Source organism: Mucilaginibacter corticis, from assembly GCF_007558865.1.
Classification (GTDB): domain Bacteria; phylum Bacteroidota; class Bacteroidia; order Sphingobacteriales; family Sphingobacteriaceae; genus Mucilaginibacter; species Mucilaginibacter corticis.
In genome coordinates this window covers 1-115,343 of record NZ_VLPK01000005.1, presented here as the reverse complement: position 1 = coordinate 115,343, position 115,343 = coordinate 1, and the positions used below count along the sequence as shown (strand labels likewise).

General features: G+C 40.7%; 94 protein-coding genes, 1 tRNA gene and 1 riboswitch. Of the genes, 67 read left to right on the top strand and 28 right to left on the bottom strand.

Annotated elements, in window-relative coordinates:
• Positions 1 to 65: 65 nt before the first annotated feature.
• Positions 66 to 560, top strand: coding sequence for an SHOCT domain-containing protein (locus tag FO440_RS24930; RefSeq protein WP_144250315.1), 495 nt, complete (start codon positions 66 to 68; stop codon positions 558 to 560).
• Positions 561 to 609: 49 nt separating this feature from the next.
• Here the strand turns inward: FO440_RS24930 and FO440_RS21185 are convergent, their stop codons facing one another.
• Positions 610 to 1,101, bottom strand: coding sequence for a YajQ family cyclic di-GMP-binding protein (locus FO440_RS21185; protein WP_144250314.1), 492 nt, complete (start codon positions 1,099 to 1,101; stop codon positions 610 to 612).
• A gap of 164 nt (positions 1,102 to 1,265) precedes the next feature.
• Here FO440_RS21185 and ppk1 point away from each other — a divergent pair, with 164 nt between their 5' ends.
• From ppk1 to FO440_RS21170, 3 genes are all read left to right on the top strand, one after another.
• Complete coding sequence (gene ppk1 / locus FO440_RS21180; protein ID WP_144250313.1) at positions 1,266 to 3,314, top strand: polyphosphate kinase 1; 2,049 nt, start codon at positions 1,266 to 1,268, stop codon at positions 3,312 to 3,314.
• A 2-nt stretch (positions 3,315 to 3,316) separates the two neighbouring features.
• The gene (locus FO440_RS21175; protein WP_144250312.1) at positions 3,317 to 4,210 is read left to right on the top strand and encodes a Ppx/GppA phosphatase family protein; all 894 of its coding nucleotides are present in this window, start codon (positions 3,317 to 3,319) and stop codon (positions 4,208 to 4,210) included.
• Between the two features lie 157 nt (positions 4,211 to 4,367).
• On the top strand, positions 4,368 to 4,937 hold the full coding sequence (locus FO440_RS21170) for a UbiX family flavin prenyltransferase (RefSeq protein ID WP_186292742.1): 570 nt from the start codon (positions 4,368 to 4,370) through the stop codon (positions 4,935 to 4,937).
• A gap of 26 nt (positions 4,938 to 4,963) precedes the next feature.
• On the opposite strand, the gene FO440_RS21165 is transcribed toward FO440_RS21170, so the two are convergent.
• A complete protein-coding gene (locus FO440_RS21165; protein ID WP_186292741.1) occupies positions 4,964 to 6,901 on the bottom strand; it encodes an ATP-binding protein in 1,938 nt (645 codons plus the stop codon).
• 427 nt (positions 6,902 to 7,328) lie between these two features.
• On the opposite strand from FO440_RS21165, the gene mtaB reads away from it, so the two are divergent.
• The 4 genes from mtaB to FO440_RS21145 are packed head-to-tail and all read left to right on the top strand — an operon-like array spanning position 7,329 to position 11,081.
• The gene (gene mtaB, locus FO440_RS21160) at positions 7,329 to 8,648 is read left to right on the top strand and encodes a tRNA (N(6)-L-threonylcarbamoyladenosine(37)-C(2))-methylthiotransferase MtaB (RefSeq protein WP_144250309.1); all 1,320 of its coding nucleotides are present in this window, start codon (positions 7,329 to 7,331) and stop codon (positions 8,646 to 8,648) included.
• A 28-nt stretch (positions 8,649 to 8,676) separates the two neighbouring features.
• On the top strand, positions 8,677 to 9,843 hold the full coding sequence (locus tag FO440_RS21155) for a prolipoprotein diacylglyceryl transferase (protein WP_144250308.1): 1,167 nt from the start codon (positions 8,677 to 8,679) through the stop codon (positions 9,841 to 9,843).
• The gene (locus tag FO440_RS21150) at positions 9,836 to 10,324 is read left to right on the top strand and encodes a GtrA family protein (RefSeq protein WP_144250307.1); all 489 of its coding nucleotides are present in this window, start codon (positions 9,836 to 9,838) and stop codon (positions 10,322 to 10,324) included. Before FO440_RS21155 ends, FO440_RS21150 begins: the two co-directional genes overlap by 8 nt.
• Complete coding sequence (locus tag FO440_RS21145) at positions 10,290 to 11,081, top strand: inositol monophosphatase family protein (RefSeq protein ID WP_144250306.1); 792 nt, start codon at positions 10,290 to 10,292, stop codon at positions 11,079 to 11,081. Before FO440_RS21150 ends, FO440_RS21145 begins: the two co-directional genes overlap by 35 nt.
• 93 nt (positions 11,082 to 11,174) lie before the next feature.
• On the opposite strand, the gene FO440_RS21140 is transcribed toward FO440_RS21145, so the two are convergent.
• Positions 11,175 to 11,726 (bottom strand): NifU family protein, encoded by a 552-nt coding sequence (locus FO440_RS21140; RefSeq protein WP_144250305.1) that lies wholly within the window; start codon positions 11,724 to 11,726, stop codon positions 11,175 to 11,177.
• Between the two features lie 99 nt (positions 11,727 to 11,825).
• Positions 11,826 to 13,169, bottom strand: coding sequence for an adenylosuccinate lyase (purB, locus tag FO440_RS21135; RefSeq protein ID WP_144250304.1), 1,344 nt, complete (start codon positions 13,167 to 13,169; stop codon positions 11,826 to 11,828).
• 159 nt (positions 13,170 to 13,328) lie between these two features.
• On the opposite strand from purB, the gene FO440_RS21130 reads away from it, so the two are divergent.
• The 6 genes from FO440_RS21130 to FO440_RS21105 all read left to right on the top strand — a co-directional run bounded on the left by FO440_RS21130 (position 13,329) and on the right by FO440_RS21105 (position 21,374).
• The gene (locus FO440_RS21130; RefSeq protein ID WP_144250303.1) at positions 13,329 to 13,940 is read left to right on the top strand and encodes a TetR/AcrR family transcriptional regulator; all 612 of its coding nucleotides are present in this window, start codon (positions 13,329 to 13,331) and stop codon (positions 13,938 to 13,940) included.
• Between the two features lie 86 nt (positions 13,941 to 14,026).
• Positions 14,027 to 15,391 carry a TolC family protein gene (locus FO440_RS21125; protein ID WP_144250302.1) on the top strand — a complete coding sequence of 455 codons (1,365 nt, stop codon included), beginning with the start codon at positions 14,027 to 14,029 and terminating at the stop codon, positions 15,389 to 15,391.
• Positions 15,392 to 15,413: 22 nt separating this feature from the next.
• A complete protein-coding gene (locus FO440_RS21120) occupies positions 15,414 to 16,517 on the top strand; it encodes an efflux RND transporter periplasmic adaptor subunit (RefSeq protein ID WP_144250301.1) in 1,104 nt (367 codons plus the stop codon).
• Between the two features lie 25 nt (positions 16,518 to 16,542).
• A complete protein-coding gene (locus FO440_RS21115) occupies positions 16,543 to 19,965 on the top strand; it encodes an efflux RND transporter permease subunit (RefSeq protein WP_144250300.1) in 3,423 nt (1,140 codons plus the stop codon).
• A gap of 151 nt (positions 19,966 to 20,116) precedes the next feature.
• Positions 20,117 to 20,602 carry a DUF4126 family protein gene (locus FO440_RS21110; protein ID WP_186292740.1) on the top strand — a complete coding sequence of 162 codons (486 nt, stop codon included), beginning with the start codon at positions 20,117 to 20,119 and terminating at the stop codon, positions 20,600 to 20,602.
• A gap of 154 nt (positions 20,603 to 20,756) precedes the next feature.
• On the top strand, positions 20,757 to 21,374 hold the full coding sequence (locus FO440_RS21105) for a TetR/AcrR family transcriptional regulator (protein WP_144250298.1): 618 nt from the start codon (positions 20,757 to 20,759) through the stop codon (positions 21,372 to 21,374).
• Positions 21,375 to 21,586: 212 nt separating this feature from the next.
• Here the strand turns inward: FO440_RS21105 and FO440_RS21100 are convergent, their stop codons facing one another.
• The gene (locus tag FO440_RS21100) at positions 21,587 to 22,828 is read right to left on the bottom strand and encodes a nucleoside recognition domain-containing protein (RefSeq protein ID WP_144250297.1); all 1,242 of its coding nucleotides are present in this window, start codon (positions 22,826 to 22,828) and stop codon (positions 21,587 to 21,589) included.
• 95 nt (positions 22,829 to 22,923) lie between these two features.
• On the opposite strand from FO440_RS21100, the gene FO440_RS21095 reads away from it, so the two are divergent.
• The 5 genes from FO440_RS21095 (at position 22,924) to FO440_RS21075 (ending at position 27,061) form a co-directional block, all read left to right on the top strand.
• Positions 22,924 to 23,358, top strand: coding sequence for a DinB family protein (locus tag FO440_RS21095; RefSeq protein WP_144250296.1), 435 nt, complete (start codon positions 22,924 to 22,926; stop codon positions 23,356 to 23,358).
• Position 23,359: 1 nt separating this feature from the next.
• Complete coding sequence (locus FO440_RS21090; RefSeq protein WP_144250295.1) at positions 23,360 to 23,776, top strand: DUF3052 family protein; 417 nt, start codon at positions 23,360 to 23,362, stop codon at positions 23,774 to 23,776.
• A 113-nt stretch (positions 23,777 to 23,889) separates the two neighbouring features.
• Positions 23,890 to 24,318 carry an OsmC family protein gene (locus FO440_RS21085; RefSeq protein ID WP_144250294.1) on the top strand — a complete coding sequence of 143 codons (429 nt, stop codon included), beginning with the start codon at positions 23,890 to 23,892 and terminating at the stop codon, positions 24,316 to 24,318.
• Between the two features lie 18 nt (positions 24,319 to 24,336).
• On the top strand, positions 24,337 to 25,518 hold the full coding sequence (locus FO440_RS21080; RefSeq protein WP_144250293.1) for a trans-sulfuration enzyme family protein: 1,182 nt from the start codon (positions 24,337 to 24,339) through the stop codon (positions 25,516 to 25,518).
• A gap of 187 nt (positions 25,519 to 25,705) precedes the next feature.
• Positions 25,706 to 27,061, top strand: a complete 1,356-nt coding sequence (locus tag FO440_RS21075) for an OmpA family protein (protein ID WP_144250292.1) — start codon at positions 25,706 to 25,708, stop codon at positions 27,059 to 27,061.
• Between the two features lie 68 nt (positions 27,062 to 27,129).
• On the opposite strand, the gene FO440_RS21070 is transcribed toward FO440_RS21075, so the two are convergent.
• Positions 27,130 to 28,311 carry an AIR synthase related protein gene (locus tag FO440_RS21070; protein WP_144250291.1) on the bottom strand — a complete coding sequence of 394 codons (1,182 nt, stop codon included), beginning with the start codon at positions 28,309 to 28,311 and terminating at the stop codon, positions 27,130 to 27,132.
• Positions 28,312 to 28,605: 294 nt separating this feature from the next.
• Positions 28,606 to 30,780 (bottom strand): glutamine synthetase III family protein, encoded by a 2,175-nt coding sequence (locus tag FO440_RS21065; RefSeq protein WP_144250290.1) that lies wholly within the window; start codon positions 30,778 to 30,780, stop codon positions 28,606 to 28,608.
• Between the two features lie 559 nt (positions 30,781 to 31,339).
• On the opposite strand from FO440_RS21065, the gene FO440_RS21060 reads away from it, so the two are divergent.
• From FO440_RS21060 to gloA2, 5 genes are all read left to right on the top strand, one after another.
• Entirely contained in the window at positions 31,340 to 32,950 is a 1,611-nt protein-coding gene (locus FO440_RS21060) for an ammonium transporter (RefSeq protein ID WP_144250289.1), read from the top strand.
• Between the two features lie 277 nt (positions 32,951 to 33,227).
• Positions 33,228 to 34,232 carry a porin gene (locus FO440_RS21055; RefSeq protein ID WP_144250288.1) on the top strand — a complete coding sequence of 335 codons (1,005 nt, stop codon included), beginning with the start codon at positions 33,228 to 33,230 and terminating at the stop codon, positions 34,230 to 34,232.
• 260 nt (positions 34,233 to 34,492) lie between these two features.
• Positions 34,493 to 35,323, top strand: a complete 831-nt coding sequence (locus FO440_RS21050) for an energy transducer TonB (protein WP_144250287.1) — start codon at positions 34,493 to 34,495, stop codon at positions 35,321 to 35,323.
• Between the two features lie 182 nt (positions 35,324 to 35,505).
• Positions 35,506 to 37,728, top strand: coding sequence for a phosphoribosylformylglycinamidine synthase subunit PurL (gene purL / locus FO440_RS21045; RefSeq protein ID WP_144250286.1), 2,223 nt, complete (start codon positions 35,506 to 35,508; stop codon positions 37,726 to 37,728).
• A complete protein-coding gene (gene gloA2, locus FO440_RS21040) occupies positions 37,728 to 38,117 on the top strand; it encodes an SMU1112c/YaeR family gloxylase I-like metalloprotein (RefSeq protein ID WP_144250285.1) in 390 nt (129 codons plus the stop codon). Before purL ends, gloA2 begins: the two co-directional genes overlap by 1 nt.
• Before the next feature lie 35 nt (positions 38,118 to 38,152).
• Here gloA2 and FO440_RS21035 read toward each other — a convergent pair whose 3' ends face one another.
• Positions 38,153 to 40,513: a PDZ domain-containing protein gene (locus FO440_RS21035; protein WP_144250284.1), complete on the bottom strand. Its 2,361-nt coding sequence runs from the start codon at positions 40,511 to 40,513 to the stop codon at positions 38,153 to 38,155.
• A gap of 99 nt (positions 40,514 to 40,612) precedes the next feature.
• Between FO440_RS21035 and FO440_RS21030 the strand changes: the two genes are divergently transcribed.
• A complete protein-coding gene (locus FO440_RS21030) occupies positions 40,613 to 41,314 on the top strand; it encodes a tRNA1(Val) (adenine(37)-N6)-methyltransferase (RefSeq protein WP_144250283.1) in 702 nt (233 codons plus the stop codon).
• A gap of 28 nt (positions 41,315 to 41,342) precedes the next feature.
• A complete protein-coding gene (locus tag FO440_RS21025; protein ID WP_144250282.1) occupies positions 41,343 to 41,864 on the top strand; it encodes a metallophosphoesterase family protein in 522 nt (173 codons plus the stop codon).
• A 100-nt stretch (positions 41,865 to 41,964) separates the two neighbouring features.
• Here the strand turns inward: FO440_RS21025 and rnhA are convergent, their stop codons facing one another.
• Together rnhA and FO440_RS21015 are read right to left on the bottom strand one after the other, a co-directional pair.
• The gene (gene rnhA / locus FO440_RS21020; RefSeq protein ID WP_144250281.1) at positions 41,965 to 42,435 is read right to left on the bottom strand and encodes a ribonuclease HI; all 471 of its coding nucleotides are present in this window, start codon (positions 42,433 to 42,435) and stop codon (positions 41,965 to 41,967) included.
• Between the two features lie 58 nt (positions 42,436 to 42,493).
• The gene (locus FO440_RS21015; RefSeq protein ID WP_246104291.1) at positions 42,494 to 44,584 is read right to left on the bottom strand and encodes a heavy metal translocating P-type ATPase; all 2,091 of its coding nucleotides are present in this window, start codon (positions 44,582 to 44,584) and stop codon (positions 42,494 to 42,496) included.
• Positions 44,585 to 44,702: 118 nt separating this feature from the next.
• Between FO440_RS21015 and FO440_RS21010 the strand changes: the two genes are divergently transcribed.
• The 10 genes from FO440_RS21010 to FO440_RS20965 all read left to right on the top strand — a co-directional run bounded on the left by FO440_RS21010 (position 44,703) and on the right by FO440_RS20965 (position 61,211).
• Positions 44,703 to 44,776 (top strand) — tRNA-His (locus FO440_RS21010).
• A 193-nt stretch (positions 44,777 to 44,969) separates the two neighbouring features.
• Positions 44,970 to 46,019: an acyltransferase family protein gene (locus FO440_RS21005; protein ID WP_144250279.1), complete on the top strand. Its 1,050-nt coding sequence runs from the start codon at positions 44,970 to 44,972 to the stop codon at positions 46,017 to 46,019.
• A 134-nt stretch (positions 46,020 to 46,153) separates the two neighbouring features.
• Complete coding sequence (gene idi, locus FO440_RS21000; protein ID WP_144250278.1) at positions 46,154 to 46,672, top strand: isopentenyl-diphosphate Delta-isomerase; 519 nt, start codon at positions 46,154 to 46,156, stop codon at positions 46,670 to 46,672.
• Between the two features lie 68 nt (positions 46,673 to 46,740).
• Positions 46,741 to 48,963 carry a cytochrome P450 gene (locus FO440_RS20995; protein WP_144250277.1) on the top strand — a complete coding sequence of 741 codons (2,223 nt, stop codon included), beginning with the start codon at positions 46,741 to 46,743 and terminating at the stop codon, positions 48,961 to 48,963.
• An 8-nt stretch (positions 48,964 to 48,971) separates the two neighbouring features.
• Positions 48,972 to 50,783: an ABC transporter ATP-binding protein gene (locus tag FO440_RS20990; RefSeq protein ID WP_246104290.1), complete on the top strand. Its 1,812-nt coding sequence runs from the start codon at positions 48,972 to 48,974 to the stop codon at positions 50,781 to 50,783.
• 766 nt (positions 50,784 to 51,549) lie between these two features.
• Complete coding sequence (locus FO440_RS20985) at positions 51,550 to 52,986, top strand: TolC family protein (protein WP_186292739.1); 1,437 nt, start codon at positions 51,550 to 51,552, stop codon at positions 52,984 to 52,986.
• A gap of 19 nt (positions 52,987 to 53,005) precedes the next feature.
• Positions 53,006 to 54,190, top strand: coding sequence for an efflux RND transporter periplasmic adaptor subunit (locus tag FO440_RS20980; protein WP_144250275.1), 1,185 nt, complete (start codon positions 53,006 to 53,008; stop codon positions 54,188 to 54,190).
• A gap of 41 nt (positions 54,191 to 54,231) precedes the next feature.
• A complete protein-coding gene (locus FO440_RS20975) occupies positions 54,232 to 57,483 on the top strand; it encodes an efflux RND transporter permease subunit (protein ID WP_144250274.1) in 3,252 nt (1,083 codons plus the stop codon).
• Between the two features lie 6 nt (positions 57,484 to 57,489).
• Positions 57,490 to 60,750: an efflux RND transporter permease subunit gene (locus tag FO440_RS20970; RefSeq protein ID WP_144250273.1), complete on the top strand. Its 3,261-nt coding sequence runs from the start codon at positions 57,490 to 57,492 to the stop codon at positions 60,748 to 60,750.
• A 26-nt stretch (positions 60,751 to 60,776) separates the two neighbouring features.
• A complete protein-coding gene (locus FO440_RS20965; RefSeq protein ID WP_144250272.1) occupies positions 60,777 to 61,211 on the top strand; it encodes a MarR family winged helix-turn-helix transcriptional regulator in 435 nt (144 codons plus the stop codon).
• 47 nt (positions 61,212 to 61,258) lie between these two features.
• Here the strand turns inward: FO440_RS20965 and FO440_RS20960 are convergent, their stop codons facing one another.
• Genes FO440_RS20960 through FO440_RS20950 form a run of 3 tightly spaced genes read right to left on the bottom strand, consistent with a single transcriptional unit; the run spans position 61,259 to position 64,021 of the window.
• The gene (locus FO440_RS20960; protein ID WP_144250271.1) at positions 61,259 to 62,185 is read right to left on the bottom strand and encodes a helix-turn-helix domain-containing protein; all 927 of its coding nucleotides are present in this window, start codon (positions 62,183 to 62,185) and stop codon (positions 61,259 to 61,261) included.
• Between the two features lie 15 nt (positions 62,186 to 62,200).
• Positions 62,201 to 63,127, bottom strand: a complete 927-nt coding sequence (locus tag FO440_RS20955; protein ID WP_144250270.1) for an NAD(P)H-binding protein — start codon at positions 63,125 to 63,127, stop codon at positions 62,201 to 62,203.
• A gap of 3 nt (positions 63,128 to 63,130) precedes the next feature.
• Positions 63,131 to 64,021 carry an SDR family oxidoreductase gene (locus FO440_RS20950; RefSeq protein WP_144250269.1) on the bottom strand — a complete coding sequence of 297 codons (891 nt, stop codon included), beginning with the start codon at positions 64,019 to 64,021 and terminating at the stop codon, positions 63,131 to 63,133.
• A 189-nt stretch (positions 64,022 to 64,210) separates the two neighbouring features.
• Between FO440_RS20950 and FO440_RS20945 the strand changes: the two genes are divergently transcribed.
• From FO440_RS20945 to FO440_RS20930, 4 genes are read left to right on the top strand one after another with little or no spacing between them, the layout of a single operon-like run.
• The gene (locus FO440_RS20945) at positions 64,211 to 65,425 is read left to right on the top strand and encodes a hypothetical protein (RefSeq protein WP_144250268.1); all 1,215 of its coding nucleotides are present in this window, start codon (positions 64,211 to 64,213) and stop codon (positions 65,423 to 65,425) included.
• 5 nt (positions 65,426 to 65,430) lie between these two features.
• Positions 65,431 to 65,844 carry a QcrA and Rieske domain-containing protein gene (locus tag FO440_RS20940; RefSeq protein WP_144250267.1) on the top strand — a complete coding sequence of 138 codons (414 nt, stop codon included), beginning with the start codon at positions 65,431 to 65,433 and terminating at the stop codon, positions 65,842 to 65,844.
• 2 nt (positions 65,845 to 65,846) lie between these two features.
• Entirely contained in the window at positions 65,847 to 66,941 is a 1,095-nt protein-coding gene (locus FO440_RS20935) for an imelysin family protein (protein WP_144250266.1), read from the top strand.
• A 14-nt stretch (positions 66,942 to 66,955) separates the two neighbouring features.
• Positions 66,956 to 68,329: a di-heme oxidoreductase family protein gene (locus tag FO440_RS20930; RefSeq protein WP_144250265.1), complete on the top strand. Its 1,374-nt coding sequence runs from the start codon at positions 66,956 to 66,958 to the stop codon at positions 68,327 to 68,329.
• A gap of 7 nt (positions 68,330 to 68,336) precedes the next feature.
• Here FO440_RS20930 and FO440_RS20925 read toward each other — a convergent pair whose 3' ends face one another.
• Positions 68,337 to 70,901, bottom strand: a complete 2,565-nt coding sequence (locus FO440_RS20925; protein ID WP_144250264.1) for a M1 family metallopeptidase — start codon at positions 70,899 to 70,901, stop codon at positions 68,337 to 68,339.
• A gap of 165 nt (positions 70,902 to 71,066) precedes the next feature.
• Between FO440_RS20925 and FO440_RS20920 the strand changes: the two genes are divergently transcribed.
• The 8 genes from FO440_RS20920 (at position 71,067) to FO440_RS20885 (ending at position 79,448) form a co-directional block, all read left to right on the top strand.
• Entirely contained in the window at positions 71,067 to 72,605 is a 1,539-nt protein-coding gene (locus tag FO440_RS20920) for a carboxylesterase/lipase family protein (RefSeq protein ID WP_144250263.1), read from the top strand.
• 134 nt (positions 72,606 to 72,739) lie between these two features.
• Positions 72,740 to 73,105: a hypothetical protein gene (locus tag FO440_RS20915; protein WP_144250262.1), complete on the top strand. Its 366-nt coding sequence runs from the start codon at positions 72,740 to 72,742 to the stop codon at positions 73,103 to 73,105.
• A 19-nt stretch (positions 73,106 to 73,124) separates the two neighbouring features.
• Positions 73,125 to 73,508 (top strand): hypothetical protein, encoded by a 384-nt coding sequence (locus FO440_RS20910; protein WP_144250261.1) that lies wholly within the window; start codon positions 73,125 to 73,127, stop codon positions 73,506 to 73,508.
• Positions 73,509 to 73,537: 29 nt separating this feature from the next.
• Positions 73,538 to 73,733, top strand: a riboswitch (cobalamin riboswitch).
• 97 nt (positions 73,734 to 73,830) lie between these two features.
• Complete coding sequence (locus FO440_RS20905; protein WP_144250260.1) at positions 73,831 to 75,885, top strand: TonB-dependent receptor plug domain-containing protein; 2,055 nt, start codon at positions 73,831 to 73,833, stop codon at positions 75,883 to 75,885.
• Positions 75,886 to 75,887: 2 nt separating this feature from the next.
• Positions 75,888 to 77,027 carry a DUF5074 domain-containing protein gene (locus tag FO440_RS20900; RefSeq protein WP_144250259.1) on the top strand — a complete coding sequence of 380 codons (1,140 nt, stop codon included), beginning with the start codon at positions 75,888 to 75,890 and terminating at the stop codon, positions 77,025 to 77,027.
• A gap of 12 nt (positions 77,028 to 77,039) precedes the next feature.
• Positions 77,040 to 77,945 (top strand): cell surface protein, encoded by a 906-nt coding sequence (locus tag FO440_RS20895; protein WP_186292738.1) that lies wholly within the window; start codon positions 77,040 to 77,042, stop codon positions 77,943 to 77,945.
• Between the two features lie 20 nt (positions 77,946 to 77,965).
• Positions 77,966 to 79,066, top strand: a complete 1,101-nt coding sequence (locus tag FO440_RS20890) for a DUF5074 domain-containing protein (RefSeq protein ID WP_144250258.1) — start codon at positions 77,966 to 77,968, stop codon at positions 79,064 to 79,066.
• A 112-nt stretch (positions 79,067 to 79,178) separates the two neighbouring features.
• Positions 79,179 to 79,448: a (2Fe-2S) ferredoxin domain-containing protein gene (locus tag FO440_RS20885; protein ID WP_144250257.1), complete on the top strand. Its 270-nt coding sequence runs from the start codon at positions 79,179 to 79,181 to the stop codon at positions 79,446 to 79,448.
• Here FO440_RS20885 and FO440_RS20880 read toward each other — a convergent pair.
• Together FO440_RS20880 and FO440_RS20875 are read right to left on the bottom strand one after the other, a co-directional pair.
• A complete protein-coding gene (locus FO440_RS20880) occupies positions 79,445 to 79,975 on the bottom strand; it encodes a ferritin (protein WP_144250256.1) in 531 nt (176 codons plus the stop codon). The genes FO440_RS20885 and FO440_RS20880 overlap by 4 nt on opposite strands.
• Positions 79,976 to 80,069: 94 nt before the next feature.
• Positions 80,070 to 80,438, bottom strand: a complete 369-nt coding sequence (locus FO440_RS20875) for a hypothetical protein (protein WP_144250255.1) — start codon at positions 80,436 to 80,438, stop codon at positions 80,070 to 80,072.
• Positions 80,439 to 80,579: 141 nt separating this feature from the next.
• Here FO440_RS20875 and FO440_RS20870 point away from each other — a divergent pair, with 141 nt between their 5' ends.
• The 5 genes from FO440_RS20870 (at position 80,580) to FO440_RS20850 (ending at position 88,649) form a co-directional block, all read left to right on the top strand.
• Entirely contained in the window at positions 80,580 to 81,443 is an 864-nt protein-coding gene (locus FO440_RS20870) for a hypothetical protein (protein WP_144250254.1), read from the top strand.
• Between the two features lie 153 nt (positions 81,444 to 81,596).
• The gene (locus FO440_RS20865; RefSeq protein ID WP_144250253.1) at positions 81,597 to 83,867 is read left to right on the top strand and encodes a GH92 family glycosyl hydrolase; all 2,271 of its coding nucleotides are present in this window, start codon (positions 81,597 to 81,599) and stop codon (positions 83,865 to 83,867) included.
• Between the two features lie 145 nt (positions 83,868 to 84,012).
• Positions 84,013 to 84,867, top strand: coding sequence for an OmpA/MotB family protein (locus tag FO440_RS20860; protein ID WP_144250252.1), 855 nt, complete (start codon positions 84,013 to 84,015; stop codon positions 84,865 to 84,867).
• A 109-nt stretch (positions 84,868 to 84,976) separates the two neighbouring features.
• Complete coding sequence (locus FO440_RS20855; RefSeq protein WP_144250251.1) at positions 84,977 to 87,670, top strand: glycoside hydrolase family 78 protein; 2,694 nt, start codon at positions 84,977 to 84,979, stop codon at positions 87,668 to 87,670.
• 55 nt (positions 87,671 to 87,725) lie between these two features.
• The gene (locus tag FO440_RS20850) at positions 87,726 to 88,649 is read left to right on the top strand and encodes a hypothetical protein (protein WP_144250250.1); all 924 of its coding nucleotides are present in this window, start codon (positions 87,726 to 87,728) and stop codon (positions 88,647 to 88,649) included.
• Here FO440_RS20850 and FO440_RS20845 read toward each other — a convergent pair whose 3' ends face one another.
• Positions 88,650 to 89,957 carry a DEAD/DEAH box helicase gene (locus FO440_RS20845; protein ID WP_144250249.1) on the bottom strand — a complete coding sequence of 436 codons (1,308 nt, stop codon included), beginning with the start codon at positions 89,955 to 89,957 and terminating at the stop codon, positions 88,650 to 88,652.
• Positions 89,958 to 90,080: 123 nt separating this feature from the next.
• On the opposite strand from FO440_RS20845, the gene FO440_RS20840 reads away from it, so the two are divergent.
• Both FO440_RS20840 and FO440_RS20835 read left to right on the top strand, forming a co-directional pair.
• Positions 90,081 to 90,263, top strand: coding sequence for a hypothetical protein (locus FO440_RS20840; RefSeq protein ID WP_144250248.1), 183 nt, complete (start codon positions 90,081 to 90,083; stop codon positions 90,261 to 90,263).
• A 74-nt stretch (positions 90,264 to 90,337) separates the two neighbouring features.
• Entirely contained in the window at positions 90,338 to 91,024 is a 687-nt protein-coding gene (locus tag FO440_RS20835) for a hypothetical protein (protein ID WP_144250247.1), read from the top strand.
• 8 nt (positions 91,025 to 91,032) lie between these two features.
• Here FO440_RS20835 and FO440_RS20830 read toward each other — a convergent pair whose 3' ends face one another.
• The 5 genes from FO440_RS20830 to FO440_RS20810 form a co-directional block, all read right to left on the bottom strand.
• A complete protein-coding gene (locus tag FO440_RS20830) occupies positions 91,033 to 91,626 on the bottom strand; it encodes a thioredoxin family protein (RefSeq protein WP_144250246.1) in 594 nt (197 codons plus the stop codon).
• A 39-nt stretch (positions 91,627 to 91,665) separates the two neighbouring features.
• Positions 91,666 to 92,922 (bottom strand): aspartate kinase, encoded by a 1,257-nt coding sequence (locus FO440_RS20825; protein WP_144250245.1) that lies wholly within the window; start codon positions 92,920 to 92,922, stop codon positions 91,666 to 91,668.
• Positions 92,923 to 93,723, bottom strand: coding sequence for a DUF3298 and DUF4163 domain-containing protein (locus FO440_RS20820; protein ID WP_144250244.1), 801 nt, complete (start codon positions 93,721 to 93,723; stop codon positions 92,923 to 92,925).
• 3 nt (positions 93,724 to 93,726) lie between these two features.
• Positions 93,727 to 94,194, bottom strand: a complete 468-nt coding sequence (locus tag FO440_RS20815) for a GNAT family N-acetyltransferase (RefSeq protein ID WP_144250419.1) — start codon at positions 94,192 to 94,194, stop codon at positions 93,727 to 93,729.
• A 63-nt stretch (positions 94,195 to 94,257) separates the two neighbouring features.
• Entirely contained in the window at positions 94,258 to 94,947 is a 690-nt protein-coding gene (locus tag FO440_RS20810) for a YggS family pyridoxal phosphate-dependent enzyme (RefSeq protein ID WP_144250243.1), read from the bottom strand.
• Positions 94,948 to 94,987: 40 nt separating this feature from the next.
• Between FO440_RS20810 and FO440_RS20805 the strand changes: the two genes are divergently transcribed.
• Positions 94,988 to 95,551, top strand: coding sequence for a DUF4296 domain-containing protein (locus FO440_RS20805; protein WP_144250242.1), 564 nt, complete (start codon positions 94,988 to 94,990; stop codon positions 95,549 to 95,551).
• Entirely contained in the window at positions 95,538 to 97,901 is a 2,364-nt protein-coding gene (locus FO440_RS20800) for an endonuclease MutS2 (RefSeq protein WP_144250241.1), read from the top strand. Before FO440_RS20805 ends, FO440_RS20800 begins: the two co-directional genes overlap by 14 nt.
• Positions 97,902 to 97,951: 50 nt before the next feature.
• Here FO440_RS20800 and FO440_RS20795 read toward each other — a convergent pair whose 3' ends face one another.
• Complete coding sequence (locus tag FO440_RS20795) at positions 97,952 to 98,437, bottom strand: hypothetical protein (RefSeq protein ID WP_144250240.1); 486 nt, start codon at positions 98,435 to 98,437, stop codon at positions 97,952 to 97,954.
• 99 nt (positions 98,438 to 98,536) lie between these two features.
• Between FO440_RS20795 and FO440_RS20790 the strand changes: the two genes are divergently transcribed.
• From FO440_RS20790 to FO440_RS20780, 3 genes are read left to right on the top strand one after another with little or no spacing between them, the layout of a single operon-like run.
• Positions 98,537 to 99,244, top strand: a complete 708-nt coding sequence (locus FO440_RS20790; RefSeq protein ID WP_144250239.1) for a CoA transferase subunit A — start codon at positions 98,537 to 98,539, stop codon at positions 99,242 to 99,244.
• Complete coding sequence (locus tag FO440_RS20785; protein WP_144250238.1) at positions 99,228 to 99,650, top strand: GNAT family N-acetyltransferase; 423 nt, start codon at positions 99,228 to 99,230, stop codon at positions 99,648 to 99,650. The genes FO440_RS20790 and FO440_RS20785 overlap by 17 nt, the downstream gene beginning before the upstream one ends.
• Positions 99,651 to 99,652: 2 nt before the next feature.
• The gene (locus FO440_RS20780) at positions 99,653 to 100,309 is read left to right on the top strand and encodes a 3-oxoacid CoA-transferase subunit B (RefSeq protein ID WP_144250237.1); all 657 of its coding nucleotides are present in this window, start codon (positions 99,653 to 99,655) and stop codon (positions 100,307 to 100,309) included.
• 10 nt (positions 100,310 to 100,319) lie between these two features.
• On the opposite strand, the gene FO440_RS20775 is transcribed toward FO440_RS20780, so the two are convergent.
• From FO440_RS20775 to FO440_RS20765, 3 genes are read right to left on the bottom strand one after another with little or no spacing between them, the layout of a single operon-like run.
• Positions 100,320 to 100,955 (bottom strand): uridine kinase family protein, encoded by a 636-nt coding sequence (locus tag FO440_RS20775; RefSeq protein ID WP_144250236.1) that lies wholly within the window; start codon positions 100,953 to 100,955, stop codon positions 100,320 to 100,322.
• Positions 100,948 to 101,925 (bottom strand): LysM peptidoglycan-binding domain-containing protein, encoded by a 978-nt coding sequence (locus tag FO440_RS20770; RefSeq protein WP_144250235.1) that lies wholly within the window; start codon positions 101,923 to 101,925, stop codon positions 100,948 to 100,950. Before FO440_RS20770 ends, FO440_RS20775 begins: the two co-directional genes overlap by 8 nt.
• Before the next feature lie 21 nt (positions 101,926 to 101,946).
• On the bottom strand, positions 101,947 to 102,699 hold the full coding sequence (locus tag FO440_RS20765; protein WP_222104028.1) for a DUF4905 domain-containing protein: 753 nt from the start codon (positions 102,697 to 102,699) through the stop codon (positions 101,947 to 101,949).
• A gap of 97 nt (positions 102,700 to 102,796) precedes the next feature.
• Between FO440_RS20765 and FO440_RS20760 the strand changes: the two genes are divergently transcribed.
• Complete coding sequence (locus tag FO440_RS20760; protein WP_144250233.1) at positions 102,797 to 103,276, top strand: Dps family protein; 480 nt, start codon at positions 102,797 to 102,799, stop codon at positions 103,274 to 103,276.
• A 69-nt stretch (positions 103,277 to 103,345) separates the two neighbouring features.
• Here the strand turns inward: FO440_RS20760 and FO440_RS20755 are convergent, their stop codons facing one another.
• A complete protein-coding gene (locus tag FO440_RS20755; RefSeq protein WP_144250232.1) occupies positions 103,346 to 104,824 on the bottom strand; it encodes an OmpP1/FadL family transporter in 1,479 nt (492 codons plus the stop codon).
• Between the two features lie 11 nt (positions 104,825 to 104,835).
• A complete protein-coding gene (locus FO440_RS20750; protein WP_144250231.1) occupies positions 104,836 to 105,753 on the bottom strand; it encodes a hypothetical protein in 918 nt (305 codons plus the stop codon).
• Positions 105,754 to 105,889: 136 nt separating this feature from the next.
• Here FO440_RS20750 and proS point away from each other — a divergent pair, with 136 nt between their 5' ends.
• From proS to FO440_RS20720, 6 genes are all read left to right on the top strand, one after another.
• Positions 105,890 to 107,362 (top strand): proline--tRNA ligase, encoded by a 1,473-nt coding sequence (gene proS, locus FO440_RS20745; protein ID WP_144250230.1) that lies wholly within the window; start codon positions 105,890 to 105,892, stop codon positions 107,360 to 107,362.
• Between the two features lie 125 nt (positions 107,363 to 107,487).
• Positions 107,488 to 108,627, top strand: coding sequence for a cystathionine gamma-synthase (locus tag FO440_RS20740; RefSeq protein WP_144250229.1), 1,140 nt, complete (start codon positions 107,488 to 107,490; stop codon positions 108,625 to 108,627).
• A 118-nt stretch (positions 108,628 to 108,745) separates the two neighbouring features.
• Complete coding sequence (locus FO440_RS20735; protein WP_144250228.1) at positions 108,746 to 109,552, top strand: TIGR02757 family protein; 807 nt, start codon at positions 108,746 to 108,748, stop codon at positions 109,550 to 109,552.
• Between the two features lie 114 nt (positions 109,553 to 109,666).
• Positions 109,667 to 110,026 (top strand): DUF5655 domain-containing protein, encoded by a 360-nt coding sequence (locus FO440_RS20730; RefSeq protein WP_246104289.1) that lies wholly within the window; start codon positions 109,667 to 109,669, stop codon positions 110,024 to 110,026.
• 114 nt (positions 110,027 to 110,140) lie between these two features.
• On the top strand, positions 110,141 to 113,656 hold the full coding sequence (locus tag FO440_RS20725) for a carboxypeptidase-like regulatory domain-containing protein (RefSeq protein ID WP_186292737.1): 3,516 nt from the start codon (positions 110,141 to 110,143) through the stop codon (positions 113,654 to 113,656).
• Positions 113,657 to 113,762: 106 nt separating this feature from the next.
• Positions 113,763 to 115,343: carboxypeptidase-like regulatory domain-containing protein (locus FO440_RS20720; protein WP_144250226.1), on the top strand; the 1,581-nt coding region annotated here is incomplete at its 3' end.

Sequence of the window (115,343 nt, the reverse complement as noted above, 5' to 3'; positions counted from 1 at the left end):
TTTAGGCAATAAATTGCTAAATTTCTGCGGATTTAGCTACCTTGTTTTAAACCAATTATCAACCCATGAATAAAATATTATTTGTTTTGGTACTGCTTGTACCATTTTTCAGTAATGCCCAGGTAAAAGAATATAAAGCATCAAACGGTGTAACCTATCACGTTGGCGATACCCTGCGTTTAGGCCGAGGCACCAAGGCGGACGGCTCGTTTTTATACCTGGAAGATCACGGACTGATACCTAATCCGCGGGCCGCACGTAGCTTGCCAAAGGAGTTTGCCAATGTTGGTGCTGTTATTAAAAGTATGCGTAAAACAACTATTAATGGCATAGATAAATACGTTTTTACCGTGAATCCCGGCGGACCTATGCGCTATACCGTATTTGTTGATGACGCCATTGAAGCCTGCGAGGTTAAGCCCTGCAAAACAGCCGATACCGCGCCAGCACAGGTTAATTCTGTAGCCGATGAAATAAAGAAATTAAAACAACTGCTTGATTCTGGAGCTATAACACAAAAAGAATACGACGCACAGAAAAAGAAGTTGCTAAACCAGTAGTCAGGTGAACGCCGATGATTTACTCGTTATGTGATTTGAGTTTAAGCGATTAATCACGCATGTTAATATACTGCAGCGGTTGGCCAAAATCTTCTTTCCGGCAAAGAGCTATAACCGATTGCAGATCGTCAATCTTTTTGCCCTGTACACGCACCTGGTCGTCCATGATGCTTGCCTGTACTTTAAGTCCGCTATCTTTTATCTTCTTAACTATTTTCTTAGCCGCGTCCTGGTCAAGCCCTTGTTTTATCTTTATCTCCTTACGGATCATGTTACCTGAGGCTGCTTGCTCTTTACCAAAATCCATGGCTTTAGGATCAAGCTGCTGCTTTACCATCCGGCTGATGATGGAATCCTGGATAGCTTTTATGCGCATATCATTTTCGGTAACTATGGTTACAATATTAGTTTTCTTATCAAGCTCTATAGTGCTTTTTGAATCGTTAAAATCGTAACGGTTCAGTATCTCTTTTTTTGCTATATTGATAACGTTGTCAAGCGTCTGGCCGTCTATCTTACTTACTATATCAAAAGTTGGCATAAGGTATATGATTTATAATTTGAAGAGCAAAATTACAGTTTATTAACATATAAAATCAAATAGATGTTTTTATATGTTAAAACAAGCGGATGTAGCAATATCTTAATATTAACTTAACAAATAAATAAGCAGCTTTGCAGCAATGCAGTTCTGCATTCAAGTATATGGATAATAGAAAAGCGCCTTTAATTAACAGGGAAATAAGCTGGTTGTATTTTAACGAACGTGTTTTGCAGGAAGCTGCAGACCCGACAGTCCCGCTAATTGAGCGCATCAAGTTTTTAGCCATATTTTCATCAAACCTTGATGAGTTTTACCGTGTAAGGGTAGCTACTTTAAGCCGGTTGGCCAACTTGAACGAGAAAGCCAAAGAAATATTAGGCTACAACCCTAAAAAGATATTAAACCAGATCAAAAACATAGTTGTAAAACAAGAACGTAAGTTTAATGATCTGTATGAAAATATCATAGTAAAACAGCTTGCCGAAGAAAAGATCTTCCTGTTAAACGACAAGCAGTTAAATGTTGCCAGGGGCGCTTTCGTTAAGAACTACTTTCGCGAAAAGTTACTGGCTACGTTAGTGCCTATTATGCTGGATAATACCAACGTACTGCCCGAACTTCGCGACCGTTCTATTTACTTTTTTGTTAAGTTAACAAAAGACAAAAAACAAACCTTCGCTTTAATAGAGATCCCGGATAATCTTTCGCGTTTTATTGTACTGCCTGAAACCAATAATCTTAAGTTTATAATTCTGCTGGATGATATTATCAGGTATAGCTTAGAAGATATCTTTTTCATTTTTGAACACGACAGCATTGAAGCATACTCCATTCAGCTTACCCGCGACGCCGAGCTTGACCTGGATAAAGAAGTAAGCGGCAAGTTCATCGACGCTTTATCAAAGAGCTTACAAAAACGCAAAAAGGGTAAACCCATGCGCTTGCTGTATGACTCTGAGATGCCGTTGGATATGTTAAAGTACCTGGTAAGCAAAATGGGCCTGCATGGCGAAAGCCTGATCCCGGGTAACAGATACCATAACTTTAAAAATTTCATCGCGTTTCCAAACGTTGGTACACCCGAACTGGAATATGCCAAATACCCGTCGCTGCCGGTTAACGGGCTTACGTTTGATAAAAGTTTAATGGCTATGATAGCCAAACAGGACTTTTTGATTAGCACGCCATACCAGACCTATGATTATGTTATTCACTTTTTAAGGGAAGCTGCTATTGATCCAAAGGTGCAAGAGATCAGCATAGCAGTATATCGCCTTGCTGAGAACTCACGTATTGTGCACGCCTTAATCAATGCGGCCAAAAACGGTAAAAAGGTAAATTGCCTGGTTGAATTAAGGGCACGTTTTGATGAGCAGAATAACATAACCTGGAGCCGCCGTTTAGAAGAGGAAGGGGTTAATGTAATTTACGGTATTGATGGCTATAAGGTGCATTCAAAGATATGCCTGGTAAGCCGTTTCGAAAAAGATAAGTTGGCGTATTACGCCTGCCTGTCTACCGGGAACTACAATGAAAAGACGGCAAAGATGTATGCTGATCATACCTTGCTTACTGCTAATAAAAAAATAACTGCTGATCTGGTAAATGTTTTCAAAGCTATAAACAAAGGTATCTTACCCAAAGGTTTAAAGCACCTCATCGTATCGCCAATTGATTCTCGTCCCGCTATTTATAAATTGATAGATAACGAGATCAAAAATGCCAAAGCCGGCAAGCCTGCTTACATGATCTTGAAGATGAATAGCCTTGCCGATGAGCAATTGGTTACTAAACTGTACCAGGCCAGTAACGCGGGTGTGAAGATCAAAATGATCATCAGGGGGATGTGTTGCCTGGTGCCGGGAATGAAAGGCTTTAGCGAGAATATTGAAGTAGTTAGTATTGTTGATAAATACCTGGAGCATGCCCGTGTACACATTTATTGCAACGGGGGTAAAGAGCTGGTCTATTTAACCTCTGCCGATTTTATGTCGCGTAATATTGATACCCGTGTTGAGGTTGGTTTCCCGATATATGATCCGAAGGTTAAAAAAGAGATCCGCGATATTATTGATATCCAGTTAAATGATAATACTAAATCGCGCGAGATCAACAGTCAAAATACCAATAAATATCACAAAACGGGGTCAGAGCTACCTGTGAGAGCGCAAATAGATACATACAACTACCTAAAGAATAAAATAAAATAATTTTGAGATACGCAGCTATAGATATAGGTTCAAACGCCGTAAGGTTACTTATTGCCGATATAATTGAAAATGACGGATCGGTTTCGTTTAAAAAGAATACACTGATCCGGGTGCCGTTACGCTTAGGAGATGACGCGTTTTTAAATCAACATATTTCAGATAAAAAAGCTGCTGACCTGGTTAAAACTATGCATGCCTTTCATAACCTGATGGATGTGTACAAGGTTACAGAATACATGGCCTGCGCCACTTCTGCCATGCGTGAAGCAAAAAACGGGGCAGAAGTAGTTAAAAAAATAAAGGAAGAAACCAATGTCGACCTTACAATAGTTCACGGACAGGTTGAAGCCAAGATAATTTATGCCAGCCACGCCGAGCAAAACATTGACAGGACTAAAAACTATTTATACATTGATGTAGGTGGCGGCAGTACAGAACTTTCGCTTTTTTCTGCCGGTGAGCTGATAGCTTCAAAATCATTTAATATTGGTACCATTCGGATCTTGGATAACCAGGATACCGAAGAATCATGGAACACCATGCGCGACTTTATACGCGAACATACCAGGCATTTTAAAGGCGTATTTGGTATCGGTACAGGGGGAAATATTAATAAACTGTATAAACTATCCGAAGAAAAAAACAACGCCCCTTTAACATTTGTAAAGCTAAAATCACTTTATGATTACTTGGATTCGTTTTCTTTAAAAGACCGTATTAACGTATTGGGATTAAACCAGGATAGGGCAGATGTGATCATTCCGGCTTGCGAAATTTATCTGTCTGTAATGAAATGGGCCGGCATTAAAAGTATTTATGTGCCAAGCGTGGGCATGGTTGACGGGATCATTCAAACACTGATAGATGAAAATCGTGTGAAAACGGCGTTAAAATAATTTCAATTAATTGTTTAATAATTAAAAAACTGTTATTACATTTGTAATGCCCTCTCAAAGGGCATGTTTTTCATAGGTAGATGTAGGGTCGGGTACTTGTATTCGACCCTTTTTTATGCCTGTAACTTTAATTCCTTTGGTTTGTTAACCAATAATCATGAAGAAAAAAATCGTAGTTGCTATTACCGGTGCCAGTGGTTCTGTTTACGCTAAGTTGTTGTTAGATGCGCTTCAAAACTTGAATAGTCAAGTAGCGGAGGTGGCGGTTGTGATGTCAGACAATGCCAAGCAGGTATGGCAATTTGAATTGGATAATGAAGATTATAATAACCTGCCTTATAAATTCTATGCTAAAAATGATTTTATGGCACCGTTTGCTTCCGGGTCAGCCAAATTTGATACAATGGTAATTATCCCTTGCTCCATGGGTACCTTAGGCAGAATAGCCGGCGGAATATCTGACGATCTGATAAGCCGTGCTGCCGACGTTATTCTTAAGGAACGTCGTAAATTGATATTGGTGGCGCGTGATACACCACTTAATCTGATCCACATCCGTAATATGGCTGCAATTACCGAAGCAGGGGGCATTATCTGCCCGGCAGTGCCATCTTTCTACAACAAGCCACAAACAGTTGAAGAAGTTGCCTTAACGGTTGTAAACCGTGTTATTGATTTGATGGGATTAGAAAATGAAAGCTACAGATGGGGAGAGAAGGATAAATAATTGACTTAATAATCCAAGTTTACTCTTTAGGCAATAAACCGTAACGCCGTAGTATTATTTTGTATGGCAACGGCTATTTTTTCTACCAGATCCTTTTCTAAAAATGGCTTAAGTATAATATCGTTAGCCCCCGTACTCAAATAGATGTCCCTGTCTTCTTTCATTACGTTAGCAGTTAAAGCCATTATAATTATTTTAGATTTTACAGGATCAGAAAACTCCCGGATATGCGTAATAAGCTGCAGGCCATCCATCACAGGCATTTGTATGTCAGTGAGCACCATGTCATAATTTTTAAGCTTAAATAGCTCAAACGCTTCACTACCATCATAAGCTACATCACACTTAACTCCCCATTTTTTCAATATGGTTCTGGCAAGTAATACGTTTAATTTATTATCGTCAACCAGCAATACAAATTTATCTTTAACATAGTCGCCTATTAAATCATCACTCATTGACGATTCAATGATACAATCATTGTTTTCTAATTGTTTAAGCGGCAGCTCAAAACTAAATATTGAACCAACGCCCGGCGTACTGGCCACTTCAATACTGCCGCCCTGCAGCTCGACTATCTTTTTGCAAATGGCAAGGCCTAAACCCGTGCCTTTATGACGGGTTACATTTTGCGCTTTTGCTACTTGCGAAAACTCATCAAAAACGTGTGGTAAGTCTTCCTTGTCAATACCTATGCCGGTATCAGTAACGCTTACCAATAAAATAATCTTGTCCGGCAATGTCATTTCTATATTGGCATTTAGGGTAACCTTACCCTGGCGTGTAAATTTGATAGCGTTACCTAACAAGTTCATCAACACTTGTTTTAAGCGCATTTTGTCGCCTTCACAGCAAATGTTTTCGTCAATCCTGCCTGTTCGCTCAAGCAGGATATGTTTTTTTAATGCGTGGATATTAACCGTGGCAAATACCTCATCAATGGTTTGATCAAGCATGAATGGCGAACTCTCAAAATTCATCTTTCCGGTTTCATATTTAGAAAAATCAAGGATCTCGTTCACCAGGTCCAATATCATTTCAGACGAATTACGAATAGCCAATACCTGTTCTTTTTGTGATAATGACAAGCTTTCCTGGCTCAGCTGTTCAGAAAAACCAATCACCGAATTTAGCGGCGTACGTATTTCATGGCTCATACCTGCCAGGAAATTGCTTTTTAACTGGGCATATTCTTCGGCGCTGTTACTGTAATCAATAATTTGCTGCTCGTTTCTGAATATCTTCCATAGATTATAAAATACGATGATCAACAGTAATGTCAGCAGAATAAAATTAATCGTCGACCCATTATTGAAATCAGCGAACACATCAGCCATATTATCCCGTAATTCAGTTTTACTATGATCAATGTATGATTGTTCTATTGATTTGTAATTTCTTAAACCGGTGACTATTTCATCGACAAGTTTGTTGTTTAGTTCAAGTATCTGTAATTCGCCTTTTTGCAGTTTATTATTGGCTACCGAAAGCTTTTTATAATAGTTATAAACTTCTTTGCCGGATTGTATAGTACTCTTAGCTATTTCATGCGAATAGATCACTGTATCCTTGGTTACAATAACCGGTTTGGTTTTTTCTTCCTTCTTCTTTGCCATAGCGGCAAACAAACGCCCGATGAAACTTTTTTTATGTTTTGCAGGAGCGGGGGTTTTTACCGTATCAAACGTAGTAATATGTTGAGCGACAACGACCGGCTTTGATTTTTGAAGACGGTCAAGCGATTTGCTGATAGTTTTTGATGACCTGATTAAACTATCGGTTAAACGGCGTAGCTTAATATATTTATTAGTTTTTACCGTTTTCTCGAGTACAAGGTTTAAAAATTTTTCTGAATTAGGGATGTCCTGATCGCTAAATTTTACCTTGTTGATAGTGATCAACACATTGTCAATATCAGCTGAATATTTATGCAGGTAGACCCTGTTCCCGGTGATGGTATACAAGCGGCTGTTATTATCCGCGCTATATAATTTGTATATACAACTATCAATTAAAGCGGAGTTTTGGTGTGAACTGATAACGCGCTCAATGTTACTTCTAAGTAACTGGGCTTTTTTATAATGAAGGTACAAATACTCGGTACCAACAAAGAGCAAACTAAACAGGGCTATTACAAGACAATAGCGCAAAATGGGTATTTTTCGGGCAACAGCTATCATGCAATGGTAAGGTTGTTGTTCATTTTATTCATAGTTCGATAGATATTTTTATTAACGAAAAGTTAAATAGAAAGGTTTACAAGAAAAACATTCCAATTAGTTGTATAGCTATATTTAATATTTTTATATTAAAAAAGTGACAGTAACGTTAACCTACCAATAGCAACAGGTACTAACTAAATATTAAAAATCCTATCTTTGCGCCGCGATAATGAACAAGAAAGTAGCTTTTTACACATTAGGGTGCAAACTCAACTATTCTGAAACGTCAACACTTGGCCGTCTTTTTAGTAATGCCGGCTTTGACACGGTCGACTTTACGGACAAACCCGATGTGTTTGTTATCAACACCTGTTCGGTAACTGATAATGCCGACAAGAAATGCAAGAAAGTAGTTAAGGAAGCTTTAAAAGTATCACCTAACGCTTACGTTACTATTGTTGGCTGCTATGCACAACTAAAACCGACAGAAATAGCCGAAATACCGGGTGTAGATATGGTTTTGGGTGCGGCAGAAAAATTCCAGATCATAGATCATATTTCTGACCTTACTAAAAAGCCTAAAGCGGTTGTTTATAACCAGCCTGTTTCTGAAGCTAATGAATTTGTGCCTGCTTATTCTTTTGGCGATCGTACCCGCACTTTTTTAAAGGTTCAGGATGGTTGTGATTATTCGTGCTCTTTTTGCACGATACCATTGGCACGGGGCGCAAGCAGAAGTGATACCATTGAAAATGTTATTGAACAGGCAAAGCAAATTGCTGCGTCTGGTGTAAAAGAAATTGTTTTAACCGGAGTTAACCTGGGCGATTTTGGCATTATCAATGGCAAGCGCGAAAATAAATTCTTTGACCTGGTGAAAGCGCTGGATGAAGTTGAAGGTATTGACCGGATCAGGATCTCATCTATCGAGCCTAATTTACTGACCGATGAGATCATTGAGTTTGTAGCTGCCTCAAAGCGGTTTATGCCTCATTTTCATATTCCGCTGCAATCAGGCTCTAATAAGATACTTAGCTTGATGCGCCGCAGGTATAAAAGAGAATTATATGCCGATAGGGTTGCTAAAATCAAACAGTTGATACCTGATTGTTGTATTGGTGTAGATGTGATAGTAGGTTTCCCGGGTGAAACCAGGGAAGACTTTATAGATACTTATAACTTTTTAAACGAGCTTGAGGTTTCGTACCTGCACGTGTTTACTTACTCCGAAAGGGAAAATACACTTGCCGCTGAAATGAGTGGGGTTGTACCAGGCTCAACACGGGCCGACAGGAGCAAAATGCTGCATATCTTATCAGATAAAAAACGCCGTGCATTTTACCAGACCCAGTTGGGCAGAGCAGAAGAAGTATTGTTTGAAGGCGATATAAAAGAGGGTTTTATGCACGGTTTTACACGTAATTACGTTAAAGTTAAAACAAAATTTGATCCTGTATTAGTAAACGAATTAAAAGCTGTCCGCCTTGCAAATGTATCTGCCGACGGGGATGTTGAAATAACTGAAAGCGAAGAAATATTGGTACATTAACTCTATATTCGCAGCAAATTACTTACCTATGTTTCCAAGCATTAGCTCGCTTATAAAATATCTTACCGGCTTAGATATCCTGCTGCCTGTTCAAACCTTTGGTTTTTTTGTGGCGATTGCTTTTATGGCTGCTTACTGGGCTTTTGGCGAAGAATTTAAGCGTAAAGAAAAGCTGGGATATATTCACTCTTTTGAAAGGACCGTAACTATAGGCAAGCCGGCAAGCTCGCTAGAATTATTGGCTAATGCTTTATTTGGCTTTGTGTTGGGTTACAAGTTACTGGATATGGTGTTTAACTACCATGCCATGATCGATGATCCGCAGGGCTTCTTATTATCCACCCGCGGTAACTTTATAGGCGGTATTATTTTAGCTGCAGCATTTGGCTATTGGGCTTACGCCGAAAATAAAAAACACGTTTTAGATAAACCGGTAACTAAAACCGTAAAAGTTCATCCCAGTGAACTTATGGGGACTATCTTATTGTGGGCGGCAGTATTTGGTTTTGCAGGTGCTAAACTATTTAACGCCCTTGAAAACTGGAACGACTTTATGGCCGATCCGGTAGGTATGCTAATAGGTTTTAGCGGCCTTACTTTTTATGGCGGATTGATCTGCGGCGGCGCGGCTGTTCTTTACATTGCTAATAAACATGGTATAAAGCCGTTAACTATGTTGGATATCGGCGGGCCGGGAATGATGCTGGCTTATGGCATTGGCCGTATCGGTTGTCAAATGTCTGGCGATGGAGATTGGGGCATCCCTAATACAGCCCCAAAACCGGGTTGGTTAAGCTGGGCCCCGGATTGGATGTGGTCTTTTAAATTCCCGCATAACGTAGGAATGGAAGGCGTTAAAATTCCCGATTGTGTTGGCAAATACTGCAACGAATTACAATTACCGGTATATCCTACATCTTTCTATGAATCAGTAGTATGTATATTACTATTCCTGGTTTTATGGAGTATCCGTGATCGAATTAAGCTGCCCGGAGTAATGTTCGGAATATATTTGATCATGAACGGCGTTGAACGTTTTTTAATAGAGTTAATACGTGTAAATACAAAATATCACGTAGCTGGCATTCCATTCACACAAGCAGAAATGATTTCAGTTTTTATGACTTTAGGAGGGATTGCATTAATAGTTAACGGATTAAATAATAAGAAAAAAGTAACCGTTAAACATGGTTAATGCAGTATTAAGAAACAAAATATTTAGCAACCAGGTAGTCAGGTTTATATTTTCTGCCGGGATGGGCTTTTTGGTTGATATCGCTGCATTTTATCTATTCTATCATAACTTTTTGGAGCAGCCAAACTATTATGTTCTTAGTTACCGATTTGATAATTATACACTTTCGCTGGCAATTTCTTTCTTTTTAGGGGTAATAGTTAATTTTTTAATTACCAAATACATGGTATTTAATGAGTCTGTTTCGTCTCCGGCTAAACAATTTTTTCGTTTTGTGTCTGTAGCTATTATTGGTTTTTTTGCTAACCTTACGCTGTTAGATATATTTATCCGTTCGTTTCAAATCTATCCGCCTGTGGCGCGTATAGCGGCTGCGCTAAGCTTGTTTTTTGCCAGTTTTTTCATCCATAAATTCTTTTCATTCAGCTTATCATTACGACATCATCATGCAACTGGAGCAGATAACGAAACAAGTAATTGAAGTTTCAAAACAAGCCGGCGATTTTATCCGTCGGGAAAGAAAAACTTTTAACGCGGATAAAATAGAATATAAAGGTTTAAATGACCTGGTATCATATGTCGATAAGACTGCTGAAGGTATAATTGTTACAGGTTTAGAAAAAATATTACCCGAAGCCGGTTTTATCACCGAAGAAAAAACTAAAAATAAAATTGCCGACCAATATAACTGGATCATAGACCCGCTTGATGGTACTACAAATTTTATTCATGGCGTGCCCTCATTTTCTGTAAGTATTGCGCTTAAAGAATATGATGAACTGGTAATAGGCGTTGTATATGAAATTAACCTTGACGAATGTTTTTATGCGTGGAAAGGCTCGCCTGCTTATCTTAACGGCGAGGAAATAAAAGTTAGTAAAGCGCCTAAAATAGCAGATAGCTTAATTGCTACCGGTTTCCCGTATTACGATTTTACCAAGCAGCCTCAATATATTGAATTATTTACTTACCTCATGAAAAATTGCCACGGGTTGCGTCGGCTGGGTTCTGCCGCGGTTGATCTGTGTTACACTGCTGCGGGCCGTTTTGATGCTTTCTATGAGTACAATCTAAATGCCTGGGATGTAGCTGCAGGAATTGTGATCGTAAAACAGGCAGGAGGGCACATCGTTAATTTTAGCGGTGGCGATGAAGTTTTGGATACACGCGAACTGTTGGCGACTAACGGCAAAATAACCGACGAAATGTTGCAGGTGATAAAACAATACTTTGTTTGAATCACAGATTAAGCAATAAAAAAGGATTAAACAATTTGTATAATCCTTTTCCGGGTTAACTAATCTCTAATTAACCAATCTCTAATAACTAACTTACAGCGCTTCCGAAACTACTTCCTGAACTTCAGGAACCATGCGTTTCAATAAATTCTCAATACCTGCTTTTAGTGTGATAGTTGATGACGGGCAACCGCTGCATGAGCCGCGAAGCTCAACAGTAACCACACCTTCTTCAAATGAACGGTAAGAGATAGCGCCACCATCCTGCTCAACAGCCGGGCGAACGTAATCGTTTAAGATCTGCTGGATCTTTATTTCTGTGTCTGTGCCTTCAAAAGCAACATCTTCTGCCTGCTCTTCCAACTGCACTTTCAATTCAGACTCAACCGCACCCTTAACAAACTCTTTTAGTATCGGCTCAATATCTTCCCAGTCTGTGCCTTCGGCTTTGGTAACCGTAATAAAATTGCTGGCGAAGAACACGCCGTTAACAAACGAAAATTTATATAACTCTTTAGCAAAAGGCGATTTCTCTGCACTTTCTTTAGTGGCAAAATCGGCACTGCCATTGATCAGCAATTTGTTCACAATGAACTTCATTGTTGCCGGGTTAGGCGTTGATTCGGTATATACGTTGATATTCATCTTGATCTCTCTTTTATTTGATTAACAAAGTTAAATAGCTTTTTGATTAATATACTATACTAAATTAGTTATGACCTGTTGGTGACGTTGCTTTTTAACTTATATTCCCGTGTAATTACTCGGTGTTATTTGTTTTATCTCTTCCTTAACGCTATCCCCAACCTGTAAAGTATCTACAAATTCAGCAATCGTTTGTGCGTTAACCTGGGTGTTAGTCCGTGTAAGTTCTTTTAATGCCTCATAAGGATTCGGATAGCCTTCTCGCCTTAAAATGGTTTGTATAGCTTCTGCAACCACAGCCCAGTTAGCTTCAAGGTGCGCGTTTAAGGCATTTTCATTTAGTAATAATTTTCCTAAACCTTTTACGGTTGATTTAATAGCTATCAACGTATGCGCCACAGGTACGCCGATATTACGTAATACGGTGGAATCGGTCAGGTCGCGTTGTAATCTTGATATAGGTAATTTAGCAGCCAGGTGTTCAAATAAAGCATTGGCCAAGCCTAAATTGCCTTCAGAGTTTTCAAAGTCTATCGGGTTAACCTTGTGTGGCATAGCTGATGAACCTACTTCTCCGGCCTTGATCTGCTGTTTAAAGTAATTCATTGAGATATAGGTCCACATATCACGGTCAAGATCGATCAGGATATTGTTGACCCGTTTCAAAGCGTCGCACTGTGCTGCAAAATTATCGTAGTGCTCTATCTGAGTAGTGTATTGTGATCTGCTTAATCCAAGAATGTTGTCTACAAAGTTGTTCCCGAAAGCTTTCCAGTCAATTTGAGGGTAGGCGATATGATGCGCGTTAAAGTTACCCGTTGCACCACCAAATTTGGCAGATGCAGGTACTTGTTTTAGTAACTGCAACTGGTTCTCTAATCGCTCAATATACACTTGGATCTCTTTACCTAAACGGGTAGGCGATGCCGCTTGTCCGTGCGTGTGGGCAAGCATTGGTACTTTATCCCAATCGCCGGCGTATTGTTTTAAAATGCTAACTAACTCATCAATAGCAGGATAATAAACCTCATCCAGCGCTAATTTAAAAGTGTAAGGTATAGCGGTATTGTTGATATCCTGCGATGTTAAACCAAAATGGATAAACTCTTTAAAGACATCCAGATTGAGTGCGTCGAATTTTTGTTTGATAAAATATTCAACAGCTTTAACATCATGATTAGTTATTTTTTCGATGTCTTTTATGCTTTGGGCATCAGCTTCATTAAAGTTTTTGTAAATATCCCGTAACTTTTCTATCAAATTTTTATCAAAATCCTGTAATTGTGGTAACGGATGCTCATATAATGCTATAAAGTATTCAATCTCCACAAATACCCGGTATTTGATCAATGCATATTCCGAAAAGTAAGCGCCAAGATCGGCAGTTGTTTTTCGGTAGCGGCCATCAATAGGTGAAATTGCAGAAAGTGGAGTAAGTGTCATGTTTATTGGTGATTTTAATTTTCTGCAAAGGTAACAAAATCGGTATCATATAAATTAGAAAGGACTATCTATCTGTTTAGCAAACGGATGTGGAAAACATTTTTTAAATGGAAACTTTGAAATCTAAAAATGTTTCCATAGTTTTGACCAATCAAGTCAATGGGTCAAATAGATAGAATAATACAAGGCGGAGAGGACCTGTTTTTAACAGCGGGGATCAAGAGTGTAACGATGGACGACATAGCTAAACACTTAGGCATGTCAAAAAAAACCATCTACCAGTTCTTTAAGGATAAGAATGAGTTGGTAATAGCTTTGGTAAAAAAGAAGCTGCAGGAAGATGAAGATCAGATGTGTGCACTGATCAGCAAATCCGGTAACGTAATTGAGGAAATGATCAACATGATGAAATGTTCAGAAGAGATTTTTTCGAGAATCAACCCGATTGTAATACATGATATGCAGAAATACCATCCTGAAGCATGGCAGCAATTCCAGGATTTTAAAGCAGGAGTGATCGTTCACACGCTGGAAGAACTTTTAACAAAAGGAATCCAACAAGGCTACATCAGGCCGGATATAGATGTAAAGATCATGGCGCGTATGCGGGTAATGCAGGTTGAAATGGGTTTCAATACCAGCATGTTTCCTTTATCAGAGTTTAGTCCCTGGAAAGTTCAATATCAGCTTTTAGAGCACTTTAACTTCGGCATTTGTACACTTAAAGGGTTTAAATTATTAGATGAATATAAAAATGTAACTGCCCAATAATATCCTGTTGACATAGGGTTGTCATAATCGGGATGTTTATTTGAAAGACAATTAATAAATAGTAAAACTAATCACACAACAATACAATGAAATATATTTTTTTAACCGCGACCTTAATTTGCACTATAGCTTTAAGCAGCTATGCGCAACAGGCGCCGCCACCCAATACGCCGGTTAGTTTTAGCCTGGCAGATTGTATAAAATATGCTTATGAACACCAGGATTCGGTAAAAAACGCCGGTCTTGATATAAAAAGCGCGGAATATAAGGTGAAAGAAACAATCGGTTCCGGTCTGCCGCAGGTAAATGGTTCTGTTAATTTTCAGGATTATTTGAAAATCCCTACTCAAGTCGCTCCTCAATTTAATGCTAATTTTCAAATAGTAAATCCTAACGGACCTTTAGTGGCATTGCCTTTTGGACCAGTAAAATATAATAATACATTTGGTTTGCAATTAAGCCAGCTTATATATAGCGGCACTTTTTTAGTGGGTTTACAAGCGGTTAAAACTTTTAAAGAGTTATCAGAGCGCAGTTTAGTTCGTTCAAAGATTGAGACCAATGTAAATGTTACTAAAGCTTACTATCAGGCTTTGGTTAGCAATGAGCAAATTAAGTTGCTTGATGCTAATATCGCTCAGCTTAAACAAACCTTTGATCAAACTACTCAGCAAAACAAAGAGGGATTTGTTGAGAAGATAGACGTCGATCGTTTAGCTGTACAATATAATAACTTAGTAACTAATAGGGATAACGTACAGCGTGCTCTGGTGCTTAACTACCAAATGTTGAAATTCCAAATGGGTATGCCTATTGAACAGGATCTTACACTGACAGATAAACTGGCAGACGTGAATATAGAGCAAACCGCACAAAACTCTGTTGATACGTCGTTTTATCGTAATCGCATTGAATATAAATTATTGGAAACTAATATAATGTTAAATCAGTTAGATGCAAAAAGTAAAAAAGCAAACTTTTATCCTACTGTTTCTTTTACTGCGGGATTAGCGGATGTATATCAAGAGAATCATACAAGGTATTTATATGATCGTAGTTATTTCAATAATTATATTGGCCTGAATATCAATATACCGATTTTTAGTGGCGGCCAGCATTTAAATCAATTGCGTCAATCACAAATAACTGTATTAAAATCACAAAACGATTTACATAATGCTTCTAATGGTTTCAAATTACAAGCTAATGCCGCACAGATAACTTTTACAAACAACCTGGCATCGCTTACTAATCAAAAACGCAGCCGTGAATTGGCACAGGAAGTATTAAGAGTGGCTAAAATTAAATATCAACAAGGTGTAGGCTCAAGCATCGAGGTTACTCAGGCTCAGACCGACTTTGAAAGCGCAGATAATCAATATATACAAGCTCTATATAACGCTTTAATAAGCAAAGTAGATCTGGACAAAGCATATGCACGAATCAACTAAAACTAAAATCACCATAAACACAATGAAAAAATTAATATATATACCAGTCCTATTATTGTTAGCAGCTTGTTCAAACAAGCCGAAAGACAAAGCAGCAGAATTAGCTGATCTAAAAAAACAACAGGCAGATATTAATTCAAAGATCGCGGCTTTACAAGGATCTGGCGCAGGTCAGGATTCTTCAAAAAGTACTGATGTAAGCATACTGAAAATTGCAGAAGGTAAGTTTACCCATTATGTAGATATCCAGGGTAAAATTGATGCTAAAGATAATGTGACCGCATATCCGCAATCTCCAGGTGTAATTACTGCAATTTATACTGCGCCCGGTAAGCATGTTAGCAAAGGCCAGTTGTTAGTTCAGTTGGATAACAGTGTGTTAAGAGAAAATATAGCACAGGCCGAGTCACAGGCAACATTGGCTAAAACATTGTTTGCACGTCAAAAAAATCTTTGGGATCAGAAAATAGGTACCGAAGTGCAGTTTTTACAAGCGCAAACACAAATGCAAAGTGCTCAAAAGCAAGTAGACGGATTACGCCAGCAGGCTGATCTGTACCGCATCATATCGCCAATAAGCGGTACTGTCGACCAGATGGACCTTAAACTGGGCCAGGTTGCACAACCAGGCGCTACAGGTATCCGCATTGTAAATGCTGATGTATTGAAAGTAAAAGCTGATGTGCCCGAGTCATATTCAAGCCGTGTAAACCAGGGTGACAACGTAAAAATTATTGTACCTGACGGTAACGATTCATTAACCGCTAAATTAACTTTTGCTGCCAAGGCTATCGACCCTACATCACGCAGTTTCGCTATTGAAATTGCTTTACCTACCCGTAAAACATTGCGCCCTAACATGACAGCCTTAATTAAAATAGCCGACTATAACAACGCCAAAGCTATTGTAATACCTGTTAATTCTGTTCAAAAATCAGAGCAGGGCGATTATGTTTATGTTAATGATAATGGCACAGCCAAACGTAAAAATGTAAAGGTTGGCGCAAGCTATGGCAGTCAGGCCGAAATTACATCAGGACTTGCAAATGGAGACCAGTTGATAACAGCCGGCGCCAGCGATCTGAATGATGGCGACAAGGTGAATGTTTTACAGTCTGCTAATTAATTACACACAACTAATTTGATCTAAAATGAAAGATCTTAACAAAGAATTTGGGCCGTCAAGTTGGGCTATTGATAATAAAACCGCCATATACGTACTTATATTTTTAATTACGGTGCTGGGGTTAGTTAGCTACAACAACTTGCCTAAAGAAAACTTTCCGGATATAGCACAATCAAAAGTGTTTGTGAGCACGCCCTATATAGGCCAGTCGCCGCAAAATATTGAGTTGCTGGTAACCAGGCAGCTGGAAAAACAATTAAAATCACTTAAGGGATTAAAAAAGGTAACATCAAACTCAAAGCAAAATATATCGGTTATCACGGCCGAATTTAACGCTGATGTGAAGATCCGCGATGCCAAAATTGATGTTAAGGAAGCTGTTGATAAAGCTAAACAGGATCTGCCGCAAAATGATGCTAACCTTAAGGAATCTATTATATCTGATATTAACGTTGCTGATATTCCTATTCTTTATGTTAATATTTCAGGCGATTACGACCTGAAAAAGCTAAAGGAATATGCCGATAACTTAAAGGATGATATCGAAAGCTTTAAAGAAATATCGCGTGTTGAGGAAGTTGGTGCTTTAACGCCCGAGATCCAGATAAATGTCGACATGAATAAAATGGCGGCAGTACAGTTAAGCTTTAATGATATCACGCAAGCTATTGGCAATGAAAATATTATAGCGTCTGCAGGTAATGTTACCACTGACGGTATCCGCAGAAGTATCGATATAAAAAAGGATTACAAGAGCGCGGATGAAGTATCTCAGATGGTGGTAAGAAACCCTAAGGGACAGCCCATTTACCTGCGTGATATAGCCGAAATAAAAGACGCTTTTTTAGAGCAGGAAAGCTACGCGCGTTTGAAAACAAATGAAGGTGCTGATTTTAAAAATGTAATTACCCTTAACGTTAGCAAACGTACAGGCGAAAATCTGATTGAGGCATCTGATAAAATAAACAGCCTGATAGCACAAAAACTAAAGACAACTTTCCCCAAAGGATTAAAGATAACCGTGACAGGCGATCAATCTGACAAAACACGTACAACCTTAAATGACCTGATCAATACCATTGTAATTGGTTTTATACTGGTTACCATTATCCTGATGTTCTTTATGGGGACTACTAACGCCATTTTCGTGGCGCTGTCTGTACCGTTATCTTGTTTCATCGCGTTTTTGGTGATGCCGGCCATCGGCTTTACGCTAAACATGATCGTGTTGTTCTCGTTCCTGCTCGCATTAGGTATTGTGGTGGATGATGCTATTGTTGTAATTGAAAACACACACCGGATCTTTAATAATGGCGCTATACCGATTAAGCAAGCGGCAAAAATGGCTGCCGGCGAGGTTTTCTTACCTGTATTTTCAGGTACCATGACTACATTGGCTCCGTTTATTCCACTAGCATTCTGGAATAGCTTGATCGGCCACTTTATGTTCTTCCTGCCAATTACGCTGATCATAACACTGTTGGCATCATTGGTTGTGGCTTATTTATTCAACCCGGTGTTCGCGGTTGATTTTATGAAACCGCACCACGAAGGTGAACATGATAATCCGAAGTTTGATAAGAAATTCGGACGCTCATTGATCTATTTAGGTATAGCTACAGTTGTAGGTTACGTGATAAATTTTGGTTTCGGTAATTTCATGGTATTGGTTGTGGTATTATTCACGCTTAATCATTTTGTTTTATTAAGAACGATAGATAGTTTCCAAAACAACCTATGGCCACGATTTAAGGATTGGTATGCCAGATGGCTTGAACGCGCGGTTAAAGCCCCATGGGTGGTATTAGGTGGCACTGTTGCGTTATTTATATTTACGATATTCTTCCTGGTAGCACGTTCGCCAAAAGTAGAGTTTTTCCCTGCGGGTGACCCTAACTTTGCGTTTGTTTATGTAACCATGCCTATCGGTACAGACCAGGCTTATACTAATGAGGTTACTAAAGTATTAGAAAAACGCGTTGCAAAAGCGGTTGAGCCGGATAAGGACATCGTTTCGTCTATTATATCAAACGTTACAGCCAGTGTTGCCGATCCAAGTGATGAAGATCAGGGCGATTATGAAAATAAGAGTAAGATAACCGTTGCCTTTGTTGAATTTGGCAAGCGTAACGGAAAAGACACCAAGGCAGTACTGGCAAATGTGCGTAAAGCTGTAGAAGGGGTAGTGCCCGGAGCAAAAATAGCCGTAGCACAAGAAAACGGAGGCCCACCGGTGCAAAAAGATATCAGTATTGAAATTGCCGGTGACAACATTGATAGTTTGGTAAGAACGGCCAATAATTTAAAGAGCTACCTTGCCAAACAAAACATTGCCGGTATTGAAGGCCTGATTGCCGACGTACAAACTGATAAACCGGAAATTGTATTTGATGTGGACCGTGAGCGTGCAAATCGTGAAGGTATCAGCACCGGCCAGATAACGCAAAACTTAGGTACAGCGGTATTTGGTGCAAAGGCGGGTGATTTCAGAAATACACGTGAGGACGATTACCAGATAAAGGTACGTGCATTAGAAAGCCAGCGCAGTAATCTTGACGCTTTAAAGAATTTAAAGATCACATACCGTGACTTGGCTACAGGTGGCGCTATACGCCAGGTGCCTATATCAGCTTTTACCGATGTAAGGTATACCACAACGTATAGTAACATTAAACACAAACAACAAAGACGTGTTTTAACATTAGGATCTAACGTTATTAAACCGAATAACATTAACGAGGTTAATGCTAATATTTTAAGAGCGATAAATAACTTCAAAAAACCGGCTAACATTACCATCAAGATGGGTGGCGGACAGGAAGATCAGGCTGAAGCAGCAAACTTCCTGATGGGTGCGTTGGTAACATCATTCGGATTGATATTGATCATATTGATGATCCAGTTTAACTCGACAGGTAAAACGTTGATCATTTTAAGTGAGATATTGTTTAGTATCATAGGCGTTTTGCTGGGCGTTAGTATATTTAAAATGACCATTTCTATTGTTATGACCGGTGTGGGTATTATAGCACTTGCGGGTGTGGTGGTACGTAATGGGATATTACTGGTTGAGTTTACGGATATGTTAATGGAAGGCGGAGCGAATATTCATGATGCTGTTGTTGAAGCAGGTCACACCCGGATGACACCGGTATTATTGACCGCGACATCGGCTATATTAGGTTTGATCCCGTTGGCTGTAGGCTTTAATATAGACTTTGTAGGGTTGTTTACCCATTTCCAACCGCATATCCACTTCGGTGGTGATAACGTAGCCTTCTGGGGACCGTTAGCGTGGACAATGATATTCGGTTTAGGGTTTGCAACTATCATTACTTTGATATTGGTGCCTTGTATGTATTTGATCCGTTACCGTATCAAAGCAAGATTTAGTAAAAATGGTAAGGTAGAGGAACATAAACGAGAAGTTGAAGCTGTTACCGCTTAGGTAGGATATATTAATATAACACAAAGGCCGGCCTGTTATCAGTGCCGGCCTTTGTGTTGTATGCATTTTTTAGAATTAATACTTAGTGCATTACGTTACATGCTATTTAGGAATGATTATTGCACTTTATCGCAATATTAAAATAGCCACAATGGATTTAAAAGCAGAAAGGCCAATTTTTCAGGCATTAGGTATAGGTGTATTGGCAGGCATGCGGTCAGCATCCGCTCCTGCGATAACCGGGTATATATTAAGTCATCATCAATCTAAAAAATTTGCTAAATCGCGTTTGGGTTTTCTCCAATCAAACGCGGTTGCTAACGGCTTAAAATACATGGCCCTGGCCGAATTTATTGGCGATAAACTACCATCGGCACCTAATAGGATCAAACCGGTAGTATTAGCCGCACGTTGTCTGTCAGGTGCATTAGCAGGAGCTGGGATCTTAAAAGCGAGTGGCGGCAACGCGGTACTTGGCGCCATATTAGGCGGATCGGCTGCTTTTGCGTCGACGTTTGGCAGTTTCTTCCTGCGTAAGGTAACGGTTAAGGCATCAGGAATTATCGATCCTGTAATAGGCGCTATTGAAGACGCGCTTGTAGTAGGTGCAGGCGTTGGTTTGGCAAAATTTGTATAAATTTCACTTGTGTCTACAAGCTTTTTTAATCTTAATGTAAGATTATATATAAATTTCGTGCGTTTAAACACTTATGACGCTGGGTGAGGCTAATTGTATAGAATTTTTGATAATTTTGTTTAAATAGTCAGTAATTGCAATAATTAGTCTACAAATGAGCTCAGGAAGCGACCAGCAGGATATTAAACGCGAGAAGATTTTAGATGCCGCATACCAAAGGTTTTTGCATTATGGTTACTCAAAAACCACAATGAACGAAATAGCGAGCGATCTTTCACTTTCTAAAGCGCTGCTGTACTATTATTTCCCTGACAAAAGCCAATTATATATTGCGGTTATGCGTAAGCTTGCCGGCGAATATATAGACAACCTGCAAAATAAACTTAACAAGTTTGAGAATTTAAAAGAAGCATATGTTTCTCAAATAGATATTAAGCATGATTTCATTGTAAAAAATTATAATTTCTTTGACTTCTTCAGGGTGAATGAACAGAATTTACCTGAGACCATTTGGGAGATCATTACGGAGATCCATCAAACAGAAATGGTGCTATTAAGTGCTGCTATTAAAACCGAGGTCGAAAAAGGTAATATTAAACCTGTTAATGATCCTGGAGAAATAGTTGACTTGCTTCTGGATGCTTTGCATGGTGTAAGTGTAAGCGCGGTATCGCATAAAAAGGTAATGTTCCCTAAAAAAGAGCATCTTGACGAGATCCATACCAAGCGTTTATTGCTGCTTGATATATTTATAAAAGGGTTAATGTATTAGCTTAAGTCTACTGTCACCTCGCAGTAAAAAAGATTGATTTACAATTAAACAGGGTAACTTATTGATACCTTTGCAGAATATATTTAATTAGATATAATTAATATTTTATATATCAATTATCAAAAATACTTCTAAAGTTAAGAGGTGATTGTTTTAGAGTGATTAAGCAGGTTAAAAGTTAAATTTTAGCCTGCTTTTTTGTTATAAGCGATTTAGCCGAAAAACAAGTATGATATTAATATAGCGGTTAGTATGCCAAAAAAATCGGCTATTAACATAGCAGGTATAGCATAGCGCGTTTTCTTGATCCCAACCGCGCCAAAATAAAGAGCGACTATATAAAAGGTGGTATCGGCTGTACCATATAACACACTTGATAAATGGCCGGTGAAACTATCAACCCCAAAAGTTTTTAAATTATCCAGCATCATCGCCCGTGCCCCCGATCCGCTTAACGGCCGTATAAATGCAATTGGTATCACGTCAGTAAAACGCGTATCCATATTATGAAAATGGCCAAATACCCACTTAAAGCCATCACCAATGTAGGTAAGCGCTCCGCAGGTTCTGAAAAGGCTTACCGCTACCAATAAACCAACAAGGTAGGGGATGATTTTAACAGATACTTCAAACCCTTCTATAGCGCCATCTATAAACGCTTCAAATATATTGATCTTCTTTCTTAATCCGCCTAAAATGAAAAGGACGGGTATGGTTAAGTACACTATATTACTAAACACCTTTGAAAATTCGCCAATTTGTTGTTTGTTTAAAAAGGCCACAAAATACCATATCATTAAACCAATTGCAGCCGTAATACCGCCCAACCAAGTAATAACTACTCTATCAAAAAGGTTTATTTTTTGTTTGATACTAACTACAATTAATCCTGCCAACGTTGCTACATAGGTTGCTATAATGCATGGTATAAAAACATCTGTAGGATCTGTAGAATGATAAATAGCCCGTTGCGCTATAATAGCTATGGGTAAAATAGTTAGGCCGGATGCATGAAGTGTTAAGAACATGATCTGCGAGTTTGACGCGGTATCGTCACTTTTATTAAGTTCCTGCAAACCATTCATGGCTTTTAAGCCGAAAGGTGTTGCCGCGTTATCAAGCCCCAATAAATTGGCAGAAAAATTCATCATCATTTGTCCCACAGCCGGATGATCTTTAGGTACTTCAGGAAACAGCCGGTTAAAAAACGGCCCGACGATGCGTGATAAAAAATTGATCGCTCCTGCTTTTTCGCCGATCTTCATGATGCCCAACCATAATGACATAATACCTACAAGCGGCAGGGCTATATCCATAACGGCTGCCTTAGACGTATCAAATGTGCCCTCGGCCATTAACCTGAATATTTCTGTGTCGCCAAAAAATATCAGCTTGATCAGGCCGATAACAAACGCAATTAAGAAGAAGGTAACCCAGATATAATTTAAAGCCATATGTTTATTTACAGATATGCAAATGTGAAATTATGTAAATGATTTTGATTGCTGTGTATTTTTGTTAACTCAATTTTAATTATACTTACCTTGATATGAAGGATACCATCAGACAATTAGCTACAATAATTGATGATTTGTTAACTCGCGACCTGCAGGCTATCGATTGGGACAGCAAACCGGCGCCTGATAAGTGGTCGCGTAAAGAAATTATGGGTCACTTAATTGATAGTGCACAAGTAAATCTGCAACGCTTTGTGAGGTGCACTTACCAGGAAGGTTTTAAGTTGACTTATGACCAGGTTGAGTGGGTAGAAATACAGCACTACCAGAATGAGGACATCAACGAAATACTGGAATTGTGGCGATTACTTAACTTTCAGATCATCCGCGTATGGAAAAATTATCCTATGGATAGACTAACTGCGCAATGCGATAATGGTAAAACTGAAGTAAGTATGCATTCGGTTGAATGGCTTGCTGCCGATTATGTTGAGCATATGAAAGGTCATTTGAAGAAAGTTTATTAGCATGGCTCAATCAGCAGGATATTCAGGCACACCATTAGCTAAAAAGCTCGGTATTAAACCGGATTTTAAAGTCAGATTGATAAATGAGCCAAAGCATTACTTTGAACTATTTACTGATCTGCCTGGGGATATTGAATGGAGTGATGATCAATTAGTCAATAAGGATTTGATCCATTATTTTACAAAGGATCAGGCAGAATTTAAAATACTATTATCACAGCTTATGTCGCAGATCAAATCCAACGGTATGATATGGGTATCCTGGCCAAAAAAATCATCCAAGGTGTTAACTGATATTACCGAGGATATTATCCGGAACTATGCTATCAGTATTGGTTTGGTTGATGTTAAAGTTTGCGCGGTTGACGAAGTATGGTCGGGTTTAAAATTGGTCATTCCGGTAAAAAATCGTCGGTAATACATTATCTAAGTCATAGCCTGATCTGTTTAAAATTACACTATTCTTGCTTTTTGGCTAATTTTCCTTGTTCAAAAATCATAACTTAGCACACTTGTTTTACATATTACACTATGGCTACAATTAATTTAGAACGTGTGCATGGCGATTTTGGCTTTGCCGCGAGTGATGAGAACGGACATACCGTTAAAATGGATAGCAGCCCCGAAAGTGGCGGCGAAAACTTTGGCGTACGCCCAATGCAAATGCTGTTGATGGGCCTTGCAGGTTGCTCGGCTATTGATGTAATTGCTATTTTAAAAAAGCAACGTCAGGAAGTGAAGAACTATAAAATGGTTGTAAATGGTGATCGTGAAGCGGGAAAGGAACCTTCCTTATGGAAAGATGTGTCTATTGAGTTTCATTTGTATGGCGACATAGATCAGGACAAAGCAAATCGTGCTGTCGAACTTTCTGTTAATAAATATTGTTCGGTTGCGGCTACTTTAGAAAAAGCCGGTGCCGAAATTAAAACGCAGGTGTTTGTTCATCCTGCCGAGTAATTTATATAAATACTACCCATGTCATCTCAATTAGACCCAGTAACCCAGGCTATACGTATACAGAGTGAAAAAACGCAACATCACGAACACTCTACACCCTTATATTTAACCAGCAGCTTCACTTTTGAAGATGCTGATACCATGCGCGCCGCCTTTGCCGGCGAATCAGACGATAATATTTACAGTCGTTTCAGTAACCCAAACGTCGATGAATTTATCGCCAAAATGTGCGTATTGGAAGGTGCAGAGGCAGGATTTGCTACTGCAAGTGGTATGGCTGCTATTTTCGGGTCATTCTTTGCATTATTGCAACAAGGCGATCACCTGATCTGCTGTAGTTCGGTATTTGGCAGCACTTATACAATAGTTACCAAGTATTTGCAGCGTTTTGGCATTGAGCATACGCTTGTGCCTGCTAATGATGAGGCTGCATGGGAAGCCGCTGTAAAGCCAAACACTAAAATGATCTACCTTGAAACACCAACCAATCCACAACTGGAAGTGCTGGATCTGGAATGGGCAGGTAAATTCTCAAAAAAACATAACCTGATATTAAACGTAGATAACTGCTTTGCAACACCGTTGCTGCAAAGACCTGTTGATTTTGGTGCCGATTTGGTTGTGCACTCAGCTACCAAATGGATAGACGGCCAGGGCCGTGTATTAGGCGGTATCATTTTAGGCCGTCAGGACCTGATCAATGAGATCTATCTTTTCTGTCGTAATACAGGTCCGTCATTGTCGCCGTTTAATGCCTGGGTATTAAGCAAAAGCTTAGAAACTTTAGATGTGCGTATTACCCGCCATTCAGAGAATGCGCTTGCCACAGCCAAGGCCGTGCAAAATCATCCGGAAGTAGCATGGGTTAAATATCCGTTGTTAGAAGGACATCCGCAGTTTGACATCGCTAAAAAACAAATGAAATTGGGTGGTGGCGTGTTCTGTATGGAATTAAAAGGTGGGGTAGAAGCCGGCCGTAAGTTCCTGAACGCTTTAGAACTGTTAACCGTAACAGCTAATCTTGGCGACTCGCGCAGTATTGCTTCACACCCGGCAAGTACTACTCACTCCAAGCTAAGCAGCGAAGAGCAATTAGCCGTAGGCATTACCCCAGGATTGATCCGCATATCTACCGGTTTAGAAAAAGATCGCGATATTATAGCTGACATTCTTCAGGCTTTAGAGAAAAGTGCAGAGTAACACTTCACTTTAAATCTATTTCATATCATACAGTTGTATATTTTTCAGGTCAGTTTCTTGTTGTGGTAAATAATCGTTATTTGATTGTAACACAGCGTTATTAAGTTGTTTTTTCATGGTGGCATTGCAATTGCCTATTCAGGTCAACATGTGCCTTGTTTAAGGCAGATCAACTAAAACAACAATTATGAAAACAAATCTAAAAAAGACCGCCCTTATCCTGACAGGAGTATTGGTTGGCGGTGCTACGTTTGCCCAAACCACCGACTCTATAAAGACAGAGTACGTCCAACCATTCTCACCGGTGTCTTCATTTCGCACATGGTCAATTGGTATTAACGGTGGCCTTTTAACCCCTTATTCACCTTTTAGAAGTGGAAGAGAAGATTTTGTTCATGCTGGTACCGATATTGGTTACAGCGCTTACATTAAAGATCAGATCTTACCTTCATTTGGTTTACAATTAAGTTATCTTGGCGGAAAGATCTCCGGTAATCAATCACAAGATAATTCGCTAACCAGCTATTCTACGAAATTGAAGTATGCTGTTGACCTTAGCGCTAACTTTACCTTGGCAAATATCAGCTGGAGAAATAACAAAAACGCTATTCAGCCATATCTTACTGCCGGTTTCGGTATGATGGGCTATACTCCTACTACTGTTTTTGCTAATGGGCAACCAAAGGATTTTGGCCATGTTGTTAAAAACGGTTACGTACCTGTAGGTGCAGGTTTTAAAATCAACTTGTCGCAAGGTGTAAACCTTGATCTGGGTTACCAGATTGCTTTTGTTGATGGCGATAACTTAGATGGTTTTAATTTTGGCTCTAACAATGACAAGTTTTCATATGGTCACATCGGTTTGGAATTTGCATTAGGCGGTTCGTCAAAACCACAATTGGCTACACATAACCCTGTTTCGTCAATGCGTCATGAATACTTGTTAGATGAGCAAAGATTACAAACACAAGTTGACGCGCAAAAAGCAGCAAACAATCAGTTACGTAGCGATTTAGATGCTACCAAAAATGCTTTGAACACAACTAATGCTAACCTTGCTAAATTCACTACTGATAGTGATGGCGATGGTGTTCCTGACTTCTATGATAAATGTCCTGGCACACCTGCCGGTACTAAAGTAGATGGTTCCGGCTGCCCGCTGCCTGTAGCTACAACAAAAATATATGTTACAGAAGAAGATAAAAAAGTAGTTAAAGAAGCCATTAAGAACCTCGAGTTTGATTTTGGTAAAGCAACAATCCGCGACCATTCATTGCCAAGCCTTGATAAGGTTGCTCAATTGTTAATTGATAAAAACTTTAGCTTGAAACTGGCAGGCCATACAGACAATGTAGGTTCTGATGCTGCTAACCTTAAATTATCTAAGGACCGTGCAGAATCTATCAAAACTTACTTAGTAAGTAAAGGTGCCAATGCTTCACGCATAGAAGCTACCGGTTATGGTAAAACACAACCTATTGCATCAAACAAAACAGCAAAAGGTCGTCAGTTAAACCGTCGTGTAGAATTCACGTTGTTTTAATCTGCAATAGCCATAATAAATAGAAAACCCCGGTCATTTGACCGGGGTTTTCTGTTTTATGTAAAAGGTTAATTATATATAAACTCTCCAAATTCAGACCGGATAGTTACTTGTTTATTTTCGGCAGCTTCAACGTGGCCAACAATCTGTGCTTCAACGCCAAAGCTTTTTGATATGACTATCAATTCTTCGGCTATTTCTTGCGGTACATACAACTCCATGCGGTGACCCATATTAAATACCTTGTACATTTCCTGCCAGCTTGTTTTTGATTCTTCCTGGATTAGTTTAAACAGGGGTGGGATAGGGAATAAGTTATCCTTAATAATATGCAATTGGTCAACAAAGTGCAGTACTTTGGTTTGCGCACCACCACTGCAGTGTACCATGCCATGTACCTGGCTTCTGTATTTATCTAAGATCTGCTTTATGATGGGTGCATAAGTACGGGTTGCTGATAACACGAGCTTACCTGCATTTACAGATTTTCCGTCGCCGATGTTTATCGGATCTGTTAGTCCCTTTGTACCTGAGAATATTAACTCATACGGGATAGCCGCGTCATAGCTTTCAGGATATTTATCAGCGATAGTCTTATTGAATACGTCATGGCGTGCGGATGTTAAACCGTTTGAGCCCATGCCGCCGTTATACTCATTCTCATAAGTTGCCTGGCCGTATGATGCCAGACCGACTATAACATCACCGGGTTTAATTCGGTCGTTTGATATCACATCGCTGCGTTTCATCCGGCAGGTAACCGTCGAGTCGACAATTACAGTACGGACAAGGTCGCCAACATCAGCAGTTTCACCGCCTGTCGAGTATATGCCGATACCCGCGTTACGCAATTCTGCCAGTATTTCTTCTGTGCCGTTTATTATGGCGGCTATAACCTCGCCGGGTATCAGGTTCTTGTTCCTGCCGATGGTGGATGACAACAGGATATTATCAGTAACGCCCACGCAAAGCAGGTCGTCAAGGTTCATAATAATGGCATCCTGCGCAATGCCGTGCCAAACAGAGATATCGCCTGTTTCTTTCCAATAGGTATATGCAAGTGACGATTTTGTACCCGCACCATCCGCATGCATAATGTTGCAATAATCCGGGTCTCCATTCAGGATATCAGGAATGATCTTACAAAAAGCCTTAGGGAATATGCCTTTGTCAATGTTTTTAATTGCGTTGTGTACGTCGTCTTTTGAGGCGGATACGCCTCGCTGATCATATCGTTGCGAAGAAACCATGGACAAATATACGCTTAATGTCGATATTCATTTGCTCAAGCTTGTGCTTGTTTCACGTGAGTGTGAAACAAATGAAACAGGTGAAACAAGATTTTAAGTTAATATACTGTAAATGAAATATTTAATGTAAATCAATTAAACAGAATGAAACAAGAACTCTATTACAAAAGGTAACCCAAGTGTTAATAACTTGTGGTCAAGTCTTCTTTTATCAAAAAGGAGCTTTGTGAAGAGCCATCATTAAGTAAAAATATAGCGTCAAAAAAAGAGCCCCGCACTGCGGGGCTCTGTATATTATTTAATAAATAACAATTCTCTGAATTTTGGCAACGGCCATAACGAGTCGTCAACCAATTGCTCCAGTTTATCAACGTGGTAACGAATAGGCTGGAAGTATGATTTTACCTTTTCATCATAAGCTATAGCTTTTTCGCGGGTGTCCTCAATATCATTGGCTTTTTTACGTTCAGCAATCATCTGATCAACATTTTCCTTGATGAAATTAATGTGCTCAGCTAATTTATTTATAATATCCAGCTGAACCTGGTAAACAGAGCTATTTAGCCCAAGGTCTTTTAAGCCTTTTGCATTTTCAACCAACTTGCTTTGGTAATCAATTGCCGATGGGATGATCACGTTCGTTACCAGTTCGCCCATAACACGTGCCTCTATCTGTAATTTTTTGTAGAAGCTTTCTAAAAGGATGTCATGACGGGCGTGGGCCTCGCGTTTGGTGAATACAGCGTTCTCCGCATATAATACTTCTGATTTATCAGATATAAACGCATCGAGGGCTTTTGGTGTGGTTTTGAAATTAGATAATCCTCTTTTTTCAGCTTCTTTTTCCCACTCCTCGCTGTAACCATTACCTTCAAAGCGAATGCTTTTTGATTCTTTAATGTATTTTTTGATCACCATTAATAAAGCAACATCTTTCTTTTCGCCCTTTTTTAATAGTTTATCTACATCGTATTTAAATTTCTTAAGCTGATCTGCAACAATTAGATTCAAAATAGTCATAGGGCTTGCAGAGTTGGCAGAAGAACCTACGGCGCGTAGCTCAAACTTATTGCCTGTAAATGCAAATGGCGAAGTACGGTTACGGTCGGTATTGTCTTTTAAGATCTGCGGGATCTTAGGGATGCCCTGCCATAACAAGGCTTCTTCTTTTATCTTTTTGCTGATGCGTGATGTTTCTATCTCATCCAGCAATTCGCTTAACTGGCTGCCCAGGAATATAGATATAATAGCAGGAGGGGCCTCATTGGCTCCTAAACGGTGATCATTATTTACAGACGCTATGGATGCACGTAACAGGTCGGCATGTTCATAAACCGCTTTAATGGTATTCACAAAAAAGGTTAAGAACATCAGGTTGTTTTTAGGGGTTTTACCCGGCGATAACAAATTCTTACCTGTATTGGTGATCATCGACCAGTTATTGTGCTTACCTGATCCGTTTATACCCGCATAAGGCTTTTCATGCAGCAATACCTTAAAGTTATGGCGTTTTGCTACACGGTCCATCAGGTCCATCAGTAGTTGATTGTGATCTATAGCCAGGTTTATTTCTTCATAAATAGGGGCGCACTCAAATTGTGACGGTGCTACCTCATTATGACGGGTCTTTAATGGTATGCCTAATAATAAGGATTCGGTTTCCATATCCTGCATAAACGCGTATACACGTTCAGGGATCGAACCAAAATAATGATCTTCTAATTGCTGGTTTTTGGCCGACATATGGCCAAACAAGGTACGGCCTGTTAAATAAAGATCAGGGCGCGCGTTAAATAAAGCAATATCAACCAAAAAGTACTCCTGCTCAATACCTAATGACGCGTTTACCTTCTCAATGCCCTTGTCAAAATAATGGCAAACATCAACAGCTGCTTTATCTAAAGCGCTCACTGCTTTTAGTAAAGGTACTTTATAATCTAAAGCTTCGCCGGTGTATGAAACAAAGACAGTTGGGATACATAAGGTACGCGCCATTAAAAATGCCGGCGATGATGGATCCCATGCGGTATAGCCCCTTGCTTCAAAAGTATTACGGATGCCGCCGCTTGGGAAGCTTGAAGCATCCGGCTCTTGTTGAGCCAGCGCATCGCCAGAGAATACTTCTATAGCCCCGCCATCAGCAGTTGGTTCAAAAAAGGCGTCATGTTTTTCGGCAGTGGTACCGGTAAGCGGTTGAAACCAGTGGGTATAATGTGTAGCGCCTTTGCCCAAAGCCCACGCCTTCATAGCTGTTGCAACCTGTTCAGCCATATCACGGGGGATAGGCTCACCTTTTTCAATAGAGTTAACTATACTATTATAGGCCTCTTTTGACAGAAGCTCCTTCATTTTTTTTATATCGAACACATTTGCACCATAATAATCAGAAATTTTTGGTGAAGGTGCTTTTGTTTCAGGAATTGTGCGGGTTAGCACTGCCTGTAGGGCTTGAAAACGAATATTAGGCATGATTTGCGTTTTATTTTTAATGGTTTTGTTCAAAATTAGAATTATCCTTTAAAATAAAGTGTAATTATTAAAGGAAATATCAATGTTTCAGGATTTTTTCGGCTTTTATCTCTAAGCTTGATTATTGGCGTAAAAAACGATGCTAAATTTGGTTAGTTTGATATTTAAGGGAATAAAAAGCTGTAATTTTTAATAAAATGTACCATTTAATTCTTTAAAATGATAAAATAATGTCAATTTTAATTGAAAATTAAATTTTTTCGCTTCAAAAAATTACATAAATTATATTGTTTATGGTTTTTAAATTAAAAATTATTCAAAAAGTATATTAAATAATAGTGATTTTTTATATTATTAGTAATAATTAGCGATTAAATGTAATTATTTTAATTAAATCCTTGTTTTTAATAAAATTCATGCATAATTTTATGAAAATATTAACAAAGTGTTATTTCATTGATCACAATGCTAATATTTGACTTGAAAATTTGCAACAACACATATTTATTATACAAAACACAAAATCACATTTAACTAATTCACTAAATCAACAAACAAAATGAAAGTAAAAGAACCAAAATTCACCCTGCTGAGCGCGTTTCGCGGATTGACGCGGGAGAAATGGGCGCTGGGTGCGACCATTTTAACTGGAAAAATGATTGGCCTTGGCTTGGTAGTGGCAGCTATGTTCACAATTCCGGGTTTATTGCCTACCGCAGCTCACGCTGCAGCAGCTCCTGCAAAACCAACTGACATTGAAACATCGATCATGAATTCGATCAATACAGTTTGGACATTGGTTGCCGCGTTTTTAGTATTTGGTATGCAGGCTGGTTTCGTAATGCTTGAGGCTGGTTTTGCTCGTAAGAGAGAAACAGTTAACGTATTAATGGAGTGTATTTATGATACCTGCCTTTGCGGTATCTTATTTTACGCTGTAGGTTACGCATTTATGTTTGGACATGGTAATGGTTTTATCGGATGGGGTGGACCTGATGGTAAAAACTGGTTCTTCCTGCAAAATACCCCTGCTACTTATGAGGCTTACGGTGTTCCGATCCTGGCACACTGGATCTTCCAGTACGCTTTCGCTGATACTTGCTCTACTATTGTTTCTGGTGCAATGATCGGTCGTACAAGCTTCCGCGGAGATATCCTTTACAGTATAGGTATCACAGGCTTCATCTACCCAATCATTGGTCACTGGGCTTGGGGACCTGATGGTTTCTTAGCATTAATGGGTTCTGCAGGTCACTTCTTGCCATCTTTAGGCCAAGGTTTCCGTGATTTTGCAGGTTCAACAGTGGTACACACTATTGGTGGTGTTGCATCATTAGCAGGTGCTATTGTATTAGGCCCACGCTTAGGAAGAATATTTGCACGCGACGATAAAGCCAAGGGAGGAATGCCACCGGGACACAACATGGCCCTTGCCGCTGTAGGTACTTTTATATTATGGTTTGGATGGTACGGCTTTAATCCTGGCAGTACACTATCAGGTATGGACATTCAAGGTATTGGCCGTGTTGCTGCCAACACTACACTTGCTGCCTGCTCTGGCGGTATGATGGCTATGTTAGCCGGATTATGGTGGGGCCCAACCAAAGGTAAATTCGATTTAGGTTATACCTTAAATGGTTTATTAGGTGGTTTGGTTGCTATTACCTGCCCTTGCTATTGGGTTAGCCCACTTGGCGCACTTGCATTAGGTGCCGTTGCCGGTTTCTTAGTATACGCAGCAATGAACTTTATCGAGTGGTTACGTATCGACGATCCGGTTGGTGCAGTATCTGTACACGGTGTTTGCGGTATCTGGGGTACATTATCATTAGGTTTATTCGCTTCAGGCCAATATGGTGTAACCGGTCCGGCTGGTGCTGATAACAGTGCACCGGTAGCAGGTTTATTTTACGGTGGCGGTGCCAGTGTATTAGAAGCTCAAGCCATTGGTACATTCACTATCGCTATCGCGGTATTTGTAGTAACACTTGTAATGATGTACATCATCAACATATTACCACACCCTTGGAAACTACGTGTTGAAGAGCATGGTGAGCTGGGTGTTGGTGGTATTGACGTATTTGATCACGGTATGGAAGTATACCCTGCACAAGACGACGATATCAGCTTAAGTGGCCTGTTTGATAAAGGTACTAAAGTAACAGCTTAATTGATTTAGTTGAATAACCCTTGTATAGTTTCTTATAACTGTACAAGGGTTTCAAAAAGGTTAGTTTACCCTATCAAAATGGTAGGATTGATATTTTATTGTTTTATAAGATTGAAAAATATAAAATATAAAACTATGAAAATCAATAAGATATAAACAAATTATTATTAAAGGCAGCCGTTTTGTTAAGAGGTTGCAACTTAATAACAATAGAATTAACAAATAATAAATTAAATCAAACACAACAATTATCAATTCAACACTTATCAATCAAATCATGAAAAAACTATTACTATTAGTATTATCTGTATCAGCATTTAGCCTGGCATCAAAAGCACAGGATACGGTAAAAACCACGAGTGACTCACCACTTGTTATTTTCGGGTCAGCGGATGCTTATTACAAGTACGATTTTTCTGGCCATAACAATATCCCGACTTATTACGGAACTGACCAAAATTCATTTTCTGTAGGTATGATCGATTTTGGCTTCAAGAAAAAAGTAGGTAAAGCAGCAGTTGTTGCTGAGTTGTCATTCGGTCCGCGTAGTGACGCTTCTTTACCGGTTCCTACTAACCACATCGAAAACTTATACGTATCTTATGATGTGACTGACGCCTTTAACATTACAGGTGGTTATATGCAAACATTTGTAGGTTACGAAGTTATTTCTCCGACAGGAAACTTTAACTACTCAACTTCTTACTTGTTTAGCGCAGGTCCGTTTCAAAATGCAGGTGTTAAAGCAACTTACACTTTTTCTCCGGCAGTTAGCTTAATGGCTGGTGTATTTAACGACCAGTGGAATGTGTATTCAACAAATACAAGTGCCGGTCCTGGCAAAATCAACACTTTTGGTGCACAATTAATGGTTGCACCTGTTAAAGGCTGGACTGCTTATTTGAATTTATTAACAGGCCCTGCATCTGGTACGATAGAAGATTTAACAACTACTTACCAAATTACCGATGCCTTTAAATTAGGATTAAACGCAGCCAACAAAACAGGTAGCGGTGCTACTAACTATAAAGGTGCTGCATTGTATCCTCAGTTAGCTGTATCTAAAGCTGTAACGTTAGGTATTAGAGGTGAGTATTTTAAACCAACCGGTGGTACAGATATTCTTGCAGGTACTTTAACTGCTAACATTAAATCAGGCCCGTTAACTTTCATGCCTGAAATTAGATTCGACAATGGTAAAGATCAGATCTTTACTGACAAAAATGGTATGCCAACAAAAACTGCTTCACAATTTTTATTAGCTGCAGTTTACGCTTTCTAATCAAGAATAAAGACTTTTCATAATTAACTGGGGGCTGTCCGATAATATCGGGCAGCTTTTTTTTGTTTAAATCATTTCTGAGGTTAATTATTGTTGCAATAATGTTGCGTTAGTGTGATGATTTGTCAATAAAATGAGAAAAATGATGTAGCTATAATTGTTAAAATGCAATATTGTTGCAAAAATACTAAAAAGCAATATTGTTGCAACAACTTATATTTGGTAAGCGTTATAGAATAAAACTTTAAATTTTATTCACTATGCTTATCTCAAACTTTAATGTGTGCAAGTCCGAGTGGCTCGAACTTGTATTTGTTGACCGAAACAAAGAATATGGTGCTTATGATCTTAGGCAACACTATTCAAAAAACATTACAAAAGCCATGGCTTTTGCTTTTTTCGGTATTATTACTACCACCGCTATTGTAGGTTTTGCTATCAGAACAAAGCCTATAACAGATCGAATCATTGATGTAAATACCAATACAATTTATACCATACCACCGGCGCCAAAGCCTATACAGCCTAAACAGCAGATTGAAAAGGTTAAACCAACTGCAGCTAAACCGGCTGCTGCCGTAAGTGTAACAAAAGATCTGCCGCCTGTTGTTGCACCAGACCCTATTGCGGTTGATCCGCCTAAGATAGACCAACTAAATGGTGCCGTAGGTCCGGTTGACATAAAAGGCCCTGCAACAGGAACAGATATTGGCACAGGTACCGGAAAAGGAACTGCTACTGACGGCCCAGGTACAGCAGATGCACCCGATAATAAAGAATACAAATTTGTAGAAAATATGCCGACACCAATGGGTGGCGACGCAGCCTGGTCAAAATTCCTCCAAAAAAACTTACGTTATCCGGGAGATGCGGCAGATAATGGGGTAACAGGCAGGGTATTGGTGAGTTTTATTGTTGAAAAAGATGGACATCTGTCTAATATTAAAGTAGAACGCGGCCCGGGTTATGGTATGGACGAAGAAGCTGCCCGCGTACTTAAACTTGCCAAACCCTGGAACCCCGGAAAGCAAAACGGACAGGCAGTTAGGGTGAAACTACTCTTACCGATAGCTTTTTCATTAGGGGACTGATTCTAAGGGTTTAAGGTAAAAGGCGAAGGGCGAAAGGTTGACTTAGGTAATGTAAGGTTTGTTTGGTGAGTGACCAAGCCTTTCGCCTTTGACCTTTTACCTTTCGCCTCTTCAATCAAAAGCCTTTTACCTTTGGGCTTTTTTCCTTACTTTTGCCCATCCTTTCAAATAAATATACAACATTGGAAACCCAGGAACTTACCACCGTTGAAACAGCTAAAGATTTAGGCTTATTACCCACCGAATACGAACGCATTATTGAAATATTAGGCCGTGTGCCCAACTTTACCGAGCTTTCCATATTCTCGGTAATGTGGAGCGAGCATTGCTCTTATAAAAACTCAATTACCTGGTTAAAAACCTTACCCAAAGACGGTCCCCGCATGCTGGCTAAGGCAGGCGAAGAAAACGCCGGCCTGGTTGATCTAGGTGATGGCATTGGTTGCGCTTTTAAAATAGAATCGCATAACCACCCATCGGCATTAGAGCCGTACCAAGGTGCTGCAACAGGTGTAGGCGGTATCAACCGTGATATTTTCACCATGGGTGCCAGGCCTATCGCTCAGTTAAACTCTTTGCGCTTCGGTAATATCAATCTTGATAAAACCAAGTGGTTGATTAAAGGTGTTGTTAAAGGTATCAGCCATTATGGTAATGCCTTTGGTATACCAACTGTTGGCGGCGAGTTGTTTTTTGACGATTGTTATAATATTAACCCTTTGGTTAACGCGTTCTCTGCCGGTATTGTTAAGGCCGGCGAAACTGTATCGGCAACATCATATGGTGTAGGCAACCCCGTTTATATCGTGGGGTCGGCAACCGGTAAGGACGGTATTCACGGCGCGGCATTTGCATCAAAAGATATTACGGAAGATTCTGTAAATGATCTTCCTGCCGTACAGGTAGGTGATCCGTTCCAGGAGAAACTATTATTAGAAGCTACTTTAGAAGTTATAAAAACCGGTGCCGTTGTAGGTATGCAGGATATGGGCGCGGCAGGTATTATCTGCTCAAACTCAGAGATGTCTGCCAAAGGCGAGCACGGTATGCGTATCAACCTTGACGCGGTACCAACCCGCCAGGAAAACATGAAGCCTTTCGAGATTCTGTTATCTGAATCGCAGGAACGGATGCTGATCGTGGTACACAAAGGCCGTGAAAAAGAAGTAGAAGCTGTTTTTGATAAATGGGACCTTAACTGCGCCATTATCGGCGAGGTTACTGACACCAAACGCCTTGAATACTATGCAGGCGGCAAATTAGTGGCCGATGTGCCTGCTGATGATCTGGTATTAGGCGGCGGCGCACCTGTTTACCAGCGCGAGTACAAAGAGCCTGCTTACTTTGCAGAAAATCAGAAATTTAAAATTGAGGATGTTGAAGAGCCGTCTAATTTATTAGACGTGGCCGAGCATTTAATATCGCATCCAAATATCGCGTCTAAACGTTGGGTTACTGATCAATATGACTCAATGGTAGGTGTAGCTACCATGACTACCAACCGTCCAAGCGACGCGGCGGTAGTAAATGTTATTGGCACCAATAAAGCTATTGTAATTACTACAGACTGTAATTCGCGCTACGTATATGCCGATCCGCAGAAAGGTACGGCCATTGCTGTTGCCGAGGCTGCACGTAATATTACCTGCGCCGGTGGAGAGCCTGTTGCAATAACCAACTGCTTAAATTTTGGTAATCCATACAAGCCAGAAGTTTATTGGCAGTTTGTTGGCGCTATTAAAGGAATGGGAGAAGCGGGCACAAAGTTTGAAACACCTGTTACCGGCGGTAACGTAAGTTTTTATAACCAGTCTACAGATGATGGCCCGGTATTCCCTACGCCGACTATTGGTATGCTGGGTGTGATGGATGATGTATCAAACATCATGACATCAGACTTTAAACAGCCCGACGACCTAGTTTATTTGATCGGCGAGTCGGTAAATGATATCGCTTCATCGCAATACCTTGCTTCATGGCATAAAATATTGGCTGCACCTGCGCCGTATTTTGATATTGAAAAAGAATACGATATGCACCAGGTGATCAAAGAACTGATCAAACATAAAATGATCCAGTCGGCACATGATGTGGCAGATGGCGGATTATTTATTACACTGGTAGAATCGGCCATGTCAAATGGCTTGGGCTTTGAAATAACATCAGACAGTAATATCCGTAAAGATGCTTTCTTGTTTGGCGAAGCACAGGGCAGGGTAGCAGTAAGTGTTGCCCCGGCCGACCAGGAACGCTTTATTGAACTGATGGCTACCAGCGAAGTTGAATTTAGCCTATTGGGTACAGTTACCAATGGTGGCTTAAGCATCGACGATGAATCCTTTGGCCATATTACCGATATCAAATTGGTTTATGACAATGTATTACACGCTATATTAGGAGAATAATGTTAAAGATTAACCGGGTACATCATATTGCTATTATTTGTTCTGATTACGAAAGGTCAAAACATTTTTATACGCAGATACTCGGTTTTAAAATAGTGCGCGAAGTTTACCGCGCCGAGCGAAAATCATACAAGCTTGATCTGGACGTGAACAACGTGTACCAGATCGAGCTTTTTTCTTTTCCTGAACCTGGGCAAAGACCATCGCGCCCTGAAGCAGCCGGGTTACGTCATTTGGCTTTCGAGGTTGACAATATTGATGAAGCCGTAGCTTTAATTACAGCAGATGGCATTTTTGTTGAACCTATCCGCATAGATGAGTTTACAGGCAAAAAGTTTACCTTTTTTGCCGACCCGGATGGCTTGCCTATTGAGTTTTACGAGAAATAAAAGGTTTCTTTCTATTATTAAGGATAGACACTACTTCAATCCTTCAATTTGAATTTTATTTTTCTGGATATCTGGTTCCTGAACACCTCCATATTTATTTCTGCACCTGATCTAATATTATCTTTAGCTTTAAGCAGATCATTAATATTAGCAACCGGTATTCCCTGAAATGATATTATCACATCATTAGGAAAAACGTATCCATGCAAATTACTTTTTGAATCAACCTGCAGTACAATAACACCGGTTTCTGTGGCCATGCCGGTAGCCGATCGTTCGCCAAGTGTATTTAGGTTTTTTACTTTTGCTCCCATAAATTCATGAGCAGGTTCGTTACTGTCTGTCGATCTGTAATGTAATGCCGGTATCACAACATGATGAGCAATCATTTTTAAATTGGCAGAAACTACGCCGAATTGATCCATCGGGAAGTTTTTAAAACCGATTTTTAAGACTGCCGACTCTGGCCTAACACGGTAATCTGCTTTTGAAGGATCGATAAAACCCGGAGAGCCATTTACAGAATGCTGATCTGTGCCTCTTTCTTTGGCATGATTTAGCGATACAGAATCAGGGAATAGATTATAGTCGACTTCTTTGCCCCAGTAATTTATGCCTATCGGGAAATAATCGGTCATGATGATATTTCGTGTAAATACATCAGCGCTATTTTTAAACCAAACATGGGGGTGGAAAGAGTTATTAATGATAACGTTATTATAAACAGTACGATGAAAGCCCTCTCTTAGTTTCAGGCCGCCGTTAAGGCAAACATTATTATATATTTCATAATTACTTGAGCCATCATCCAGATCAATATCCCAGCCATGATCGCACCTGAAGCGATTGTTCCTGATGATGATAGGTTTAATAACATCCAGCAAAGCCATCCCAGGATGAGCCAAATTGATGCTGTCCATCATTTTACGGTCGGGGTACCAAAATCTATCCCGTCCCCATGAATTAAATGAGCCATGGTCGCCAGTTTCTAAAACCGTATTAAACACATCATTGTATTCAATAATATGTCCTCCCCATGTTCCTTCGCTTACGTTAATGCCCGCCCTTGGTGTTTTATCAATGGTGTTATGGCTGATAGTAATATTCATAGCCATTGAAATTTCTACGCCTGCTACCTGTTTTTCAACACAGCCAATATTTTCTATCAGGTTATTATAAACCAAACAATCGGCAGGATAATTACTGGTTTTTGGGCCCGGAGTTTGGTCGATGGCATTCGGATCATTAAACTGCCCATACCTGAACAAGGCAGAACGCACCGCTTTTGGGTCACCCACAAAAACAACAGCGCTGCTGCCAATATCAGCAATATGGCATCCCGAAATTTCATTATGGCGGTTATAATCAGAGCACACTATGGCATTGCCGCCGACAGCATTAAAGAAGCAATTTTTAACCGAACAATGTTCAGCACCCTCCATAGTTAAAGCACCCCGGCGATAGATCATCCAATCGCTGCGTAACAACGGCTCATTGGTTTTCATGAACGTACGCAGCGTTTGCGTAAATTCAAGTCCTTCAAGAATGATGTTTTTTACCGGGAGTTGTTCTGTGCCCTTAAATTCGAAAAGGGTTTCAAGCTGCGGAACCTCTATGGTAGCTTTATTAAGGTTGATGTTTTTGGGAGGATAAAAATATAAGGTATGTGTAGCTTTGTTATAATACCATTCGCCAATGGTATCCAGCTCTTCAAAAATATTTTCAACGTATCTAAATTCTCTATGCATTGCTGCAGGGCGGTTATTTTGATAACCCCCTTCCAGAGATAAATTGCCTTTATCATCTTTACCTTTTATGAGGTAGCTAAAACCACCCCATTCGCTTTCATGTAAAGCATGGACATATCCACCGGAGGGATCATGCCATTTATTAACTCTTTCGGTACTGATAGCATCTGCGGCAAAGCCGCCATAATGAGCGATTGCAGGATCATAATTTGGATACCGGGCCATGTGCTGCAAACGGCCGTTAACAAACAATTCATCAAACACAATATCCTGGCTAACATGGGCTTGTTTAATGCCATCTTTATAATCATGCCATTGAAGTTTTAAAGATATTGCACCGCTTATAATTACTTTTTCGCGCTGGTAGGGCTGGTAGGTAACTGTTGCATTTTTTTCCCTTGAATCTCTTGAGGAAAATTCTACGGGTTCGTTTAAATAATATATGCCTGCCCGTAAGTATACAGTTGTTGCACTTTTGATTTTCCGCACTTGTTGTTGCGCTCTTTTTATAGTAAGAAATGGTTTTGCTTTAGTACCCGGATTATGGTCGTTGCCATGAGGTGAAACATAAATATCTGCTGCGCTACAGTAACTAACAGTCAGTACAATGGATAGTAAAAGGCAAATGGTTTTTATAGTTACCTTCATTTTTCTTGTTAAATATTATGTGTCGACTGTTGCCGCAAATAGGTTGGGATATGCATTATTGGTTTATCCAAACTTAACTAATTTACATAGATTAGCCTAATGTTTAGCTTCAAGCAATTTAACGTAGACCAGACCGGTTGCGCCATGAAGATCAATACCGACGGCGTATTGCTTGGCGCTTTAGCGTACTCAGATAACCCCAAAACGATATTAGATATTGGCACCGGTACAGGCGTTATCGCGTTAATGCTGGCACAAAGATTTCCACAGGCTGATATTGACGCGGTAGAGATAGATAAAACAGCGGCCAGTACCGCCAAACAGAATTTTGCAAATTCAAATTTTGCTGACCGGCTTAACTTATACCCCATAGATTTTGAAAGTTATTTTAAACAGCAGGATAAGAAATGTGATCTGATCGTATCTAATCCGCCGTTTTATATTAACTCATTAGAGTCACCGGGTGCGAAGAAAACATTAGCCAAACATGCTGATGCTGACTTCTTTGAAAATTTAGTTAAACAGGCGGCTGATCACCTGACCGATACCGGTAAGTTTTGGTTGATACTGCCTTTACAAACTGCTCAATTAGTGAAAGTTATAGCTGTTGAAATTGGTTTGAATCTGAGGCAGGCAATCAATGTGTTATCCTATCCGGATTCTGAACCTCACCGTGAAATATTAATATTTGACCGTGGCACTAAAAAAGAATTGGATAATTGGTTTGTTATCTATGATAAGCCTAAGATATATTCGCAGCAATACATCGATACACTAAAACCATTTTTTACGATCTTTTAAATTCGAAATTGAACATCCGAAATCCGAAATGACAAAAATAGGCCTTATATCAGACACCCACAGCTATCTTGACGACGCCGTATTCAAACATTTTGAAAACTGCGATGAGGTATGGCATGCCGGCGATTTTGGGAATATAGAACTGGTTGATAAGCTTGCCGCTTTTAAACCGTTACGCGGGGTTTATGGTAATATCGACGACAAGGAAATAAGGCAAATCTATCCTGAAAACCTGCGCTTTAAGTGTGAGGATGTTGATGTGTGGATGACGCATATAGGCGGCTACCCGGATAGGTATGACTTACGGATTAGGAATGAGATCTATGCTAATCCGCCACAATTATTTATCTCGGGACACTCGCATATTTTAAAAGGGATCTATGATAAAAAGATCAATTGCCTGCATCTTAATCCGGGTGCTGCCGGTAAGCAGGGCTGGCAAAAAGTACGCACACTGATGCGTTTTAACATCGATGGAAATAAGATCCAGGATTTGCAGGTGATAGAGTTGGGTGCTAATAAATCACCATCGAAGACGATGGAGGGTTAAACAATCAAGTGTGTCAAAACGGAAACTCTCGAAGTATAGAGGCAGAGGCCCACGCTCACTCTTCGAGTGCCTCAGAGTGACAGCCATTTCCTTTTGTTTATTAAAACATATTGGTCTTAGCTGCTTCCATCTCAAAAACAGAGTCGATCAATAGATTTTTTTGTTTGCCGGCAGCTACTGCCAGTTCGTCGCAGCGCTCGTTTTCATGGTGCCCATTATGGCCGCGTACCCAGGTAAACTTAATGTTGTGTATTTTGCTGATATCTAAATAGCGCAGCCAAAGATCTTTGTTCTTTTTATCCTTAAAGCCCTTTTGCAGCCAGCCATAAACCCAGCGCTTTTCAATAGCGTCTATCACGTATTTTGAGTCAGAAAAAATGGTGATATCCTGGTTAGGCTTGTTAATGGCTTCAAGGCCTTTAATTACAGCCAGCAATTCCATGCGGTTATTGGTGGTTTTGCGGAAACCTTCAGACAGTTCTTTATAATGCTGTCCTGAACGCAGGATCACTCCATATCCACCTGGGCCCGGGTTGCCACTTGATGCACCGTCTGTGTAAATTTCGATCATATTGTTAGTCCATAGACCATGGTCGATAGTCCATAGCCTGCGGTCAAAAATATGAAAATTAATCGAGGCGCTTGCGTTTTAACCTTAGCGAATTGCCAATTACCACAACGTCAGAAAAAGCCATAGTAAGCGCGCCAACCATTGGGTTTAAAAAGCCTAACGCGGCTACCGGGATGGCTATTACGTTATAGGCAAAAGCCCAGAACAAGTTTTGTTTGATGGTTAATAACGTATGCTTGCTGATCTGCAGGAATTTAACAACCGAGTTGAGATCGGTATTCAATAAAATTACCCGGGCAGATTGTATGGCAACCTGGCTGGCATCATTCATTGATACGCCCACATCGGCTTTTGTAAGGGCAGGGGCATCATTTATACCATCGCCGATCATTACGGTTTTACCTTTTTGTTTGTAAATATCAATTACTGATAGTTTTTCGTCAGGTAGCGTATCTCCATGTACTTCTGTAATTCCTAAAGTTTTGGCTACCTTAAGGCATCTGTTTTTCCGGTCACCGCTTAATAATACAGGTATTATACCCATGTTTTTTAACTGGGCTATCAAAGTCGCAGCTTCCGGCTTTATCGTGTCATCAATGGCTATCTGCGCCAACAATACCTGGTTTTTATATAGCGATAAGTTAAAATCGTCTTCATTTGCAGTTTTGCCGGTTCCCAGGAAATAAGTATTGCCATTTACATCCTCGGCACGCATGCCCAACCCTTTTTCCTCGGTGGCCGATTTTAATATCAGTTTAGTTTGCGGTAAACCTTTTAATCCGTCAACCAGCGATTTAGCAATAGGGTGGTTTGAGCGTTCTTCAATCGCTGTAATGATCCCGCGGATATGCTCCAGGTCAACACCATCTTCAACCTTAATATCATTAATACTGAACTTGCCGGTGGTTAGCGTTCCTGTTTTATCAAATACCACAAATTTGGTACTAGCTACGGCTTCAATGGTATCGCCACCTTTTATCAGGATGCCATTTTTTGCGGCACGGCCTAAGCCTACCATTACTGCAGTTGGCGTAGCTAAACCCATAGCGCAAGGGCAGGAGATTACCAACACCGCAATTGCGTTCATGAGCGATTTTTGTAAACCGGCATCGCTTAAAAAATAAGTGGCTGTGAAGGTTATTGCAGCAATTAGTATAACTGCCGGCACAAATATGGAAGCAACCTTGTCACCCAGTTTCTGTACCGGTGGTTTAGCAGCCTGCGCTTTCTTCATGAGTTCGATAATTTGCGATAGTACCGTATTAGAGCCAACCTTGGTTGCTATCATCCGGAAGTTACCGCTTTGAACTATTGTGCCGCCAATAACTTTGTCATACTTCACCTTATCAACCGGCGTGCTCTCTCCGGTTAGCATGGCTTCATTGACAGCGGCGGTTCCTTCAAGAATATCACCGTCCACAGGTACTTTATCACCATGATTAACGATCAGGATATCTCCAGGGCGAACATCGCGGGAGTTAATAACTTCAACTGTGCCATCAATAATGCGGTTAGCGTTTACCTGTTGAAATTTAACTAAATCCTTAACGGCCGATGTAGTTTGATTTACCGAACGTTTCTCAAAAACGTTACCCAACAGCACCAAAGTAATAATAGTGGCACAGGTTTCATAAAACTGGTATTGCTCGCCAAGATTTTGGATAGTACCAACTAAACTATAAATAAACGCCGATGTTGAACCGATAAAGATTAATACATCCATATTGGGCACACCGCCCTTAATCGAATGGAAGGCGCTTTTGCCAAAGTGCAGGCAACCAACAATAAAAACTGGCAGGCATAATAGCAACTGTACCATGGGCATGTGCAGCGCGTGCCACGGTAATACCATGTGCATTAAAAGGGGAGCGGTGAAGATAGCGCAGAAGACAAATTTGTTCTCAACTTGCTCATAAAACTTAGGTACGTGCAGCGCAGGGTCGTCAACAACTTTAAAACCTAACTGCTCAATGCCTTTTATAATTTCGGGCAATTGTACGGTGCTGTTGTTTGAAAATTTAACCTCTTCGCCGGCAAAATCAACAAGAATGTTGTTTAAGCCTTTCTTCTCCAACAATTTATGTATAGATAGGGCGCAGTTGTTACAGTGCATCCCTGTTACGTTTAATTCTACTAATTGCTCTGCCATAGTACACAAAGCTACCTTATTATTTAGAGCCATTCTAAATATTAGCGTAAGCAAATTGTAATTTTAAATTTTAGCTTGACATGTGCGTTCATTTTTATACATTTGCACTCCCAACACGGTAGGTATAGCTCAGTTGGTTAGAGCATCGGTTTGTGGTACCGAGGGTCGTCGGTTCGAGCCCGATTACTTACCCAAAACAAAAAAGCAGGTTCAAAAGCCTGCTTTTTTTTCGTTTACAGATATCTCCGACACGTTTACTTTCAAAATATTTAGCGAATCGTCGATTTTATAGATTTGTATATCAATTATAACTCATATCTTGTATTGTTTAATTACACCTAATATTTTACTATTAATGGCAACCTAACCGGTTGCCTTATCACACATGCAAAATTTGCCTGATCAGCCTAAGCCTAAAAAAAACTACGATTTTATTGATTCCATACGCAGTATTGCTATGATGAGTATTGTTGCCGAGCATTGTGTTACAGCCGGTAATCACACTTACGCTTTCGGATCGGATAAATATTGGGTATACTTGGCTGTGGTGCAATTGACCAAGTTTGGCACGATTACCTTCTTTTTGCTGGCCGGATTTTTAATGGGAGAGAAGTTTGCTGATTATTCGCCTGCTCAATATCTTCGCCGTCGTGTTTCAACCACTTTTGGGCCGTGGATATTTTGGTCATTGCTGTTTGTGGCATTGGTTATAATCAGGATGCGTATTGGCGATCATTATTTTGATGTTCCTAAAATATTGAACATTACACGGGAGATTTACCTGTATAGCAATTATTGGTTCATCATTAACTTCCTGATCAGTATAAGCATATTGTTGATCTTCAGGCGATACCTTTATTCATTTTATCTTGGAGCTATATTAGGTGCCTTTACCTTATTCTATTCGGTCAACATCCACTATGAATGGGTATCGCCCCGGCATACAACAGCGATATTAGGTTTTGTGTTCTTTTTATTGTTGGGCGCGCAATTGCGCAAAAACCTGGATTATATTGAAGGGGTTATCGCAAATACTTCTTATTTTATGGTTAGTCTGTTTGTATTCGTGGCATTTGGTTTAGCCATTTATGAGTCGGTACAATTGAATGGTCATAGTGTCGATCCCTTCAACAGTTTACGATTTAGCAATATTTTATACTCATTAGCTGTATTTACCTTGCTGCTTAAATTAAAAACTTTTAAATGGGTTAGTTACCTTAAACCCAGGCAAACTACTTTTGGTATCTACCTCATCCACTTTATATTGGTGATATTTTTGGTGCCAAAATTGTTAGGGCATTTTAACGAACCTGGCTTAAATCCATCACAACTTATCGTATTTAAATTAGCGGCTTTCTTAATTGCTTATATAGGTACGCTCAGTATTGTTTTGTTCATTAATAAAACGCCGGCAAAAAAGCTTATTGGTAATTAATCAGTTACTTATCTGTTATTTTAAAAAGCCCGAAACCAACAGTACCCTTACTTAATTCTTTTAATTTAAAGTTCAAATTAACATTGTCTGCAATAAGTGTTGTATATTGGGCTTACAAAAACTTATGATCTGGTATGGCGTTTAAGGAGGTTATTTTAGTTGACGAACTGGATAATGAAATAGGGGTAATGGAGAAACAGGAGGCGCACCTTAGCCCAAATCTTCATCGTGCATTTAGCATATTCATATTTAACAGTAAAGGCGAAATGCTGCTGCAGCAACGTGCTGATGAAAAATACCACAGCAGCGGCCTATGGACTAACACTTGTTGCAGCCACCCGGCACCAGGCGAAGATATTGTTGAATCAGCAAAGAAAAGGTTGAACGAAGAAATGGGCTTTACTACCAACATAAGTGAAGTTTTCAGTTTTATTTACCAGGCCGGGTTGGATAACGGTTTAACAGAATATGAATATGATCATGTATTCATAGGCGAATATGATAGCGTTGTAAATCCTGATGCTGCAGAAGTAAAAGCTTATAGCTATAAAAGTCTTGATGAAATAGAACAGGAGATAACACAAAAGCCAGACTTGTATACCGAATGGTTTAAAATTGCTTTCCCAAAACTTAGGGAGATAATAAATAGATAATGGCCAATAATTGCCTTCTCGTTTGTTAAATAAAGTTTCGGCGGGGTTGGCAAATACTAATATTCCATATGAAGAATACTTTTGTTTATAAATCTTTAAGAAGCATTTATTGGATAGGTAGGATTATTGTTTACCGTACCAAAAAAGGTATTGCCAAAAGACTGATCCGGCAAAAGCCAAAGCTCATGTATATTTTCGGGGGAAGGGTAGAAGGTTGGCTTGAACTAGCGAGGGATCTTTATAATAAAGATAATGATTTTGCCACCGACATCCGAGAGTGCAACGATCTGTTGGTGCAATATGGCGGGGTTGAAATACTGTCTTATTTTGAACAACCTCTTAACGAAAATTATTTTGTTGACGAATTAAAGTATAGCTGCATTACAGCTATTCATATAGCAACTGTAAAATTATATCATAAAAATGGTATAAACCCCAATGCGGTTGTTGGCGTAAGTTTAGGAGAATTGGGTGCAGGGTTTGCATCGGGTTTACTTACGCAGGAAGAAGCTTTGAAAATGGCTGTAAGTTACATGTCCCTGTATGAAAAGCACTCGTCCGAGTATGCTTTTTTCTATTTGGATCTGGGTTATGAACAGGCCTTACAGTTTTGTGAAGATTGCCCTGTATGGGCAGAAATAGTTTATGAAGATAACCCGGGTGCGGTACTTATCACCAGTCACATCCGGGATGTTGATAAACTGCATGCTTTTATCGATGAGAGAGGGTTGCCGTTCAAACAATTAAATGATAAATTGTATCCGCCTTACCATACATCTTTGGCCAGGGCGCACCAGGTAATAAAAGATTTTGCCAAAGACATTGAGCCAAAGCCATTAAAGTGTGACTATTATTCGATGACGGTTGGAAGGTTAATTCATAAAAACACCGTAGTTGATGCTGAATATTGGTATGAATTGGCTTGTTCGCCGGTGTTGTTTGGATCTGCATTAAGGGAGGTTATTAATGATGGTTACAATGTGTTTTTGCAGGTAGGTCCACCGGCCATGTCCGGACGACAATTAACTATGGCTACAAACGGTTCAGCGGTAACGCTGTTTAAAACATTCCAGGAAGGAACTGATGAGGTAGGCCATATTAATGAAACTATAAAAAGCTTAAAGAAATTTAAGTTTGATTATTCATTGCTGGCTGAGACAGACGAAAATATTTTGTTTGAACAATATAAGCAAAATGCCAATTTATTACGTACTAGCACAAATGGCGCTTATGAGTATTTGCGTAAAAAAGGCCCGCTTCATTACCTTCATCAGCATCGATCATGGTTATTGCTTACTTATGATAACGTTGAACATATCTTAAAACGCCAGGAAATATTTTCGAGTTCATTCCATAAAGAATATGATCCTATTCTATTGGGTGCCGAGCCGGAACAGCACCGCAAAATCAGGATGTTGTTACAGCCATTTTTTTCTCCGGCGGTTATTACTGAAGTGGGTAAGTATACATCGGTCACTGCTGAAAAACTATTGAAAGATCTGTTACAAAAAGAGAGTTTTGATTTTGTAGGTGATTTTTCAGACCCGATAACTTTACTTGCACTTTGCAATTTTTTCGGGATGTCGTCTGACGATGCCTACAATATGATAAAGCATACCGGTAAAGATTATAATGATATAGCTTACTGGCAAAAACTGGCAGAGTATTTCAGTAATGAATTTATGCAATGTAAACTGTCAAGGGAAGATAGTTTATGGGGTAAATTACGGGAGATGGTAAAAGACGATCAATTTCCTTTTGCCGATGCCGTTAGCATATTGAAAATTATCTGGACCGGTGGCATGGCTACAACAAGCGCGTTGATCAGTGCTGCTATGATGAATCTTTTAGCTGATGAGCATGTTGCAGAACAGCTACAAAGCGACGATAAATTGATCATTAAGTTCGTTGATGAATGTCTGCGGCTTCATACCTCTGTATCTGTAATTTCACGATTAACTACCCAGGAGGTTGAAGTAGCAGGTCAGGTTTTACCTCCGAATTCAACCATAGCACTGCATTTACAGAGCGCGATGACAGATCCGGCGGATTTTGTGGAACCAAATAAAATTATATTGAACCGTCCGGCTAAAAGACACCTGGCTTTTGGTACAGGAATACATCAGTGTATAGGCATGGGTGTAGCGCGCGAAGAAGCCAATGCCGTATTAAAAGTTGCGCTTAAATATTTACCTGAGCTTCGTACCTTCAAAATGGGGGTGCCGCAACACAGGCATGACTGGGCATTACAAGGATTTACATCACTTTCATTTAAAAAAATTAAACATTAATAATAATTGTGATACATAGTTTTGATAAGGTAAGAAGGGTACTTAAAGAAGTTAAGCTTGCGCGAACTTTAAGGCTGATATGGTCTTTATCGCCGGCTACCACCACTTTTATGTTTATCATGATCGTGGTAGAGAATTTATTATTCTTTTTAACAGCATACGCTTTTAAGTATTTGTTTGGCGTAATTGTAAGTCCCGCTAAATATGATGCCGAAAAAATAGTCCTTGTTGAAAAGTATCTTTTAGAAACATTTATAGCTATCTCTCTTTACGTTATTGTTAAATCAATATCGCAATATGTAAGCCAGGTACAGGCATCGAGAGTAAGTGAGTTTATTGACGATAAAATTCACGCTGCCGCTGTTGATCTGGATTTAGCTTTTTATGAAAGCCCCGAATATTTTGATACACTGAAACTTGCAAAAGACGCGGGTGCCGAACGGCCTAACCAGGTTGTTACAACACTTGTAGACGTGGTAAAAAACGCGCTTATGTTTTGTGGTATCAGCTTTGTAATATTTACCATTAACTGGTTGATATTGCCTATATTAATTATTTGCGTTATACCAACATTTTTGGTCAGGGTTGCCCTGGCCGACAAGCTTTATCAGCTTAGAGAAAAACAAACACCTGTTGAGCGGCAGGCTGCATACCTGAGTTCACTGATCACGGCAGACACTTTGGCAAAAGAAGTGCGCAGCTTCGGGCTTGGTGATTATATTAAAAGATTATATCTTACTATTCGGCTTGATCTATTGGTGCAGCGGCTTAAGATCATAAGACGCGGCGCAATACATGATATCGTAACCTCACTTTTAGGTAGCTTTGGTTTTTTCGGGTGCATTTGCTTCTTTTGTTATAACGCCATGAAAGGCACTATAACTATAGGCCAGATTTCTCTTTTCGTTATTATTTTCCCTCAGCTATTTAATATCCTGCAATCACTATCCCAGGGTATATCAGGTTTATACCAAAACGGGATCTTTCTTACGCAACTATTCAAATTTTTTGATTTAAAACCTACGCTGGTTGATAAAACCGATACCACAGCGTTGCCGGTTAATGATATGCTTGAGTTAAAAATGGAAAATGTAAATTTTACCTATCCTAACTCATCAAATCCTGTATTAACCAATGTGAATCTCAGTATTCCACCTGGTAAGGTTATAGCCATAGTGGGTTTAAATGGTGCGGGTAAAACAACGTTAATTAAATTGCTATGCAGGTTATATGATCCTACATCAGGATCAGTAATATTAGGCGAAGAAAATATCAGGAATTTCAAAATAGAAGATTTCAGAAAGACGATAAGCGCTGTTTTCCAGGATTTTGGAAAGTATAATTTAAGCGTAGCTGATAATATCCGATTTGGGGATATCTACGGCAACCGGCCATTTGAAGACATGGTTAAGGCTACCGAAGCTTCGGGGGCCAATGAATATATTGAAGAGTTCCCTAATAAATATGAAACCATAATGGGGCGGATTTTTGAGGACGGACGCGAGATTAGTATTGGCCAGTGGCAAAAGCTAGCTATAGCACGTGCATTATACAGCCCGTCGCGTTTTATTATTTTAGATGAAGCTACAAGCGCGCTTGATGCTTTGGCAGAATACGAGTTTCTGAAAAATTTTAGAAAAAGTATCGGAAATAAAGGAGCAATTGTAATTAGCCATAGGGTATCGGCAGTTAAACATGCAGATTATATTTATGTAATGTCGCATGGGCAAGTAGCGCAATCAGGCACGCACGAAGAACTGATTGCTATGGATGGCGATTATGCAACATTATTTAAAGACGATAAAGAGATAGAAGCCTGATCGGAGATTTAATCAAATCTTCGGCACTCAAATTTTTACAATGATTAATCATTAGGTTTTTATTATTCATTGGGTATTTATAACTGATTGAATTAATCTGAATTACTTGCCATAGTAAACTGTTGTACTTGTATCTTAATAGTTACAAAACATTTCAAATACAAATACGTACTTAGTACAAGTTTTAGCATCAACGTGAGTACACAAAAAAATAAGATACAGGCATGGGCAACAATTTCATTGTTAGCTGTGTACTTACTTATTTCATTTTTGTTTATTCTGACATTACCGCAACTTAACCGGGCCAACGTTAAAAACCAAGTATTATCACACCTGAATGCTTTTAGCAAAAATAGTAACAGAGGAGCAACTGGAAATAATGCCCATCGTTGTATCCGCACCACTATTGAAACTAGGCAAAAATTAGTTATACCGGCCACAACGATCAGCATTCTTTTTTTTGCATTTCTTTTTGGCAAGTTTAAATTGTGGGATCACACAAAACAATATATTGCTTATATAAGCTCTTTCTATGTCACGCAATTTCATACTTATTTGAGCTTGCGTACTTTCCTTATTTGATCATTTGCTTTTCCGCGCCGAATAAAAACTTCTGTTTATCAGAGCTTTAATTCGCTATCCACCAATATGCCTCCGGCGTATGGCTAATCCGTCTTTTTTATTGATTTTTTAATAAAACACAAACACCTGTTTTAAAATGAATAATGTCCATTTTGGCATGAATAAGTTACGTGTCATTTTATTTATGACAGTAATTTCCAGTTTGTCATTTAGTGCGCTTGCTCAAACCAAGCCACAAAATGATAAAAGTAAATTCCCTATTCCTGATTATGTACCGGATACCAACAAAGTTGGCTTTCCAATAATGCCCAATGCTTCAAATGCCGGTAATAATGGCAGTGTTTATTTAACCCTGAAGCAGTGTATAGATTATGCCATGTTGCATCAACCGGCGCTGAATAAATCTTTGATCAATGTTGATATTACGCGTACCACAAATGCCGTTAACCTGGCTGCCTGGTTGCCGCAGGTTAACGCGAACGGAGATCTGATCCATTACATTCAAAAGCCTAATAATAATATCTCAACCAATGTAGGTACCACCGGCAACAGTACATCCACATCAACCGGGACGGGAAACAGCGCACGCTCTACCTATGCAAATACATTTGTGCCTGAGCTTTCTGTTTCGCAGGCTATTGTCAGCCCTACACTACTGTATGCTTCAAAAAGCGCGCCTTTACTGGTTAAGCAATCGCAGCAACTTACTGACAGTACCAAAATATTTCTGGTTACATCTGTAAGTAAAGCCTTTTACAACGTATTGCTCACGCTTGAGCAGATAAACGTCTTAAAAGAAGATACCGCGCGCTTAGGCAGAAATCTGCGTGACACTTATCACCAATATAAAGGTGGCATTGTTGACGAGACCGATTACCTGCAGGCAAGTATCACGCTAAATAATTCAAACACGCAGCTTAAGCAGGCTAATGAAAATATCATCCCTGAATATGCTGCCTTAAAACAGTTGATGGGTTATGACCCGCAACAACAGTTCAATGTAAGCATCGATACTGTACAGATGATGAATAACATGCGCATTGATACTACCCAGCAATTGCAATATGAAAAACGGATAGAATATCAGGAGCTTAATACACGCCGCGACCTGCAATTTGCGCTAACGCATTATTATAAGTACGCATTTTTGCCTACAATATCCGGTTTCTTTAATTATGATCTGCAGTTTGCCAATAATAACTTACCGAATATTTTATCTACCTCGTATCCAAGTTCGCTGGTAGGGGTATCCGTGAGCATCCCCATTTTTACAGGATTTGCCCGGTTACACAACCTGCATAAATCGCAACTGCAGGAACAACTGATCAATTGGGACGCGGTAGATTTAAAACTACAGTTAACCAAAGAGTATGATACCAGCCTGGCTAATTACAAAAGCAACTTGTACAACTTTAATATGCAGCAAAAAAATGTTGCCATGGCCCGGAGGGTATATTTTGTGGTCGATCTGCAATACAAGCAAGGCATTGTCGCTTATCTGAACGTGATCACAGCCGAGTCGAACCTCATAACATCAGAAATTAACTATACAAACTCGCTTTTCCAGTTGCTGTCAAGTAAAGTCGACTTGGATAAAGCGATGGGAAACATCACATATTAATACCTTAAACACAAACTCAATGAACAGAGTAATATTAAACACCGTTTTTATAAGTGTGCTTATTTTTTCGGCATGTAAAAAAAAGCAGCCGCCCGTTAGTAATGAAATACCCGTTAACTTATTCAAGGTTAATGCAAAGCCGGTTTTGTATTATGATACATACCCGTCAACCACCGCAGCTTTAAGTCAGGTTACTTTATTACCACAAGTACAGGGCGCGGTAACAGGGATATTTTTTGTTGAAGGTACCCATGTAAAAAAAGGACAGAAACTATATGAAATAGATAAAAAGATCTACCAGGATAGTTATGATGCCGCAGTTGCAAATAGGGACGTAGCCAAAGGAACACTTACACAGGCCCAACAAGATGCAGACCGTTATGAATATTTAAACAAATATAACGCGGTGGCCAAGCAGCTTTATGACCATGCCGTTATTACGTTAGACAACGCGAAGAGCCAGGTAAAATCATCAGATCAGGCTGTTAAAACCGCTAAAACCAATTTAGGTTACGCAGTTGTTTATGCACCATTTGACGGTACTATAGGGTTTAGCCAGGTAAAATTAGGTAATGTAGTTACAGCCAACAGCACCGTGTTGAACACTATATCGACAGACGACCCGATGGCAGTCGATTTCGTGATCAATGAAAAACAATTGCCGCGCTTTGAAAAATTACAAGAGCAAAAACACCAAACCGCAGACTCATTATTTACTATCCTTTTGTCTGATAATTCCCTATATCCCGTTAACGGTAAAATATCTGTGATTGACAGAGCTGTTAATTCACAGACCGGTGCCATTACCATCAGGTTGGTTTTCCCTAATCCAAAAGGAATGCTAAGGGTAGGTATGAGTTGCGTGGTACGAGTGCATAGCCAGGAGAAAGGTCCGCAATTATTGGTGCCGGGTAAAGCAGTGGTTGAGCAAATGGGCGAATACTTTATATACACAGCAAAGGATACCATGATGAACAACCCAAAAGCTGGTGCCGACTCGGTAAAGAACAAGATCAAAAAGTTAGTTGCCGTAGAAAAGAAGGTGCAGGTGGGGCAGACAATAGGTGCTAACATGATCATAAAAAGTGGTATAAATAGCGGCGAACGTATTGTGGTTGACGGTGTGCAGTTATTGCATGACGGATCAGAAATTACTACTGCCAACAAAGTCGGTCCATCGGCAGGCGGTAAGGGTGGTCACTAACTTTATTACTACCAACATTTTACTTAGACGAAGAATTTAACATGATCGCTAATACATTTATAAAAAGACCTGTAACGGCCATAGTAATATCCATAGTACTGATCATTACCGGCACGGTAAGTATATTACTGCTGCCGATAGATCAATACCCCGATATTACCCCGCCAATTGTACAGGTTAACGGGCAGTTTACCGGTGCCGACGCGCAAACGGTAGAACAAACCGTCGCTACGCCTATTGAAGAGCAGGTAAACGGAACGCCAGGCATGGAATATATGCAGAGCAACAGTACCAATAACGGGCAGATGACTATGAACGTTACCTTTAAAACAGGTACGGACATTGATGTCGCGGCACTTGACGTGCAAAACCGGGTTAGTATTGCCACGCCACTTTTACCGGCAGTAGTTAGCCGATTGGGTCTAACAGTACGTGCCGTAAACCCAAGTATGCTGATGATGGTTGCCATTTATGCGCCAAAAGGTACACACAACGTTACTTTTTTAGATAACTACACCAATATATTTATCCAGGATGCCTTATTGCGCGTACCGGGTGTAGGCAGTATAAACCGCTTTACTGATGATTTTAGTATGCGGATCTGGATGAACCCGGATAAAATGGCCGCCTACAGTTTAACGCCGGCAGACGTTATCGCCGCGCTTAACGCGCAAAACGTGCAGGTAGCCGCCGGTACGGCAGGCGTACCTCCGCAGGCTTCAACACAAACCTATGAGTTGGGTATATTAGTGAACGGTCGTTTAAGCAAGGTATCCGAGTTTGAGAAAGTAATTGTTAAAACTATCCCGGCAACGGGCCAATTGGTTTACCTGAAAGATGTTGCCCGTGTTGAGTTGGGTAAATTCACCTTTTCAAGTAATTCATTTGTTGACGGGCATAGGGCATCATACCTGCAAATTTACCAGGCACCGGGCAGTAACGCGCTCGAAACCGCTAATGGCGTGTATGCAGCGCTCACTAAATTAAAGCAAACATTCCCTTCGGATGTAGAATATCGTGTGCCGTTTGAATCGGTTACGGTAGTTAAGGTTTCCATGCAGGATGTTGTTGGTACGCTGCTGAAAACCTTGGGTTTAGTTGCTGTTGTGGTTTTTCTGTTCCTGCAAAACTGGCGCTCTACCTTAATACCTGTTTTGGCTATCCCGGTATCAATTTTTGGTACGTTCTGTTTCTTTATCCCGTTAGGCTTTACTATTAACACGCTAACCATGTTTGGTTTTGTGCTTGCCATTGGTATCGTTGTGGATGATGCTATTATTGTGGTAGAAGCGGTGCAGCACTACATTGACGAAAAAGGTATGTCAGCCAAAGAGGCTACTTACACGGCCATGAAAGATATCTCTGCGCCGGTAGTTGCTATAGCGCTGATCCTTGCGGCGGTATTTGTTCCTGTAGGCTTTATTCCTGGTATAATTGGCCGTTTATATCAGCAATTCGCTATTACCATTGCAATTTCTGTTATTATATCGGCCTTTATCGCTTTGTCATTAACCCCTGCATTATGTACGTTGTTACTAAAACCATCGCATATTGATAAAAAAGCTAAAGGCATAGATAAATTGTTCTTTAAGTTTAATGCCTGGTTTGAACGTATTACCCAAGGCTATACAGAGGGTGTAAAGAAATGCATTAAAGCATCGCGCCTTGTTATCATTATCCTGGTATGTATTTGTGTAGGAACCTATTTTATGTTCCAGCGAAAACCGTCAGGTTTTATTCCGTCGGAAGATGATGGTAACTTATACGTAACGTTCCAGTTGCCACCTGCGTCATCTACAGGACGTTCTGTCGAGGTAATGTCCCAACTGATGAAAGTGATCGGATCAACGCCCGGAGTGGCTCATTATGCAGCACTATCCGGGTTGAATGTGGTGACCAATGCCAGCAACTCCAATAACGGTACTATATATTGCCAATTGGCTCCCTGGGACGAACGAAGTAGGGAAACTGAACAAGTGCCCGGCATTATCGGCGAATTACAGAAAAGAATTGCCGATGCGGGCATTAGAGATGCTAATGTCGAAGTGATACAGCCATCGCCATTACCGGGAATAGGTACTACCGTTGGTTTCAGTATGCAAATAGAGCAACGCAGCACCAGCGATAACCTGCAGGCGTTTGAGCGAGTGGTAAATAACTTTGTGGCGCAAGCCAATAAAAACCCTGTTATTACCAAGGCTTTCAGCTTTTACACATCACATACGCCAAACTACAGTTTAACGGTAGACAGGGAAAAATGCGAAAAGCTGGGTGTAAATGTCTCTGATGTTTTTACAACGATACAGGCTTATATGGGTAGTTTGTATATTAATGATTTCACTACATATAACCGCACGTTTCACGTTGTTGTTCAGGCGGATACGGCATACAGGAAAGTGGTATCGAACATGGACAAGTATTACGTCCGTAATTCGGCAGGTACCATGGTGCCGCTGGGTACGCTGATCAGTTATAAACCGGTTGACGCGCCACCGCTGATCTCACATTTTAACATCTTCCGTACGGCCGAGGTCGATGGTTCTGCCGCAGAAGGGTATAGTAGTGGCGAGGCAATTGACGCCATGCAGGAACTGGCGAAAAAGACCTTACCTGCGGGTTACGAGTTTGAATTTTCAGGCTTAAGTTATGAAGAGATCAAGGCGGGATCAACCACCATTTATATTTTCATGTTCTCCATCACCTTCGTTTTCCTCTTTTTGGCGGCGCTTTATGAAAGCTGGTCGGTACCATTTTCAGTATTGTTAGCTGTGCCTGTAGGGGCAATGGGGGCTATATTGGCATTGCTGGTTGTACCGTCGTTGACTAATAACGTATATGCGCAAATTGGTTTGATCACCCTGATTGGTCTGGCTGCTAAAAACGCCATCCTGATAGTAGAGTTTGCCAAAGTGAGAGTTGACATGGGCGAGGAACTGATCAAATCTACGCTTGAAGCGGTGAGTTTACGTTTACGGCCAATTATTATGACCTCGCTTGCGTTTATTTTGGGTGTATTACCCTTGGTGCTGGCAACAGGTGCGGGTGCAGTAGCCCGACGTACAATTGGTTACACGGTGTTGGGAGGGATGCTGGCGGCATCAACTTTGGCCATATTTATTGTACCTGTATTGTTCGTTGTCATCACCCGTTTCTCTTATGGTAAAGAAAAGCTGGCCTATTTACGCGCACACCGCGAAAATCTACAGGAAAAAGCCAAAAAGGTAGAGGCGCAAAACATCGATCCGGAATTGGAATATGAGATTGAAAAATCTCGCGAACTCAGTAAAAGCTAACCCAGGATGATTGCAAATACATTTATAAAGAGGCCTGTTACTGCAATTGTAATATCTGTGGTGTTATCTATCTCAGGTATTGTTTGTTTGTTTAACCTGGCCGTAGATCAATATCCCAATATATCGCCACCCAGCGTATCGGTAAACGGTTCTTACACTGGCGCTGATGCACAAACAGTTGAACAAACGGTTGCAACCCCCATAGAAGAACAGGTAAATGGTACACCCGGCATGGAATACATGACGAGCACCAACACCAATAGCGGCGGCATGGGTATCAGGGTTACATTTAAAATTGGTACTAACGTACAAATAGCAGCGCTTAACGTACAAAACCGGGTAGGCATTGCAGCACCTTCATTACCATCGGTGGTAAGTAAATTAGGTTTGACGGTACGGGCCAGTAATCCTGATCAGCTCATGTTGGTAGGGATCTATTCGCCAAAGCGCACGCATAACATTACCTTTTTAGATAACTACACCAATACATTTATTGAAGACGCCATACTGCGTGTACCCGGTGTCGGCGATGTGAGCGCGCGTACCGATAATTTTGCGATGCGGATCTGGATGAACCCGGACAAGATGGCTTCATACAGTTTGACACCTGCTGACGTTACCGCAGCCTTAACTGCTCAAAACGTATATGTAGCCGCAGGTTCAGTAGGGGCGCCACCGCAACAATCAACCCAGACTTCGGAAACCGGTATATTGGTGAAGGGGATGTTGAACAAAGCATCCGACTATGAAAAGATCATCATAAAATCTATTCCGGGAACCGGACAACTGGTTTACTTAAAGGATGTAGCCAGGGTTGAACTGGGCAAATTCACTTTTTCAAGTAACGCGTTTATTGACGGTAACAGAGCATCTACGTTACAGATCTACCAATCGCCGGGCAGCAACGCTTTGCAGACCGCTAAAAACGTTTATGCCGCGCTTAATAAATTGAAAAAAACATTCCCTGCAGATGTCGATTACGTAGTGCCTTTCGAGTCAATTACCATCATAAAGGTTTCGATGGATGAGGTTATAGGCACTTTACTTAAGGCGTTAGGACTGGTAGCAGTGGTAGTTTTCTTGTTTCTTCAAAACTGGCGCTCTACCATCATCCCCATCTTAGCTATCCCGGTATCAATTTTGGCAACTTTCTGCTTTTTTATTCCGTTAGGCTTTACTATCAATACTTTAACCATGTTTGGCTTTGTACTGGCTATTGGTATTGTTGTGGACGATGCCATTATCGTAGTGGAGGCCGTACAGCATTATATTGATGAAAAAGGAATGTCTGCCAAGGAAGCTACTTACCATGCCATGAAAGAGATTTCTGCGCCGGTAGTGGCCATCGCATTGATCCTGGCATCTGTGTTTGTTCCGGTGGGTTTTATTCCGGGCATTGTGGGCCGTTTGTATCAGCAATTTGCTATAACCATAGCAATATCAGTGGTGTTATCGGCATTTATAGCATTGTCTTTAACACCGGCACTGTGTACCTTGCTTTTAAAGCCAACCGCCAAAGTAACTGCCAAATCAAACTGGCTAGATAAATTCTTCAATTGGTTTAACCGCATTTTTGAAAAAACAACAAATAAATACACCAATGGCGTACATCGCAGTATAAAAGGCGCCCGATATATTGTCATTTTGTTAGTGTGTATTTGTGTGGGAGCTTACCTGCTATTCCAGGCCAAGCCATCGGGCTTTGTGCCTGCCGAAGATGGTGGCCGTTTGTACATTACTTATCAATTGCCAGAGGCTTCATCAACCACTCAATCAGTAAACCTGATGACCAAGCTGATGAAAATTGTAGCCTCAACAAAGGGTATCTTACATTACACAGCCATATCAGGCTTTAATATATTGAATGGTGGTGCTAACTCAAATAACGGATCCATGTTTTGCATGCTGACGCCATGGGATGACCGTACCACCAAAGATACCCGGGCTGCCGGACTCATGAACGTACTAAAGCAAAAGATAGCTAAAGCAGGTATTAAAAATGCCAACGTCGTGGTAGCACAGCCGCCGCCGATACGTGGTATAGGCCAGGCCGCAGGCTTTAGCATGCAAATAGAGCAGGGAAGCTCGACAGATGATATTTACGCGTTCGAAAAAGTAGTGAAAAAGTTTGTTGCTGCTGCCAAAAAAACACCGGCAACCTCGTCTGCCTATAGCTATTTCTCGGCGCATACGCCAAGTTATCTGCTCAATGTCGATAGGGAGAAATGTGAGAAACTCGGGATTAATATATCTGATGTATTCTCAACCATGCAAGCTTATATGGGTAGTTTGTTTGTAAACAACTTTACTTTATATAACAGAACATACCATGTTGTTGTACAGGCAGATACAAGTTACCGTGCACTTATTTCAAATATGAATAAGTACTACGTGCACAACTCGGCAGGGCAGATGCTGCCATTAAGCGCGGTCATCAGTTATAAGCCGATTGTAGCAGCACCTTTAATCACACACTTTAACATATTCCGTTCAGCAGAGGTTGATGGCTCAATACCTGAAGGCTACAGCAGCGGGCAATCAATTGAAGCCTTAAAAGAATTGGCAGCCAAAACCTTGCCGCGTGGATACACTTATGAATTTTCAGGGCTGAGTTATGAAGAGATAAAGGCGGGTTCTATAACCATTTACATCTTTATGTTTTCTATCATCTTCGTATTCCTGTTTTTGGCGGCGTTGTATGAAAGTTGGTCTGTTCCCTTCTCTGTAATGCTGGCTGTGCCTATAAGTGCCTTTGGCGCTATATTGGCGCTTACCACTGCGCCAAACGTTACAAATAACGTATACGCGCAAATAGGTTTGATCACGCTTATAGGCCTATCTGCTAAAAATGCTATCCTGATAGTTGAATTTGCCAAGATAAGGGTTGACAGGGGGGAAGAATTGGTTAAATCAACACTTGAAGCGGTTAAATTACGTTTGCGGCCTATCATCATGACCTCGCTTGCATTTATCCTGGGCGTTTTGCCATTGGTATTGGCAACTGGTGCTGGTGCAGAATCAAGAAATACTATCGGTATTACCGTCTTGGGTGGCATGTTAGCCTCATCAACCATTTCGATCTTTATTGTTCCGGTACTTTATGTTTTGTTTACACGGATGTCTTATGGTAAAAAACTGCTTCAGTATCTGCAAGATCACCACGAAGAATTAATGGAGAAAGCAAAAAAGGCCGAGGAACAAAATATTGATCCCGAACTGGAATATGATATCGCCATGGCCCAAAAAGAACATAATAAAAACAAATAGAATAATACCCCAAATACCCCAAAAGCATGAAGAGTTTTCAATTAATATTAAGGAATTTACGGCAGATAGATACTTTATATAACAGGAAAATTTCCAAAGATCTATCTGAAATAAGTACGGGCCATCATTTTGAGGTTTTGCTTATATTATCACGACAGGTAAGTCCAATTACGCAAAATCAATTGGCAGAATTACTGCAAATAGACAAATCAAGAATGGCCAATATTGTGTTCTATCTTGAGCAAAATGAGTTGGTTACAGTCAAAGTAAACCCGGCGGACAGGAGGCAACATTATGTGTCTCTGTCGGCAAATGCTTTAAATGCTATTCCTTACATTGAAAATAAAGTTCAGCAAGTTAATGATGTGGTACAGACAGGTATCAGCGAAGAAAAATTAAAGGTCTTCCTGGAAGTTTCAGAAACGATAAGGCAAAATCTTATCAAAAAGGTTACTGAATAGTATCATACGAAAGCCTCTCATGAAAATGAGAGGCTTTTTCTTTGCTTCTAATTGAACGAATGCCTGAATTCCATCGGTGACAGGCTGGTCTTGGTCTTGAAAAGTTTGCTGAACGATTGTAAGTGTTCAAAGCCCAATTCATAAGCTATCTCGCTGACGGTAAGATTAGTGGTCGACAGCTTTTCTTTAGCCAGTTCAATGAGCTTATTGTGCAGGTGTTGTTGCGTGTTTTGGCCGGTAAGTGATTTTAATAGCCCGCTGAGATAGCCCGGCGAAATATTCAAAGTTTCGGCAATATTTGTTACGCTGGGTAATCCTTGTTTAGCTAAGGCACCACTTTTGAAATAGTTTGACAGGTAATCTTCCAATCGTGTAAGCATTTCATGGCTGGCAATTTTGCGGGTTATGAACTGTCGCTGGTAAAACCGCTCTGAATAAGTAAGCAGCAGTTCAAGTTGGGCAATGATCACGCTTTGGCTGAACCTGTCGATATTAGCATGATATTCTTGTTCGATATTTTGTGCGATGGCGGTAAGCATATTTTCTTCCTTATCAGACAGGTATAGCGCCTCGTTTACCGAGTAGCTAAAAAACTCATATTGTTTAATGGTTTTTGCCAGCGGCGTGTTCCATAAAAAATCCGGGTGGATCAGGATCATCCAACCTTCGGGCTTTTTCATATCAGCCATATCAACGGTGCTGTCTATACCGAATACCTGCCCCGGTGCCATAAAGAACAGTACCCCTTCGTCAAAATCGCCGGACTGCTGCCCGTATTTAAATTTGGTATGTTGTGCTTTTTTAAGCGAGATCCAATAAAAGTCACCTATCAGGCTAAACGGAATTTCGGCAATAGGCATGGTAACATCATCCATGTGTACAACACTAACCAGCGGGTGTGCCGGTTTGGGCAGGCCCGCGGCCCGGTGATATTCGGTAATGGTGCTGAAACGGAAAAGCTGCGAACTATTCATAGCGATACAAGGTAATTATTTTTGATGATAGGCAACGGCAAACTCTTTGGTAAAATCGGCAAGTTTAACTTTCCCCATCTTTGGGTTGTTGCGATGAAAGTTCTCCAACGGCTTACCGCCATGCATGGCAGCCTGCATTTCTACTAAAGTTTTTGCCAGCTTTTCGGGTACCTTAGCCATTTTTAATCCCTGTAGCATTTCTTTATCCGAAAGAAGGATCCATTTTAGCCATGGTTTTCCAACAGCAGTGCCTATGATTCGGGCAGCTTCATTACAGGTCATTTCTTCACTGCCAACATAACGGATGGTCGTTTTTTCAGGCTGTAATAATAACTCTTCTGCTACCGCGTCGGCAATATCTTTGGGTGATACAAAAACTATACGGTCTTCTCCGCCATAGTTGCCCATTAGCAGGCCGGTTTTCCCGGTCAGCAACGCCCAAAGCCCGGAATAACGCAGCGTCAGAAACTTACCTATCAGCCCATTGCCTTTGATCAGATCCATAGATTGATAAAAATTTGTATAGAACGATCCGGGTCGCATAATGGTTATTGAAGCATCAAGGTCATCAAACTCGTTTTCTACGTTTTCGCTTTTAATCAGGTCTGCTGCCCAACCGCTCATTACTACAGTACGTTTGGTCTTAGCCGCTTTCAATGCTTTGGCATAATTCTGTGCCATGCGGCGCAGGTAGTCGCCAAGGTCGGGTTCGGTAAAGCTCAGCGGGATCATGGCATAAACCGCATCAGCGCCTTTAAAAGTATCGGTCAAAAAATCCACATCAGCGATAGAACCGATGGCAGGTTTTGCGCCGATAGTTTCAATTGCTGCCTGTTTCTTTGGATCGCTGCTTATTACTGTAACATCATGACCCCGGCCGACCAATGTTTCGGCCAGGGGTTTGCTGATATTTCCTAACGATCCGGTTACGATAATTTTCATCTTTTATTTAGTGTAAACGCCGTTTTCAATGTCAGCAAGTAGGGTTGAGTGGGTGGGGTGCCAGCTCAAACGTTCCTGTGTTAATTTACTTGATGTAGGGCAATCTATCGCGGCCATATGCGCGAACCAGCCAAAGTGTTCGGCTGCTGCCTCGGGAGTTATTGACTTTATAGGAATGTTAAGTTGCTTTCCAATGGCCTCGGCAATGGCTTTAACCGTTATAGCTTCTTCGGCCGCGCCATGGTAACGTGTACCCGGTGTGGCTTGCTCTAAAGCCAGGCGGAATAAATTAGCGGCATCCAGCCTGTGCACCGCGTTCCACCGGTTAAGCCCTTCGCCGATGTATGCTGAAAAACCTTTTTGCCGGGCTGTATTTACCAGTATAGGTACAAAGCCATGATGATCACCATCACCATGTACTGATGGCGACAAACGCAATGCCGCCGCGCGAATACCTTGTTTTACTAATTCATCTGCTGTTTGTTCTGATGCACGCGGCCAGGCAGGATTAAAAGGAGGGATGATATCCTCTGTAGCCAAAGTACCCGGGCTAACCAATGCCGTACCTGAAGTAACGATCAAAGGGCGATCAGAACCGACTAGTATTTCGCCGATGGTTTCTATCGCTTTTTTATCTACCTCGCAAACTTCTTTAAATCTTGTAAAATCATGGATAAATCCGGCATGAATAACCCCGTCTGATTGAGCAGCACCACTCCGTAAACTATCCAAGTCTTCCAGATCACCGCTATGCACATCTGCGCCTGCTTCAATCAATTTAGCGGCTGATGCTTCTGAACGGGCCAAGCCTAATACGCTGTGACCCGCGTTAATTAATTCCTGCACAATGGCAGTTCCGATGAAGCCTGTGGCTCCTGTGACAAATACGCGCATATTAATTTTGTTTTGTTGATACAAAGAACGTCCGGACAGATCAAAAAGATTTAGCCAAATCTGCTTTTGGTTTAGCCGAAACACTGATAACCCGATATCGCTATGGCTCAAATAACAATGTGTTTTTTGATTGTAATTTAATTTGGATTAAATCTAAATAACTTGTTAATTTGCGGCAATTTAGATCACATGCTGAAAACATTTACTCTTTCATTGTTACTTTCTGTAATAGCCGTGGCGGCATACGCACAGCAACCCCTTAGTGCAGAAGACTCATTAACCCGTAACCTTTCAAGCAGCGCAACCACAGTAGGTGGTTATGGTAATGCTTTTTATCAGAACAACTCGCATTTACAAAGTGCTAAGGTTAATCTTGAGCGTGGGGTAATCTTTATTGGGCATAAGTTCAATGATAAAATCTCGGTATTTTCTGAACTTGAATTGGAAGACGCTAAACTGGCAAGCGGCGAATCGGGCGGCGAGATCAGTTTCGAACAGCTTTATTTAAAATTTAATTTAAATGCCAACCAATACCTGGTAGCAGGTTTATATACGCCGCGTATAGGTATTATTAATGAAAACCACCTGCCTAATACCTTTAATGGCAACGAGCGTAATTACGTAGAAACTTTGGTAATACCTGCCACCTGGCGCGAACTGGGTGTAGGTTTTTACGGCAACCTTACCAGCGTACCTCTTACTTATAGTGTAGGGTTGGTTAATGGTTTAAATGCCGGCGGTTTTGCGCACGGTACAGGCCTTAGGGGCGGACAATTTGAAGGCCGCAACGCTTCTGCAAACAACCTGGCTGTAACTGCTGCGGTGCAATATTTTTATAAAGATTTTAAATTCCAGGTATCCGGTTATTATGGCGGTGCTGCTGCGGTAAGCAAACGTAAAGCAGATAGTCTTGGACTTAACTCGGGTATTTTTGGTACACCGGTAGCAGTAGGTGAGGCCGATGTGCAATGGGCAGCGGATGGTTTCCAGGTGCGGGCTTTGGGTACTGCTGTATCTATTCCTGATGCTGAAAAAATCAACCATGCCTATGCTAACAATACGCCTAAAACAGAATATGGCGCCTATCTTGAAGTAGGTTATGATCTGCTTAGCCATGTTAAAACCCAGCATAATCAGCAACTGGTGGTTTTTGTGCGCGATGAAAAATTTAACCTGAATGCAGAGATCCCTAACAGCGGTGTTACCGATGGTACTTTGAATCAGAACCATGTGGTGGCCGGGTTTACTTATCTGCCTATTCGTAACGTGGCCGTTAAGGCTGATGTGCGTTTCATCCACACCGGCGATCAAAACGCGGCGCTTATTGTCAATCCAAACCCGGTGGCATTGCCGTATCAAACAGATTATAACCTTGTAAATCTTGGTGTAGCATTCTCATTTTAACAATTATGGATAGAAGAGATTTTGTTAAAAATTCATGCACCATGTGCCTGGCACTAGGCACGGGTATGCTTGCATCCTGTGGGTCAGCTGTACCGCTGTATAAAACAACCATTGCTAATAATCGCATTAGTGTTCCGGTTTCCACTTTTGCTCAAACCGATTTTCAGCTCATCAGCCCTGAAAAATTTGCTTATAACATCGGGCTACGTAAGGAAAATGATGGAACCTATACCGCTTTGTTATTGCGTTGTACCCATCATGATAATCAGCTTATAACTACAGGTAACGGGTACCGTTGTACACTGCATGGCAGCCAGTTTAACAAAGAAGGGCAGGTTACTAATGGCCCTGCCGAGCGTTCGTTAAAAAAGTACCCAACACAAGTTGTTGACAATCAAATAATAATTCAGATTACTTAACTATGAAAAAAGCAATTTTACTTAGTGCATGTGCCTTAACAATCTTCATTGCAGGTTGCAGCAAAAACAATTCTAATCCAACTAATAATAATACTAACGTAACAGAGGCTAATGTACTTACCAGCTTTGCTACAACAGTAGTTAATCCTAACTATGCTGATATCAATGCAAAAGCTGCCGTTATGAATACTGCTGTAGCTACCTTTGTTGCTACACCTACCGATGCTAACCTAAAAGCCATCCAGACAGCCTGGAAAGATACCCGCGCTGCATGGGAATCATGCGAAGGTTTCTTGTTTGGCCCGGTTGAAGATTTTAATTATGACCCGACTATGGATAGCTGGCCGGTAAGCAAAAATGATATCGATGGATTGTTGGCCGATAATAGTAACGCACTTTCACCAACTGACTTGGCTAACCTGCAAAATGATAACCTGATTGGTTTTCACGCAATCGAATACATTGTTTTTGGTGTGGGCAGCACTCAGAAGGCCGCTAACATAACAGCAAGAGAAAAAGTTTACCTTACTTCGTTATCACAAAACTTGTATAATACCACCCTGCAATTAAAAAACAGCTGGGACCCATCACAATCAAACTATACTGCTCAATTTACGACGGCAGGAACTGGTAGCACTACATACAAAACCCGTCTTGACGCGTTTAAAGCACTGGTTGGTTCAATGGCTGATATATGTGATGAAGTAGGTACTTCAAAAATGCAAGAACCGTTAACCAGCAATGGCGGTAAGCCCGATTCTACATTGGATGAGTCATCATTTTCACATAACTCTGTTACCGATTTTAAAAATAACATTACAGGTATCCGTAACGCCTACTTATGTACTTATGGCGGCAAAACGGGTAGTGTAAGCTTGAGCGCTTTTGTAGCATCAAAAAATGCGTCATTAGATAATAAATTACAAACACAAATGAATGCAGCTATTGCCTCATTCGCTACAATTACTACTACTTACGAAAAGGCTATCTACACACAAAAAAGCCAGATCCAGGCTGTGCAGGCAGCAATAGCAACGCTGCATGATAGTATAGAAAATGACTTGAATGCATTTATTGTAGCTAACGTTAAAGACTAATTTAAAATACAAGGGTGAAGAGGTTAAGAGTAATAGGTTTCCTGGGAGTTATAATTGTAATGCTGGTAGAATGCCGCAAAGCGGCGGTTTTCCCAGCGACACAATATAACGATGAGCTTTCTGCGGGTGATGAAACCGTCTTTATGTCAACATCCAAATCATTCAGTAACGCGTACCCGGGGCTTTCCGGGTACGACGTTTATGTACATAGTTTGGGCGACGCGGTTTTCAGCCGTACTTTTGTTACAGCACCTGCGCCGGTAAACAGCGGCCTCGGACCTATTTATAATAACAATTCATGTATATCCTGCCATCATAATGATGGTATTGGATTACCTACCGCCGGCGAATTGCAATCATCATTATTGGTACGCATCAGCCAGCCGGGTACAGACCCTAATGGCGGACCGGTAGCAGTGCCGGATTATGGCTTGCAATTACAGGATAAAGCTGTGTTTGGCGTACCGCCTGAGTGTAAAATAAATATTGCCTATACTAATCAAACTTATGCTTTTGACGATGGTGAAACTTATGAATTACGCGCGCCTACTTATACATTAAGTAATTTGTATACGCCTATTACCGGCAGCTATCTGTTATCGCCGCGATTGGCCCCGCCAATGATCGGGCTTGGTTTGCTGGAAGCGATCCCCGAAAGCCAGATACTTAAGGGTGAAGACCCAACTGATGCAAATGGCGACGGAATTAAAGGCCATGCCAATTATGTATGGGATGCAACAACTCAAACGCGCCAGTTAGGCCGTTTTGGCTGGAAAGCTAATACAGCTACTATACTTACACAGGTTGTTACAGCTTTCAATCAAGATATAGGCCTTACCACCAGCGTAATGCCGGTAGAGAGCAGTAAAGGACAAAGTCAATATGACAACCGGTATGACGACCCCGAAATACCCGACAGCCTGCTTAATGCCGTAAAGTTTTACGCGCAAACATTAGCAGTACCGGCACGTCGTAACACTGTGGATGCGACCGTAAAGCGTGGCGAAGCCTTGTTTATGCAGGCTAAATGCGGCACTTGCCATAAACAAACATTTACTACAGCGGTAGATGTAACAAAGCCTTATCAATCTAACCAGGTGATTCACCCTTACACCGATATGCTGGTGCATGATATGGGCCCGGGACTGGCGGATAATCGCCCTGATTATTTGGCTAATGGCCAGGAATGGCGCACCGCACCGCTTTGGGGGTTAGGGTTATTTGAAACCGTAAATTATCCCGGCTATTATTTACATGATGGCCGTGCCCGCAGTGTAGTTGAAGCCATTATGTGGCATGGCGGCGAAGCTGCACAGTCTAAAGCTTATTTTACACATCTGAGCAAAGCAGACAGAACCGCGGTATTGGCATTTCTTGCCTCATTGTAGTCTGATGTTATTTTAAAAGCTTTTGTGCCCGGTATAAATTATCTGTGTTTTGCAGTATTTTATCTTTAAGCTTAGGATTATAGTTAGGGTGTTGCTTTAAAAACAAGCTTACTGTTTTTGCCGCTTGTTTGTCTTGGTAGTTACTAAAGATTGCGCTTAACCACGATTGCGGAAAGAAAATATCACCGGTTTTTTGCAATTCTTCGACCATATCAAGGCTTTCGCGCAAGTGTTTCTCTGCTGTTTTTTGGCGCACCGGGTGATGCAGATAACTTAAAGCGGTAGTTACCCAGGCTTCTTTTTCGCGATTTTTACGATCTTTTAGACTTTCAAAAAAGCTATCCCTTATCGCAGAATCAGCTGATAAGGCAGGCATTAAAAATTCAAGCCGTTTTTTTCGGTCGACATTGGTGATGCGGGTTTCCTGTTGTTTTAAAACTTGAGTAACGGTGTCGTTTTTTAACGCGATAGAAAGCGCAAGCGAGGTATAATCGTCTTCCGTTAATTTTATTCCTGTCGGTGCCTGTTGGTTTTTCCAGATAGTGTAAATATTGTCATTGGCTTTATCGCTTAAATAAATATCCTGGTAAGTTTTAAAAAGTATCTTCTTGTTGTTGGTTGCAGTTTGCTGTTGCATAGCATCCCATAAATTATTTTCAAGACCTGCCGATAATTGTTTTCTAACATCAGGCGTAACAAACTCCCAATAAATTGTGCTGATATAACCGGTTAACAGTCTTAAATTTGTTTCTTCTTTTTCGGCGACTATACCTTTTGAAAAAATATCAAGTAACTCCTTGGGTGTGTAATACCTGCCGGATAGCATATTCTCATAAAAGCTGATATACAATGACGCCCTTTGCAGCGGGCTTTTTATAGTAAATAAGTCAGCTGTCATATTCTTATCTACCGGAAACATTCCGTAACCAATACCATCCGAATCGAAAATAATATAAGCCGGTTTTGTAAGCCCAATTGCTTGTTGCAGGTCGGTTTTTGCCGTGGTCATATTTACGGTTATATCTTTACTGTAACCGGGATATACAAGGGTTACATTAAATGATTGCGGCCAAATGCGCCCGTCATTAAATCTTGCGGCATGTTGGGTTAAGGTAAAATGACTGATCTTATTCCCGGTGTAAGCTATATTATAATCAAATGCAGGCATCCCAGGTTGATTGACCCAAACCTTGTTCCAGTTATAAAGATCAACCCTGGTGTACTTGCTTAAAATGCCAATCAAATCATTCCATGTGGCATTGCTGTAAGCATATTTTTTAAGATAAGATTGTACACCCTGCCTGAATTTTTCCTGCCCGATTAGTAGTTCAAGCTGGCGCATCATTATAGGCGCTTTATGGTAGATAATATTACCGTACAAAGAACCGGCATCCTGCAAATTTGAAAGCTGCTGACGGATAGGGTTAGCGCCCGCGGTCCGGTCGACAGCATAAGCTGCCGGGTAATGATCCTGCAAAAATTTAAGGTTAAACGTTTCCTTACCCATCAGTTTTTCGGTAACCTTATCGGCCATAAAATTGGCAAATACCTCTTTCATCCATACATCATTGAACCATTGCATGGTTACCATATCGCCAAACCACATATGAGCGGTTTCGTGCGATATAACATTTGATCGGTTGATAAATTGATCTTTGGTAGCTCCGCCATCTAAAAAAAGGACAGATGCTTTATATTGCACCTCGCCGGGATGCTCCATGCCGCCAAACTGAAAATCAGGTATAGCTACAAAACCGGCTTTTTGAAAAGGAAAGGGGATACCTGTCCAATTCTCCATAAAATTAATAGCATCCCGGTGAGCTTTAAATATAGAATCAATGCTAAATTTAATTTTAGTCGAATCCGTTTCACGGTACAAAAAAGTAACAGGCTTACCATTTATTGGCTTTATAGCTTCTGTATACTTTCCGGCTGTAAATGAAAATAAATAGGTGGGTAGCTTATCAGAATTATTAAAACGATAAATTATTTGATCATTGCTTACAGCAGAATCTTTTTTAACCGCATTTGCAAGTGTTTTCCAACCCTGCGGTACACGTAAAGTCAACAAAAATTTAGCTTTCAGATCAGGTTGATCAAAACAAGGAAACACATTACGCGCACGATCAGGCACAAACAGGGCATACAGGTAATCGGTGTTCCGGTTAAGCGAGGCATTACCTGCTATGAATTGAATGCAGATCTTGTTAGTACCGGTTTGCAAATACTTTGCATCAATAATCAGGTGCTCTTGTTCAAGCCTGACGGTGATAGGTTTATCATTAACTATAATTGATCTGACATGATCAACGCTTTGTTTAAAGTCAATTTGCAGCGGTTGGTCAGCAGTTTTGAGTTTGAAAGTCAGCGTATCTGTGCTCTTAATGTCCGCAAGTTTGTCGGCTGGTATATTAAAATCAAGTTTGTATTGAATGTCTGAAATTAAGTTGTGCCTGTACTTGGCCAGCGCTAATGATACCCCGGTTTGAACCGCTGGGGCATTTTGTTGTGCGACACTTATTTTAAATAAAAACAGGGTAAATAAAATGGTGAGTTTTCCTTTAGCAGACATACCGTAATTTATAAATAAAAAATGGAAGTCGAAATTATTGGGACTATGAGTTTAACATACTTTGTAAAAATAAGACTGTAATTACACAAATAAAGGCAGCTTGGGTTGTTACTTGTATCAGGTAATATTAGATTTGTTAACCAATGCCGACCTAATATTAAAATCATGAAAAAAATATTCCTTTTTGTATTTACGCTTATGGCGATGCACGTATCTGCACAACAAGTAACAACCGCTAATGGTATATTGGAAGGCGTGACCCTGCCAAGCGGAATAATAGCTTATAAAGGTGTTCCATTTGCACAACCGCCTGTAGGTGAACTGCGTTGGAAAGAACCGCAGCCGCCTTTAAACTGGAAAGGTGTACGCAAGGCAGATAACTTTGGGCCGCAGGCTATGCAGCGCTTCATTTTTAGCGACATGATGTTTAGGAGTGCCGGAAAAAGCGAAGATTGCCTTTATTTAAATGTATGGACCGGTGCTAAATCTGCAAAGGAAAAACGCGCGGTACTGGTTTATTTTTATGGAGGAGGCTTTAGCGCCGGCGATGGTTCTGAATATCGTTATGATGGCGAAGCTTTAGCAAAAAAGGGTATTGTTACCGTTACGGTAAATTACAGGCTAGGGATATTTGGCTTTCTTGCGCATCCGGAACTGACTGCCGAATCAGCACATCATTCGTCTGGCAACTACGGATTAATGGACCAGCATGCGGCATTGGCATGGGTTAAGAAAAATATAGCAGCTTTTGGTGGCGATCCTGATAAAGTGACTATAGCCGGCGAGTCTGCCGGGTCAATGTCTGTTTGCGGACAAGTAGCATCACCGCTGTCAAAAGGACTGTTTGTTGGAGCCATTGGAGAAAGCGGATCTTTATTAGGCAATCTTTCGCCTGCACCATTGGCAGATGCCGAACAAAACGGGGTTAAATTTGCAACCGGCATCGGCGTAGCGTCATTGGCCGATTTGAGAAAAATACCAGCCGATACACTGCTTAAACTTTCTGCACGTACTTATTTCTCTGTTGATGTCGACAGCTATTTTTTACCGGAATCTCCCCAACAGATATTTTCCACTGGTAAACAAATGCATGTGCCGTTATTGGCCGGGTGGAATTCGGCCGAAGGGGGACCGGGAAATATCCTGGGTAATGCTGAACCAACTGTAGACAATTATAAGGCTGCTATACAGAAATTATATAAAGAACATGCTGACGACGTACTTGAAGCTTATCGCGCCAATAGCGATGCAGATGTGCCACAGGCAGCAACCGATCTTGCGTCAGATCGCTTTATTGCCTATGCAACCTGGAAGTTTACAGACATGCAATATAAAACTGGTGGAAAGCCCGTTTACCGCTATTTCTTTACAAAAAAACGTCCGCTTATGGTTGGCGCCCTTGAAGGAACGGTTGACCACTCTATGGGCGCAGCACATGCTTCGGATATAGAATATGCATTAGGTAACCTGGCCACAAATAAAGTTTATGCCTGGACCCCGGAAGACTATAAAACATCAGAAACCCTGCAAAATTATTTTGTCAATTTTGTTAAGACTGGTAATCCCAATGGCTCAAGTTTACCAACGTGGCCCAGCTTGCAAAGTAATAACCCGGAAGTAATGGTCGTAGGTATAGAAAGTAAATCTGAACCACAAAAAAACTTGAACCGTTACCAGTTAATGGATACATTTTTCAATAAATAAGCGCAATATTATTATCGGCCCTGGTAGTCTTAATTTTCTGTATATCTTTTAGTTGTGAAAATATTATCGTCTTATTGATATAAATATTAAATAGTAAAGTCGTAACTTGTTATCAGTAAACCAACCTGAATATCATGATACGCTACGAAAATCAACGAGAGCTGATCGCCACTTTGTACCGGTCGTTTTTAGATATTGTTAGTGACAAAGGTATATATCCATTATCCGGTTCGGGGATAGATGTAATTCACTTGCTCGAAAACAGTGTTATGACCGCTGTCGCAAGGGGCGAAGTGCCCATGAAAAACTATGATATCCTTGATCATAACGGCTCGTTAGCTAAACTGCAGGAATTACAGGATAACATTATTTTGCTTGCTAAGCAAATGGCTGCTGATGCTATAGAACAAAGAGTTTTTGAATTGCATGAATGGTCATTAGATAAAGCCCGGCGCAAACTTTGCCCGCTTTATCCGTTTTTTAGGGAACCGTGTAATTAATTGATCATTACTAACGGATATGGAAGAGCCTTTAAAAAAAGCGTTTGATGGCGCACTTGACCTGATCAAACAGTTGATAACCCTGTCAACAGGTACATTAGCTTTAACAGCGACTTTTATTAAAGATATTTTAAAACTTCCTGACGGGCATGCAATACCACATAAAGCTATTCTGTTTATAACGTGGGGGTTGATGCTGCTAAGTATTTTTTGCGGACTTCTGGCCCACGGTGCTTTAACTGGAACGTTGGAAGGAGCAGACATTGTGAATCTGCAAACGTCGGCCCCGCCAAAAAGGATCTCGCCATACAACTCAAACATAAGGATCTGGGCAATGTCGCAGTGTGTTATTTTTTACCTGGGTATTGTTATGCTTATTGTGTACGTAGGTTGTTGCCTGTAAATTTCTTTAAGTTCTATATAAATTTTCAGTAAGTTTGCGCTGCTTTTGGTTCCCGGATCTTTATCCGGGATTAAAAGGGAACCCGGTGTAAATCCGGGACTGTCCCGCAGCTGTAAGCTCTATATACCAAAGCCCAATCTTTTAGTCACTGTCCTGTTATTTCAGGATGGGAAGACCGGGCCAAGGGGAGTAAGTCAGAATACCTGCCATAGCAACATATTAATTCATGGCTTTCGGGGATTGAAGCTGGAATGAGATACTTTATTGTCCGTATTTTCATTTTTTTGTCCTTGCATAGCTATGGGTTTTACACCCTGATGGAATGAGATTTGATTTTAACAGTAAGGTAATTAAAGGATTGATGTCAATCTTCCTTGTCTCTTTATTGCCCGTTACTACAATTGCTCAAACAAAAGATTCTACTGAAAAGTTAAAAGCCGATACCCTTCGCAAACTCAACGAAGTTAAGATAACTACTTCCCGTAATTATATTCAGGCCACTTCGCCGGTTCCGGTACAAGTGCTCAAAGGGGCACAGCTTGAGCAGATTAACAGCCTTACTGTAGCTGATGCTGTGCGTTATTTCTCAGGTGTTCAATTAAAGGATTACGGCGGCGTTGGCGGGCTTAAAACTATCAATGTACGCAGCTTGGGCACTAATCACACAGCAGTATTTTATGATGGTGTAGAATTTAGCAATGCGCAAAACGGGCAGGTTGATCTCGGCAAATTTTCGCTGGATAATATTGAAGAGATAGCATTATATGATGCACAGCAAAACAGTATTTTTCAACCGGCAAAGGGATTTGCATCAGCCAGTGTGTTATACCTGGTTACGAAATCGCCTAAATTCAGGGATAGCTCTGATTTTACCGGGAAAGCAACTTTAAAGACTGGCTCTTTTGGTTTAATCAATCCTTCCGTAAATGCCGCTTATAAAATAGGCAATAACGGATATGCCACTATTAGTACAGAGCTTATGCATGCCAATGGGCGTTATAAATTCAGCACAAATGATGGTGGCGATACAACAGCAGTACGCTCTAACGGCGATATTAATTCGCAGCGTATTGAAGCTGCGGCAGCTATTGCTTCAAAAGATTCGGCTGTTTGGAAAATAAGAGGGTACCTATTTCACTCAGACCGAGGATTGCCTGCTGCCGTTGTAAATCACAATTTTGACTCAGACCAACGCGAATGGGATAGGGACATGTTCCTGCAATCATCTTATCAAACTAATCCAACTAACAGAGACAGCTGGCAGATCAATGCTAAATACAGTAACGACTATACCAGTTATCTTGATCCGGATATTACTACCACACGCGGATTGCTCAATGACAAATACACAGAAAAGGAACTCTATTTTTCTGTAGCTAACCGTTACAGGGTAACCAAGCAATTGTCTTTTGATCTCTCTGCTGATTATCAGCGTAATTCGCTTAATTCAACTCAAAACGATACCATACCTTATCGATTTGTTAGCCCCGTACGCAATCAGCTATTGATAGCTGCTGCAGGAGAATTACGGTTAAAGCGTTGGGATATCCAGGCTAATCTGCTTGCAACATTTGTAAATGACTCTGTTGATACTTTAGTTTCCGCAGGGCGTAAAACTAAATACACTCCTGCGTTTCTTTTTTCGTGGCAACCATTTGAAAACCCTGAACTGCACGTACGCGGATTTTACAAGGATATTTTTCGCCTCCCAACCTTTAACGATCTTTACTTTACTTTTATAGGTAACTCTTTTTTAAAGCCCGAATTTACTAAACAATCTGATCTCGGCCTTACCTATAATAAAAGCTGGAAACAGCAAACCCTTACTGATCTTTTTCTGCAGGTTGATGGTTATTGTAATATCATACATAATAAGATCATAGCCGCGCCCGGCCAAAACCTGGCGCGCTGGATGATGTACAATATCAACGAGGTACATATAACAGGCTTAGATATTGATGCATCTGCTATTTGGCAATTACCTGCGAAAATCCAGCTGAGTACAGGTATTACTTATACTTATCAAAAAGGGATTGACGTTACAAGCGATGGCTATAATACAGGCCAGGAAATTCCTTATACACCCAAAAGCAGTGGCTCGCTATTGATAGGCGCGCAAAAGGACAGGTTTGTTTTGAATTACAGTTTCATTTATACAGGGTCCCGGTATGATGAAGCTGCTAATACCCCGGTTCGAAACTATCTGCAACCATGGTATACGCATGATATGAGTGTCACTTACAGCGGTAATTTCAAGCATCATCAAATCAAACTATGCGGTGAAGTAAACAATATGTTAAACCAACAGTACGAAGTTATTAGAAATTTCCCTATGCCAGGGCGTAATTACAGGATCACTATCAGCACAAATATATAGCTATGAAAAAGAGATATTTACTATGGATACTGTTGCCGCTGTTTTTAGCGGCCTGTAGAAAAGACCAGAAACCGGTACCTGAAACAGTGACCCAGGTGGGTGCCCCCGATACAGGCCTGTTAAAAGGGATGTATGTACTCAATGAAGGTAACATGGGGTCTAATAAAGCATCGTTGGATTTTCTTGACCTGCAAACCGGTAAATATCATCAAGACATTTATGAACAAGCTAATCCTACTGTAGTAAAAGGCTTGGGTGATGTTGGTAACGACCTTGGCGTGTATGGTGGGAAGCTATATATCGTGGTAAATAATTCTAATAAGGTTGAGGTGGTAAACGCTAATACAGTAAAACGCATAGGGCAGGTAAATATCCAGAATTGCCGGAATATAATTTTTAATAACGGTAAAGCTTATGTAAGCGCGTTTCTTGGTGTTGTAGGGGATCCTAAAGCACCAAACGGCGCGGTATATGAAATAGACACCGCGACACTGCAAATCACCAGGAAAGTTACAGTAGGGCGGCAGCCGGAAGAACTGGCTATAGTTAACAATAAGATCTATGTAGCTAATTCCGGCGGATACAGTCCGCCAAATTATGAGCGTACATTATCTGTTGTAGACCTAAATACTTTTACCGAGATAAAACGCATAGATGTTGGTATCAATCTTGAAAAAGTTAAGCCGGACGCTTATGGGAATTTATATGTTACCTCTCGCGGTGATTATTATACCGTACCGCCAGATCTTTTTGTGATAGATACTAAAACTGATGCTGTTAAAAAAGATTTTAAGATGCCCGTGAGTAACTTCTATATAAAAGGGGACACGGCATATATGTATGCTGTTGCTTTCAGTTATACAACCGGTCAAAATACCATCAGCTATTCTATGATCGATGTAAAAACCGAAACTGTTATAAACAAACAGTATATCACTGATGGTACTAATCAGCAAATCAAAGTGCCTTATGGCATAGCGGTTAACCCGCTTACAGGCGAAGTATATGTAACCGATGCTAAAAATTATGTTACACCCGGAACACTTTATAGTTTCGGCACCGATGGTAAGAAGAAATTTTCTGTCACTACCGGCGATATTCCTGGCCATTTTACCTTTCTCTATAATTCAAATCATCATTAAAAACACATTTGCATGAAAAAACAACTATTAAAAAATGTTAAACTAATCTCTTTTATCGCATTATGTGCAGTCACTTGGGCATCTTGTAAAAAAGATAAAAAGGTTGCACCAACAACGCAACCACAAGATACTGCCATCCGGCCAATTACAGCGAGCAGCAATGCCTATGTAACGCAATTGTTTGACTTTAATCCTGCGCCTGGCCAATTTATAAATACGGGTCTTGGCGATACCGTTGCTGCTAAAGGTACCTTAAAAACCGACCAGGGCCTGGTGAGCTTAGGTGCATGGGGGGGCTATATTGTTGTTGGATTTGACCATACTGTTATTAATCAGAAAGACAGCACCGACTTTGTGGTTTATGGCAATGCATTCTCGCTTTTTGCCGAGCCGGGCGTGGTTTGGGTAATGCAGGACACCAACGGTAATGGTAAACCTGATGATACCTGGTATGAGATTGCAGGCAGCGCCTATCATGCACCGGGATACCTGCGAAATTATTCGGTGACTTACACCCGTCCTGTATGTGATACCTGCAGCGTACCTTGGAAAGATAACCAGGGAAAAACAGGCGTAGTTCAAACTAATATATTCAACACGCAAGCCTATTTTCCAAAAGGTATAAAAGGCAGTACGGCAACTTATAACGGTACATTACTGCCATCAAGCAAGATCAATATGGATGACCCAAGCTATATTACCAGCGGTTCATGGGACTATGGTTACGGCGATAATACCGCAGGCGGCGATAAAATTGACATTGCAAGCGCTATAGATGCTAACGGTAATTCGGTTAACCTTAAAGGGATAGACTTTGTGAAAGTTCAAACAGGGATATTATTCAACATGGGTTGGTTAGGTGAACAGTCGACCGAGTTTTGCGGCGCTGCCGATTTGAGTTTACTAAAAACTAAATAAGATATTTTAAAAATAAGAACATGAAAACAACAACTACACAAAAATTATTTCCTGTTATAGCTATAGCATTGATGGTGTCTATACTGGCTTCCTGCAAAAAGGATAAAAAAGTAGCCCCTGAAAAGGTTGCCGGAAAATATGATAATGGATTTTTTATTATTAATGAAGGTTCATATAAAAACGCATCAGGTTCAATTAGTTTTTTTGATTACGCTAAAGGCACAATTACCGATAGCATTTTTACGAAAGAAAATCCCGGGAAAACGTTTGATCCGAATACTTCAGAATTAGAATTTGGAACAATATACAATGGCAAATTTTATTTGCTAACAAAATCTGGCGGCCCATTGGTGGTTGCAGATGCAACTACATTGAAAGAAACCGGTAGGATACCAGCGGCAGGAACTAATGACTACCGTGAGTTTATCGGTATAAACAGCACAACAGGCTTAGTTAGTACAGGCGATGGAATTTATCCGCTTAATTTATCAAGCGTAACATTGGGTACAAAAATCCCTAATATCAGTGGCGAAATAGGGGATATGATAAAAGCCGGTAATTACATCTTTGTATTATCAGCAAATGATGGCTTAGATATTCTTAATGCATCAGACTATTCAGTAGCTAAGAATATTCCGGGCATGGCAGTAGGCTTTGCAGTAACTCCTGACGGATCAGTTTGGGTTGCCGGTAATACGTCACTTGATAAAATTAACCCGACAAATCTCGCTGTTACGTCGGTTACTTTACCATTTACAGTAAACAATACATGGGGCTTTTGGCATCCTGGTTCTATCACAGCTTCTACTAAAGACAACACTGTATTCTTGGCTAATAATGACCAATATAATGGCGGTAAAACCATTTATAAATACATTGATGGTAACAGCAGCACGCTTACATCACCTTTCATTACTATAGCTACAGGTAAAGAGTTGTATGGTAAAGGCTTGGCTTATAATTCAACTAACAATCAATTGGTTGTTAGCACAGTAGAATCAGGCTTCGGCACTCACTATGCCGTTAATGATCTTGATTTTTATGACCCTAACAGTGGTGCTTTGATTAAAGATATTCCATTTAGCGGCTATTATTTCCCGGCTACTTACGTATTTCACTAATCAATTAGTATATTTTAAAACAAAGCGCCGTTCAGTAAAATGACTGGCGCTTTGTTTTTGTATGGATGCTAAATTATAATGCTTAGCTTTGATGTTCAATAAATTTTAAGTGATGAGTAAATTTACAATACCTGATCAAACATTGTATATATGTACAGGTAGCAAATGCAGTAAGCGTGGGGGGAAAGACACTTATAAAGCAGCTAAATCTTTTTTGAAACACCAGCCGCCCGGCAAACAAATAGAGTTGATCCGTACAGAATGCACAGACAGGTGTGATTACGCCCCTGTCTGTGCATTTCAACCCGGTAATACGTGGTTAAAAGAATATAAAGAGAAAGATGTACTCAAAATATTGAGCACATTGATGATAAATGATTAAGCCTGGCTATCGTACTTGATATCGCCAACATGCTTATCAATTTGCCATCTTCCGGTACCTTCTTCGCCAATTACTTCAAATAATTCAAGCGCACGGCGTGCTTTGTATTCTTCTTCGCGTTGCTCTTTCAGGAACCAGTTTAAAAACTCCATAGTTAAAAAGTCCTGCTCCTTAAGGCAACGGGCATAAATGTTTTTTATTGATTGGGTAACATTGATCTCCTGGTCAAGAGCCTCTTCAAAAACCTCGCGGAATGAATTATATTCCTGTTTAATTCCGGTAACATCAGGCGATACGGAATTACCCCCCATATCTAAAACATATTTAAAGAATTTAAGCTGGTGTTCTCTTTCTTCTTCAGCCTGTTTGAAAAAATAGGTAGAAGAATAATCATAGCCATTACGGTTGCACCATGATGCCATAGATAAATATACAGACGAAGAATAGGCTTCCATTTTGATCTGCTTGTTAAGCAGGGCTTCAATATCAGAAGAAATAAGGGTTTTAACGCGAACTAGATCTTTCATAACAGTGGTATTATTTATAACAACAATTGGTTGTATAACAATAATAATACTATTATTTAGTATTCGGTTAAAATAAGGTTAATATGAAATGAGTCTAAATATATGCAGGCACGCGATGCAGCCTGTCATAAATGATCTGGTTAAGTTCCAGCATTACAAAAGTGCCTTCCAAAAGATCTCTTAAAGCAATGATCTGTGCAAGGCTTAAAACATAGCAATGATCGCAGGCGCAAATAAAAATAATTTCAACATCAGGCGATTGCGTGCTGTCTAATAATCGCTGTTCAATATCTATCCGGTAAACAGCAGTACGCAACTTTAACAAGTTACGGTAATCAAAGCTGGCACTCTTTCCGGCAAAATTTACTTGCCAGCATCTATCAATATCATTTTGAAAAACAGCACCATGCTTAGTTGAAAAAACTTCAGTCAGGTGGGTATGATCGGATATATTTGAATACATTTGTACAAAAGTGCAGGTTATTTAGAATAAATCCAAATATTGTTTGTAATTATTCTAAATAAATAATCAGAGGTTCAACTCAATAAACTATTTGATTTGGTTAATAAAACGCTTTATATTTATCATGTAAACCTATTCACTATGAAATATCTTATCGCATTAGCATTGATTTTAATGGGAGGTTCGTCTTTCGCACAGGTCAACATCATTAAAGCTAAAACCAAAACTATTTATCAGGCAACTTCAACATCAACCAAATTTAGTGGTTCAATGGGCGAGGTGGGTATTTCATCCAAAGTCAATGGTTTAACGCTAATAAGCTATTGCCTGAACAGCGGTAACGAGGCTGCTGTAAAAGAAAATAATAAAAAGGATACAACTACTTTTCGCGCAAGTATATTAAGAGGTGACGGTAATATTACTATTACACATCCGGACGGTACACAATCTATTATTATTGATAACGGCAATTATTTAACCGTTAAAGCTACCGGTGGGCTTATTACTACAATCAATAAATTAAGTTCAACTAATCCTGCTGACAATGCTGGGCAATATTTTATCTCATACAACAAGAATATGTCTGAAGTGAAAACCATTTATGGTACTACTTTTAAATTTGAGAAAAAAGGAAATGTCGCAACAATAACTAATTGGGATGGAAGCTACTTTGTAATGATTACCACAGGAAAGGCTTCGGTTATTGTTGATTCGAAGGGAAAAGAAATCCTGGTAGTCAATGACGATGATAAAACTTCAGTTATGAATGATGACGGCACCCATTTTATTGTTGTTACAGAGGACGGTAAACAACAAATAATTCATGACGATGGCAAAAAAGATATTATAAATGAATATGGTGGCCTTGGGTTACTTAGCAGTGAGAATGGAGAACTGACAACTATGTTTAACTACAACAAAATAGGCACAGATAAAGATACCGGCGGAGGTGAGCTTACTAAATTAACTGTAGACAAAACAACATTAGCCAATGCTTCTAAATAATAAACTGCAAAAGCACGTACGCGTTGTAATTAATATTTCGGTTAAATTTGAATTACTGGTTGTCTATATTGCTTTGTATTTCATTTAATAACCAACAATTGGTTTTCAATGTATTTTTTGTTTCTTTACGATTGAATCCAAAAAAACCAATCCATGATTAAACTTAGACATTTATTGGCCTTAGCCGGTGCAATGGGTACATTATCTGTAGTCTATGCCGCAAACGGGCCGGGCCCTAAAAAACCTGTTGGTAAAGATCCTGTTGATTACGTAAATCCTAATATTGGTAATATCAGCCATATGCTGGTACCAACGTATCCAACCACGCATTTACCTAACAGTATGATGCGTGTTTTCCCGGTTCGTCATGATTATACAACTAATCGCATTGGCGGTTTACCATTAATTGTTACGCATCACCGTGAAGAATCAAGCTTTAATTTTTATCCATACCAGGGTAGTGAGAGCGGTATCACACCTACTACTACCTTAAGTTACGATCAGGAAAAAATCACGCCATATCGCTACAAAGAATACCTGGACGAAGCTAACATAGCTACAGACTTTGCGCCATCACACCAAAGTGCGGTTTACAGCATAAGTTTTGAAAAACAAGGTGCACCATACCTGGTATTCAATTGTGGCCGTGGTGAGCTAAAAGCCAGCGGAAGCGTGATCAGCGGGCACAAATCATTAGGTAATAAAACCTCGGTATATATTTATGCCGTAACCGATGTGGCGCCTTCTAAAACGGGTACAGCGGCTAAAGATGGCGGCGTTGAATGGAATGGGCCTGCTTCAGGTTCATTAGTAGTGGCGTATCCGGCAGGTACAAAAAAAATAGGCATGCGTTATGGCGTGTCTTTCATCAGCGTAGAACAGGCAAAGAAAAACCTTGACCGAGAGATCAAAAACTTTGACGTGAACGCGGTTGCAGAAGCCGGGCGTAAGATCTGGAACGAGGCTTTGGGTAAGATAGCCGTTTCAGGTGCGTCTGACAAGGAAACAACGGTATTTTATACCTCATTATATCGCACTTATGAGCGCCCTACTGTTATAAGCGAAGATGGAAAGTATTTCAGTGCTTCTGACGGCAAAGTACACAGCGACGAAGGTCATCCTTTTTCAACAGATGACTGGACCTGGGATACCTACCGTGCCGCACATCCATTACGCGTTTTGATCAACAAACAGGATGAAAACAATATTCTAAATTCATATATCCTGATGTCAGAACAAACCGGAAAAGGTTGGTTCCCGACTTTCCCCGGCGTAAGTGGCGAGCAGCATTGCATGAACTCAAACCACGGCATAGCCAGCGTTGCAGATGCTTATGCTAAAGGTTTAAGAGGATTTGATTTAGCCAGAGCCTATGCAGCTTGTAAGGCTTCTATCGAAACTAAATCGTTATTACCATGGTCTTACGCCCCATCAGGCGAATTGGACGACTTCTTTAAAAAGAACGGTTATTTGCCTGCATTAAAACCCGGTGAGAAGGAAACCGTTGCTAACGTAAGCGACTGGGAAAAACGCCAGCCAATTGCAGTTACCTTAGGTACTTCGTTTGACGAGTGGTGTTTGTCGCAGATTGCACAGGATCTGGGTAAAACGGATGAGGCTGCTCATTACCTGAAAAACTCATACAATTACCGTAACGTGTTCAATCCAAAAACCGGTTTCTTTCACCCAAAAGATAAGGACGGAAACTTTATCGAGCCGTTGGATTACCGTATTGATGGCGGCCCCGGCGCACGTCAATACTACGACGAAAACAATGGTTACGTGTACCGTTGGGATGTGCAACATAACATAGGCGACCTTGTTAAAATGGTGGGGGGTGATGAAAAATTTGTTGACGCGTTAGAAGATATGTTCAATGAAGGATATCCGGGTTCAAGGTGGGATTTCTATGCTACGCTGCCTGATCATACCGGAAACGTAGGTATGTTCTCTATGGCTAATGAGCCTGCTTTTCATATCCCTTATCTTTATAACTATGCCGGCGCGCCATGGCGTACGCAAAAACGCATCCGTTCGTTATTAGACGAATGGTACCGTAATGACCTGATGGGGATTCCCGGCGATGAAGACGGCGGCGGTATGACAGCGTTTGTGGTATTCAGCGAAATGGGCTTTTATCCGGTAACTCCCGGATCACCAACTTATAATATTGGCAGCCCTTGTTTTCCTTACGTGAAAATGAATGTGGGTAACGGTAAATATTTTGAGATCAAAGCTCAAAATGCTTCGTTCACAAACAAATATATACAGTCAGCCAAATTAAATGGTAAACCATTAAACCAACCGTGGTTTAAACATAGCGATATCGCTAATGGTGGTGTGCTTGAACTGGTAATGGGTCCGGTGGCTAACAAGTCATGGGGCGTAAATTCGCCACCGCCATCGGCAGCGCCAATGCCATAAAATATATTTTCATAATAGAAACGCCCTTCAGGAAACTGAGGGGCGTTTTTGCTTGTATATACCTTAAATGTAAATATTACAAACCTTATAGCTTATAATATGTTTATGGGTAAGTATTATAATAAATTAAAATACCTACAAGATCATGAAAATTAAAATATTATTACCATTAGTGTTAGTAGCCGCAGCGCTTATGCAAGGTTGTGTAAGCAATAAAAAATATGCCGAGCTTCAAACAAATTATAACAATTTACAAACCAAGCAGGCCGAGTTAAAACAAAGCTATGATGTTACCCAACGCGAACTGGAAGGTTCAAGAACAAGGGTTAAAAGTTTAGAGGAGCAAATAGCGTCAGAAAAAGCTAATCGCGATGCTTTGCAGGATGCTTTAAATAAATGTTTAGCAGGTAATAACCAGGGTAATGTCAATATAGCCAAATTAGCCGACCAAATCACAGCCTCTAACCAATATATCAAACAACTGATAGCTGCCAAGGGTAAAAGCGATTCGCTTAATATGGTGTTAACAAATAACCTTACCCGCTCATTAAGCCAGGCCGAAATGAAGGATGTTGATGTGCAGGTATTAAAAGGAGTAGTTTATATCTCGTTATCTGATAATATGCTGTATAAATCAGGTAGTTATGAAATATCTGACAAAGCAGGCGAAACCCTAAGTAAAATTGCCAAGATCATTATGGATTATTCTGATTATGACGTTTTGGTTGAAGGTAACACAGACAACGTACCTATTAAGCAACCTAATATCCGCAACAACTGGGATCTGAGTACGCTAAGAGCATCTTCTGTAGTACAGGCACTGCAAAATAGCTATAACGTAGATCCTAAACGTTTAACTGCAGGTGGCAGGGGCGAGTATAACCCGATAGCTGATAACAGCACACCGGACGGTAAAACTAAAAACAGGCGTACGCAAATTATCATTACACCTAAATTGGATCAATTTATGGATCTGATAGGTAAGCCTGTTCAAAAATAATATAGTAACATTTTAAATTATAAAAAACGCCATTGTAGCAATACAAGGGCGTTTTTTATTTAAATGACCTGCATTATTTTCTATATTAGCCCGTAAAACCCAATACATAATGAATCAACTATTACCGGCCAATTTATCCTTTAAAAAGGGCATTACCTGTTTGCTCATTTCAGCAGCAAGTATTTTATGCTTCACAACCGCCAAAGCTGTTACAAAAATTGACGGCCTTAAGTGTGAATACCTGGTTAATCCGTTAGGAATTGACGCTATCCACCCACGTTTTACCTGGATGATGAACGACACACGGAACGGCGCTTTACAAACGGCTTATGAAGTATTTGTCGGTACTGATTCTGCAGCTGTAGCTAACAGTGAGGGAAGTGTTTGGGATAGTAATAAGACAGAATCAAGCAGCAGTCTTGTAACCTACAATGGCAAAACCTTGCAGCCATTTACAAAATACTATTGGCGCGTAACTGTTTGGGATGATGCGAATAAGATCACGCAATCATCTGTAGCCAGTTTTGAAACAGGCATGGTAGAAAAATCAAACTGGAAAGGCACCTGGATAAGCGATAACAAAGGCCCGGAAGTTAAACCGGCGCCGTATTTTAGAAATGTATTTAATTTTGGGAAAAAAGTAAAATCAGCAAGGGCGTATATTGCTGTGGCCGGATTATATGAGTTGTATATTAACGGTGAAAAAGTGGGCAACCATCGCCTTGACCCTATGTATACAAGGTTTGATCGCCGGACACTTTATGTAACTTATGATGTAACATCGCAGCTGCAAGCCGGTAAGAATGCCATTGGCGTATTGTTGGGTAATGGCTGGTACAATATGCAGAGTACTGCAGTTTGGGATTTCCATAAAGCACCATGGCGTAACCGTCCGGCTTTTTGTTTAGATCTGAGAGTGACCTACGAAGATGGCACGGTTGAAACCATAACATCTGACAGAAGCTGGAAATCGTCTTCAAGCCCTATAGTTTTTAACAGTATTTATACTGCAGAGCATTACGATGCGCGAAAAGAACAACCCGGATGGAACACTGTAAACTTTGACGATAAAGGCTGGAAAGGTGTGATCATCAGGCCGGCACCATCTGCAAATATTGTATCGCAGGCTATGCAGCCTATTCGTGCTATCGAAACTATCAATTCGGTTGATATGAAAAAGATTGATGACCATACCTATCTATTTAATATTGGAAGAACCATTGCTGGGGTGAGTAAGATCACTGTTAAAGGTGATTCGGGTACCGTTATCCGCCTGAAACATACTGAGAAGTTAGACAAAAATGGCCGTGCAGATATGTCAAATATTGATGTGCATTATCGCCCTACTGATGATACAGACCCATTTCAAACTGACATATTTACTTTAAGCGGTAAAGGCGAAGAAACTTTTATGCCGCGCTTCAACTACAAGGGTTTTCAATATGTTGAGGTTACCAGCAGCAAGCCTATCACTTTGACCAAAGAAAGCCTTACCGGGTACTTTATGCATAGCGATGTGGCTGTATTGGGTGATGTGAGTTCATCAAATACTACGTTAAACAAAATTTGGGCTGCTACCAATGCTTCATACCTGTCAAACTTTTTTGGTTATCCTACAGATTGTCCGCAACGCGAAAAAAACGGCTGGACAGGCGATGCCCATATAGCCAGTGAAACTGGTTTGTACGGTTTTGACGGTATCACTATTTATGAAAAATGGATGGCCGATCATCGGGACGAGCAGCAACCAAACGGCGTACTTTCATCTATCATTCCATCCAACGGCTGGGGCTATGAGTGGGGCAACGGCCCCGATTGGACAAGTACGGTTGCCATTATTCCGTGGAACCTTTACCAGTTTTATGGTGACAGTAAAACATTAAGTGATAATTACGACGCCATTAAACGCTACGTGAACCACATTGACGATCAGTACCCATCTGGATTAACTACCTGGGGCTTGGGCGACTGGGTGCCTGTTAAGTCGGTTTCGCCGGTTGAATTTGTGTCGACTATTTATTATTATACCGATGTTAATATTTTGGCGAAAGCAGCCAAATTATTTGGTAAAGCTGACGATGAGCAAAAATATACAGCATTAGCTTTGAAGATAAAAAATGCCATTAACGCTAAATACCTGAATACAGCCACAGGCATCTATGACAAAGGTTACCAAACCGAGCTAAGCATGCCTTTATACTGGGGCATTGTACCTGACGAATTAAAGGCCAAAGTAGCTGCCAACCTTGCCGAACGTGTTAAGCAAGACAACAATCACCTTGATGCAGGCATATTAGGCGCTAAAGCCATTTTAGGCGCGCTTAGCGACAACGGGCATGCCGATGTGGCTTACGCGATAGCATCGCAGGAAACTTATCCTTCATGGGGCTGGTGGATCAAGAACGGTGCTACCACACTTTACGAAAACTGGGATGTATTTGCCAAAAGCGACCTTTCATTAAACCACATTATGTTTGGCGAGATAGGGGCATGGTACTATAAAGGTATTGGCGGTATTAATATCGATCCTGCTAATCCGGGCTTTAAAAATGTAAGATTAACGCCAAACTTTGTTGCAGGCTTAGATCATTTTGAATCGAGTCACATTGGCCCTTACGGTAAAATTGTATCTAACTGGAAAAGAAAAGGTAAAACTGTTGTCTATTCAGTTGTGATCCCGGCTAATTCAACAGGTACAGTTGTGTTACCAAGCGATAAAAAAGCTTATCTGAACGGAAAAGAAGTAGCTATGGGTGATGGGTTGAAGGTGGCTTCGGGTAGTTATGAGTTTATCTTAAAGTAGAAGAAAAAGAAAAAGTCCTGCCAAAATGGTAGGACTTTTTTAGTAAACATAATATATGAAAGGCTTATTGATGAAAAATTGCATCTATAGTTTACTGTTTGTATTGGTCATTGTTTCTTGTAAAAATAAAACAACTCAACGGTCTGAAAATGACACTGCTAAAAAGAGCGTAAAAAAATCTAATATCAGCTATCAAAACCCATTGTTTAGTCAATATGTTGACTATTTAAAAAGCCAGGATATCAAGGTAGCTGCCAGCAACACCAATGCCATTAAAAAATTTGTAGAACTATTTAAGGGAAAGGATGCCAGGACCTGTGATACTGCTTTTTTGATATACAACAAGTTTTATAAAAAAATGACAGAGTCTTTAGAAGATGTAAATGAAAAAGATAGTATTGATCTTGATGTATTTTACACTTATAAAAACGGGCCTAAAAATATCCCGCCGAATGTTATCGATTATGTAAAAAACTTAAGAGATAATGGCTTTGATATCCTTGAGGAAGAAGGCTCAGTATATGTTACACAGGATTGGGATTTTGTGGCTAAATATTATTATGACCTGGTATCACCTTCGATGAAAGAATTTTTACAAGAAATAAATATCGAAAGTAAACAGCTTTATCTTGAAGATGGCAGTATAACAATTGCTGCCGATACCCTTGTAGATCGTGCAGCTTGGTGGGAACAGTTTGAAACAAAGCACGCCAATTTTATTTGGAAAGATGAGGTGTTGGCCACAAAAAAGGAATATCTTAATGTATTATTGAGGGGGAGTGATAACACAGAGATATTTTACGACAGGCAATTGAACGAATATTTCAAAAAAGCTTATTTATACCTTGAAAAGAAATATCCCGGTACAGAAACGTATAAATTAGCTAAGCCCGTGTATGAATTATTAATACAGGGAAAAAAGACTGAAGCCGACAATGTATTAGAACAATATGATAAACGCGGATTATTATTAAATTAACTACCCGTGCTTCTTCTTCTTATTCATCTTAGCTTTTTGCCCTGAGCTAAAATTATAGGTCTTGCTGTTTGCCGCCTTCTTTTCATGAAATGCTGCGCCGGTTTCAGGTTCGGTAACCTTTGCCGGTTTTTTAGCCGGTTCTGTCCTTGATTTTGGATCGTTTACAATTACCAGGTCGTCGGGCAGGGTAGACAGTTCCATTTTATTTCCGGTGGCTTGTTCTATTTTTTTGACCTCGCTAAGTTCCAGGTCGGTGGCAAAGGTCAGCGCCAGTGTTTCATCGTCGGCTCCGGTATTTGTATTGATAACGCGACTGATATATTGATCTTTATCCTGCGGCAGATCAAAATGGATCAAAAACGGTATTCCGTTCAGTTCAATTGTTTCATTGTTCTCATTTACCACTAACATTACCCTTGCCTCAGTATCTGCTTTAAATTCATCTGCAGATTTAAAGCCTTTTACATCGAAAAATTTCGGGTTCAAATATCCTACAGCATCATGCATACGTCGGTTAAGGCTTTGAAACACTTTTTCGGCAGTGGCACTATTGTTTACAAATACCAAAGACTTTGTAAAAACCTCTTCATCATACATAAACAGGTTAAGTAAGTTGAGTTTTGTAGCAAAATTGGGCACGTTGTACAATAATTGCTGATGAGTTGTTAAGTGAGATGTTTCATCCAAAGCTTCTATCTCAATAGTAGCCGGCAGCTTCATAAAAGGTGCGATCATCTTTTCCAGACGGCTATGCATCACATCAGTAAATACCAGGTGTTGCGCCTTGGTTATGCTGTTGGCAAGTTCTGCAATAGGTAATTGCATCCCTTTTTTTATCATACGGTCTGCATCGTCTATGATCAGCAGTTCCATTTTATTGAGGTTAAGCCCAAGCTTCAAATAGATGGCACGTGCCCTGTCGGGTGTGGCTACAACAATATCGGCGCCATCAGCCAATGCATCCAGTTGTGCTTCAGTGCCGGGCGTAACGTATAAACCTACAATACTTATCGATTTATTTTTATTCAGACGATCAAATAATTCAATCACCGCTAATACATCTTCTTTCTCGGGTACCAGTATCAATACTTTAGGTACACCTTCAGGGGCGTAATTAAAACGGTTTAAGGTGCCTAATACATAGGTGGTTGTTTTCCCGGATCCTTCAGGTGCTATAGCGATGATATCTTGTCCGCCAATGATCCGGGTAAGGGTTTTTTGCTGGATTTCTTTTGGGGTAGTGTACCCAAGTTCGGTTGCCGACCTGATGAGTTGTTTATTCAGCTTTAATTTATCAAACACTGCCATTGTGTATTATCAATTTTATCGAACCGCGAAATTACCTTTATAATTTCGGAATAAGGAATTTAAGCAATAATTAAGATATCGGTATAGTTGTTGTATATTTACAATATACCAAATTGTAAAATTATGAAAACCCAGGATTTCAAAAACAACAACGGTCAGGGCAGTAGCACTGCCAACCGGGCTTTTAATGATCAAAACGAGAAATTAAAAGAGAGAGGTATCAGTAACGCAGGTGGACAACGGTCTTTCCAAACCTCAAGTAAAGACAGCGCCCACAAGCCTGAAAGGCGGAAGCCGGTATTGTAATCTAAAACGCCTCTCTATTAATAATAGGGGGGCGTTTTAGTTATTTACCGTATTATCCATACTTTTGCAGCCATATGAAAAAAATGCTTATTGCTTGCCTGGTTGTACTTACTGCCTGTCACTCCAAACCTAAAACTGCTTTTAAAATATTAAAGTCTGAAAAAATAAAGGATGGCGCAAAAATAGATGTGCAGGTGAATAACCGTATCAGCAAGCAAGAGATGATAGACATTGCAGCTTATATAAAAAGCGACAGCTCAAAATACAATAACCTACAGGTAGATTATATATTACCCGGTAATAGTTATCAAAACAAAGGAGGCATAATAATTTATGCTACAGCTGCTTATCATGATAAGGCAATTGTCGCCCCGGCCGACACAGTGACAGATAAAGACAATAACCTGCTAAGTTTTGAGTTTGTGGGTTTCTCGCCGCAGAAAGCAAAAGAGCTGTTGGCTTTAGATCCTAAAGAAATGGCCAATAAACATATTGTAGGTAAATTTATTGATGATAATACCAAGACCATCAGCATAATTTATACAGATAAGGCTGAAAATAACCAGACCTACATTTTGGAACTGGATAGTGCAGGCACAGTAGTGTCAGCTATTGCGCCAATGGAAGTTACGGCAAATGGTATCAAAAAACTGGTAGTTAGCCAACAAGGCGACTATATGGTTCTGAAAGACAGTATCCTTACCATGTACAGCAGTTCAGATACCGACAAGCCTTTCAGAAGCATTAAACAGAATCTTTAGAATATTACTTATTTTGATGAAGGCGATGTTACCGGTTTAGCCGCAGGAACTGGCTTGTTCAAAGCGAATCGTTTGCTAATAACAGCCAATTGTTCATCATTCAATTTCGAAGTTGATTTTAGTATTTGCGCAAAGTAGGCTACTTCACTTTCTTGGGCGGGGCAACCCATGCTTTCGCCCGGTGTGTCAAGCGACGCGCCTTTAGGGCGGATCTGGCTATCGGCCAATAATTTACCTTTTGCATCTAATATCACCCAAAACGGCAGTCCGCTTTTTTCGCCTTTAAATGCTTTTAACTGGTCTAAAGATCCCGGGTTTTCCAGGTTTGCTTTAGCGGGTTGTTCAAGCACATCGAGCTGGGTTACCACATAATTATCATCAATGAATTTTTTGCAGCTGGGGTCATTCAGGCTGGCATCCATTTTTTTACACCAACCGCACCATGATGCATGAAACATGAGCAATACGTTCTTGTGTTCTTTTTTAGCCTGCACATAAGCTTGTTTTAAAACGGCATCACTTGGTGCCGGCGCATCCTGGGCAAAACTTAAGGTTGCAGCAGATAAAAATATAGTGGCGAATAATAAGATCTGTTTTTTCATAGCGGGTTAATTTATCAGCAAGTTAAAAATAATATCCGGTTATTTTAAAACCAGCTGGGCGGTATTACGGCTTAATTGTTCTAACAAAATAGTTTTTCCGGCTGTAAGATTTTTGACAATTCCATCTCTATCATGTCTTACGGTAATCAGCGTTAAATCGTTGTTATACTTAATGTTATAATCTGATTTTAAGTTATCTAACAGTCTGCTAAAATACTCTGCCTTATAATCGAAACAAACGCTAAAACTTAAGGCCGATGTTTGCATCACGTTGATTTTAACATGACTTTTGGCAAACTTGCTGAAGATATCGCTTAAATGATCTTCCGAAATAAACGAATAATCTTTGGTTGACAATGAAAGCAATACCTGGTCTTGCTTAATGATAATAACCGGCTTTTTAAATACATGCGCCGCGCCGTCTTTGATCACTGTGCCCGGTTCTTCCGGATGGTTAAACGGTTTTACCAGCAATGGTATTTTAGCGTTTTGTAATGGTTTAATAGTTTTTGGGTGGATAACAGTGGCGCCATAATAGGTCATTTCAATAGCTTCGGTGTAAGTCAGCTCGTCAAACTTCACCGTGTCTTCAAATAACTTCGGGTCGGCATTTAAAACGCCCGGCACATCTTTCCAGGTAGTGACCGAATCAGCGCCCAAACAAGCTGCAAATATAGATGCTGTATAGTCAGACCCCTCACGGCCCAGTGTAGTTGTAAAGTTCTCAGACGTACCGCCAAGGAAGCCCTGTGTTACAACAATGCTGCGCTCTAATTGAGTAGGTAGGCTTAGTTTAATACTATCGCGTGTTTTGTCCCATTGCACCACACCCTCACGATAGGTGTTATCGGTATGGATATACCCACGAACATCAAGCCACTGGCTTTTTAAGCCGGCCTCGTTAAGGTACGCGTTAACTATACGGGTTGATACCAGCTCGCCCACAGATACGATCTGATCATAAATAAAATCATAATCATCGTGCGGTTCGTCCTCGATCATCCAGTCTATCTCGACAAAAGTATTGGCCACATCATCAAACACCGGGTGGCCGGGTTCAAACAATTCGGCCATGATATCGTAATGATATTGTTTGATGCCTTCATAAACCGCCTGCATATCATCGGTTTGATCTGCGTAAGCTTTAGTTAATTTCTCGAGCGCGTTTGTAGTTTTACCCATTGCCGAAACCACAATAAGCAATTGCTCGCTTTTATATTTGCCGACCACGTTGGCCAGGTTAATGATACCTTCTGCATCCTTAACTGATGCACCTCCGAATTTAAAAACAAGCATTTATTTAAGATATTGGGTTATGACCGTGTTAGGTTTTAATAGTGATTTGATCTTTGCGTAGGGAATAAATAATTCCGTTTGGCCCGCAGCATAAGGCTTTATTTCGTATTGATTATATAAAAACTTAATACCCAGCGGCGTGATTGAAAAATTTTCGTTCAGCGCGAATTTATTGTCTTTGAAAAAGTAGTTGTTGGCTAATGATGCGGTATCACTTAATTTTTCCTGTTTCCTGAAAATTGTATCAGCTATAGCGGTTAATTTGTTGTGATAATTACCGGCAAGCAGATCACCAAGGTAAATATCTTTATGTACTTTGGTATTCCAGTTAATAAAAGATGTTACAGTGCCGCCATGAGCACCTCCCTGGTAATTATAACCGCCAACCTCAATGGTTACAATGCTTGAATCTTGTCGTATAATTTTCGCGTAGCTATCCAAAGTAAAATACATAGCTGACCGGCTATCATGCTTTTTAAAATCAGTGTAGTTAGCTAAAAAATCCTTTGCATACTGCTGAAGGTTGTTGTTTATTTTATCGGACACGAATAGGTTACATAGTCTGTGGCTTATAAAGTCATTTAGTTGATCCTGCTCAGAAAATATAGGATACTTGATCTTAACAATAGTACATCCGCTATCCGGCTTATTACCACAATCTGCAGCGCGCTGTTTTATAGTTTTATAAGTATAATGAAGCGTATCGGTTGTGATATCAGGCTTAGGCTTTTTGTTATCGCCCCATTGGCATGCGCATAGCCCCAACATCATCCCAAAAACCAATAAATAGCCTGTTTTCATAACTTAATAATTTAATAGTTGATCTTTTGATAATGCCGCGTTTAACCATCCTGTCTCAATAGATGCATGGTATTTGGCGTAAAAATTCAATGCCGGCTCGTTCCAGTCCAACACCTGCCATACCATGCCTGAAAAGCCCATTTCCTTCGCTTCGATGATCAACTGATCAAACAGTAATTTTCCTATACCTCTGCCACGCATGGTTTCGGTAACTATAAAGTCTTCCAGGTACATGCGGCAGCCCTTCCATGTAGAAAAGCGAATATAATACAATGCGAAACCAACTACCAGGCCGCCAACTTCTGCTACGTACGCTTTCCAAACAGGTTTTTCGCCAAAACCGGCCGCTTCAAATTCTTCCAGAGTTACAGTCACTTCCTTCGGTGCTTTTTCGTACAACGCCAATTCGTTAACCAGTTCCAGCATGCGGATGCAATCTTCTTTTACGGCTACTCTTAAATTTACCGTCATTAAGTCATTAGTCATTGTGTCATTTTTTAAATCCGATATCGAACAATCGAAATCCGATATCTGCTAATTATTTTTCCAATGTTTAATAACCCGGCCGCCAAAAATTGTGCTGCCAACCCGTATCATGGTGCTGCCTTGCTCAATGGCTATTTCATAATCAGATGACATCCCCATTGATATCACATCAAAACTATTTTCTTTTCTGAAAAAGCTTTGTTTAATACCATCAAAAAACACTTTCAGTTCTTGAAACTCATCTTTTAACTGTTTTTCTTTATCGGTGTTGGTAGCTATGCCCATTAAGCCTCTTATGCGGATGTTTTTAAATGAAGCAAACTCATTAGACCTCAATAGCTCGATAGCTTCATCAAAGCCCAGGCCAAACTTGGTTTCTTCGTCGGCGATATAAATTTGCAAAAGACAATCTATAGTACGGTTATTTTTTTCGGCCTGTTTATTGATCTCCTGCAACAGCTTTAGGCTATCAACAGATTGGATCATGCTTATAAATGGCGCAATATATTTTACTTTGTTGGTTTGCAGGTGGCCAATCTGGTGCCATTGGATGTCTTTTGGTAATTGTTCCTGCTTTTCAACCATCTCTTGTACCGTGTTTTCACCGAACTCGCGCTGACCGGCATCATAGGCTTCCTGTATGTCGGCAACCGGTTTTGTTTTTGATACTGCTATTAAAGTTACCTTTTTAGGTATAGTTTCGTTTTTTAAGCTTTTGATATTATCTGCAATGCTCATTTATCCGTAATTTTGCTCAATTAAACCGCTAAATTACAGAATGCGTAAACATATTATCTTGTTTTTTTCAGCTTTGCTTTTTTTGTCTGCCTGCCAGCAAAGTGATTATAACAAAGGCGTCATCCCGAGAGATGAAATGGTACGCTTGCTAATCGATGTACATACTATTGACGGGGCTCTTGTTATTCAGCCCAATCTGGATAGTTTGTACACCCAGGGTACGGGTAGATACATGTATTTATTTAAACAATACCATACCGACTCTGCACAATTTAAAAAGAGCGTTAAATATTATTCAACGCACCCTGATGTTATGTTGAAAATGTACGACGAGATCACCAAGCGTCTTCAAACTAAGATTGATTCTATAAATGCCATATTCAAAAAGCAAAATGAATTGCAAAGCAAAAGGCAGGAAGACAAACGTAAAAGGGATGAGAAATTACGCAAAGATTCTGTTCTGATAAAAGCGAAAGAAAACGCCTTGAAAATTAAAAAGGACTCGATTGACAAGGCCAAGAGCGTTAAACCAAAAGAGAAGCATCAGAAAAAATCGAAAAAGAAATTAAAAAAGACACCAACTAAAACAAATGCTTTACCCTGAGAATAGTATTGATAAGCTGGGATTTACCGAGGTAAAGGAATTAATAAAAGCACATTGCCTGAGTGTTATGGGTCAACAAATGGTTGACCGGATACAGGTAATGAGTAATTACGATCAGATAAGTAAGTTTTTAAGCCAGGCGCACGAATTTAAAAACATCTTACAAAACGACGCCGCTTTACCCATTCAGCATTTTTATGATATCAAGGCGCTGGCCAACAAAGCCAGGCTTGAGGGCGCTTTTTTATCCGAGGAAGAATTTTTCAAGGTACTGGCATCCCTTACTACCGTTTTTGCAGTTATAGCTTATTTTAATGAGCGCGAAGGGCAATATCCAAATCTGGAAGCTTTATTTGAACACTTGCCTATTGAAAAGGCTATTATTAAAAAAATTGAGCATGTAATTGACCCCAAAGGAAAAATAAAACCCAATGCCTCGCGCGAGCTTGCCGATATATCGGCAGGTATTGCCAAAGCAGAGCAGGAGGCCCGGCGAAAAATAGACCAGATCTTTAAAAGCGCGTCAGGCAATGGCTGGACCGCTGATGGGTCGCTAACCGTTCGAGACGGCCGTTTATGTATCCCTCTACTCGCCGAGAATAAGCGAAAAGTTAAAGGTTATATTCATGACGAGTCGGCATCAGGTCAAACCGTTTACCTGGAGCCTGAAGAAGTTTTTACGCTTAATAATCGTATCCGTGACCTGGAATTTGAACGCAGGCGAGAGATCATCAAGATATTAACCCTTCTGACAGATGAATTAAGGCCATATGTGCCGCTTTTGTTGTCGTACCATAATCTGCTCACCAAACTGGATTTTGTGCGCGCCAAGAGCCTGTTTGCTATTGATATTGAGGGCGAGCTGCCGCAAATTGTTAACGAGGCCCGTTTAAAGCTGGTTAATGCAAGGCACCCACTATTGTTCCTGAATTTTAAAAAGGAACATAAAATAGTTGTGCCCCTTAATTTGCAAATAGATGAAGGTACACGGATAGTAGTTGTGTCGGGGCCCAACGCGGGCGGTAAATCTGTTTGTATGAAAACTGTTGGCCTGTTACAAATCATGGTGCAGGCAGGTTTATTGATCCCTGCGGATGAAGCCAGTGTGGTAGGGGTGTTCAAGCAGTTTTTTGTGGATATAGGTGATGATCAGTCCATAGAAAGTGATCTGAGCACTTACAGCGCCCATCTTTCAAAAATGAAAAATTTTGTAGAGAACGCTAACGGTAAATCATTGATATTGATAGATGAGTTTGGTACCGGCACCGATCCGCAATTTGGCGGGCCTATAGCCGAAGCGGTGCTGGAATCACTGAACCATAAAAAGGTGAGGGGTATGGTAACCACCCACTACTCAAACCTTAAAATATTTGCCGGCAATACTGAAGGAATTGAAAACGCATCGATGCTGTTTAATAACGTAGAGATGAAGCCGCTATATGTACTGGAAGTGGGCAAGCCCGGCAGCTCATACGCGTTTGAGATCGCTCAAAAAATTGGCTTACCGCGACAGGTGCTTGACCTGGCCAAGACCAAGATCAGCGCCGGACAAAAAAATGTGGATACGTTGTTGGTTGGCCTGGAACGCGAAAAGAAGGAGATCCTGGATACGCGTGTACGGCTGGACAGACAGCAAAGACAGGTAGATGCCTTATTGGCCGAAAATGAAAAGCTAAAAACTTATCTCGAGGAAAACAAAAAGGTGTTAATAAGGGAAGCTAAGGACGAAGCTAAAAACATCATCCTGAATGCTAATAAGCTGGTTGAAAACACCATAGCCGAAATAAAGAACAACAACGCTGATAAGGAGAAAACCAAAAACCTGCGCGAAAACCTGAACCGTGAACTGCAAAAGAACACAGCCAAGCCGGATACTGTAAAACAAGCCACAGCAAAAGATGAAGAACTGAAAGTAGGCGATTGGGTTAAACTAACCGACTCGGAAACTACCGGGCAGGTGATGGAGATTGTAAAGGATAACGTAATTATCGCCATTGGAGATCTGCGTACGGTAGCTAAGAAAAAGCGGGTTGAGAAAGTTTCAAGGGCGTCTGTTCCTAAAAGTATCCGCAAAAATTCCACAAGTTTAACAAGTGATATTGCCAGCTTTAGCCCTGAAATTGATGTGCGCGGTATGCGTACGGAAGACGCTTTGGCTGCTATTGAAAGGTTATTTGACCGAGCCCTGATGATGGGCTTCGGCAATCTTAAAATTCTGCATGGCAAAGGCGATGGTATACTGCGTAAAATGATCCGTCAGTATCTTAAGAAATATGACCAGGTTGATCGTATGGAAGACGAACATGCGGATAGAGGGGGAGACGGAATTACTTATGTGTATTTGAAATAATTTCACAAAAAAGGGTCGTCTTTAATTATGCGAAGACGCCCCTTTTTGTTTTACTCACCAACCTTTTGCTGATCAGGCAACTCATTAGCGCCGGGAATATTGGGTTCAGCGTTATTCTTGCCATCATTATCCGCTGTGCCTTCTTCATAACCTTGTTTTGGTTGCGGCTTATCTCCATTTTTGGCGGGATGGGGTTCTTTAGATGTGGCTTTATCATAGTCTGACCTGCCTTCCTGATTCTGCGATTTAAAATTATTGCTTTCAGTATGCTCTTCTGCCGGTTCTGTGCGCCTGAAGTATTCGTTGGTATAACCCGCATTTTGTGATGGGTTATTTTTGTCATCTCCCGCCGGTGTAACATTGTTTGACCCGAAGTTTTGCCCGCCCATAGGCCGGCCTTCTCTTACCGGCTTGGTTTGTTTAGCGGGTTCGCTTTTTTCTTCTTTGGTTTCATTGTCAACCCTGTACGCGTTGGGTTTGCTTTCTTCAGAATGATTATCCCTGTCATTCTTTATTTCATCTTCTTTGTATAACATAATTTTAGTTTGGTAGTTGTTATAATAACAATGCACAGGCTGTATAATTGTTTTTCTGTGTTTGTAGATTTAGTAGCTTTACTGTACCAATTATAACCGATGAACAAAGTTTTTAAGAATGCTGATGAAGCCATTCATGATGTGACCGATGGGATGACCCTATTACTTGGTGGCTTTGGTTTGTGCGGCCTGCCCGAGAATTGTATCACGGCCCTTGTTAAAAAAGGAGTGAAGGATCTAACCTGTATATCAAACAATGCCGGGGTGGATGATTTTGGGATAGGCTTGATGCTGAAGCAACGGCAGGTTAAAAAAATGATCGCGTCATACGTCGGTGAAAATGCTGAGTTTGAACGTCAACTGTTAAGTGGCGAACTGGAAGTTGAACTGATTCCACAAGGAACGCTGGCAACGCGCTGCATGGCTGCAGGTTATGGTATGCCGGCCATATTTACGCCGGCAGGCATAGGTACAGAAGTAGCCATAGGTAAAGAAATACGCAATTTTAACGGAAAGGATTACCTGATGGAGATGGCCTTTGATGCCGACTTTGCCATTGTTAAAGCCTGGAAAGGCGATACCATGGGTAATTTGATCTACCGCGCCACTGCGCGCAATTTTAATCCGGTAATGGCAATGGCAGGTAAGATAACTATTGTCGAGGTTGAGGAGTTGGTAGAGCCCGGCGAATTGGATCCGGATCATGTCCACACGCCTGGGATCTATGTGCACCGGATCTTTCAGGGCGTCAACTATGAGAAAAGGATAGAACAACGAACCACACGTCAACATGATCAGAAAAGCTAAAATAACAGACGCGCCCGACATTTGTACGCTGTTAGGCCAACTTGGATACCCTGCAGATGAACAGTTAATTAAAGACAAGTTAGTTTTATTAAATGACAACGCAGATCATGAACTATTGGCTTATGAGAAAAATGAAAAAGTGATCGGTTTTATTTCAATTCATTTCATTCCGCAAATAGCCATGGCCGGCGATTTTGCCAATATTGCATATTTCTGTGTTGATGAAAATACTCGCAGTAAAGGCATCGGTGCCGCATTACTGGACCGGGCAGAAGAGTTGGTTGCAGAGCGAAAATGCGACCGGATTTTTGTTCATTGTAACGGGCATCGTATTAATGCACATCGCTTTTATGAACGTAATGGTTATACTGATTCGCCTAAATATTACGTCAAGAAATTAAATTAGATATGTTGGATAAAACAGGAATAGCAAAACGCATTGCTAAAGAGATAAAAGACGGCTACTACGTGAACCTTGGTATTGGTATACCTACGCTGGTGGCAAATTATATTCCTGCTGATATGGATGTGGTGCTGCAATCAGAAAATGGTTTGTTGGGTATGGGTCCGTTCCCGTTTGAGGGGGAGGAAGATGCTGATCTGATCAATGCCGGGAAACAGACAATAACCATGCTTCCGGGTTCGGCGATATTTGATTCGGCTATGAGTTTTGGGATGATCAGGGCACGCAAAGTAAACCTGACTATACTGGGCGCTATGGAAGTATCAGAAAACGGCGACATAGCCAACTGGAAGATCCCCGGTAAAATGGTAAAGGGAATGGGAGGGGCTATGGACCTGGTGGCATCCGCAGAAAATATTATCGTTGCTATGCAGCACGTAAACAAAGCCGGTGAGTCAAAACTTTTACCACAATGCACTTTACCCTTAACCGGTGTTAACTGCGTGAAAAAGATAGTAACTGAGCTGGCTGTGCTGGATGTATTACCCGGCGGCGGTTTTAAATTATTAGAACGCGCACCGGGAATAAGTGTCAAAGAAATAAAAAATGCAACTGCCGGTAAGTTGATAATTGAAGGCGAGATACCGGAGATGGAGATTTAAATCTTCAAACTTAACTCAGTATCTTTTCCCTCAACTCTTTCGAGATCTCATCAGTTACTGCCTGTATATTATCAGCAGTCTGCGTATTATTAATAATGATCTTGTGGCAGCCGGTTTTATATGGCAACAAAAACTCTTTATAAGCCGGTACAACGTGGTTTATCCATTTGTACATCACATCATCATGCGAGTAGCCTCGTTCTATTAGGTCGCGTTTAAGGCGGCGTTTTAGGGCAACTTCTTCATCAGCATCCAAAAATATCCTAAGATCGATCAGATCGCCAATACCTTTAAAATGAAAGATAAATAACCCCTCGATGATCAATATCGGCGCAGGTTTTATCTCCAGTATTTTGGGTTCAATGTTAGGGTTGTTAAATGTGTATTCTTCCTTATAGATAGTTTCGCCTGCAACCAGTTTATTGATATCCCGTTCAAACTGATCGTTATCAATGGTTGATGGCTGGTCAAAATCATAAAGCTTATTTTCCTCGGGAGTCATGTTATGCGCTACCGGGAAATAATAATCATCCTGCGATATCAGGCAAACCTCGTCGGCAGAAAAATGATCCAGGAAACGGTTCAAAAAAAACGTCTTTCCGGACCCGCTTCCGCCGGCAATCCCTATTATGTAAGGTTTATTCATTAGGGCTGCCGTAGCTAATGTTTACATGAATACGTTTATCTAATCCGCCGATAGATTCGGCAACATTTTTAGTCATAACCAGGATAACATCCTTTGTGCTTTCATTATCGGTAATATGGCCTACTACTTTGGCAAAAGTAGTACGGTTTGTCATAGGGTTTGTTATTTTTATAACAGTACCTATCGGCGCGGTGCGGTGCAATACCAGTTTTTTGTTAGGATCAAGGCTGGCGTCATCTATCCAAGTAGCTACACCTTTTTCATCCTTTTCATATAAGCCAAATTTATTGGCATTGAATTTACGTTCGGCAATACTATCAGATGCAGAAACATAACTGGTAGAATCGCGCTTTGCTACTGTATTTTCAGGGGCGGGCGGAGCAGCATCTGCAGTACCCGATTGCACCTTTATAATTTGCCCGGGGGTTACAGTAGTACTGGTTAATCCGTTCAATTTGGTAATATCCTCAACAGTTGATGAAAACCTTTTAGCAATAGAATACAGCGTTTCTCCGGCTGATACTTTATAATCCTGCGTTACAATACCACTGCCAGTAGCAGACGGTTGATTATTTGTAGCTGGTTGTTGTTGCTGTTGTACAGGGGGCTGTTGTTGGTTCACTACAGGTGGCGGTGTAACCGCCGGCTTGGTTTGCGGAACAACTGCAGGTTTATTTTGCTGTACTACCGTTGGTTTGGTTACCTCTAAAAACGACCTGTCTGTGGGTACTTTAATAACATCACCTATTTTTAACGGTGCGTTGTTATTGAATTTTATGATATCACCCGGCCTTACATTGTAGCGGCGGCCTATCGAGTAGTAATTATCTTTAGGATCAAGCTTGTGTAATATCACTTTTTTTCCATCGTGGTTTTCAATCCCGATAGAATCTGTTAATATATTTTTAGCAAAAAGTGATGTGGATAGTGTTAGCAGGGGTGTTATGAACAATAAAGCTTTTAATTTCATAATATAATATTATTCAGTTCTTTACAGGTTGATAACCTTTAGTTCTGATTTGTTTTTTATATAAACGAGCCAATTTTTATACAGGATAAACGACTCAGGTTGCATTTTTTGTATATCTGCATTTAATAAATCTTCATAAACCGGGCCGGTTTCATTCATGATATATAAATGTTGTTTTAACTGTCCCGTAATGAAAGTGTGCAAAGATACAATTCTGAAAGTATTGTAATCAAGAGAATGTACAATGTTTCCGTATGGGTTTGCCGGTAATGAAAAACCCGGGTCACCGTCATTTAACATTTGCGGGGCGATGATGTAATTTTCCGCCTCGCGGTCAATGTTCTGGTCAAATTGCCTTATAACCGCGCCGGTTTTAACATCGGCCAGAAATAATTTCCTTGGCTGTATCTGGGTATGATATAAAACAGGGCCGTTTGCAGAAAGGTGATCAAAAGCATAGGTATAATTACTCCAGGCAATTTCGCCGTTTCTATCAACAGCAATAACCCCTTTATGTACCGGCGCGTTTTCTGATTGGTAATTATGCAGTAACAAAATGCCATTATAAGCGGCCTCCATTCCGGTTAACCATCTTTCAGGGGTAGTGTAATCTTTAAAATTGATTTTTCTGTCCGTAAGATCTATTGATGCGAATGAAACCTGTTTGTCAGTTGTCCTTATTTCAAGATTAACGGTATCGGTTAAACTATCAATTTCCATGCGCCAGATCGCCCCGCCAAACTGCTCATTAATGAATGGTAATAGCATAGTCATAAAGGGTACAAATATGCTATTAAAATCAGCAGGATTGGTATCTTTACACAACAAAAGTACATAGTACCTATTATCACTCATACAACAATTTTACACCATGAACGCGAAAGAAATCAGCCTTAAAGAAGGTAAAGTAAAACCGGTAGTTGATCATTTAAATGACCTGCTTGCAAATTATCACATCCATTATCAAAAGCTAAGGGGCTGCCACTGGAATGTTAAGGGCACCAACTTTTTTACCCTGCATGTTAAGTTTGAAGAGCTTTATACCGAAGCCTTGGTAACTATCGATGAACTGGCAGAACGTATTCTTACCCTGGGTAAAGCGCCATACAGTACTTTTGACGATTATATAAAAACATCAACCATTAAAGAGATCAATACCATTGGGTTAAAAGATACCAAGATGGTTAAAGAGATTATTGAAGATATGGCGAAACTAATAGAGTTTGAACGTGAACTATTAGAAATTACCGCTGATGCCGGCGACGACGGTACAAACGATATGGTAAACCGGTTTATGCAATTCCAGGAAAAAAACACCTGGATGCTACGCTCATTTGTTAACGAAGACTAAGCATTTTAATATTATATAAACAAAGAACGCCCACTTAACTAAGCAGGCGTTCTTTGTTTGTGAGCACTTTTAATACCTGTAACCTATAGTAAAAAAGAAATTATTATTGGTTGCGTTTGCGCTTGCAGATGGGGTGGTATCGCCGATATCATAAGGCAAAATGGTTTGACTGCTATTTAAGTGCACATAAGTAGCGTCAATATAATAATTACCCAAACGGTAACCTAAGCCACCGGTTACAATTTTTGTATCAATTCCGCCCGTTTTTAACGGACTGCCTTGTATGGCGTAACCACCACGTAAAGCAAAAGCGTCGGTTATTTTGATCTCGGCCCCGGTATGAAAATTAACGGCCGACTTATAGTTGCTTGCAATAATACCCTGGTCATAAGTATTGGTATAATTGTCATTACTGCTGATATGTGTACCGGCATAGTCAATGTATTCAACATCGCCGGTTATAAAACCATATTTGCCAATAAATACAGATAGCCCACCTGCCGCCTTAAATGCTGTACGCAAATCGTAAGTTAGCGGATACTCCTGCGGGCCGTTTGAAAAATTGCCGTTATTAGCTATGTTGGTTCTTAATCCTTCGCTAAATGAATCATTAACATTTATAAATGTAGGGCTGGTAATTACAGCGCCAACACGTACGCTTTCCAGTATTTTGTACATGATGCCTAACCGTGCATTAAATCCCTCGCCTTTGGTGTTTTGGTATTGCGTATAAGTTGAATTATAAGCGCGATTAGCCGGCACATTGTTTTCTAATACCGATGCCGTGCCTGTTTCGGTAAAACTATTTGTTGATTTATAGCGTAGTTCTGTAACACCTACGCCTAAACCCAGGTACAATTTATTGCTGTAATTAGCCCCGACAGAAAAATCGTAAGCGCTTTGGCCGCCAACCCTTGTAATATTACCTGCCTGTAATTCGCCGGGAATTGCGTTACCTTGATAAGTATAGTTTGAGCCGCCACCCGCGCCATACGCGTCTATCAATTTTTGATCAAAAGCCCATGCCTGTAAATTATCCGAGCCAATACCAAGGTCGTTGGCGAGTTTAGCATAATAATCCGCAATGGAATTGTTGTTGTTTTTAGCGCCATATTGAACACTCTCATAAAAATTATTGGTGCGGTTATAAGCTATACCGAAATTTACGCTTAACCAACCTTTAGTTTTGTCCTGGCCCGGCGGGGTATTTAAGCGGTTATAAAAAACAATAGCGGCATTACTCATATTGACGCTGTTGTCGGTGGCAGACGATGCTTGGCCCAAATAGGTGGCTTTATTGGTATTGCCGTCAAATTCGGGCGTTATGCTCAGTTCTGAGTGGGTAAAATATCCTAAGCCGGCCGGGTTGCCACTTACGGAGCTTAAATCGCCACCAATAGCGGTACCCGCATTACCAATAGCTTTTATGCGCGATGTTGAACTGGTTTGAAATGTGGAAAAGCGGATAGCATCTTTAGCATATTGGGCAAAACCGTTATTGCTAACTGCTGCTAACGCAATTGCAAAAAGTAGAAATTTATATCTCATAGATGTTGTTATTATGGCCTTACCGGTCTGCCGCCGCCACCACTTGCAGCACCACCGCCGCCAGAACTGCCGGAGCTACCTGAACTGCTTGATGAACTTGTACTGGGTGGGGGTGAGTAACGTTCGATAGTTTGTTGTTGCTGGATCACCGGCCTTGGGTTGTCCTGACGGATGATACGGTTGCCATTACCTGTCGGATTAACGTACGCTGTCGAATTGATGCCCGGGCGGCCCGGATACACCGCATAGCTGCCGCCGGGACGCCTGCTGCCTGTAAATGCCGTATTGCCATTATTATTAGTCGATGTGCCGTTCCCGCGGCTAAAATTTAAACCGGCAGATGATGATGGCCGTGAACCTGAAGATACCCCAATTTTATTGAAAACAAGCCCCCCTGAATTTGCCCGACTGAACCTATCACCTGCGTGAGATCTTTTATGACTGACGCGGCCACCGCCACCGTATATATAGCTTGAATAAGCTACACCATAACCATAATTATCATATCCGCCAAAATCACCATAGCCAAAATCATATGCAGAATATATACCCAGATCATCATAAGCGTCTGCATAATCATCATCACCATTATCTATCTGTTCGGTGGCTGATGTATTTGCAGGTGGAGGCGTAGCATAGTCATTTGATGCGTAGTCATAGTAAAAGTCATCGCTATAATCAAAAGGGGTAAGGTAGCTAAACCTGTCTATGCGCGATTTATAGTCGCCATAATAATAGTAATCATCATTATTGGTATAGCTATTTTGTGCGTATTGCGGTTGAGGATCGAATGAGTCGCCTGCTTTTGCCTTGGTGTAATAAACGTCATCGCCAATGGTTTGTGTTTTGGCCAGGTTGTTCATGGATGAGCAGGAACTCAGTGCAATAGCGATGATAATAATAATTCCTAAAGGCAGGATGGTTTTCATTTTTTCAAGCGTTGGTTATAAATATATAACTAATATTTGCCGGCAAGGTTTAATTTGACGTTCTGATAACGTATAAATTTATAAATTTGACCACAATAATAAGTAATTAAACAGTCAAAATCTATTCCACAAACAAATGAGTAAAGGCGTTATTAGTAAAGATGAAGATTATTCGCAATGGTATAACGATCTGGTTATAAAGGCCGATATGGCCGAGTATTCGCCGGTTAGGGGTTGTATGATCATTAAGCCGTACGGATATTCCATCTGGGAAAAAATGCAGGGCGTATTAGACAAAATGTTTAAAGACACAGGCCACAGCAATGCTTATTTCCCGCTGCTGATACCCAAATCTTTTTTCTCAAAAGAAGCCAGTCACGTAGAAGGTTTTGCAAAAGAATGTGCCGTGGTTACCCACTATCGTCTAAAAAATGATGGCAGCGGTAATATTATAGTTGATGAAGAAGCTAAACTGGAAGAAGAACTGATCATTCGCCCAACATCAGAAACTATTATCTGGAATACCTACAGGGGCTGGATCCAATCATACCGCGACCTGCCGATACTGGTAAACCAATGGGCCAACGTAATGCGTTGGGAAATGCGTACGCGTTTATTCTTACGTACCAGCGAGTTTTTATGGCAGGAAGGGCACACCGCCCATGCTACTGCAGATGAGGCCGTTGCCGAAACCGAACAAATGCTTGAAGTATATGCCGATTTTGTGGAGAACTTTTTGGCATTACCTGTTGTAAAGGGCCGTAAAACACCAAATGAGCGTTTTGCAGGTGCATTGGATACTTATTGCATAGAAGCATTAATGCAAGACGGTAAAGCTTTACAAGCGGGCACATCTCACTTTTTAGGGCAGAATTTTGCTAAAGCGTTCGACGTTAAATTTACTAACAAAGAAAATAAACTGGATTACGTTTGGGCTACCTCTTGGGGTGTATCAACCCGTTTAATAGGTGCGTTGATCATGGCGCACTCTGACGATGCAGGCCTTGTTTTGCCGCCAAAACTGGCGCCGATACAGGTAGTTGTTGTGCCGATATATAAACATGACGAGGAGTTAGCTAACATAACCACATATGTAAATGGTCTTCGTAAAGAATTGATAGCTAAAGGTATATCTGTAAAATTTGACAATCGTGATACACATCGTCCCGGAGCTAAATTTGCAGAGTATGAATTAAAAGGAGTGCCATTGCGTGTAGCCATCGGCAGCCGTGATATGCAAAACGGTACTGTAGAACTTGCGCGCCGAGATACCAAGACAAAAGAAACTGTTAGCCAGGAAGGCTTGGCCGGTCATATCGAAAAGTTGCTGGAAGAAATTCAGGCAAACATCTACCAAAAAGCCGCAAACTTCCGCACAGAAAATACTACCGAGGTTGACACTTACGAAGAATTTAAACGCTTACTGGATGAAAAACCGGGTTTCCTGTCAGCACACTGGGATGGCACATCAGAAACCGAGCAACGCATAAAAGACGAAACCAAGGCTACCATACGCTGTATACCTTTAAATAATAAACAGGAAGAAGGTAAATGTATTTTGACAGGCAAACCGTCAACGCAACGGGTTTTGTTTGCAAGGGCATATTAACCCCCCGGCCCCCTGAAGGGGGAGCTTAATAAAAGGGTGGTAAGATGTTAAATAATATATAATGTGTGTTCGGCATATTCCGACACGTTAATCAAAAAGGACCCCCTTTAGGGGGCTGAGGGGGCATGAAATTCGCGACAAAAGCAATACACGCAGGGCAAGAGCCTGATCCATCAACCGGCGCGGTAATGACGCCGATATACCAGACATCAACCTACTGGCAAAAATCGCCGGGCGATCACCAGGGGTATGAATATTCGCGCGGGACAAATCCTACACGTAAAGCGTTGGAGAACTGCCTGGCAGCATTAGAGAACGCTCAATTCGGACTTGCTTTCTCAAGCGGTATGGGTGCTACCGATGCTGTAATGAAACTGTTATTGCCCGGCGACGAAGTAATAACCGGTGATGACCTGTATGGCGGTTCGTACCGTATGTTTACCAAGATCTTTGCTAATTACGGTATCAAGTTCCATTTCCTGGACCTGTCAGATCCCGAGATCATCCGTGAGCATACAAACGCTAACACCAGACTGATCTGGATAGAAACGCCAACCAATCCAACGATGCAGATTGTAGATATAGCGGCGGTGACAAAGATCGGTAAGGAAAAAGGGCTGCTAACCGTGGTAGATAATACTTTCGCTTCGCCATACCTGCAAAACCCGATCGACCTTGGTGCCGATATCGTAATGCATTCAGTCACCAAATATATTGGCGGCCACTCAGACGTGGTAATGGGCGCTTTAATGACAAATAACGAAGACCTTTATAAACGCCTTTTCTTTATCTATAACGCTTGCGGTGCTACACCGGGGCCTATGGATAGCTTTTTGGTACTGCGGGGCATAAAAACGCTGCACCTGCGTATGAAAGCGCATTGCGATAACGGCCGTAAAATAGCCGAATTCCTGAAAACGCATCCAAAAGTAGACAAGATCTACTGGCCTGGCTTTGCAGATCATCCAAACCACGAGATCGCAAAAAAACAAATGCGCGATTTTGGCGGCATGATCTCTATTACCTTAAAAGATGCTGATTTGAAAGAAACATTCCGCGTAGCGTCCTCATTTAAAGTGTTCTCATTAGCCGAATCATTGGGCGGTGTTGAATCATTGATCAATCACCCCGTTACCATGACCCACGCGTCTATCCCAAAAGAAGCGCGCGAAAAAGTTGGCGTGGTTGATAACCTGCTGCGCTTAAGCGTAGGGGTAGAGGATGTGGATGATTTATTGGATGATTTGAAACAAGCGCTTTCTTAAAATAGATCAACTGTTAAATTTGTTTGTCATTCTGAGCATAGCGAAGAATCTTATACGTCTTACTTACGGCGCTTACAGGATTCTTCGCTATGCTCAGAATGACAAAGTTTTTTAAAAAATGATAGAAAACCTTCGTTCCTTTCTCGACGTCAAAGTAGCCCAATATAACCAACCCGGTTTTATTGCAAATGACCCAGTATCCATTCCGCACATGTTCACAAAAAAACAGGATATCGAGATCATGGGTTTTTGGGCGGCTACTTTAGCCTGGGGGCAGCGGGTAACTATCATCAATAAGTGCAAAGAGTTGATCGCTTTAATGGACGGCGCGCCTTATGATTTTATCATTAATCATGAAGAGATTGACCTGAAGAAACTATTGCATTTTAAACACCGCACTTTTAATGATATAGACACACTGTATTTTATTAGTTTCTTCCGGTACCATTATGAGCGTCATGAATCTTTAGAAGATGCGTTCATACCCCCCAACTCCCTGAAGGAGGAGTTGAATGGCGTGGTGGAGAATTGTCTTAATCATTTTAGAAAGTACTTTTTTTCATTGCCGGATTACCCGCACCGCACCAAAAAACACGTATCATCGCCATCGCAAAAATCAACCTGTAAACGACTTAATATGTTTTTGCGCTGGATGGTACGCAAGGATGATAACGGTGTTGACTTCGGTATCTGGAACCAAATTAAACCATCAGACCTGATCATGCCCTGCGATCTGCACGTTGATAGGGTAGCACGTAAACTTAACCTCATTACCCGCAAACAAACCGACTGGCAAACTGCGATCGAGCTAACTGAACACTTACGTGAGTTTGACCCTGCCGATCCTGTTAAATATGATTTTGCCCTGTTTGGTTTAGGCATTGAAGAACGTTGGGGTGCTAACGAAATTATTTCGATATTGTAAAAAGTTAAGGCACTAAGAGCGTCGTCATGCTGAGCCGGTCGAAGCATAGTGTGCAAAGGCCTTCACGCTTATCCTTCGACAAGTTCAGGATGACACCCTTTTTATATTTGAAATATGCAACCCGACAACTCCATGTCACAATTCTTAACCGGTAAATCGCCGCATACCTTAGCGCTGTTTCATCATTTTATCAACGAGTTTGAAAAGATAGGCCCTGTCACTGTTGAGCCCACCAAAACCATGATCGGTATCTCTAACGCACATAAACGCATTGCCTGGGTAACTCAATTAGGTAAAAATTTTATTCACGTAGTTTTCCCGTTCAAACAGCATTATGACGATAATATGTGCTTCCAGAAAGTAGGACAGGTGCCCGGTCAGCAGCAATTTAATCACCACCTTAGGATTTTAAATACTGATGATATCAATGAAGAAGTTTTAGGGTTTATGCAGCTGGCTTTTGATCTTGAATGAAAGGTATTTATTCGCCCGTCGCGCCTGTGTTTTAGCTAATTTGATGTATATTTGGTCATGCCTGCTTCCTATCCAATAAAATTTACCTGTCAAATATTACTGTCTGTTTTTTTATTGTTCATACCAGTTGTTGTTTTTGCCCAGTCGGGCTATGACGTATCCGGTGTTGTTACCGGCGAAAAAGGTGAACCTGTTAAAAGCGCCACGGTTTTTATCGGCGGATCAGAACGGGTTACCCATACCGGCGAAGATGGTCGTTTCATATTCAGCAATGTGCCCCAAGGCACTTTTCAACTTTCTGTGCAGGTACTTGGCTACAGCCCGTTAACCCGCAATATTATAGTTAAAGCAGCGCCCCTTAATGTCGACCTGCAACTGAGCGTAAAATCAATAGTACTTCAAGGCGTACAAATAGGCAAGAAAAGCGCGTGGGCAATTAACTTCAAAATATTTAAAGAAAACTTTTTGGGCGAGTCTGCCAATGCCAGGCAGTGTGTTATTGTTAACCCCAAGGTTATAAACTTCAGCACAAAAAAAGGGCTGCTGTTGGCTGATGCCGATGATTTTTTAATTATAGAAAATAAGCGCCTGGGTTACAGACTTCGTTACCAGCTGGAAGATTTTGGGTACAACTCGGTAGAAGATATAGCACTGTATCATGGCGAATGCACCTTTGAAGATCTTGACGGAACAGATGAACAGAAGAAAGAATGGGCAAAAAATCGTTTGGATACTTATAAAGGCTCATTTACGCACTTTCTGCGGTCGGTATACAGTAACAAGGTTTTAGAAAACGGCTTTATAGCCAGGCCATTGTATGGATATGGATCAGAAAGAGTTAACCCGGATATAGAAGACCGTGATAAACTGGTAATAAACGATACCCAGGTAAAGTTTGACTCGCTCGTAGCCTCTATTGATACCAGTTTTAAATCATTTAAGTTTAAACAATTATACGTTCTGTATGATCCGCAAAAGGCACGGGCTTTTTTCTCGAACGCGTCTAATAAAACAAAAACTGTAATAATTGATAATAAAGCAACGGTGCTGAAGCTGGCATCAGACGCCGCTGTAATAGACAGAAAAGGAAGTTATACAGATTACCGGGATTTCTTTATTTACGGCAACTGGGCAAAAGCAAGGTTGGCCGACCAATTACCTGTCGAATATCAGCCACCTTTTATCCCTTTAGGGCAAAAAGATTACCCTACCGATAAGCTGGTTGCTAAGCTTCAAAAATGGCGGGATAGCATTCCGCAGGAAAAACTATACCTGCAATTGGATAAACCCTGTTATGCGCACAGCGATACCATTTGGTTTAAAGGTTACCTTACCATTGGCAGCAGGCATGAACGTTCTGCCTTAAGCGGCGCTGTTTATGTAGACCTGATCGATCAACAGAATGAAGTGATCAATGAACTGAAACTACCGGTTGTTTCAGGGATGATGACCGGCAACTTTGTACTTGACGATACCTTGAAAGATGGCAGATACCGCATACGTGCCTTTACCCGTTGGATGCGAAACGCGGGAGAAGACTACTTTTTTGACCAGGCAATAAACGTCGGTAATCCGGATAAAACCGGGATGCAAAAAGATAAGAACAGCGATCTGCAAAAAACAGATATACAATTTTTCCCGGAAGGTGGCAGCCTGGTAAATGGCCTTTCTTCAAGAGTAAGCTTTAAGTCGGTCGGAGTGAGCGGACTCGGGCAAGTTATCAGCGGTAAAGTCACCGATAATGACCATAAAGAAGTAGCGGATATTGTTACCTTACATGCCGGCATGGGCAGCTTTTTATTGAAGCCTTTATCCGGCAAAACCTATACCGCCAATATCAATTTTGCTGACGGATCAACCAAATCCATTGCGTTACCGACTGCTTTGAATGATGGTTATGTACTTAATGTGTATCAGCCCAACCGCGACAGTATATTGGTACGCGTACGTGCATCTGCTACGCTGCAGGCATCAACCATTTACCTGGTGGTACACAGTAGTGGGGAGATCATCTCTGCATTACCGATAGTATTTAGCGGCGCTGTGTCATCCATTTGGCTGGATAAAAGGGCTTTCCCCAGCGGGATAGCCCAATTTACCATTTTCAACGCCAATAATGAGCCCCTTAATGAGCGTAAAGCGTTTATCAAGACCGATGATCACATGAAGCTGACCGTTAAGGCAACTAAACCCGCTTATAAAAGCAGGGAGCATGTGCAACTTAACTTAGATGCTAATGACAGCGACGATAAACCAACTTTCGGCAATTTTTCTGTGACCGTTACCGATGAAAGTAAGGTGCTTGTTGATGAAAATAGCGAGAGTACCATCTTCTCTAACATTTTGCTGAAGTCAGATCTTAAAGGCTATATAGAAAAACCTAATTACTATTTCACTGCCGATACAGATACTGTAAATATTGCGCTGGATAACCTGATGCTTACACAGGGCTATCGCAGGTTTGAATGGAAGTTGCTGGATAATATGAATTTTAAACCGGCTTTTGCTGCAGAAGGCCTGGGCTCTACGGTATCAGGTTTGGTTACCACATTAAGCCATCAGCCTTTGGCTAAAGCTAATGTGCTCATTGCGTCAGTCAAAGCCGGATTTAAAAGAGATACAGTTACGGATGCTAACGGCAGGTTTAAGTTTGATAAAATGTTTATTGGTGACAGCCTTAAATTCGCGGTGCAGGCCCTTGATACCAAGGGCAGCGATAAAGTAATCATTACTTTAGACAGCATTGCGCAAATAAAGCTCGATGGTAACAACGGTAAAATCAATAAAATAATTACCGCAAGTAGCGTTTATCCAAAAAATGATGACGAGGACAGGCAAACAATAGTTGGTTTAAAAGGAAACACCGTATTAAAACAGGTCAATATCAAAACACAGGAAATAAAAAAAGCAAGTAAAATCATAGCACCCCAGAGTACCTTCCAGGTACCTGAACAAGGCGCTGATCAAACCATTACCATTGCCAACCCTGAAAGTTATATCGACCTGACGAGGGCTTTAGAGGCCAATTTACCGGGGATACGTGTTGATATTGATGAGAATGGTTATAATGAACTGGTAAGCACCCGGCCATCAAATAGTTTGCTCAATGCAAGTAACAATGCCAACAAAAATGTGGGTAAAGAAATAGGCTTGATAGTAAACGGAAGAAAAATAACAAGCAAAGGCGAACTTGATGAGATATTGCAGGGCAGTATCTTGCCCGAAGATATAGCAAAAATTGAGATAGTGAGAACCAACGTAGCTGTGATGAATTACCTGCACAGCCCTGACGAACCGGGCGGAGGCTATGCTGGCTATGTTTTACTCTTTACAAAATTAGGATCTTCAAAAAGGCAGTACAACCCTAATATGGCCAACATTACGCCCAGGGGCTTCAACAAGGTGCGCACTTTTTATTCTCCGCATTACGACCACCCCGAAGTCAGCAATAACCAACCCGACCAGCGTACAACAATCTACTGGAAGCCATACCTTAATACGGATGCTACAGGTAAGGCTACTTTTGATTTCTACAATGCCGATAGCCCGGGAAAATACAGGGTAGTTGTAGAGGGTATTAGCGCCAACGGCGAGTTAGGCAGGCAGGTATATACTTATAAAGTTGAGTGATATATGAAGCTGTAGTCATGGCTTTGATATAATCAGCATTTAATAATAACAGGCTTCATAACTATAAATATTAGATTGTATATTTGATCAACCTAATACCTATCTTATGAAAACCATCTGCCAATTGTTTTTCTATACAATTTTATTGCTTGCATGTAACCGGGTATTAGCCCAGGAGGGATACACTGTGTCAGGGGTGGTCACTAATGAAAAAGGTGAGCCGCAAAAAAGCGCGACTGTTTTCATAGGCGGCTCAGAACGGGTAATGCCTACCGACGAAAACGGCATGTTTAATTTTGCCAATGTACCTTCCGGGACCTTTCAAATTTCTGTACAAATGCTTGGTTATGCTTCAGCAACGCGAAACATTATCATAAAAAATTCTTCGGTGAAAGTTGATATACAGTTGCAGCCAAAATCTACAACGCTTAAAGAGGTAGTTATAGGGGATAATGACGCATGGAATAAAAACTTTAATGTGTTTAAAAGAACCTTTTTAGGCGAATCGAAAAATGCTAAGCAATGTGTTATTGTTAACCCCAAAGTGATAAACTTTAGCACCAGGAAAGGGTTTTTACTGGCGGATGCCGATGATTTTCTGATCATAGAAAATCCAAGACTGGGGTACCGCGTCCGTTACCTGCTTACCGGGTTTACTTATAATTATGCCGAGCAAATTACTTTATATCATGGTGAATGCACCTTTGAAGAACTGGGCGGGAGCGACGAACAAAAAAAAGAATGGGCAAAAAACCGTTTGGCGGCTTATCAAGGGTCATTTATGCATTTTTTACGCTCGGTTTATGCTAATAATACCTTAGAAAACGGCTTTATTACCCGGCCATCAGACGGTTTCCTTACATTTAAATTTGATGAATCGTTGGTACAGATCCCCGACAAGGTCATCGTAAAAGATCGCCCGGTGATGTTCGATTCGCTGCTTACTGCAATTGACACCAATTTCGCTTCGTTCAAATTCAGGCGGGATATTTATGTTAATTATGAACCAAAACAATTGGCACACTTTAAGGACCGAAATAATGATATACTGCAAACCATTCATATCGACCCAACCGGATCTGTGTTGAGGTTAATGACCGACCAGGCCATTATCGACAAAAAAGGCAGTTATACTGATTACCGTGACTTTTTTATTCAAGGCTATTGGGGAAAGGCCCGGGTGGGTGACCAGTTACCGGTTGAATACCAACCACCTGTGCCAGACATTCCGCGCCGGGTAGTAGCTATTAACCCCTTGCTTGTTTCTTTGCAAAAATGGACGGACAGCATCCCGCAGGAAAAAGCCTACCTGCACTTGGATAAACCGTATTATGTACCCGGCGATACCATTTGGTTTAAAGGATACCTAACCACGGGCAGCAGGCACCGGTTATCACCTTTGAGCGGCGCAGTTTATGTAGATCTGATTAACGATCAGGATCAGGCCGTAAAAACGTTGAAATTGCCGGCAGATTCAGGAACCGTTGCGGGCGACTTGATATTGGACGATGAGATCAAAGCGGGAAGCTATCGCATAAGGGCCTATACCCAATGGATGCGCAATGCCGGCGAAGATTATTTCTTTAACCGGATATTTACTATAGGCAATCCTTTACAAACAGAAAAAGATAAAAAAGCACTAAAACCATCACGACAACAACCGCTGCGACAACCCGACGTGCAATTC

Bases quoted from the DNA above. Each gene is read 5' to 3' on its own strand.
- FO440_RS20895 (WP_186292738.1), top strand. From the start codon at position 77,040: ATGAAAAAACAACTATTAAAAAATGTTAAACTAATCTCTTTTATCGCA.
- FO440_RS20795 (WP_144250240.1), bottom strand. From the start codon at position 98,437: ATGTTATACAAAGAAGATGAAATAAAGAATGACAGGGATAATCATTCT.
- FO440_RS20935 (WP_144250266.1), top strand. From the start codon at position 65,847: ATGAAAAAAGCAATTTTACTTAGTGCATGTGCCTTAACAATCTTCATT.
- FO440_RS20750 (WP_144250231.1), bottom strand. From the start codon at position 105,753: ATGAAAACCATCCTGCCTTTAGGAATTATTATTATCATCGCTATTGCA.
- FO440_RS21035 (WP_144250284.1), bottom strand. From the start codon at position 40,513: ATGAAGGTAACTATAAAAACCATTTGCCTTTTACTATCCATTGTACTG.
- FO440_RS20940 (WP_144250267.1), top strand. From the start codon at position 65,431: ATGGATAGAAGAGATTTTGTTAAAAATTCATGCACCATGTGCCTGGCA.
- gloA2 (WP_144250285.1), top strand. From the start codon at position 37,728: ATGTTAAAGATTAACCGGGTACATCATATTGCTATTATTTGTTCTGAT.
- FO440_RS20955 (WP_144250270.1), bottom strand. From the start codon at position 63,127: ATGAAAATTATCGTAACCGGATCGTTAGGAAATATCAGCAAACCCCTG.
- FO440_RS20900 (WP_144250259.1), top strand. From the start codon at position 75,888: ATGAAAAAGAGATATTTACTATGGATACTGTTGCCGCTGTTTTTAGCG.
- FO440_RS20980 (WP_144250275.1), top strand. From the start codon at position 53,006: ATGAACAGAGTAATATTAAACACCGTTTTTATAAGTGTGCTTATTTTT.
- FO440_RS20835 (WP_144250247.1), top strand. From the start codon at position 90,338: ATGAAAAAAATGCTTATTGCTTGCCTGGTTGTACTTACTGCCTGTCAC.
- FO440_RS21080 (WP_144250293.1), top strand. From the start codon at position 24,337: ATGTCATCTCAATTAGACCCAGTAACCCAGGCTATACGTATACAGAGT.
- FO440_RS21130 (WP_144250303.1), top strand. From the start codon at position 13,329: ATGGGTCAAATAGATAGAATAATACAAGGCGGAGAGGACCTGTTTTTA.
- FO440_RS21065 (WP_144250290.1), bottom strand. From the start codon at position 30,780: ATGCCTAATATTCGTTTTCAAGCCCTACAGGCAGTGCTAACCCGCACA.
- FO440_RS20870 (WP_144250254.1), top strand. From the start codon at position 80,580: ATGAAATATCTTATCGCATTAGCATTGATTTTAATGGGAGGTTCGTCT.
- FO440_RS20875 (WP_144250255.1), bottom strand. From the start codon at position 80,438: ATGTATTCAAATATATCCGATCATACCCACCTGACTGAAGTTTTTTCA.
- FO440_RS20740 (WP_144250229.1), top strand. From the start codon at position 107,488: ATGAAATTCGCGACAAAAGCAATACACGCAGGGCAAGAGCCTGATCCA.
- FO440_RS21140 (WP_144250305.1), bottom strand. From the start codon at position 11,726: ATGAATATCAACGTATATACCGAATCAACGCCTAACCCGGCAACAATG.
- FO440_RS20730 (WP_246104289.1), top strand. From the start codon at position 109,667: ATGCAACCCGACAACTCCATGTCACAATTCTTAACCGGTAAATCGCCG.
- FO440_RS21095 (WP_144250296.1), top strand. From the start codon at position 22,924: ATGAAGGATACCATCAGACAATTAGCTACAATAATTGATGATTTGTTA.
- FO440_RS21025 (WP_144250282.1), top strand. From the start codon at position 41,343: ATGACAAAAATAGGCCTTATATCAGACACCCACAGCTATCTTGACGAC.
- FO440_RS21120 (WP_144250301.1), top strand. From the start codon at position 15,414: ATGAAAAAATTAATATATATACCAGTCCTATTATTGTTAGCAGCTTGT.
- FO440_RS20995 (WP_144250277.1), top strand. From the start codon at position 46,741: ATGAAGAATACTTTTGTTTATAAATCTTTAAGAAGCATTTATTGGATA.
- FO440_RS20945 (WP_144250268.1), top strand. From the start codon at position 64,211: ATGCTGAAAACATTTACTCTTTCATTGTTACTTTCTGTAATAGCCGTG.
- FO440_RS20865 (WP_144250253.1), top strand. From the start codon at position 81,597: ATGATTAAACTTAGACATTTATTGGCCTTAGCCGGTGCAATGGGTACA.
- FO440_RS20950 (WP_144250269.1), bottom strand. From the start codon at position 64,021: ATGCGCGTATTTGTCACAGGAGCCACAGGCTTCATCGGAACTGCCATT.
- FO440_RS20780 (WP_144250237.1), top strand. From the start codon at position 99,653: ATGTTGGATAAAACAGGAATAGCAAAACGCATTGCTAAAGAGATAAAA.
- proS (WP_144250230.1), top strand. From the start codon at position 105,890: ATGAGTAAAGGCGTTATTAGTAAAGATGAAGATTATTCGCAATGGTAT.
- FO440_RS20970 (WP_144250273.1), top strand. From the start codon at position 57,490: ATGATTGCAAATACATTTATAAAGAGGCCTGTTACTGCAATTGTAATA.
- FO440_RS20735 (WP_144250228.1), top strand. From the start codon at position 108,746: ATGATAGAAAACCTTCGTTCCTTTCTCGACGTCAAAGTAGCCCAATAT.
- FO440_RS24930 (WP_144250315.1), top strand. From the start codon at position 66: ATGAATAAAATATTATTTGTTTTGGTACTGCTTGTACCATTTTTCAGT.
- idi (WP_144250278.1), top strand. From the start codon at position 46,154: ATGGCGTTTAAGGAGGTTATTTTAGTTGACGAACTGGATAATGAAATA.
- FO440_RS21150 (WP_144250307.1), top strand. From the start codon at position 9,836: ATGGTTAATGCAGTATTAAGAAACAAAATATTTAGCAACCAGGTAGTC.
- FO440_RS20820 (WP_144250244.1), bottom strand. From the start codon at position 93,723: ATGAAAACAGGCTATTTATTGGTTTTTGGGATGATGTTGGGGCTATGC.
- mtaB (WP_144250309.1), top strand. From the start codon at position 7,329: ATGAACAAGAAAGTAGCTTTTTACACATTAGGGTGCAAACTCAACTAT.
- ppk1 (WP_144250313.1), top strand. From the start codon at position 1,266: ATGGATAATAGAAAAGCGCCTTTAATTAACAGGGAAATAAGCTGGTTG.
- FO440_RS21105 (WP_144250298.1), top strand. From the start codon at position 20,757: ATGAGCTCAGGAAGCGACCAGCAGGATATTAAACGCGAGAAGATTTTA.
- FO440_RS20815 (WP_144250419.1), bottom strand. From the start codon at position 94,194: ATGACGGTAAATTTAAGAGTAGCCGTAAAAGAAGATTGCATCCGCATG.
- FO440_RS21155 (WP_144250308.1), top strand. From the start codon at position 8,677: ATGTTTCCAAGCATTAGCTCGCTTATAAAATATCTTACCGGCTTAGAT.
- FO440_RS20775 (WP_144250236.1), bottom strand. From the start codon at position 100,955: ATGAATAAACCTTACATAATAGGGATTGCCGGCGGAAGCGGGTCCGGA.
- FO440_RS20840 (WP_144250248.1), top strand. From the start codon at position 90,081: ATGAAAACCCAGGATTTCAAAAACAACAACGGTCAGGGCAGTAGCACT.
- FO440_RS20960 (WP_144250271.1), bottom strand. From the start codon at position 62,185: ATGAATAGTTCGCAGCTTTTCCGTTTCAGCACCATTACCGAATATCAC.
- FO440_RS21070 (WP_144250291.1), bottom strand. From the start codon at position 28,311: ATGGTTTCTTCGCAACGATATGATCAGCGAGGCGTATCCGCCTCAAAA.
- FO440_RS20985 (WP_186292739.1), top strand. From the start codon at position 51,550: ATGACAGTAATTTCCAGTTTGTCATTTAGTGCGCTTGCTCAAACCAAG.
- FO440_RS21050 (WP_144250287.1), top strand. From the start codon at position 34,493: ATGCTTATCTCAAACTTTAATGTGTGCAAGTCCGAGTGGCTCGAACTT.
- FO440_RS20860 (WP_144250252.1), top strand. From the start codon at position 84,013: ATGAAAATTAAAATATTATTACCATTAGTGTTAGTAGCCGCAGCGCTT.
- FO440_RS20885 (WP_144250257.1), top strand. From the start codon at position 79,179: ATGAGTAAATTTACAATACCTGATCAAACATTGTATATATGTACAGGT.
- FO440_RS20810 (WP_144250243.1), bottom strand. From the start codon at position 94,947: ATGAGCATTGCAGATAATATCAAAAGCTTAAAAAACGAAACTATACCT.
- FO440_RS20975 (WP_144250274.1), top strand. From the start codon at position 54,232: ATGATCGCTAATACATTTATAAAAAGACCTGTAACGGCCATAGTAATA.
- FO440_RS20755 (WP_144250232.1), bottom strand. From the start codon at position 104,824: ATGAGATATAAATTTCTACTTTTTGCAATTGCGTTAGCAGCAGTTAGC.
- rnhA (WP_144250281.1), bottom strand. From the start codon at position 42,435: ATGATCGAAATTTACACAGACGGTGCATCAAGTGGCAACCCGGGCCCA.
- FO440_RS21090 (WP_144250295.1), top strand. From the start codon at position 23,360: ATGGCTCAATCAGCAGGATATTCAGGCACACCATTAGCTAAAAAGCTC.
- FO440_RS20845 (WP_144250249.1), bottom strand. From the start codon at position 89,957: ATGGCAGTGTTTGATAAATTAAAGCTGAATAAACAACTCATCAGGTCG.
- FO440_RS20850 (WP_144250250.1), top strand. From the start codon at position 87,726: ATGAAAGGCTTATTGATGAAAAATTGCATCTATAGTTTACTGTTTGTA.
- FO440_RS20760 (WP_144250233.1), top strand. From the start codon at position 102,797: ATGAACGCGAAAGAAATCAGCCTTAAAGAAGGTAAAGTAAAACCGGTA.
- FO440_RS21060 (WP_144250289.1), top strand. From the start codon at position 31,340: ATGAAAGTAAAAGAACCAAAATTCACCCTGCTGAGCGCGTTTCGCGGA.
- FO440_RS20890 (WP_144250258.1), top strand. From the start codon at position 77,966: ATGAAAACAACAACTACACAAAAATTATTTCCTGTTATAGCTATAGCA.
- FO440_RS21005 (WP_144250279.1), top strand. From the start codon at position 44,970: ATGCAAAATTTGCCTGATCAGCCTAAGCCTAAAAAAAACTACGATTTT.
- FO440_RS21015 (WP_246104291.1), bottom strand. From the start codon at position 44,584: ATGGCAGAGCAATTAGTAGAATTAAACGTAACAGGGATGCACTGTAAC.
- FO440_RS21170 (WP_186292742.1), top strand. From the start codon at position 4,368: ATGAAGAAAAAAATCGTAGTTGCTATTACCGGTGCCAGTGGTTCTGTT.
- FO440_RS20825 (WP_144250245.1), bottom strand. From the start codon at position 92,922: ATGCTTGTTTTTAAATTCGGAGGTGCATCAGTTAAGGATGCAGAAGGT.
- FO440_RS21055 (WP_144250288.1), top strand. From the start codon at position 33,228: ATGAAAAAACTATTACTATTAGTATTATCTGTATCAGCATTTAGCCTG.
- FO440_RS21110 (WP_186292740.1), top strand. From the start codon at position 20,117: ATGGATTTAAAAGCAGAAAGGCCAATTTTTCAGGCATTAGGTATAGGT.
- FO440_RS21085 (WP_144250294.1), top strand. From the start codon at position 23,890: ATGGCTACAATTAATTTAGAACGTGTGCATGGCGATTTTGGCTTTGCC.
- FO440_RS21075 (WP_144250292.1), top strand. From the start codon at position 25,706: ATGAAAACAAATCTAAAAAAGACCGCCCTTATCCTGACAGGAGTATTG.
- FO440_RS20965 (WP_144250272.1), top strand. From the start codon at position 60,777: ATGAAGAGTTTTCAATTAATATTAAGGAATTTACGGCAGATAGATACT.
- FO440_RS20790 (WP_144250239.1), top strand. From the start codon at position 98,537: ATGAACAAAGTTTTTAAGAATGCTGATGAAGCCATTCATGATGTGACC.
- FO440_RS21100 (WP_144250297.1), bottom strand. From the start codon at position 22,828: ATGGCTTTAAATTATATCTGGGTTACCTTCTTCTTAATTGCGTTTGTT.
- FO440_RS20905 (WP_144250260.1), top strand. From the start codon at position 73,831: ATGAGATTTGATTTTAACAGTAAGGTAATTAAAGGATTGATGTCAATC.
- FO440_RS20855 (WP_144250251.1), top strand. From the start codon at position 84,977: ATGAATCAACTATTACCGGCCAATTTATCCTTTAAAAAGGGCATTACC.
- FO440_RS20920 (WP_144250263.1), top strand. From the start codon at position 71,067: ATGAAAAAAATATTCCTTTTTGTATTTACGCTTATGGCGATGCACGTA.
- FO440_RS20765 (WP_222104028.1), bottom strand. From the start codon at position 102,699: ATGACTATGCTATTACCATTCATTAATGAGCAGTTTGGCGGGGCGATC.
- FO440_RS20915 (WP_144250262.1), top strand. From the start codon at position 72,740: ATGATACGCTACGAAAATCAACGAGAGCTGATCGCCACTTTGTACCGG.
- purB (WP_144250304.1), bottom strand. From the start codon at position 13,169: ATGACACTTACTCCACTTTCTGCAATTTCACCTATTGATGGCCGCTAC.
- FO440_RS20770 (WP_144250235.1), bottom strand. From the start codon at position 101,925: ATGAAATTAAAAGCTTTATTGTTCATAACACCCCTGCTAACACTATCC.
- FO440_RS21115 (WP_144250300.1), top strand. From the start codon at position 16,543: ATGAAAGATCTTAACAAAGAATTTGGGCCGTCAAGTTGGGCTATTGAT.
- FO440_RS21125 (WP_144250302.1), top strand. From the start codon at position 14,027: ATGAAATATATTTTTTTAACCGCGACCTTAATTTGCACTATAGCTTTA.
- FO440_RS21145 (WP_144250306.1), top strand. From the start codon at position 10,290: ATGCAACTGGAGCAGATAACGAAACAAGTAATTGAAGTTTCAAAACAA.
- FO440_RS20925 (WP_144250264.1), bottom strand. From the start codon at position 70,901: ATGTCTGCTAAAGGAAAACTCACCATTTTATTTACCCTGTTTTTATTT.
- FO440_RS21030 (WP_144250283.1), top strand. From the start codon at position 40,613: ATGTTTAGCTTCAAGCAATTTAACGTAGACCAGACCGGTTGCGCCATG.
- FO440_RS20910 (WP_144250261.1), top strand. From the start codon at position 73,125: ATGGAAGAGCCTTTAAAAAAAGCGTTTGATGGCGCACTTGACCTGATC.
- FO440_RS20880 (WP_144250256.1), bottom strand. From the start codon at position 79,975: ATGAAAGATCTAGTTCGCGTTAAAACCCTTATTTCTTCTGATATTGAA.
- FO440_RS20805 (WP_144250242.1), top strand. From the start codon at position 94,988: ATGCGTAAACATATTATCTTGTTTTTTTCAGCTTTGCTTTTTTTGTCT.
- FO440_RS21185 (WP_144250314.1), bottom strand. From the start codon at position 1,101: ATGCCAACTTTTGATATAGTAAGTAAGATAGACGGCCAGACGCTTGAC.
- FO440_RS20785 (WP_144250238.1), top strand. From the start codon at position 99,228: ATGATCAGAAAAGCTAAAATAACAGACGCGCCCGACATTTGTACGCTG.
- FO440_RS20830 (WP_144250246.1), bottom strand. From the start codon at position 91,626: ATGAAAAAACAGATCTTATTATTCGCCACTATATTTTTATCTGCTGCA.
- FO440_RS20800 (WP_144250241.1), top strand. From the start codon at position 95,538: ATGCTTTACCCTGAGAATAGTATTGATAAGCTGGGATTTACCGAGGTA.